Raw genomic sequence first — 115,343 nt, 5'->3', positions numbered from 1 at the left:
ACGAACTCGGCACCGTGAGCACGTGCGTTGATGCGGCCCCGGTGGCTGAGCACTTCGGCCGCCAGAGTGCGGGTCCGCTGCCCGATGCGTTGCAGATGACGGCGGACGCCCACCGGAGGAACAGCGGCCGACTTCCGGACGTCAATCGCCCAGTCGGAGTCAGCCTCCGCAGGCACATCGACGGCGATCCGAGCCAGGTTGTAGCGCTCATCCCGCCGGAACGTACGGATGCCGAGCCAGTCGCCCGCGAGTATCAGCCGGTCGCGGCGATACACGTAGAAGCCCTGCTGGTCCAGCCAACCCGCAGGCCCTGCCGCCTGGTCGGCGTCCTTCTCCAACCGCTTCGGATGTGGAAGGACGTACGGCTCGATCCGCACCGAGTGGCTGCCGACCGGGATCTCCTCCGCTGGAAGCCGCTGCACTCCCGGGTGGGTACGGAGGAACGGGTCCCACCCGGTCAGCGAGGTCCCGTTTACCGTCAATTCCAGGCGCCCGCGACCGGACAGGAACCGACCGAAGACCATCGCCAGGTGGGCCTCGACCCGGCCCATCTCCACATAGAACTGCCGCTGGACCACGGCATCGTCCACAACGACACCGTCGAGATCGAACCGGTGCAGGCTCCTCCAGAGCACGACCGTCCCGGACTCCGAGCCGTCTTCGAGTCGGCCGAGTACCTCCCGCGTTCCTGCGTCCGCGCCGTGCAGCAGACGCCACTCCCCCGTTTCAGCGACGACGTTCAGGTCCCACGTCCGTACGGTGATGGCGCCACCCGCCGGCCGGCTCGACACGGTCAACCGCCCCGCCTGCGAGAACGACGCGGTCTTCAGGCCCATCCCGAATCGCCCGAGATCGTGCACAGTCCGGTCCGTCGACGGACCACGCGCCGCGACTCTCATGGCCGTCACCAGCTCGTCGCGGTCCATGCCCCGGCCGTCGTCGACGACCGCGACCCATGAGTCGCGGCCGTCCCAGCTGAACACCACGTCCACCCGCCGCGCCCCAGCCGACACGCTGTTGTCGACAAGGTCGGCCACCGCAGCCTCCAGGCTGTAGCCGAGCGACCGCAACGACGCCACCGTGCCAGCGGGATCCGGGCTGGCGATGTCGTAGCCAGGTGTTACGTCGTGATTCACCACGGTTCCAATCCGGTGGGATGAAACGTCATCGGATTCCGCTGTGCACTAATTCGGGCGTCGGACAGACCCACAGAGTGTCCGTTAGGTCCCCGAGAGTATAGGGCGACGCGGCAGCGGATCACGCTCCGTCAACGGCGCCGAGCAGGTTGCGGATCAAGTCGACACCTTCGCCGCACAGCGATGCCTGTCCGTCGCCGCGGGTCATCCGAGCGGCGGGGGCACTACCGGACGATCACCTGAATGCACACTGGTCACCGGCGACTCGGACGGCCGGCATGGGCTGTGGCCATTGTGTACGACCACCCGCCTCTGCCGGACGGATGACGGGACAGCGGGTGGACATGGGCGAGCCAGCCGTCCAGCGCCTGCCGGGTGTCGGTAACGTGGCCGGTCATGACCGCCGCCGAACCTCCGCCGCCAAGAACGCCACGGGGCCATGGCGGGTACGCGGTGAAGCTCGTCCGCGGTCCGTTCGTGAAACTCCCTGCGAACGCCGATGCGTGTGATGACAGCGCCGCGCTACTGGCGTGGACAGCCGCGCTGCGGGAGCAGGGGGCACGGCTGGCGGCCGACCTGTTCTGCGGCGCCGGTGGCCTGAGCCTGGGCCTGGAAGCGGCCGGCTACCGGGTGGTCCTCGGTGTCGATCACGACGACGAGGCGGTCGAGACGCACCGGCACCACCACGGTGGGATGACGGTGGACTGGGACCTCGGGGATCCGGACCGGATCGCCGAGGTTGCCGACCTCATCCGCCGGACCGGAGTGGAGCTCCTCGCCGGTGGTCCGCCCTGCCAGCCGTTCTCGAAGGCCGGCCGGTCGATGATCCGCCACCGGGTCCGTCACGGAATGCGGGACCCCTACGACGAGCGCCGGGACCTGTGGCGGTCGTTCCTTGAGGTGGTGCGCGCGGCCCGGCCGCAGACCGTCCTCATGGAGAACGTGCCGGACATGGCACTCGACAAGGAGATGTTCATCTTCCGCACCATCGTCCACGAGCTGGAGGAACTCGGGTACGGGGTGCAGGCCCGCGTGGTGGAGACCCGCCGGTACGGGGTGCCCCAGTTCCGTCAGCGTCTGATCATCGTCGCGGTCGCCGACCGGACCGAGTTCACCTGGCCGCCCGAGGAACCGGTGCAGGTCACCGTGATGAACGCGATCGGCGACCTGCCCGAGGTCGAGGGTGGCTGGCGGCCGGAGGGTGGGATGTACGGCTGGGCCGACTACGCCGGTCCGCAGCCGGGGGCCACCTTCCAACAGGCGATGCGCGAGGGCGTCGCCGACGACGACCGGGCCAAGGTGTTCGACCACATCACGCGGCCGGTCCGTGAGGATGACGCGCGGGCGTTCGAGCTGATGGACTCCACCACCCGGTACTCGGACCTGCCCGAGGAGATGCGTCGCTACCGGGCCGACATCTTCGACGACAAGTACAAGCGCCTCGACGCCGACGGGCCGTCACGGACGATCACCGCGCATATCGCCAAGGACGGCTACTGGTACATCCACCCGAAGCAGAACCGCACCCTCACGGTGCGGGAGGCGGCGAGGCTCCAGACGTTCCCGGACCGGATCAGGTTCGCCGGCCCCCCGTCTGCCGCCTTCCGGCAGATCGGCAACGCCGTGCCGCCGCTGCTCGGCCGTCACTTGGCCACTGCGGTCCGTGCGGCGGTCGACGCACCCAGACCAGCCCGACCCCAGACCCGCCAGGTCGCCGAACGGGTCGCTGACTGGTTCACCTCCGGAACCAGTCAGCTGGTGCCGTGGCTGCGGGCCGAGACCCGGTGGCAGGTCATCCAGGCCGAGATCCTGCTCGACCGCGCCCAGCCGATGACCGTGCGCTCGCTGTGGGGCCTGTTGCGCATGTGGGCGAGCCCTCAGGACACCATCGCGGCCGAGGACCAGCTCACCGAGATGTCCCGCTGGATCCAGCGGGAGGCCCGTGGCAGCCGGATCCTCGAGCTCGCTGCGGTGCTTGCCGGTGAACCGGAGATCCTCGACGAAGGTGACCGGCTCAGGGCGCTTCCGGGGCTGTTCGAGACCCTGGCCGACCTGGCGATCCTGGCCGTTCCGGTCGCCGGCGAGGACGATGCCGAGGAGCCCGTCCTCGCGGGGAAGGGCGTGCTGCGGGTCGCGGCCCGGTTCAGCGGCGAACCCGTCGACAGGAAGAACCGGCTCAGCGACGGCCGGATCGCCGTCGCCCGCATGGTGGGCGACGACGCCAACGCCCGGCACGCCCACCTCGGCCTCATCGAGCTCGCCAACAGCCTGTGCACACCGGAGACTCCGAAGTGCGCCCACTGCCCGCTACGGGACCTGTGCCCGGCCGCCGACCACGAGCCCGAGCTCTTCCAGCTCTACACCCCGCCGTCAGGTGTCGAGGCCCAGAAGCTCGACGACCTCGGGTGAGGTCTCGCGGAGCACGGCGGCGATTCGCTGCCACGCCTGCCACTCCCCCGCCTGCATCGCCGCCGCCCGCACCGCGACGCCCGCCGACACAGCGGCATGGGTTGCGGCCCGCTGCTCGGCCGGCGCCCCGAGGTCCGGCGGCACCGGCCTTGTCGCCCCCCGCGGCGTCTTGCGGTAGGCGTCGTTGGCGTACACGCACAGCTCGTTGATCGACGTCTCCAGCATGTGCCTCAGCTGCGGCGGAAGCGTCACCCTCATCTTGGCCACGTTGATGTTGAAGACCGCGTCGAGATCCGTACCGAAGTCCAGAGCCGCACGGGCGAGCTTCGTGTGCTCGTCGATCCCCCGGATGCCGCCCCAGCCGCCCCACTGCACGAGCCGGTCGGCCCGGTAGATGTACAGGCCCTGCTGCCGGTTCCAGTTCAAGGGACCGGACAGCCGGTCGAACTCCGCCTGGGCGGAGAAGCGGTCACGGGACGGCAGCACGAACCTGCGGAGCGTCACATGACCGGCCCGCTCGCCGATGTTCAGCTCGAACGCGTGCGACGCGAGCTCGGTCCGGGCAGCCTCGTGCGGCGCGAACGGGTTCCACGGCTCGACCTTGTTCCCGTTGACCGTCAGCACCAGCTGCGGACGGCCCTCCAGCCCCTCGATGAACCGGTGGAAGACCATGGCCAGATGCTCGGCCGTCTTCGTCGCCAGGGCCTCCAACCGTCGGCGTGCCCAGCCCCCGTCCGGGTTACGTTCGGGCAGCACGCGGTCGAGGTTGCGCCACAGGACCACCGTGCCGGGACCTTCGGCCAGCCATTTCCGGGCCCGGGCCACCTGCGGATCCGGTCCGGGATCGACGACCGCCCACTCGTCCCATTCCTCGACGAGGTCGAGGTCGAGTGCACGGGCGCAGGTCCGCACGGCGGCTCGGCTGTTGCGCGTCACGACCGTCAGCGACCGGCATTGCGACAACGAAGCCGTTTTCAGACCCAACCCGTACCGGCCGAGCTCCCCGCCCGCATAACTCCGACGACTGCCCAGCCGGAGCGCCTCCAGCAACGCGCCCGGCGACATCCCGGAGCCGTCGTCGGTGATGAACACCCGTGAATCGGCGCCGTCGAACTCGACCATGACGTCCACCCGTGTGGCGCCGGCGGCGATGCTGTTGTCGACGATGTCAGCCACCGCGGTCGGGAAGTCGTAGCCGATGTCGCGCATCGAGCCCGTCAGGCGGGCCGCCGACGGAGCGACCTCGAACCATGCCTCTCGCGCCATGTCCACCTCCGGTCCGTTGTCCGTGGGGACCAGGATGTCACACCCGACGTCATGATCACCGGACGTTCAGGCCGGATCCTTTAGCTCGCGCCATCGGGCCTCGATGGTGTCCGCGACCGCGAGAGGATCCTCGTGCTCCCAGAAGTGGTGGGCACTCCAGCCCAACGCGGCGAGCTTGTCGTCCTTCTCCGCATCGCGCTCGACGTTGCGACGCAGTTTCGCCAGCCACCACTCTGCGTTGTTCTTCGGCAGAGTGCCGTGCTCCGGGCACATGTGCCAGAAGCAGCCGTCGATGAAGACAGCCAGCCGTACACGGGTGAACGCCACGTCGGGACGACCCGGCAGGGGCTTGTGGTTCACACGGAACCGGAGACCACGGCGATGCAGTTCACGCCGGATCAGCAGCTCCGGACCGGTCGACGCCCGCGGCATCCGGCTCATCTGCGCCGAGACCGTGGCGCTGAGCGGTGGCGGGCGTCGCCCAGCGGCTCCGGCCGCATTCCTCACGCGGACATTGTGCCGACGGGGACCACCGTCATCGCACTCGGGCTGCTACTCGTCCGCCGGTCCCGACCTGTCGACGGATCCGGCGGCAAGCATCTCGTCGACACGGGACTCGACGGCATTGACGAGGTCGTAGTCGCCGGCGGACTGCGGCACACCGACATCGTCCGCGTACTCGTTCGCATCGACGTACGCGTGCAGGTCGGAGAAGGACCTCACGTCGGGCGGAATCCGTCCGTCGCGGATGTCCGCGCGGACCAGCGCGATGATCGCTTCTGCGTACTGCCGCACGAGTACATCATCTGGCGCCACAGGAACCCCTCCCCTGAAGCGGAACGCTGGTATCCGCTCTCTTACCGTCGTGCCGCGCAACATTGTCCCGCAAGCAGACGTGACCCGTCGGCAGATGGCAGCCCGACAGACGGCGAGGTTGACGGCCGGTCCGTCAGATCGGTCTCAAAGCGGGTACCGCGCCCGAGCCGGGAGGTGTGGACGCCCTGACCCTGAGGCTCTGGCGTTCGCCATGCCCACCCCGATGGCCTACGACTTTCGTTACCGAACTCAGTAGAACTGCCCGGACAGAACGCTAAACAGCAGCACGGCGAGCGGGCCTGCCGTCAACCCGGCAACACTCGACCGCGCCGGACACGTTGCAACTTGCAATCCCCCTGCTACCATTCGTGACGGCCAAGGCATTGATCGGCATAACTTCCGAGAGCGGACGGAAGGACGTCGCCGCGTGGAGATCCGCGTGCTCGGACCACTGGAGGTGGTCCGCCATGGACGCATGGTCCACATCGCCCGCCGACAGGTACGAACCGTGCTCGGCATCCTTGCGTTCAACGCCAACCGCCCCGTCTCCCTGGAGCGGCTGATCGATCTTCTCTGGGGCGCCAATCCGCCTCAACGGGCACGGTCGATCATGCAGACCAGAATCTCCCAGGCCCGATCGGCGATAGGCCTGGACGCCACCACGGAAGACGGCGTCCGACTCGATTCGCGAATCGGCGGCTACATCCTCGAAGCAGACACCGACTCCGTCGACATCCTCCGCTTCCGGCACCTACTGAAGCAGACCGAGACCGCGCCGTCCGGTGAGCAGACGATCGAACAGATCCGGGCGGCCCTCGCCCTGTGGCGTGGACCGCTGCTCGGCGAGGAAACCACACGAGAGATCGCCGACGTCCACGGCCACGCCTTGGAGTCGGAGCGCCTGACGGCCGTCGAGAACCTTCTCGCCCTCGAGCTGCGCTCGGGCAAAGCCGGACGCATCGTCGACGAGTTCCTCCCGCTTGTCCGGGACAACCTCATCCGGGAGCCGCTCGTCGCGCGGTTCCTGCGCGCCATGCACCAGGCCGGCCGCAGCACCGAAGCGCTGAAACTCTTCGATGAATGCCGCCGCTGGCTGGCCACCGAGTTCGGCACGGATCCGGGCGAAGAACTGCGCCTCGCCCACCAGGAACTACTGTCCCAGGCCGGACCCGAACCTGCCCTTACGAACATCCCGCGGTTCCGGCCGGCAATTCCGAAACTGCTCCCCGCCGACGTCAACGATTTCACGGGACGCGCAACAGAGCTGGCGTGGGTTGCGGACCTGCTCCTGCCCGACGGCCGCACCAGCACTGCCGTCATCGCGATCGCCGGCCCAGGAGGTGTCGGAAAGACTGCGCTCGCCGTCCACATCGCGCACATGGCCCGAGCCCAGTTCCCCGACGGCCAGCTCTACGTCGACCTCCACGCCGACGACGACCGACCACCGACCGCACGGGAGGTTCTCGGCCGATTTCTACGGGCTTTGGGCGTCGACGGCTCGACGGTCCCGGAAAGCGAGGACGAACGCGCCGAGCTCTACCGCGATCTGGTCGCCGACCGCCGGATCCTGGTCATCCTGGACAACGCCCACTCCGATTCGCAGGTCGCGCCGCTACTCCCGGCAGGTCGGCTCTGCGCAGTCGTGGTCACCAGTCGTGCGAGGCTCGGTGCGACCCTCGGCGCCACACCCCTGAACCTCGACGTACTCGACGTCGAGGATGCGACGAGGCTCCTTCAACGCATGATCGGATCGCATCGAGCGGCGGACGCGGACGTCCCGGCTCTGTGCGATCTCGTCGGTCGGCTACCGCTGGCGGTGCGCATTGTCGGAGCCAAGCTCGCCGCCAAACCACATTGGACCGTCGACTGGATTACCGACCACCTCCGTGACGAGGACCAGCGGCTCAACCACCTCGTACACGAGCACCTCGACGTCCGAGCGAGCATCGCCGTCAGCTATAGAGGGCTGGACGAGGTCGCTCAACGAACGTTGCGGATCCTCAGTGACACTCCTGGGCCGATTTACAACTGGCAGGTCGCCGCCGCGCTTGACACGGCAACACCCGAGGCTGACCTCGTCCTCGACCAACTCGTGGATGCGTACCTGCTGGATGTGGCCGGCTCCGATGCGACCCGCACCATCCGGTACCGCCTGCACGATCTGGTCCGGCTGTTCGCCAGCGAACGAGCCCGGATCGAGGATCCACCCGTTGTCCGGAAGGAGCACCGCGAACGCGTCCACGCCGCATGGCTCGCCATGCTGCGGACCGCGCATCGAGCCGCCTACGACACCGACCACCTCGTGGTCCACGGCGACGTTGAGACGTCCCTTCCCGCCGGCGTCGGCGCAGCCATTCGATCCCAGCCGTTGGACTGGTTCCAGACGGCCCGCGTGGGCATCATGCCCGCCCTACGACAAGCCGACCGCGACGGCAACACCGCAGTCTGCTGGAACATCGCTGTCGCATCATCCGGTCTGTTGGAACTCCAGCGCGCCTTCGACGAATGGCACCTGGTCCTTGACACCGCCATGTCGGTCGCCAGCCGCGCCAACGACGTCCTCGGGCAGGCGTCCCTGCTGCACCAACTCGGCAAGCTGCACGCCGACCGACAGATGCCAGCCGAGGCACTCCGTCTGTTCGAGCGATCGTTCGCCCTGTTCAAGTCCATCGGTCATCGGCATGGCACCGGCGTCGCCACCGCCTACGTCGCGATGGCCCACCGCTTCCTCAGCCATCACGACGAAGCGCTCGACTCGTACATCGCGGCCCTCGACCTGCTGACGGAGTCCGGGGACGTCGGCGGGCAGGCGCATGTGCTCCGCGGCATCGGCCAGATCCACCTGTCCAGATCCGATCTGGCCGCAGCTGACAGCTACTTCCAGCAGTCGCTGGAGCTCTGCCGTACGCACGGACCGATCCGACGAGTCGAGTCCCAGACCCGATTCTGGCTCGGCAACCTGCGTGTCAAGCAGGGACGCCTGGAGCACGCTCGAGAGCAGTTCACTAAGGTGCTCGTCGACTGCCGCGACCTGGGCGACATAACTGGCGTCGGGCAGGCACTACGCGGACTGAGCCAGTGTCACCTGGCCCTCAACGAGCCCGAACTAGCCCGTGCGACTCTGCTCCAAGCACTTGAACTGGCTGAGCAGCCCAGGGCGACACTCCTACTCGACTCCATCCGGCGCGATCTTGAGCGGCTTCGGACGCCGTAGCAAGCGAATCATCGCAAGGCCTCCCTCCGCCCGTGACGCCACCTCGAATCCCCTCGGCGCAGACCGCGGGCGAGGCAGCAGATCGATGTCGGCGGGCGCGTCGCTCGCTCGCTGCGACGACCAAGAGCGCTGGCATCGCGCGAGACCATCGGTATGAGCGTGGCCCTTGATCACGCGCCACGGCGTCGTTTCAGTCGACTGCATGAGGCGCAGAGGACGGTCCGGTCCGTGTCGCTTGGTGTCGACTGGAAGAACTGAGCGTCTGTGGCCAGTCCGCACCTTGTACAAGTCGTTCCGGCTTTACGCCGATCTTCCTCGTTCTGCGGGTGTCGGACCGACTGGCCTTGTTTGGACACCAGCGTTCGCGACGATGCCTGGTCTTCCAGCGGAAAGAACAACTTGACGATAAGGGCTGCGGGGATGGCGAAAATGAATCCCCAGCAGAAGAAACTTACGGCGTACTCGAACACACCTGGCGGAGAGATCTTTTCCTCGAAGAAGAACCCTTCACTCTTCGGAACAGCCGTCCTCACGGAGACGACGACGCACGTAACTGCGATGCCGGCAAGTACCAGCGATCCGAGTACTCTGCGCATCACGCGAGCCTCCCCCTTCGACTGATTCGCCGGACATGCGGTTTCTTCTGCAAACTCAACCATCGAAAGCAGAGGCTCGTTATCGGAACGCTTCAACGAGATCCGATGGACGCAGGCGTCGAAGGACAAGCAGCGATCGGATCGTTGAGAACGTCGCCTCGGGCGACCATTGATCGCGATGCTCCTTGATCAAGCGGAGAAGCTGGGAACATTGTTCGCGCGTTCGAACGGGGTGGAACTGAACTCCCGCAGACTCAGCTAGATAGTCTTTGGCTGTTCTCATCCTGTACTCTACTTCGCCACGCGAAAGGGGTGTGATCGCAAGTCCGAAGAACTTGTGATCATATATGACCGGTGACCAGGCATAGCTATGTATACCGATCTTCGAGCAAAGTTGGATGTCATCTCCCGAGAAGCCAACCTCTTGATGTAATCCGCGCCGCGCAACCTCGTCCGGGGTGGCGAGGTGCGAACCATCGAGGTAAGGCGTAAAGTCCGATGGAGCGACGTTCTCTCCGACCGCATTGAAAATCTTGTCACCCAGCTGCCTTCCGCCTGCGGCATGCCTGGACCGAGTAGTCAGTACCAAATAGTCGCCGTCCTCGCAGATCAATGAGATTCCGACACTGCAAGGATTAGGAAACCCGTCGACAGGCGCATCAGCCCGTGGCGTGCCCACTACACCAGCAAGCGCAGCCCTGTCACTCTCGGCGCAGTCCCTAAGTAGATCATGCGTAGCGAGGTAATCAAAGTATCGGTATGTGTGGGTCTTAAGCTCCAGTACGTGCGCACGGCCGCGCAATTCATCGGCAGGTTCGTCAGAAACTCGCACTGCCATAAAGGACGAGATTCCTACCTGTTCATCGTCGGTACGATTCTGTGCCAACCAGGCAGGCGCGTGGGCGGCCCGAATGCGAATTAGTGCCTCATCCTTTAATTCGAATCTTCCGTCGAGGCGCATTCGAGCTGTTCCGGGAACGAAAAAGCCGTCTTGGTCCCAACCCTCCTGAACCAAGCGTAGGTCCATTGCGTCCTCGACTGCTCTCCAAGCTCGATTATTCGCTTCGTACGATCGCTGCCTACGTCGCGTTGCGCCCCAGTTGGATAACCGTGGATAAGCAACATTCTGTATCGGAAGGCCGACCAAAGCGCCGAAGATGCCGCCCACAATCAAGGAGACCCAGTCCATGAGACGCCCTTCGCCTAGAGCGGAGTTGGTTTCTTTGGACGATAGTTCTCTTCAGGCATCGCTCACATTGCCCAAGTGGCCCGTTCGCCTGACCCTCTGAATATTGCGGTCAGTCCGATCGAACCATCAGGCACGTTCGGTCAGAGCGGTGCGCGGCGTTAGCCAAGCCCTGAACAGCGGAAGAACCGATCCGACGCACCATGATCGGGTGCGCGTCCTTCAGCCAGATCTGTAAACCCCTTACCCGAGATGGTCAATGTCCGACTCCCCGCCCAATCCCATGATTGCGCGTCGTGGAGTGAGCGAAGCGTTTGCCCGACCACGGGCCCATCTCTCGCGATCGTGGCCCAGCGGCTTGAGGAATGTACTTACCGTCTGCCAGCCCTATGAGCGGTCTGCCGGGCCGAGATGCTCCGCCAGGAAGTTGACCACGTCCGTACGCATGCGGGCCAGGTTCTCCCGCTTGCTGAAGCCGTGCCCCTCGTCCGGGTACACGTCGTACCGCACCGGCACCCCACGTGCCCGGAGCCTCTCCACGATCTGGTCGCTCTCCGGCTGCGGCACCCGTGGATCGTTGGCCCCCTGGACAACGAACAACGGCGCCCGGATCTCATCCGCGTACGTCACCGGCGACCGCGACCGCAGGAAGTCCTCATCGGTGTCCGGGTCTCCGACCATCACCGCGACCTTGTGACGCCACGTCGGCGGCTGCGACCGGGTGAAGGTCACCAGATTGCTCGGCCCACACACGTCGACGGCGGCCGCCCAATTCAGATCCGCCAGCCGCGACACGCACGACAGGGTCAGGAAGCCCCCGTACGAACCGCCATAAACACCGATCCGATCCGGGTCCACCCACGGCTGCTCCCGCAGCCAACGCACGGCTGCGGCACAGTCGCCCAGATCGCCGCCGCCCCAGTCACGGAAGCTCAGCCGCAGGTAGGACTTGCCGTAACCGCTTGAGCCGCGCACGTCCGGTGCCAGCACCGCCAGCCCGCGTCCCAGGAGCGCCTGGTAGAACCCGTCGTAGCTGTACTCCGGAAGCTCCTGCGCCGCCGGACCACCATGAATCGCGAGGACCACCCCCACCCGGTCGGTCACGCCGCGTGGCCTGTAGAGCGCTGCCGGAATCTCGAGCCCGTCGTCAGCCAGATACCGCACTCGTTCCGGCTCCACCAGACCAGCGGGATCAGCGACCGAAGGACCGTTGTCGGTCAGCGACCGCAGATCTCCCGTCGCCAGGTCGAGCACCACCACGTTCCACGGGCTTGTCGCCGAGGCGAACCCGAAGATCAGATGCCGACCGTCCGGGCTTACCGCATGTTCCCGCACCACACCCATCGGTAGCTCCGGCAATGGCAACGCCGCGCCCGACGACAGGTCCCGTCCGCGGAACTGGCTGCCGCCGTCGATGTTCACCGTCCAGATCAACGTCTTGCCGTCAGTCGACAACGCCGCACGCTCGACGTCCCAATCGGGGACGTCCAGCCAGGAGAGTTCCCCCGTCTCCGCGTCCAGCACGGCCAGGCCGGCGAACTCCCGCCCGGCGTTGCTGACCACCAGGAAGCCGGAGCCGTCCGGCAACCATGGTCCTAGTCCGTAGATTGCCGGCTCGCCGGTGTCGGGCGTCAGTCGCAAGGGCGCGCCACCATCGGCTCCGACCAGGTAGACGACGTGGTCGCTGTTGTTCTCGCGCCAGTCCACCGCCGTCAACCGCGTACCGTCGGGCGACCAGTGCCCTGCGTACATCCGCCCACCGGCGTCGAACACGCGCTCAACGACGCCCGAAGCAAGGTCCTTCACGAGGACGTCCTGGACGGCGCGGTTCCGATCATTGCCCGAAAACGCGAGCCGCCGTTCATCGGGTGATACGGGGGCGCCTATTGCCAGAGCGAAGCTCGCTTCTGGCGTGTCGGTCAGTGCCTGTGTGTCACCACCGTCGATGCCCACCTGGAACAGCTGAATCTTTTCGGTACCGCCAATGTCAGCCTGAAAGATCAGCGAACGGCCGGATGGGTGCCATACCACCCGGCGCACCGCTGAGTCCACGAGGGAGGTGAGCCGGCGGGCCGGCCCGCCCTTCAAGGCCTGCACCGAGATGTTGAACTGCCCACTGGCGTCATCGACGTAGGCAACATGGCTGCCGTCCGGCGACACCGCCAACGCCCCGTGGAACCGCGGGCCAAGGAACCGCCGACGAGGGATGAAGTCCTGATATCCGGTCACTGGCGTTGTCCACTCCGTCCACATCGATGACACAGGCCTGGGAGACGAGTTACGACGTCACGTGTGCCAGTCGCAGTCGCCGCACTGGATCGACAAACCGCGAGCCTGAACAGTCGACGGCTGGTCCGCCTGAACGACAGCACCTCCGGCCAATGCGACCAGCGCCGCCACCGCGATCAGGAACCGACGGATGGACATGACCCCTCCCCAGGAAGATCGATCCATGTCAGTCTATCCACGATGGATGACCGACCGTGCCCAGAGCATCACTGCTACCGCTTACCAAATCCTTCCCAGGCTTTCGCTACGCTCGCGGTCCGCCGATAACAGCAGCTAAGACCCGCTCCGTGTCCGCAAGATCAGGCAGGACGATCGTGGCACCGGCCTGCGTCAACGCTTCCTCGTCGGAAGAGCCGGACGCCACCGCGACGATGGAGGCGCCGCCTTCGACCGCTGTGGCGACGTCGTGGGTGCTGTCTCCGACGACCACGGTGTTGCCGCGGCCGAACTCAGCGCCGTGACGCTCAGCGGCCCGCCCCTGCGCGACGGCGACCAGACGAGGACGGTGCCGATCGTCATCGCCGTACGCACCAATGGTGATGTCCAGATAGCGGTCCAGGTCGAACGTCCGCAGCTTGATCGCTGACACCGCCCGCAGGTTGCCTGACAGGACCGTCTGAACGACGTCATCCCGCTCGGCCAACGCCGCGAGAATCTCGCGGGCACCCGGTAACGCCCGTCCCCGCGCAAGCAGCTCATCCGAGTGCTTCAGGTACTCGTCTGCCAGCGACTCCGCGTAGGCCTCCTGGTAGGCAGAACTGTCGTCGAGGCCGTGCAGCTCCAATGTGGCGGCAAGGATCGCCGGCTCGGTCTGCCCCGTGACGTCGGCCTTCTGCTCCATCCGGCGGCCGGTGACCTTCTCGAACGCTCGCTGGTAGAACTCGCCTCCCAGGCCGCGGGTCTCGATCAACGTATGGTCGATGTCCCAGAGGACCAAGGTCAGGTCGCCGTTCCCGCTGGCCATCGGCCAAGTTTGTCATCTGGAGGCGTAGCCTGGGTCGGTCGGGCGCACTCCGGAGGGAAACGGTGGAGATCGACGAGTGTGCCGTCGGGCAGCGCATCGCCAGCCATCGGGTCCGCCGAGGGCTCACGCAGGCGGAGCTCGCTGGACTCGTCGGCATCTCACTCTCGATGATGAAGAAGATCGAGTCGGGCGATCGCCTGGTCACCCGGTTCTCGCAGCTCATCCAGTTCGCGGAGGCGCTGCGGATCAAGGATCTGCGTGAGCTCACGGGCGTCCCATTGTCTTTACTGCCGGACGGACGCCGCGGCCATCCGGCTACGAACGCTGTCTACGCGGCCGTCATGCAGCGGCATCCACCTGTGGGTGAGGTGCTACGGCCGGCGCTCCTCGCCGAGCGCGTCGAGCGGACCTGGCAGGCCTGGCAGACCGCTTCCGCGTTCAGGTACGACATGGTCGGGCAGGCCCTGCCAGCGCTGGTCACGGATGTCGAGGCCGCCCTGTGGCAGTCAACGGGTGACGAGCGCAGGTCGATTCTTCGGTTGTCGAGCACGCTCTACCAGCTCGTCCGCACGTGGACCAAGCGGGTCGGCGAGTACGAACTGTCGCTGGTCGCCGCTGACCGTGCCGTCACCTATGCGCTGGACGCCGACGATCCCGACCTTGCCGGTGCTTCAGCATGGAATCTGGCGATGATCCTGTCCGCCCAGGGCAGGACCGAGCAGGCGCGAGCGGTCCTGCACAGGGCCATCGAGGAGTTGAAGCCGCGCCTGGACGGCTGCGATCCGGCCCGATTGGCTGTGTTCGGTGGTCTGCACCTACTCGCGGCGACCGAAGCCGCGCGCGACGACCACATCGCGGAAGCGTCCCGGCTCCTGGACGTCGCGGACTCAATCGCGGCCCGGACCGGGGAGACCAACCACCATCGGATGGTCTTTGGACCGACGAACGTGGCATTGCACCGGGTGTCGGCTGCCGTCGAGCTGGGCCGGACCATCGAGGCCCTGGAGATCACCGAACAGGTCGCGATCGGCAACTCCCCCGCCGTCGAGCGGCGGCTTACCTTCCGCCTCGACGCCGCCCGTTGCTACGTCCGGAAGAACGAGGACGTGGCGGCGATCCACATGATCGAACGGATCCATCGCGAGTCGCCGGAGGAGCTGCGCTACAGCTCCGTGGTTCGAGAGACGCTCCGCCAGCTCTGGGGTCGTCGGAAGCCGGCCACGGAAGCCGAGCTTCGCCCGCTTGTCGCCGCAGCGAACCTGACAACCTAAGACGTTCCTCGCCGGCGAGGTACACCATGTGTGTCCCCCACCGCGGGTGGTCTTCCTTGAGCCCCGGCGCTCCTAGCGTCCTGATCGCGTCGGCCGGGCTCAGCTTCCGGCGTGGTCACCTGTCGCCGGAGCAGAGGAGTGCGAGATGACGACCGTGAAGTCAGGGATCCGTCGACGGGGGCACGGATCCCAATCGGCTCAGGAAGCCGGGCCCGGCCGATGAGGTCGCCGCGGATTCGGCTCGCTGACAGTCTTGACGCGTCGACCGTGGCGGAGATCGTCACCGATGCGCTCGTGGGCACGACGTTGGCCGCGTGGCTCGTCACAGATCCGGCGGACCGGCGTTCCGTCATCTTCGCGTGGTCGCGCAGCCTGGTCGAACACGCGGTCGACCACGACACCGTCTACCTGTGCGACGACGAGAGCGCGGCGGCCGTATGGCTCCATCACCACCTCGGCGGCTCCTCCTGTGTCGAGGACCGCGAGCAACTCGACGCGATCTGCGGACCGCACGTGCACCGGTTTCTGACCCTCGACAGGCTGTTCGATCTGCACCACCCGACCGAGCCGCACCATCACCTGAGGTTTCTCGCGGCCCGTCCGGACATGCGGTATCTGGGACGCGGTAACGCACTTCTCACGCACCACCACAGGCTGCTCGACGCGAGCGGGCTACCGGGCTACTTCGAGGTCAACGACACTCTGGCCTGGGACTCGTACGCGCACCACGGCTACCGGCCGGGCTCGCCGTTCGGTGACCCCGGAGGGCCGCAGTTCTGGCCGATGTGGCGGGCCCCGCGCCTGCCCCGCGCGAGGTGACCGCCCGATGCTCGCAGCCGCTATTGCCGTGACAGCGCTCGCCATCGGCTTCGGTATCGGGTTCGTCACCTTCAAGCGGTCGCTGCAGTGGTGCCCGGCATGCGGCGCCTGCCTGCGGTGCACCGAATGCCCCGGACGTCCGTCACCATCGACCGCCCGCGCCACGGCGCGCCGACCATGATGATCATCCAACGAGGAGAACGATGACCACGCAGGCTATCTCGCAGTTCATGACCGTCGCGCAGCTTCGTCGGGAGCTGGAACGGCTGGAGCGAAACGGCTGCGGGGCCTGGGACATCGACGTCGCTCCTGATCCGTACGTCGCTGATGGGACCAGATACCAGACCGACCTGGCGTTCGATGCACGACGGCACGGCGTTGTGCGCCTCGTCCCGCTCGGCGATGGAAGCGTCGACTTCGTGCTCCTGACCTTCGCCGCGGGTCCAGTCGCCGCGACCGAGTCCCTCGATCGGCCCACCGCTGCGTGACTTCGGGGCGGCCGGTCGTTGCGCGCCTCCTTCGACCGACGTCCCATGCGCCAACGGCCGCGTCGAGCACAGCGGCAAGTCACGGGAGATTCGAATGCCACTGCAAGGACCGACCCTCGCACGACGCCAAGTGGGACGGCAGCTCCGGATACTCCGAAGGGCGGCCGGCAAGACCGAGCGCGACGTCGAGGAGGCGAATATTGCCTCGCGAGTCAAGCTGTGGCGTATCGAAACCGGCAAGGTCGGGATTAAGGTCGGTGACGTTCGCGGACTCTGCTGGCTCTACGGTGCCGATGTCGAGACGACAGAGGCCCTGACGGCGTTGGCAGTGACGTCCATCAGCAGTCTGGGATTCTGGGAGGACCACCAGGACTCACCTACCTGGTCCAGCCTCTACCTCGGCTTGGAGTCGATCGCCGACGAGATCCGGGCCTACCGTCATGAGCTGGTTCCCGATCTTCTCCAGACGCCTGACTACTTCCAGGCGGTCCGGACGGCCCTCAAGCCCGACGAATCGGAGTCGGATCTCCGCGATCGGGTCAAGGCGCATCAGGAACGGCAGGATGGCATCTTCACCAGGGAGTCCTCGCTGAGGCTGATCGTGATCATCGGCGCTGGCGTGTTCGCTCGTCCGGTCGGTGGCAGCGACGTGATGGCTGACCAGGTCAGTCGATTGCGGGAGCTTGACCGTCTCGACTGCATCGACGTCCGAGTGCTGCCGTGGGAAGCGGGCTCGCATCCGGCCATGAGCGCCGGCAGCTTCAGCATCATGGATTTTCAAGACGACGATGACCCGTCTGTGGCTCACATCGAGACGCTCACAGGCTCCCGATATCTGGAGAAGCCCGGCGAGGTCGGCGAGTACCGCCGCGTCTTCCGGCAGCTCTACGACAAGACCGTGTCCATCGGCGCGTACCAGGTCTGAGACACCAGTCGAAGCACTACGGACCAGCGGGATTGCGCAGGGTGATCAGCTCCGACCAACCACGTCCGGGGCAACCTCACACAGAGTCTGGTAGGTCTCGCTGTCAAGGTCCTCCGGCACTTCCGCGTCCCGGGACTCCATCAGGTCCGTCACGGTCTGCTGGAGCTCGGCGGTGTTGCCGTCAGCGGCAGCTACCCGCAGCATGTCCCGCCACGTGATGTCGCTGGTGCGGTAGCGGTCGGCCGTCCACGCCCGCTCGACCGCCCACCGTGCACCGGCCGTGCCGCCGCTCGCCAGGCACAGCTCGACCAGCCGATGCGCGGCGTCGACCACGGCAGACGTGAGGTGGTGCGGTTGGATGTCCGAGTTCGGCAGCCACGTGTACGGGTTGCGCGCCACCGACGAGTACGCCATGTCAGCGCCCGCCAGCGGTTCGCCGCGAACCAATCCAAGTGCCAGGCGGAGATCACTCATGCCGGCCGGACCACGGCTGTCGCTGCGCTCGCGCAGCCGCCGGAACAGATCCCAGTCGAGGAGGTAGCCGTCCCGCAGGCGGTAACGCCGGTCGGCCGTCGCCTCAGGCAGCCAGGGCTCACCGTCGGCGCCGGAGCCGAGCCAGCGGCGGGTCCGCGTCATCGCCGACCGCCGAGTGGTGACCTTGACCCGCTGTCCCGGCCACAGCGCCTCGTCGAGCTGGTCACTCAGAACACCGCGCTCTCCCCGCGTGGCCAGATAGACGACGATCTCCGTGTAGAACCGTGGCCGGTCGGCGGGCGCGACGCCGGCGGCTTCGACCATCGCCGGGCCCAGAATGGAGATCCGGGGTCGCGGTATCGCGGGGTCGGCCCAGTCGCGCAGGTCGCGGTCCAGCGTCGGGTCGTTGTGTGCGCGGGACGGCGTCCGCGGCGTCGGTGCGGCGATCGGCACCACGATCGAGGGGACGGACGAAGCAGCGTCCGCCACAGCTGGCTGCTCCTCCGGCGCCGCAGTCGACGGTGAGACCTGGCGCAGCAGACCAGAGATGGCGCCGAGCTCGGTTCTCGACAGGCTGGCCGCCTCCAGGGTTTCGTCCGTGCCTGCGAGGCCGAGAAAGTCGATGCTCAGCCGACCGTCGTCGTCGATGTGCACCGGCCAGCGGCCGACCTGCTCGGTGCTGACCACTACGACGACGACCGTGCACCGGCCGGCGTTGTCCAGCTCCTTGTCGAGGCGTTGCAGCGCGGTGAGGTCGTCCATGGTCGGGTCCTTCACGAGGTACACCTGGGGCATCCAGGCGTCGGCCACGATGTCCTGGATCCGGCCGGTGAGCGGGTCGGTGCCGACGCGGTCCATTGACGCGACGGCCTGTTCGACGCGGCGCCGGGCACGGTCGATCGCGGCCCGCGTGTTGGCGGCCGCCGTGACGCGGTCGGCATTCAGCGCGATGAGGTCGGCGGTCTCGTCGGCATCGAACCCGGCGACGATGACGTCCACGTGGTCGCTCCAGGTGTTGCAGGCCAGCTCGCCGGCGAGATAGCGGAGGAGGTTCTCGGCTCGTCCGGTGTCCCCGGTGATCGTGACCAGGCCAAGGCGCTCCAGGTCGAGGAGCAGGTGCATACCCGGCTGCGAACCGACAGCGGCGAGCGCCGGCAACGGGGCGAGCTGTCCGTCGGCCTCGGGCAGTCCGGCGTCGGCCGGCAGCGTCCAGGTGAGTTCCTCGTGTTCCCACGGTGCTGGTGGAGCGGGCGGCTGCCGGGTCAGCAACGTGTGGACGGTGTCCCCCTCCATCCAGACCCCGATGAAATCGGGCAGCGTCAAGGCATCCCTGTCCGCGAGCTCGATGGACAGCGCACGGAGGGCATGATCGAGACGGTCAACGGCAACGGGTTGGGCGACGACCCGCATGTCGGACTCGATTCTCGGTTCGGCCGGGTCAGCGATCCGCGCGTCGACAGGGCGGCGCTCCAGTAGCCGCCGGCGGTGGCGTCGTAGCAGCGCAAGGGCGAGCGTCGCGAGGAGACCGGCTGCCATCAGCGGAACGCCGATGAGCACCAGTTGATCCAGCACATTGTCGTCGGCGTCCGCGTCATCGGTGGGTGAGGCTGGTGGAGGTGCTTCGGCGGCAGGGGCGGACGGTGGCGCGGGATCTGGTGGAGGCGGCGTCGGCTCAGCAGCGGCCGGAGGTTGGGAGACCGGCCTGCCGAGGATCGTCCCGGTCGCGTGCCCGCGCGGCCCTCGGTCCGCCGCGTCTGCTGGCAGCTGCAGTCGTTGGCTTGCGCCGATCCGGTCGGGATCTCTGATGCCGTTGAGCTGAGCGATCTCCCGATACCGGTCCGGGTCCCCGGTCAGCCGAACGGCGATGTCGGCCAGTCGGTCCCCGCGCGCGGTCACATAGGACAGCGGCCCCGCAGGCTTCGAATCGTCGACGCGGCCAACGGCATGCGGTCGGGCTCCACGGTCGACCGCGCCGACCGGCAGCACCAGTTTCTGCCCGGCCGCTATCCGATCCGGGTCCGGCAGCCCGTTCAGACGTGCAAGGTCGTCGTACCGCCTCCGCTCGCCGAGAAACCGTTCCGCGACAGCGGTGAGCCGGTCATCGGGTGCAACCACGTACAGCTGTCCGGTCGGCTGTTCTGCGGCGACGACGTAGGCAGGCGCTGCCCGGGTCACGGAAGCGGTTGCCACAGCCGGCGCCGACGCGCCCACGATGACCGCCGCGACCAGCGCGGCCGCGAGCCGTTGCTGCGGCCCCAGCCCGGCGAGCCGCAACGCCGGCCGGCGGCGGATCGCCGCGGGAATCTCGACCAGCACCGACAGCGCGAACGACGCCCACGCCAGCCAGGCGACGACCGTCAGCGTCCGCAGGAACAACTGCCCGGTGTCCCGGGCCGTCAACGCCGACGCGACCTCGTCCGCAGCGGGCACCTCGGCCGGCAGCGGGTTTCCGGCCACCACGACGAGGAGGACCGGCACCCCACCGACGATCGCGATCAGCGCGGCGGTCGCCGCCGCGGCGGCCAGGAATCGTCGAATCATCGCCGACTCAGCCAGACACCAGGTGCGCGGTGGCGCTGGCTGTCACCGTCGTCCGCTCAAATCCAATGAGTCCGAGCATCACGGTGTCGTAGGCCACCGTCACGGTGACCACCAGCGTCTCGCCGTCCTCGACTCGGACGGTGCCGACCACCCCGGCGGCATCCAGGTACTGCCGCGCGGCGGCGGTCGCGCGCCCGGGGTCCAGTACCTTGTCCCCGCCGGTGACCGCCTGCGGCAGGGCGATCGCCTGCCCACCGGCACGAGCCGCTTCGGCCGCGATGTGATCGGCGCGCACGATCGCCCGGAGCATGCCGGCTCCATCGGCCGAGAGGCCAATGATGACGAGGACGCTGAGCAGCGCGGTCGCGACGAACACGTTGATCCGTCCTTCGTCCGAGCGCATGCGACTGGTCATCCGCCACCACCCCTGCCTCGATAACGGTCCAAGGGGGACTCGAACGACGCCGTCAGCACTCGGCTACCTGGCACGCCGGGCATGGCAACGTCCTCGAACGTCACCTCGCAGGCGACGCGTACGCCGACCGACGCCGGCTGGCCCACCGGGACGGCGAACCCGTCGACGTCGACAGTGACCGTCAGCTCGACGCAGCCGAGGTTCTGCCGCGCCAGCGTCTGCCGGGCGGCGTCCGTCGCGCGGTCCTCGGCGACCGCCGCACTACGCGACAGCGACGCCGCGCGGGCAGCGTCGTGGGCGGCCAGATCGACCGCGCTCTGTGCGACGGCCTGCCGTCCGACGACCACCGCAAGAGCGATGAGGACGAGGAACGCGGGCATCAGGATCGCCAGCTCGACTGATACAGAACCGTCGTCGCGGCGTCGGGGCGTCACGGCTGCTCCTCGGAGCTGAACCGTTCGACCCTGCCGTGGGCCGTCTGCGACACGTCGAACGCCACCACGAACCGGAGGCTGCGCCCAGTCACGGTGGCAGAGACGTCGTCGCCGTCGCGCACGACCGTGACCGTCGGGCCGACGAGCCAGTCTCCGGCACCGTTTAGGAACCTGGTGGCGCGAGCGTGACCCGCTCCGTCGGGTGCGTTGTAGGCGCGCTGCGCGGTCACCGCCTCCTGCGCGGCGGTCATCGCGACGTTGCGGGCCAGGAACCAGGCCGCGGTCTGGATGCTGGCGAACAGCAGCAGGAGGACGGCCGGGAACAGGATTGCGAGCTCGACCGCTGCGGATCCCCGGTCCGAGCGGAGTCGTCTCATCATGTCGCCGGTCCGCCGGGTGCGGTGTTCATGAAGCCGTTCGCCCGGGCCACCGCCCAGCCGACGACGGCAGCCGCGAGGAGCGCCAAGCCGGCGATGATGATCGCGGTTGGAACCGGGTTGTCTCCCCGGTCGCTCTCAATGCGGATCCGGTGGAGCCGTGCCGCCATCGCGGCCGCCATGCGGTTGGCCATCACTTGTCTCCATCCACTGTGGTCAGAGTCGGGTCATGAACGGGTAGAGGACGAACGCAACGAGGACGAACACCAGCGCGGCGCCGGGAACGTCGAGTCGTCCGGTGACCGCCTCGGCTCGAGCGAGCGCGTCGGTGCGGAGCTGGTCGCGGAGGCTGTCGGCCTGCTGGCGCAGGGTGTCCTGGACCTGGGCGCCTTCGGTGCCCGAGGACTGCATGATGGCGCCGACGTCACCGAGCTCCGGCACGCCGATCCGCGCCGCCGTCTCGCGCAGTTCCTGCCATGGGAACTTGAGTTGAAGCTGCGCGCGGAGGAGCGCCTCGCGGATTCGCTCGAACACCCAGCCGTTGCATACCTTGGCCGCCTGCTCCAACGCCTGCACCGGGCCGTGGGCCGCCGACAGTTGCAGCGCCACCAGGTCGAGGTAGGTGCAGACCGCGCGGACGAACTCGCGCCGTGCCTGAGTCGCCTTCGCCGTCACGTCGCGGCGGACGAGCAGGACGAACAGCGCCGCGCATGCTGGTCCCGCAAACACCGGAACGCGGACATCGACACCGCTGCCGGACAGCACCACGACGAGCGCCGTCGCGGAGGGCAGCGCCAGGCCGGCGAGCGCGGCAGCCAGCAGTGTCAGGGTGTACCGCTCCCTGGATCTACCGAGTAGCGCGAGCTCGCGGTCCGGTGGTCGAGCGACCCGCGTGAACGTGTGGAGCAGGGTCCGTTGTCGGTCACCGCCGTGGTGCAGGCGCCGTAACGCCGGGTCCAGCGGCGGGACGGCCGGGAGCACTTCACGGATTGCGACGAACCCGCCGAGGCCGGCCACGGCGCCGGCGACCACTCCTACGGTGAGGTGCCAGCTCATTGATCGTCCGCCTTTGCGTCCGCGCCGGTCAGGAACCGCGCGGTCCGTGGGGGCAGGCTCATCTGCCGCACCCACAGCAGTAGGGCGATGAACGTCGCGGCGAGAACCGCGAGCACCGCCTGGCCGGTTGCCGTGGCATACGGGCTCATGTACTCGGCCCGGGTGATGCCGTAGGCGAAGGTCAGCAGCGTCATCCCGGTCAGGAAGCGGACGGCGAACCGTGGCTGGGTCCGCTTGGCCTCGACCTCCCGGCGGGTGGCGACCTCGGCGCCGGCCGCGGTCGCGATTGAAGCGAGGACGTTGCCGAGGTTCTCGCCGCGGTCGGTCAGGTTGAGAATCAACGCGGCGACGACCTGGTCGCACACCGGGTCGTCGAGGCTGTCCGCGAAGGAGAGCAACGCCTTCCGCGGCTGCCAACCTGCCTGCAGACGGGCTGCGACCATGCGGACGTCGTCGACGATCCCGTCCGGCGCCGTCGCGGTGCTGGCCACGATCGCCTGTTGCAGGCCGACGCCCGTCCCGCAGATGTCCTTCAGCCTGCGGGTCCACTCCCCCACCGCCTCGACGCGGGCGATCGCCTCTCGCTCGCTGCGGCCGACGGTGACGAGCCAGGGCACGCCGGGAATCGAGACCGCGATGACCAGTCCGATGACCGGCATGCCGGTCAGCAGCCAGCCGAGGAATCCGCCCAGGCACGCGGCCGCCAGGATGATCCGGCGAAGGCGTCGGTCCCGGTCGCTCAGCCGGCCGGCGCGCCGGCGGAACTTCAACGTCGGACCGGCCGCGCTGGAGAAGGCGAGGACGCCGAGGGCGATGCCGGCCACGATCAGCACTCCGCCGATCTGGGCGACGATGGCCAGGCTCATGACGCCGGCCGCAGGACGCTGGATCGCCGCCGCTGCCATGCGCCGTGCCCCGCCGCGATCCAGGCGGACAGCTGCCTCGGGTCGTAGCCGACCCGAAGGAGCGGATCGCGGAGCCGGTTCGGCAGGTGCCGTGGGACCGCCCGTCCATCCGGTCCCGGACCGAAGATGGTCGTGGTAGTGATCCGGCCGTCGCCGCCGCCGTCCACCTCCTCGATGTGCGTGACGAAACGGTGCTTGCGACCGCCGACCGCCGTCTCGTCCTCGATCGTGACGTAGACGATCAGGTCGAGCGCGTTCCCGGCCATCCGCCGGGCGAGCTCGACGGTCATGTCGCGGCCGTGCGCGAGGGCGAGTTCGACGATGCGTTCCGGTACGGCGGCCGGGTGCCGGGCGTGGATGGTGCACATCGAACCGCGACTCGTCGTCATCGCCTGCAGCATCGGGACGATCTCCCGCGACCTCACCTCGCCGACGATGACGCGGAGCACCCCCATCCGCAGCGACAAGGGGATGAGGTCGGCGATGGTGACCTCGCCCGCCGGGCGTCCGTCCGGTCCGCGTTCGCCGTGGCCCTCGCGAGCTTCGAAGCTGATCGCGGCCGGGTGTCTGGTCGCGGTGTGCAGGCCGAGCTCGCGACTCTCTTCGAGGACGACGAACGGCTCGTTCGGAGGGATCTCCGCCGCGAGCGCACGCAGGAGAGTCGTCTTACCGGCGCCGGCCAGGCCCGCGATCATGATGTTCAGGCCGGACCTCATCGCGGACCGGAGCAGGTCCCGGATCAGCGGATCGATCATCTCCTCGACGTCCGGCCGGCTCCCGACCAGGTCGTCCAGGACGACGTTCAGCGTGTTGTGACGGCGAATCACGGCGACCGGCCGGTGCGAGACCTGGAAGACCGCGGCGAGGCGGCTGCCGTCCGGGAGCTGGAGGTCCAGCGTGGGCCGGCTCGTCGACAGCGACCGCTCGGTCGACCCGGCCCGGCGCGCCAGAGCCTGCAGCATCTCGACGAGTTCCGCGTCGCTCGCGGCGATCGGTTGCCCCCACTCAACCGATCCTTCGCGGCGCGTGATGCGGACCCGGTCGCAGCCGATGACGTGGACCTCCTCGACCGTCTGATCGGTGAGAAGTGTCCGAAGTGGACCGAGCTCGCCGAACTCGGTGACGACGGCGTCCCGCAGTGCGGCCTCGTCCACTCTGGACAGCGGCTCGCCCCTGCGCCGCCTTTCGTTCGCGTGCTCCGCGACCAGCTCGGTGACGAGACGGTCGCGTTCCCGGTCACGCACGTCGTTCGTGGTGTCTCCGTGATCATGCAGCCAGGCCGTGAGCCGCTCGCTGACCTTCTGCCGGAGTTCTTTGACAGCGCCGTGGTCGACATTGCTCACACGCTGGACGGGCAGTCGCGTCGCAACGGTCGGTGGGACGAACACCACCGGCGAACGGTGAGCCTCTACCGGACCGGTGAAGGTGGGCTCAAATCGTGCCACCGCTAATCTCCTTCAGGACGGGCCGTCTCGGAACGATCTGCCGGTGCCGCCCGATGAACTGCCGCACAGACGCTTCGGCGCCGGCGGCGGCCCGCATGAACCGGGAGCGGGACTTCACGACGCCGCCGTTGGTCAACACGCTGGCCGCTCGGCGGTCCTCGGGAACGCTTGCCACCACAGGAAGAACGAGACCTGCGGCAATCTCGCGAGTGCCGTACGGGCCCTCGCCGATGACGAGCAGCCCCAGCGAGCTGGAGCTTCCGAGGGCCTCTTGGAGGCGGCGGGTCAGTGCGGACGCCACCGGAACGGCCGGCGCGACGGAGGCCAGGGTCGGCCGGACGGCGAGCAGGACGGCGTCGGCGGCATCGAGCAGCGGCCAGGGGACGTGTTCGGCGGCCAGCCGTCCACAGTCGACGATCACGTCACCCGGCGGATCGGCGTACTCGAGTTCGGTGAAGAAGAGAGCCAGCCGACTCCACAGCGGTGCAAGGGTTCCGGCCTGGACCGGGTCGGTCAGGCCCGGCAGCAGCAGCCTTCGGCCGTGCGGTGGTTCGAGGTCTACGAGTTGAGCTCGGAAGGCCGCCGCCAGGCCGTTCTCGCGCAGCTCTGCGATCGCGAGGGGCAGCAGGCCTCGGTCCGCTGGCAGTTGTCCTTGCAGGAATCCGGCCAGCGCGCTGCCGCCGGCCGGATCGCATTCGGCGAGAAGCATCCGGCTGCTCCACGACAGGGTGAAGGCCAGCGCGGACGTGGTCACCCCGGGTGAGCCCTTTGCCGACGCGATTGCGATGACCGCCATCAGCCACCCACCCGCAGCACCATGCTCAGCCGGCCCTGGGCGGCGAGCGCGACAACCTGGGTGGCGTCGTTCTCCGCCACCGCCACGTAGACGACCCAACCTTCGACGCCGGCGGCTGCCCGTCCGCTCAGATCGACCACGGTGGCGTCGAACCGTTGGCGCACCATCGTTGCCGCGGTCTCCTGGTCGTCGGGTGTGGTGACCAGTTGCACGCTGTCGCCCGGGTGCAGCGTGCGGGCCGGCATCCGCTCGGGCGGCAGGCCGACGCCGACCTGTCTCTGGTCCGGTCCCACCAGGAGTTCGTCGGTCAGTTGGGCCGCCGTGAGCAGCGTCCCCGGAACGAGGGAGACGGCGGCGCGCCTGCCCACCGCGTCCCGGATGTTCTTGGACCGGATCGGCGCGAGCGGCGCTGTGACGGTGACCCGGACGGCCGTCAGATCCCCAGCCGTGACCGTGACGCCGGCCGGCACGGCCCGCGTGACCACGAGACATTCCTCGGTTCTGGTTGACGCGAGGTACGCGAAGCCGGACAGCAGGCCGCCGACGGCCATGAGGAGGACGGCCAGGGCGAGCGCGCCCCAGCGTGTACGCCGCTGCCCGAGCGTGGACGGAGGCGCCAGTGGCGTCTGCTTCATGACGTAACCACCTGCAGTTCGTCGATGGCGAGCGTCGTGCTCGACTGGCGCGTGGTGTCGATGACGCCGGACTGGCCGCCGCCGGCCCAGTCGACGCGCCAGTGCGTGACCGCCGAGATCCGGTAGACGCCGCTCGGTCGGGACCGGCTGGCCTTTTGGTAGACATGCCCGCAGTTCGGCGACGGCTGGTCGGCGTAGCCGGCGTCGTACGGCGTTCCTGGGTTGTGGCAGGTGACCGTCGACCCGTCGCCCATCGACCAGACGATGCGCGTAGCGCGGCCGGTGATCGTGACCGTGAGCCCACCGGAACTCGCCGATGATGTGATCGGGCCCCAGGTGTTCGGGGTGACCGCCGTCCATAGCCAGACCGGCAGGCCGACGAGGCCTGCTCCGTCAGGCCCGGGGGCGGTACCGACCGCAGCGCCGAGCAGCCGGATCTTGGCGAGCGCCTCCCGTGCGAGTTCCTCGGGTGATGGGCCGCCGGTCGGTGGGTTCAGCGACCACTCGGCGTCGGACTGGGACGGGTTGCCGCTGAACACGTTGCAGGTGCGGACGTACCAGCCACCGGCGCCGGCATGAGGATCGGGGACCGGCGCTGCTACCTGACGGACATAGCAGCCGCCGCCGACGTATGAGCCGAGGCCGTCGAGCTGGCATGGCACGGTTTTGCCGTCGAGAGTGCATGCGGCTCTGCCCCCGGTTCCTCCGCCCCGGCCGCCTGTTCCACCGCCGGGCGGGCCGGCAGGCAGGTCGTCGAAGACGTAGCACTCGGGATCATCGGGCGGGCAGTGTCCGCCCGATGGCTCGGCGTTCGCGGGCGCGATGGTCATGACGACCGCGACCACGACGGCGACCAGGATCTTCAGCACGGTTGGTCCAGGCTGGTCGAGTCGCTGATCCGCCAGCCCTGGCCGTCCACGTAGGTCGCGGTGTAGGACGCCACCACTCGGCGGTTGCCGCTCGGTGTCGCCACCGGCGAGTTGTTGGACCGGTAGACCAGCCGGTAGTCGCTGTTGTCGACGCAGGTCACGAGCGCCGCGGTCGGTGGCTGCGCATCTGGCCGGACCTCGGTGACCCTCGGGTCGAGCGCTACTGAGTTGCCGGCGTAGTAGACGCCTCGAAGCCGGTTGCGATGCAGCTGGGCCAACGCCTCGGTCAGGAGCGGATCGGTCAGGTAATTCCGGAGCTCCTCGCTCGGGGAGTCAGCGCCGGACTCGTTCGCGGCTCTAAGGGCACGCCGGTAGCCCTCGAATACCGCGAGGATCTCGGCTGTCTCAGGTGGTTCAGTTGTCGCAGAGGGCCGTGCCGCGCCTGAGTGACCGGTGGAACCCGGGGTCTGGTCCCGGCTCTGGCCACATCCTGTCGCCGCCATCGCGATAGCAACCAGCGCGGCGATTGCCGTCACGATGACGACAGATCTCGATGTATTGTCCCGCCCATGGATCTCATGCGGATGCCGAGTCTGCTGCTGATCACACCCCTGCTCCGCGCGGCCGTGGCCATCCACGCCGTACCGGCTGGCACTCCCTGGCGGCGCTGCTGCGACAGTTGTGGTGATCCGCTGAGCTCGCGGGTGTTCTACCCCGCAGGCCGCTGCGGATTCTGTCGGGCGCGCATCGGTGCGCCGCCTTTCTGGCTGGAGGCGGTGACCGCTGTCGCCATTGCCGACATCGGGGCTCTGGTCGCTGCTGGACGGCTGTCGCTCTTGGAGTCGTTGGCCGTGGCCTGGTGGGTCGGCTGGGCGATTCCGCTCGCGTTCATCGACGCCGCCGTTCACCGGCTGCCCGACAGGCTTACCTACCCCGCAGCGGCTGGAACCGTTGCCCTTCTCGGGCTGGCCGCCGCTCTCGGCCCGCATGGTGCCGGGCAGTTCGCGCTCGCGGTCGTCGCAGGCCTCGGCATCGCAGGGGCGTTCGCCATACTCACCCTGACCCTCGGCCGCCTTGGGCCTGGTTTGGGCGATGCGAAGTTGCTGCTGAGCACCGCCACGCTGCTGGGATGGTTCGGTTGGCAGGCGCTCGCCGTGGGGATCGCGCTCGGCCTCGTGGCGCAAGGGCTGGTCGCTGCTGTGGTCTTGGCCGGACGCAGCGAACAGATCACCCACGTCCCGATGGGTCCGTTTCTCATCGGTGGTGCTGCCGTCGCCGTCACCGTCGCCTCCTGACGACCACGCCGGCCAGCCGGCCCCGTGCCCGTTGCCCCACATGTGTCGTCACCCCGCTACCGCTCGCACGAATCGGACTAAGGACACGATGCGCGGCGACGCATACCAGACCCTTACCAACCACTTACCGGGCCCGCGCCGCGGAAGTTCTGCTTAGTAAGAGGCAATCCGCACTGCTTCGATCCTGCGACCGCGGGCCCCGCCCGGCCCATCGGCGGTCGCCAGCAGAGGCGTCGCTATCAATGTGCGGGATCGGACACCAGATCGCGGCCGGCTCGACGGAGTACGGCCTGACCTTGTTCTGCAAAAGGCTGGCGCCGTAGTGTCGTCCGTGGAGCCTCCGCGTCGCAGCACAGCCTCGATCACTTCGTCCCACCGGCCGGATGCCACCGCTTAACGTCTCGGCGTTAGTGTCTTGGTCTTCAGAGTTCTCCCCTAGTCGAGCGCGAGGTGACGACGGTGGTTTCCGCCCTTGACCGTCTCATGACTCTGGTTTCACCGCCGGCGCTGCCAGTCGACGGAGATGGTGACTGGCAGCGCGTGGAGGCGAGGCTCGGCCTCGCTCTGCCGGCCGATTTCAAGGAGCTGCTCCGCCGGTACGGCGTGGGACAGTTCGACGACATCACCCTGCTGACGCCGTTCGACACCCATCCCGACGCCGTCTTCGATCTCGTCGAATACGCGGAGGCGCTGACTTCCTGGTACGACGACCTCCGTGACGACGATCCCGAGAACTTTCCGTTCCCCCTGTATCCGGAGAATGGCGGACTGCTGCCCTGGGCGAAGACCGGCGAAGGCACGGACCTGTGCTGGCTTACCGAGGGGCGACCCGACGACTGGCCCACCGCGGTCTGGAACGTCCGGGAGGGTGGCCACCGCTACGACCGCGGTGCCGTGGAATTGCTGTACGGCTACCTCAGCGGACAAGCACGCGTGGAGCTGTTGAGTCCTCCGCCGGACGTCCCGTGGTTCGACCGGTACCGCGATCGTCGGGAGGTTCGAATCGCATTGGCCGACGGTGAGGTGCCGTCGGCCGACCGGTTACGGATTCTTCGCGAGCACCTTGCGCCGACCTCCGACCGTCGCAGCGTCGAGGATCAGCTCGGCCGGCGGACGGACAACTTCAAGGCCGTCGACCGCGACTGGTTGCTCGCCTTCCTCACCGGCTACGGCCCCGACGGGATCGTGGTGCGGTTTCCGCCGGAGGACGACGACGACGCCCGGACCGCCGTGGCGGCGGCCGTACGGGCCATGGGCTCGCGGATGGTCAGAGCCACCAGCGGCCGGGAGCCGGTCTGGACCGACAGCGTCGCATGACAGGCAGCTAAACGGTTCCGTGTCACCTCGGCTTCCTGATGTTCTCTACGTTGCGCGTGTACACCTCTCCGCTCTGGGTGATGATGATGTACCGCACGAACAGCGGAGCATCGCCGTACTCCTGGTACTTGGGGTGGCTCGGCGTCGCGTAGATCGGGATCGCCTGCATGAAGATCCGTTGTCCCGTGGCTAGAAGCTTCTTTATGAGGTTCTCGATGACGGCCATCTGGCTCTTGTTGGCCCACTCCCACATCGCGACGAGGTTCTCCGGTATGGGCTGCCCACCGAACTGGTCCGCGAGGAGGTGGCTCCGGTTCATGCCCTCCCGGAACCCCGGCACGTCCTCGCCATTAGTACCGCTGCCGAACTTCTGGACCCATGGCAGCGCAAGGCATGCCTCCACGCCCTGCGCCCGTCCGTCGGGATACTGGTCTAGCGGGTAGTAGACCGGTGGCGGTGGCGGGCCCTCGCCGTCCAGGCAGCCGTCCGCACGCTTGTCCCGCTCATCTGGGTCGAACTCGTAGAAGGACCATTTCGGTGCCTCGGAGCTGCTCAGCATCAGCAGCAGGGCGAACGACAATCCGAGACCCCACAGGCGGCCCACCTTCAGCTCGTTCAATGGGTTGAGCTTCGGCGGGGCCCAGATGGTCGGTACCCGCGAATTTCGTCGCACTGCCACCAGGCCGCGGTATGCCTCGCAGCTGGCGCTGTACATGTTGGTGCCGCTGCAGCCGGGCTCCGGGTCGCTGCCGCCGTCGGGACTTCCGTGCGGATCCTTGATCGGGACGAAGTTCGCGGCGCAATCGAGCGAGCATTCAAGGGTGGTCACGGGTGGGACCGGCGGTGGCGGGTTTACGATCGGCTGTCCGCCGTTGAGGTCCTCCGTGTCGGGGCGCTGGTTCGGTTCGGTGCCGAACGGCTTGCGGGGGGCCGTAGGGGGCTTCACCCGGATTGGCGTGGCTGGCTTGGCGGCCTTGCTGCGCGACGATCCCGGCTGCGTTCCCGGACGGGACACCGTTCGTTCTGGGCGAGAGTCGAGCACGCCGCTGTGGAGAGGGCCGTTGCCGAAGCCGGCGATGTAGCAGTCGACCTCGTAGGCCACGTCGGCGCAGTGCGGTATGTCCGGGCCGTGTCCGCTGGCGTCGCTCCAGGTTGTGGGTGCGGCGTTGGCGTACGCGTAGCGGTTGGTCTGCGCGACCGGATCGGGGGTGAGCGTCACCGTGTCGCGGGAGGCGAACGTGCCGCTCGTCGGCGAGTACCAGCGGGCGTGCGCGTTCGTCATGCCGGTGGCGGGGTCGGTGACACCGCCCTGGAAGCCGATCGGCACGATGCCCGTGCCGGACACAGTGGGATTGCCCATCGGGTCGTAGGTGACGGACGCGCTGACGGCGCCGTCGGTGGGGTTGGCGGTGGCGATGCCGTCACCGTGCACGGGGTCGGTGAGCAGCGCCTGTGCCGCGCCGGTGCCGACCTTCGACGAGGTGGGCGTGCCGCCGGGAATGCGGTAGACGGTGGCATCGCCGGTCATGACGGGGTTGTTTGACAAGTCGGCGTACTTCGTGTCTACGCCGTTGCGTTGTGCCAGCCGGTCGAGGCTGTCGTACGTGTAGTCGATCGTCTGCTGGTTCGGCATCACCAACCTGGTCAGGCGTTCGAAGGCGTCGAAGCTGTAGGTCTTCGTGACGCCGTCCTTGGTACTGGTTGCCGTGGTGCCGCGCGGGCTCCACGTGTAGGCCTGCGTGGTGTCGCCGCCGTTGGTGCCGGACAGCAGCCGGTTGCGTTCGTCGTACGTGAACGTGCGGGTGCCGGCGGGTCCGGTCACGCCGGTGCGGTTCGAGGCACCGTCGTACCCATACGTGTACACCTCGTTGTTCGGGCGGGTCCACGACGCGAGCCGGCCGAGGCCGTCGTAGGTGTAGCTGTTCGTTCCGCTGCCGAACGCGCCGTTGAGGGTTCTACCGGTGAGCAGACCGTCCTTGTCGTGTGCGTACGTGGTCGAACCGATCGTGGTGCCGTCGGCCTTCTTCCACGTGTCGGTGCTGATGAGCAACGACTGCGGATCGTAGGTGAGAACCCGCGACGCCCCGGAACCGTAGTCAACCTTGCTGAGATTGCCAGTCATGTCGTAGGAATAGGTCTGCACCACGCCGATGAGCGGATCGCCGGCCGTGAGGAGCCGACCTGCCCCATCGTAGGTCAGGGCGGAGGTCCCGGCGGCGTCGGTCTTGGACGCCAGGTTGCCGTCGCCGTCGTAGCTGTACGACGCGGTGCCCGCTGCGCCGGTCGCCTGCATCAACAGCCCACGATCGTTCCACGTGTATGTGGTGTCGCCGGCCGGCCCGCCCATCCGCACGATGCGACCGAGCGCGTCGTAGTCCAGGCTTCTCGCCGACGTCGCGGCTTCCGCGCCGCTGCCGGACTCACCGGTCAGACGTCCGAGCCCGTCGAAGGTGCGGGCGCGGGTCACGTTGCCCGGCAGCTTCTGGGTAACGGGCTGGCCGGCTGCGTCGTAGACGGTGGTCCAAGTGCGGTCGGCGGCGTCGGGGTGGGCCGCTGTCGCCGGCTCGACCATGGACTCGGGCAGGCCCCACGGCGTGTAGGTGGAATAGGTGGCGTTGCCGTTGCCGTCGACCATCCGGCTCTGCCGGCCGTTCACGTCGTAGCCGAGTTGCACGGTGGTCGGCGTCGCCGCGTCGGCCGGGTTCCGCCGTTGGCTCACCGAGGCGAGTTGGCCAGCGCCGTCGTAGGTGTAGCTTGTCGGTCGACCTTCCGGGCTGGTCTGGCCGATGAACCGGCCGACGCTATCGTACGTCATCGTGCTTTTGCCGTACGCGGAGTTCAGGCACGCGACAACCGCGTCTCCCAGCGGGCACTGCCCGGCTTCGACGAGGCGGCCGGCCTTGTCGTACCGCATCCCGGCCATCGTGCCGAAGTAGGCGTCGGGGCTTCCGATTGTGCCGCGCTTGACAAGAGCGGTCCGGCCGGCCACGTCGTAGCCGTACTCGACGAACCGTCCGGTCGGATCGGTGACCCGGACCGGCTGGCCTGCAGCGTCGAACACGAAGGAGGTCACCTTGCCGGTGGGGCTGGTCATGGAGACCGGGTCGGGCGACGCGCTCCCGGCTCGGTAACCCGTCCGGGTTGTGTAATGAACGGTCGACCCCCCGAGACGCTCGCTCACGGTGCTCGTCTCGGCCCGGCCGATCGGGTCCCAGGTGGCGGACGTGCGACCGCCGGTTGGGTCGGTCGCCTCAGCGGGCTCGCCGGTGCGCGTGTACGCCATCGTGGAGACCGGGCTGACCTTCGGACCGGCGCCGTCCGGGTCGGGGTCGGTGCGGCTGAGCGGCCGGCCGTACGGGTCGTAGGTCGTTCTGGTGATCCGCCCGAGTGGGTCGGTCATCTTGCTCGTCTGCCCGTTCAAGTCATACTCGAAGGTGTACTTCGCCGTGACGACCGAGGACCCCGGCGGGGTGTACGCGGGCAGTGTGATCTCCGTGGCCCGGCCCATCTGGTCGTACGTCGTTCGGGTGTGTGCGGCGCTCGGGTCGACCATGTCGGTGACCTCGCCGAAGGTGTTGTACCCGTACACGGTCACGGGCTGCACGTTGTCGGTGCGCGTTCCGGCCGTCCAGATTGTGCGTGGTGCTCCGGTGATCGACGACGGGTTGCCGGTGACGTCGTAGGCGTAGTCGGTGACGGCCCCGGCCGGGTCAGTCTCCCGGGTGACCAGGCCACGAGGATCCCTCGCGAACCGCGTCACCAGGAAGTTGGCCGTACCTGTGTCCACCTTTGCAGCACTGAGCCGCCCTACGGTGTCGTACTCGTAGTCCACGCGTTCGGACGCGCTGCTGTTGCTCAGCGTCGTGCGGCTCACCGTGCTGTCGGCGTTGTACATCAGCGTCCACGTCCGGCTGGCGGTGGCAGCCGGATCGATCTCGGTGGTCTGCGTCGCCACGTTGCCGAACGGATCGTAGGTGAAGCGCTGGGTCTGACGGGCGTCTGTCGATTCGACGATATTCCCCGCCGCGTCGTACGCGAGATGCCCGATCCTCAGCCGGTTGCAGGTCGGGCAGCCAGGCGACCCGTCCGGATTCCCGGGGCCGACGAACTGGTCGGTCCGCCAGACATCGGCCAGCCGGTTGTCGCCCCAGTATTCATACGTCGTCTGTCGGCCCGTCGCGTCAACCGTCGAGGCCAACCGGCCGCCCGGGTCGTAGGCCCGCGACTCCAGTACCAACCGGGTCGCCGACGGCGATGCCGGATCGACACCCGACCCTACAGCCGCCGTCTCCACGATCCGGTGCCGGTCGTAGGTGTACTCGAGGACCAGCCCATTGGGCCGGGTCAGCCTGACCAGGTCGCCGCGCGCGTCCCAGGTCTGCGTGATTGCGGCGTCGTTCGGCGTCTTCGCCGATGTCAACCGGCCGGCGGGGTCATAGCCCCAGACCCAGGTCCGGGCCGGGTCGCCGCCTGTAATGTCGGACAGGGTGCTATGGGTCGGCCGCCCCATCGGATCGTAGATGTAGGTGGTCTGGAGCGTGTGGGTCACCGCGGTGACCGGGTTCACCACCGCTGGATTCGTCTCCGTAGCGATCCGCGAGTCCGGGGTGTAGGTCGTGGTGGTGGTGCCGTAGTCGACGTGTGTGCCGCCGACGTCCGAGGACGTTGCAAGTGTGATGCGGCGGCCCAACAGGTCATGGCCATAGGTCGTCACCAGTCCGCTCGGGTCCACCTTGCGGGTCAGGTCGCCTTTGGCGCTGTAGCCGAAGCTGGTTGTCGCGCCGTTACGGGCCTTGGAAGACATCAGCAGACCGGCCGGGACCGTTCCGCCACCCTCGGCAGGTGTAGCCGCCGTGGAGTAGACGAACTCCTCGGCGGGATTCGTTGCCACGCCGTTCGTCAGCGGATAGGTCACGGTGGTGACGCGGCCCGCTGTGTCGAGCTGATAGCTGGTGCGGTAGGTGGTGTCCGTCACCGACGACGAGCGGGCGTCGGCTCGCCAGATCTGCACGTCGTTGCGTGGGTCGAGGGGGTCGGTCGGGTTGTGGAAGTAGCCGAAGTATTCGGTGTTGCACGCAGACGTCGTTCGGCAGGTGGCGCGGGCAACGACGTTGCCGCGGGCGTCGGTATCGAAGGTGACCGCGTTGCCGTTCTCGTCGGTGTGCTTCGACACGAATCCGGCCGCGTTGTAGTCCCAGGTGCGGGTTCCGGAGCTGTCGGCGCTGGTGGCCAGCCGGCCACCGTGTCGGGTGTCGTAGGTATAGGTGACCGCGTCGCGGGCGGTCGAATTGACGCTGACCTGACGCTGGTCTGGCCCAACGACAGGGACGCCGAGCGTCCAGGTCGCTCCGTTGCGGTCGGTCGTGGTGGCGATCCGGCCGGTGGCGGGGTCGTAGGTGATGGTGTCGGCGGTGAAGTTTCCGGGCTCGACCACGGTGGCCAGCCGGGTACCTGGTGCCCGGGCGGCGTGGTGTTCGGCGGCCTGGGTTGCGCTGAGCGGATACCGGTAGACCGCCACCTCGTCGACTGATCCGTTGAACGGGAACCCACCACTTGGCGCCTGTACGAAACCGTTCGCATGGCCGTTGCCGACCAGGGCCCGAGTGCGGTCCTGGTGGTCGATCGGGGCGCCGGAGACGGCGCCGATGGCGACGCCGTCGAGGTAGAGGGTCTGGCTGTCGCCGCCTGCGGTGAGCAGCACGTGGTGCCATTGGCCGTTGTCGACCCGCTGCGGTGAGGTCATCGGCGAGTCTCCGCCGGTCAGGTGCCAGTGCTGGTTGGCATCGTTGTTGCAGTCCCAGATGTGCAGGTCATTGCCGCTGGTGGCGTCGTCCCAGGGGATGTCCAGGCACTTACCTGAATGCGGATTCAACAGAGTGTTGCCGACGGCCTGCCACTCCTGGGCGACACTGCCGTTGCACTCCCACAGCCAGACCGGGGTTCCGTTCTCGGTGCCGTCGAACTGCACGTCCAGGCACTTGCCGAACGCGCGGAGGGTGCCGTCGACGCCGAAGGTCCAGCGTTGCGCGTCGGAGCCGTTGCAGTCGTAGATCTGGATCGGGGTGCCGTCGTCGGTGCCGTCGTTCTCCACGTCAAGGCACTTATCGTCCAGCCCGATGACCGGGCCGGTCCCGATGAGGGTAGGAGCTCGGCCGCGGAGTTTGCCGTCCAACCCGACGTACAGCATCGGGGTGTAGTGGCTTCTGCCCCCGCCCGGAAGCGCGTTCTGCTCGGCGAAGAGAACTCCGCGCTGCCCGGTGGCGGCCTTGAACCATAGCTCGGTGGAGAACGCCGCGTTGGTGTTGACCAGGTTGTCCGGGAGGGTCACCTGGCTGGTGGCCGATCCGGCGAACGTGACCGCCTTGTCCGGTGATCCGTTCAGCGCGCCCGCGGTGCCGAGGGTGACGGAGTTGTACGTAGCCACGTACTGTCCTTGGCTGCGGGCGACCACGTTCTCGGCGCTGCCGCCGTTGGTCTCGCCCAGCGGCCAGTACGCGATCGGGTTGCCGTCCATGACCCTTGACCGGTAGTGCGACGAGTCGGTGTAGGTATAGGTGGTGCAGGACTGTGCAGACAGCGGGGTGCAGACCTGGGTGAGCCGGTCTCCGGCGTAGCTGTAGGTCCACGTCGGGGGGGACTCGCCGCTGGCCGGTGGATCGGTGGCCACAGCGGTGACATGCCCCCCGGTCCAGGTCAAGTGCAGACCGCGGTTGCTGGTGGCGTCGACCACGTCGGTCAGGCGCCAGGTGCCACTGATGTTCTGGTAGCTGTAGGTCTGCACGCGGCCGTCGGCATCGCTGAGCTGGGTCAGTCGACCGTCGGCGTCGAACATCCGCCGTTGCCCTGATGCGTCCCTCAGCACCCACGTACTGGTCGTGCCGACGGTGGTCTTCGCGAGAGTAAGGTTCCAGCCCGGCGGAGGCGCGTAACTGTCGTCGGGATTGCGGCCAAACCGGACCTGCCCGCCGGCGGGCAGGGTGACCAGCGCGTCACCGGTCGGTTCGACGGTCAGCCGTTGGTCGAACGGCGTTGCCCAGCCGGCCCCGAACGCTCCCGTAGCGCGCAGATCCTGCGAATTGTAGGTGCGCAGCACCGACAGCGTCGGACCCGGCGTGAGAACGGCAGCGTCGGTGAAGGTACGTGCGAAGTTGCCCACGGACGGGTTGACGTTCGGCATGTCCCCGCCGTCCGGGTTCGACGCGAGGTGGCTGGTGACGGGCGGCTGCGCAACGACCGGGGTGAAGTGGAGCGGCCCAATGCGTGGCGAGGCCTGCTGGGTATCGGAGACGGTCACGTACCAGAACGCCGGCTTCGACCAGGACAGGACGCCGCTGGGCACCTGCCAACCAGCGAGCCCGGTCCACCCGGACGTCTGACACCCCACCGGAGCGGCCGGCGTTCCGGTACACACCTCGAAGCTGAACTGGCGGGCACCCAGCGGGTAGTTGTCCGGGTCGTAGTACGACGCCCACAGGGTAGGTGTGAGCGATTCGGCGGTCCCGTTATTGGACGGAGAGTTCCCATTGATGGTCGGTGGACCGTTGGCCACCTCGAAATCGGCTGCACCGGCGGATGAGCCGTACTCATCGTGGAAGGCGTCACCGTCGGGGGTGAGCATGTCTAGTTCCAAGGTGTAGTCCCCGACTGGCAACGCCCCGACGACGATTGGCACATCAGTCGTGTCGTGAGAGGCGACCACATGCGGAAGTGTCCAGGTGCCTGTCTGCATCACCGTGCCGACGTTGTTGAGCACCTGATGCCGCAACCGGTAGCCGTTCGTGGGTGTCCAGGTCGACGTGCCCCAGTTGGTTACCCGGGCGGTGATGCGACCCGGGGCCGAGATCGTCACCGGTGGGTCGAAGGTCTCCGACGCCAGGTCGAAGCCGGCGCCCTCGTCCGCGTAATTGACGTCGAGGAACGGGATCGCTGCGGGGTCACCGTTGTTCGCCGACGCGAACTTCTTCCAACTGTCCACGCTGTTCGTGTCCGAGCGCAGTGTGAACCCGTAGAAAGGCTCCGTTCCGTGTACCCACCCCGTCATCCGGTCGGCGGGGATGGCGAGGCTGACCCACCGGTCGGCCGAGCAGCTGTCGTAGCCGTAGGCGAAGTGTCCGGAGGTCACCGGAGTGGCCGCGTCGTAGGCGGGACCCGGGAACTTCTTGACCGTGGACGCCGACCAGGGCGTGGTGACCCGGTGCACCGTCATCGTGTAGGGCCGGCAGGAGTACGACCAGACGTTGTACAGGTTCAGCGACGCCCCGAGAATGTACTTGTTCGTCAACGCGCTCATGGCACTGTTGAACTGCAGGTACGAGGCGGCCTTCTCCACCCCGTCATACGTGCCGACGCGCAGCACGGTGTCGCTCGCGCCGCCGTTGGGCCAGTCCCGGGACGAGGCGAAAGTGTCGTCGGTGCCGGTGTTCTGACGGATCGCCGGATCAACCGTGACCGGGTACCGACGGGCCGGATCCCGCAACCAGGTGGAGTCGAGGTCGACCCGTAGCGCCCATCCGCTGCGGGTCTTCTGCAGGGCGTAGGTTACGGCCTGCGAAACAGCGGGGTCACCGCTACGCGGATCGATGGCCGAGTCGTACATGAACCCCGCAGGGATGCGTGCCCGCACCTCACCGGTGTCGTCGTCGACGAGAAGGACATCGCCACTGGCCGGGTCGAGACTTGGTGTGACGCCGTGCAGATCGAGGGGAAACGTCCATGAGGTTGGCGCCTGGGGTGATTTGAGAACGATGAGTTCTTTCAGGCCGTCGATGGTCGGTGTCAGGACGAGGTCGGACGCTGTCCGGACGTCGGGATACCGGGCACCGTCCCTACCGACCTGGGCGCCCACCGCACCTGCGGCCTCGAGGCGGAACCCCGCCGTCGTACCCCCGCCGAGATCGATGGTCGCCAGCGTGGAGTCGGTCGCAGACGGGGCGAGCGAGACCGGCGCAGCCGCGACCGGTGCCCACCGGCCGTCCGCAGTTCGCAGGAGGGTCGGGTCCGCCTTGACGTAGGCACCACGCTGGCCACGGACGAACGCGTCGTCCTGATAGAGGCGACGGGTTTTCGTCCCATCCGGATTCACGAACACCGTCGACCGCGGTGTCCGCTCCGTAGGTACCTCCCGGGACATGCCCGGCACGACTCCGCTCGAGGTCCGCGCCGGGATGTCTCCGCCAGCGTGCCGTGCCAGCGTCTGCGGCTTGACCGAGGCCGTCGGCAGCACCGGGTCGGCGAACGTCTGCTCGGGGCCTATCGCTCCGGGCACCTGCGGCCGGGCGGCCGTCGAGGTGACGGCAGGTCCGACGGGTGTCGCGGCGGTGTCGCCGGTGCTGGCCTTGTGCGAGCGGCCCGCAGCCGAACCCACCGACTGCTTCGGCGCCGACCGCGTGGCCCCCGGCGGCAGGCCCGGTTCAGCGCGCACCGGAAGCGGCGGCGCGACGATCATCGATGCGAGAACAAGCACCCCGACCGCTGCCGTCGTTCCCCTGATCTGACCCCATCGACGTACTGACCTCAACCGTGCCAGCCGCATCCCGCACATCCCCTCGGCCAGAAGGTGAGAGCAATCTATGCGTCGCGGCGCGTGTTGTATAGGATCACTTTCTGTCGACTATGGACAGTGAGGTGGCCGATGCCGCACGCCCTCGCGTGGAGACAGGCACTCGTCCGACTCGTCCTTCCCGCTGCCATGATCGGCACCGTCGCGGCGCTACCGCCCACCGTCGGTGTCAACCCGGCACTGGCCGCCCAGGTGCCGACACACATACGCGCCGATGGCGTGGTCACAGTGGCGGTGGACCCGACATATGAGCCGAGCCAGTTCACCCGTCCCGGGTCCACGACCGTCGTCGGAGTCGACGCCGACCTCGTCGAAGCCGTCGCCGAGCGGCTCGGCCTGACTGTCCGCTGGCAACGCATACCGCTCGACAGCATCATCACCCACGTCCAGGCCGGCGATGTCGAACTGGGCGTCTCCGCCATACCCATCACCGACACCGCCACCACGCAGGTGACGATGGTCAGCTACCTCACATCCGGCACCCGCTGGCTGGCTCGCGCTGGCACCGAGCAAATCGGCCCCGAGACCGCCTGCGGAAGGACCGTCGCCGTTGTAGCCGGCACCATCCAGACGGACGACCTGACCGACCGCTCAGCCCGCTGCACCAGCAGCGGACAACCACCGGTCACCGTAGTCCGATACAACGCAGTCCAGGACGCTCAACGCGCGCTCGGCAAGGGCGAGGTGGACGCATTCGTCAGTGACAGCCACGTATGCGACTACCTCGTCAGCATTTCGGACGACAGGTTCCGTACGGCCGGGAACGCTTATGATCCGGTCACCTTCGGATTTGCCGTCCGCACGAAGGACCGCGACTTCGCAACAACTCTCCACAAAGCGCTCGCCGAACTCATCGACAACGGCGCCTACGCCCGGATCCTCCGCACCTGGGGCCAGGAACACGCCGCAATCCGCACCTCCGAGCTCCGTCCGTAATGATTCGCAGTTGTCCAGATCTTCCCGATCAACGACTTCGTCGGAGTTTGTCGACCAGGCTCGGTATCGAGGTCTGACCGACTGACGGAGGCGACGTCTGGGCACCTGGCGGCGCAGCAAAGCTCGACCGTGTCTCAGCAGGTCCCGGTCCGGCGCTGCCGTCGCGGACAGCGAGGGCACCGCCGAGTTGGCGGCGCAGATTGTCCAAGACGTCGTCGATATGCCGCCGAACTGCATCGTCGGTCATGCCAAGCTCGAGCGAGCAGCTGGGCTTCCACTCCTGCCGGATGTCGGTCGTGGCGGCGATCGCCCCGTGAAGACCCCCGATGGCCGCGGCGTCCCGGCAGACGGCGCGGACGATGGCCTCGGGAATCGTCTGGTCCTGAGGTCGTTCCAGGCCAGCGCGGGTAGCGGTCATCAGTGTGTGGCGCGGTACCTCCGGCGTCTCGATCCGCCAGGGCACCGCGGCTCGGGCGGTCGCGACCAGCTCTCGTACGCGGTCCACCGTTGCAGGGTTGGTGGGCGGATCGTCGACCAATTGCTGGTGCAGCGTGTCGAACCGGCTTGCCACCGCTTTCGCCAGTGTCCGGTATCCGAACTCGAACGCGTCCGAATACGTGTGGTTCCAGGCGAGGCTGGCGGCCATCTCGATGCGGTTGCCGCGGTCTGGTGACGCAGCCATCCGCTCCCACTGCATGGAGACCGCTGCGATGAGGCCCTTGTCCGCCAGTTCCTCCCGTCCAATCACGGCCTCCGCGATGCTGACTCCCTCCCCGGCGAGCTTCTGCGCATCGGCCTCGCCCCGCACCGCCACGACCGGCGGAACCTGCTCGAACTCGGCAGCCGGCTCCTGGGGTGACGGACGCAGAAAGGTGAGCCGCGGCTCGAAGTCCGATATCTCGGTCGTCGTCCGACCGGCTTTGAGTTTGAAGCCGGCCACCACCGAGCTGATGAACCGCCGCGCGTCTTCGATCTTCGGCGGCCCGGCCGTGGAGTCGGCCAGGACCGCAACGGTGGTCGGGCTGGTCCGGACCGCGAGCCACGGTCGCTGCCCAAGCCCCGCATGCCGAGCCAGTCGCCGGGCAACCTGCTCCCACTCGGCGTCGGTCAGCTGCCGTTGGAGCGGCCGCGTCCGCACGGCGAGCGCGGTCACGGTGCCACGGTCGGCGAGGCGGCGCAGCGAGTCCCGCCACGACCGCGTGTTCCAGCCACCGCCGACGTCGATGATGCGGGCCCGGGAGCGGGTGCTCTGGCTGCGTGGTCCGGTGGCGTTGGCGACGGTGGCCATGGCGAGCAGTCGGGCGGACCGGTTGTCGTAAAGGTTCACCAGCATGATCACTCCAGGGGAGAAGGGGTTCACAGGCCGAGATAGGGAGCCGGGTCGACCGCGGTGGCGGAGCTCATCGGCGGCGCGTGGAGGTGCACCTCGAAGTGCAGGTGCGGCCCGGACGAGTTGCCGGTCGACCCCACCCACCCGAGAACGTCGCCCGCCTGCACGAGGGCGCCGGCGGTCACGTTGAGCCGCACCGCGTGGCAGTAGCGGGTCGCGAGGCCGCCGTGGTTGAGGTTCACGCGGAGACCGCAGCCGCCGAGCTCGGGGTTGCCGGGACGGTCGCAGTACGCGCTCGTGCAGCCGGCATCGAGCACGACACCGCCCGCCACCGCATAGATCGGTGTGCCGGCCGGTGCGGCCAGGTCGACCCCGTCGTGGGAGGGCCGCGACGCCGTCCGGAACCGGGAGACCAGCTCGTACGAGCCGGCCGGCAGCGGGAACTGCCACGCCCCCACCGAAGCGACGAGCGTGTAGCGGCCGGTCCGGGACCGGACCTGCTGTGGATAGTCGAACGCCGTCGCCCCGCCGGCGTCAGAGACACAGCGACGGCCGCAGAAGTAGGCCGCCCACGCCAGGTCGAGCACGTCACCGCTGAGTTGTCCCGAGCCGACGCCACGCTGGGCCCAGGCGATGTTGTCGCACATGAGCCGTCCCAGAGCGACGATCGCGTCCTCGGGATCGGCCGGTTCGTTTCGACCGTCCTCGTCGTAGTCGCCACCCCAGGTCGCCCAGGTGCCGGTCTGGAACTGGGCGATGCCGACAGCGTCGCCACCGCGGTCGGCCGGGTTGTGGGCGACGACTGCCGGATTCCAGCTGCTTTCCAGGTCGAGCTGCGCGGCGACCATCGGCGCATTGAGCTCCGGGCACATCGCCCCTGCCCGGACGACCCACGACGCCAGGTGCCGGGCATCGGCGGGGATCGCATCGACGTTGAGCCGCCCCTCCCCCGCACCCGCCGACGCCGACGACACGGCGGTGCTGACCGCCCCCACGCCGATGACCACCACCAGCCCGAACGACATCGCGACGACCAGCACCCCGAGAGCCGGCCCGGTGATCCCGCGCGGTGATCCGTTCATGCCGCCGACGATCGCGCCGGCCCGTAGGCGAAACCGTTGCTGGACAGGGCCCGGCAACGGTGCCGTCAACGGGTCGTCAACCGTTGCGGCATCCCGTCCGGGAGACGGTCCGTTCGAACGGCTCGACCACGCGAGCCACCCACCGAACGGAGCAGTCGATGCTTCTGAACCTTCTGGCGGCGCCCGACCCGTCGTCGCCGCCTAGCGCGCCGAACCCCGTCCCGATCGCCCCGCCGGGTATGGAGGAGATGGCCAACACCTTCCTCGGGTGGGGCAAGTGGTCCTTGCTCGTGGCCGGTGTCCTCGGGTTCTTCATCTGCGCCGGCATGATGATCATTGGACGGCGTAACCGGTCGCAGACCGCCGTCGACGGCGCCGCGGGCGTCCCGTGGGTCCTGGCCGGACTGGCACTGACGAGCCTCGCGGCCGGGATCGCCGGGGTGGCGCTGTCATGAAAGCCGGACGCCACCGCAAGCGGAACCGGACCGGAACCATCATCGTGCTCGCCGCTATCACGGTCGCGATGGTCGCCGGAACCATCGCGGTCGCCTGCCTGAGCCGGAACCAGGAACCGGAACCACCGAAGCGGAACCCGACCACAGCCAAAGCGGAACCGGCACCGGATCCGGAGCAGGAGCACGAACAGGAACCGGAAGCCACCGCGTTCACCTGGCCGACCGACCTCACCTGGGAACGCGTCGCCGGCATCGACCTTCCTGCGTCGAAGGAGCACGGTCCGCGGAACCGGAACCTCGGCCGCTCCGCCGCGTTCGCCCAAAGCCCGCCGGGCGCGGTCCTCGCCGCCCTGCACCTGATCGTGCGGACCAGCTACCAGGCCGGCCCGGCCGTCTGGGAGCCGACGCTGCGCGACCAGGTCGTCGGTCCCGACGCGGTCGCCTACGCCGAGGAGGTCCGCGCCGACCACCGTGCCGCGTTGCGCCGAGGCGACAAGGCCGACCGGATCTACGCCGCCATCGCCGGCATCCGCCTCGACTCCTACAGACCGGAAGCAGCGAGCATGCGCGTCCTCATCGAGGCCCCGACCGGAACCGGAACCGCCCGCGCCGCCGCCCTCGTCCAGGTCGCCTGGAGCGACAACGACTGGCGGCTCGTCGCCCCACCGCACGGCGACTGGAGCACCGTCCGCACGCCGGTTCCGGCCGATGCGGTCTCCGACTACATCCCGCTTCCGGCGAGGTGACCCGTGTGCCAGGTCTGGGACCTCCAGTGCAAGACCAAAGAGACCGTCACCGGCGCCGTCAGCTCCGTCGTCGACGGCCTGGCCGGAGCGATCAGCGAAGCGCAGAGCAGCCTGATCACCGCAACCGTCACCTGGTGGCTGTACCTGCCACCGGTCGACGCCGGCGGCGCACCCGCCGCACAGACGCTGCAGCAGTGGATGCTGCCGTTCGCGGTCCTCGTGGTCACCGGCGGGATCCTGTGGCAGTCCCTGCTGCTCATCATCAACCGCAAGGGCGAACCGCTCCTCACGATCGCCAAAGGCCTGTTCACCACGGCGATGTGGGGCGCGGTCAGCCTCGCCGGTGTCCAACTACTGCTGCAGGCCTGCGACGCCTGGACCGAATGGGTCCTCACCGCCGGCCTCAACTGCGAGCCCGGCCTCGGCCAGGACGTCGAGTGCAAGACCGATGCCCTCAGCGAACGCATCCAGACCGTCCTGACCCCCGCCGGCTTCACCTCAGCGAGCGTGCTCATCGTCATCGTCAGCTTCTTCGCGCTGCTGGCCTCGATCACTCAGGCGATGCTGCTGCTGTTCCGCAACGGCGCCATCATCGTGCTCGCCGGCATGCTGCAACTGGCCGCCGCCGGCAGCTTCACCTCGGCCACGTCGAACTGGCTGCGCCGCGTCCTCGGGTGGCTCCTCGCGCTCACCTTCTACGAGCCGTTCGCCGCCACCACCTACGCCGTCGCGTTCATGCTCATCGGCGACCGCGACAACACCGACACCGCCACCTGGTTCACCGGCGCCGCCATGCTCGTGCTGTCCATCATCGCCCTCCCCGCGATGATGAAGTTCTTCAACTGGACCGTCGGAGCGGTGCAAACCACCGGCGGCACCGCCGGCATGCTCGCCGCCACGGGCGCAGCCGGGATGCACGCGATCTCCTCGCACCGCGGAACCCAGGCCGGGCTCAGCGCCACCGACTACGCCCGCGACCTCGAGCGCCGCCACCAACGCACCGACGACAAGGACCCGGCCGGCACCACCCCCACGCCAACCTTCAAGCCACCGCAGTTCACCAACCCGTCGCCGACCGCACCCGGCGGCACGCCCGGCGCCGGCATCGGAGCCAACGCAGCAACGGCAGGCACAGGCACAGCGGGAGCCGGCGCGACCGCAGCCGGGACCGGCGCGACAGCCGGAACCGCAGGTACGGCAGCGGCAGCGGGTGCGGCGGCAGCGGCCGGTCCCGCGGCACCGATCGTCGCCGGTGTCATGGCGGCAGGCAAAGCCGCCGGCACCGCGGCCAAGGCTGCCGCGGACACCGCCACCCGCTCGGTCGTGGACGGTGACCGGTGACCACGACGGAGCACCGCACCTACGGCGGATGGCGACGGGCCCGCGCAATGGGCCTGTTCGGGCTCGGCTTCGTCCAGACCTTGATCGTCCTCGCCGCCCTGGCCGCCGCGCTCATCACCACCGCCGTCGACATCACCGCGACCGCCGTGGTCGCGCCGATCGCAGCAGCGGTGGTCATCGGCAACGTCGCCCGATGGGACGGCGTCTCGCTCGCCCAGGCCATCGTCCACCGTGGACGCTGGCTGACCGGCTCGGCCCGCGGCCGGATCCGGTTCCGCGGCGGCGTCATGGCCCCGCCCGAACACGCCTGGGACCTGCCCGGCGTCCTCGCCCCCACCACCCTGCTCGACGCCCCCGGCGGATACGGCGTGGTGTGGAACCGGCGGCTGGGCACGATGACCGTCACGCTGCGGTGCGCGGCCCAGTCGACCTGGCTCGCCGACCCGGACGCGGCGACCACGTGGGTCACCAACTGGGGCGGCTGGCTGGCCAGCCTCGGTCACATCCCGACCGTCCGCTGGGTGAACGTCACCGTCGACACCGCACCCGACGCCGGCACCCGCCTCGCCGACTACATCACCGACCGGCTCGCCCCCGGCGGACCGACCGCAGCCATCCGCATCCTCCAGCAGCTCGTCGCGACAGCGCCGCAGGCCGCTGCCGAGGTGCAGAGCAGCGTGTCGATCACCTTCGACCCGTCCGCGTCGCCGGTGAAGCCGAGGTCCACAGTGGACCGCCTCGCCGAGGTCGACCGGGCCCTGCCCGGCCTGGAGACCAGCCTGTCGGCGTGCGGGCTGACCGTCCTCGGCCGGGCCGCCACCACCGACCTCGCGGCGATGGTCCGGCAGGCGTTCGACCCCGACGCCCGCGGCGACCTCGGACGCGCCGACGACGACCTCCTCGACTGGGCCAACGCCGGCCCGGTCACCGCCGAGGAGTACCCGGACCGGTACGAACACGACAACGCCACCAGTGTCAGCTGGGCCTGGCACGAGGCACCGCGGCAACCGGTCCCGCACAACGTCCTCGCCCGGCTCCTCGCGCCCGGCGAGCACGCCAAACGCGTCAGCCTCATCTACCGGCCGCTGACCGCCGGGCAGGCCGCGGCGGAGGTGGAGCAACAGGTCAACGCCGCCCAGTTCCGGTCGGCGTACCGCAGGGCCCGCCGCCTGGACCCGACCGCCCGCGAACTCGCCGACATCGAACGCGCCACCGCCGCGGCCCGCGAGGAGGCCCTCGGCGCCGGCCTCGGGCTGGTGAGCCTGTGGGTGACGACCACCGTCACCGATCCGTCCCTGGCGGACCGTGCCGTCGCCGACATCGAGTCCCGCGCCGACACCTGCAAGATCCGGCTACGGCGGCTGTGGCGCTCCCAGGCCGCCGGCTTCGCCACCACCCTCCCCTGCGGTGTCTGCCCACCCGTCCTGTCCGGCGTCTGGCCGCACTGAACCCATCCCAGCGAAGGGACACGTCCCGTGAACGTCATCTCGTACACCCGCGGCACCACCGACGAACTCGCCACCGCCCTCGCCGGCGACCCCGGTGCTCCGTCGCATCTCGCCGAGCGGACGCTCGTCGCCGCGGACGGCTACTGGCAGCCCGGCGACTGGCGCACCGACGTCCGGGCGGTCATCGCCGCCCGCCACCCGCTCGGCGCGGTCGGCGTGCGGACCGACTCGACCGAACCGACGCTCACCAGCCGGGAATGGGCCGGCATCGCCCGGCACCTGGTGACGGCGATCGGCTGGCGGGACTCGCCGTGGGTCGCCGTGCGCACCAGTCCACAGTCGATGGTCCTCCTGGCGTCCAGCCCGCAGCGTCCGGAACCGGTGGAACTGCAGCGGGTCGCCGGCGTGATCCGCCGCCGATACGGACTCGCCGACCACCGCCCACGGCCGGCCGCGCCGGACGGCACGCCCCGGCCCATGGCGATTCTCGACGCCCACCACACCGACCACGGGCAGCTGGCCGTCCTCGTCGACCGCATCCCCGACGTGTCCGAACTCCAGTTCACCGAACACGAGCTCCGCATCGGACTGCCGGTGCTACGTCACCCACCACCGCGCTACGTGTACCTCGGCACCCACCCCGACGGCTACGTCCTGGACCTGTTCGACAACGGCGACGGCCGTGGATCCAACGGCGAACCCTTCGACCTGCACCTCACCGACGGCACCGTCCGCACCATCGTCGGCCCCTACAGCAGCGCAAACGCCGTCTCCGTCACCGCTCACCTCCCCGAGGTGTTCCTCGGCCGGATCTCACTCCACGACGACCCAGCCCGCTTCCACGCCTACCCCACCAGCGGCACCGCCGCCCTCCTCACCAACACCGCCGCCCAGCGCGCCCTGCTGATCGCCGCACGGCAGATCACCAGACCCCACCCGGCAGCCACCGCCGCAACCTCCTATCCGCCCGGGCAGGCCGTCCCAGGCAAGCCGGGACCCGCCGACGCCGCCCCGCCGTCACCGCCGGGCACGCCGCGACGCCACGCCCGCTGAAGGGAGCACGAGACATGACGATCGCACCCGCGTGGGGCTGGCCCGGCCGCAACGCCGGCCGCGCAAGCCACGTCGCCGCCGGCGTCGAGTACCAGGCCACCACCGTCCAGGCCGCCGGCCTCTACCCGTTCACCGCCGGCAGCGGCTCACCCCTGCTCGGCGTCCCCATCGGACGCCACCAACTCTGGGGCGAATCCGTCCTCCTCGACCCCTTCGAATGGCTCACCGCCGGCCTCACCACCAACACCGGCATGTTCGTCCTCGGCCAACCCGGCGCCGGCAAAAGCGCCCTCGCCAAACGGCTCATCACCGGCATGACCGGCACCGGCACCCAGGCCCTCATCCTCGGCGACACCAAACCCGACTACACCCGCCTCGTGAAAGCCCTGGGCGGACAGGTCATCCGCGTCGGCCGCGGCCTCGACCGCATCAACCCCCTCGACGCCGGCCCCCTCGGCACAGCACTCACCAAGATGTCCGGACAGGACGCCGACCAGCTGCGCACCGAGGTCCGCGGCAGACGGCTGAACCTCCTCATCGCCCTGTGCACCCTCGTCCGCGACGGCGGCAAGGTCACCAATACCGAAGAGGTTATCCTCGGCCGCACCGTCGACCTGCTCACCGACCGGTCCACAGTGGACCCCGTCATCCCCGACGTCCTCAACGTCCTCGACCAGGCACCCGACACGCTGCGCACAGCCGCCCGCGCCACCAGCCCGGCCGACTACCGCCGCCGCGTCGACGATCTCGTCGCCACCCTGCGCCTGCTGTGCGAAGGCACCCTCGCCGGCGTCTTCGACGACGCCACCACCACACCCATCGACCTGACCGCCGCGGCCGTCTCCGTCGACATCTCCCGCGTCTCAGCGGCCGGCGACAAACTTGTCACCGCCGCGATGCTGTCCACCTGGTCCTACGGCTACGCCGTCATCGACGCCGCCGCCGTCCTCGCCCACCACCACCTCGCCCCACGACGACGACACCTCGCCGTCATGGACGAACTCTGGCGCGTCCTCCGCGGAGCACCCGGACTCGTCGAACCCGCCGACGCCCTCACCCGCCTGTCCCGCAACCTCGGCGTCGCCCAGATCATGCTCACCCACAGCCTTGACGACCTCGACGCCCTCGCCACCGACGAAGACCGCGCCAAAGCCCGCGGCATGGCCGAACGCTGCGCCATCAAAGTCCTCGCCGCCCTCCCCAACCGCGAACTCGACCGCATCGCCGGCATGGTCCGCCTCTCCGCCCCCGAACGCGACATGGTCGCCTCCTGGGCCGCACCGGAAGCCCTCATGCCCGGCGCCGCCCACCCCGGCCGCGGCCGCTACCTCCTCAAAACCGGAGAACGGTCAGGCATCCCCGTCGCCCTCTACCTCGTCGGCGACGAACCCACCTTGTACGACACAGACCAGAGGATCCGCCCGGATTCCGGACGGCTCGCGCGGAAGTCCGGGGGTGAGTCCCGGTGACAAGGAACCTACGGCTGCCGACGGATCGTCCGCTGTCCCGGTTCGTCAACGTGAGTTTTCCAGCTCTGGTCCACGCCGAGGCAGGCCACAACCGTGGTGGCGCCTTCGTCGAGGAACAGCTGGAAGTGGTACGGCGGGTCGTCGGTGTCCACCGCTCCGATGCAGATCGGGTCGTCACCGCGCGACCGCAACGTCTCGACCGCTTCGGTGAACCCGAGCGACTGTATGCCCTTCCGCCGGGTGAGCCGGTCGCGACGGGCGTAGATCGTCGCGAGTGCCGATGCCGGCACGGTGTCCTCGTCAACCCAGTACCGCGCGCCGGCGACAAGCATCCGCCGGCACGCTTCGAACGCCCCACCGTCACGGTGCAGCATGCCGACAAGACGGTCGCGGTCCACCGGCCGAACTCTAGCCAGGTCGCCGGCGAAACCGCTGCCTGGGCAGGTACGCGATGAGGCCGCGTCCGGTGATCCCGTCCAGCTCCGTCGGCGGATTCCCTCTGGTCCCGTGGCTGATCGTCGTCTGCTGCGCGGGTCTCTACGGCCTGGTCGCGCTGGCCTGGCTCGCCGGCCGCATCGCGGCCGTCGTCGCCGGAAACCCATGGCAGGGACCGGCGTTCGGCTGGGCGTTCGTCGAGGACCTCATCCGAGCGGACGCGCAGCAGCTGTGGCCCGGCACGCCACCGTTGCTCGTGGCGGTCGTCTTCGCGCTCCTGCTCGTGCTTGTCGTCGTTCCACCGCTGCTGGGCTGGCGGTGGTGGCAGATGCGCCGCCCTGAGGCCGACGATCCGGTCCCCTCCCTCGCCTCACCCCGCGACGTCGACGAGCTCATCGGCGATGCCGCCCGCCGCCGCGCGCAGCGTCTGCGGCCGAGCCTCGCCGGACTCCACCACCGCGAGATCCCCGACACCGCGGTCGGCATCGCGGTCGGCCGGCTCGTCCACCCCGGCCGGCACCGGCCGATACTGCGCGCCAGTTGGGAGGACGTCCTGCTCGCCATCATGGCGCCCCGCGCCGGCAAGACCACCGCGCTCGCCGTCCCACCGATCATTGACGCACCCGGCGCCGTCCTCGCCACCTCCAACCGCTCCGACGTGTGGGCGGCCACCGCCCTGACCCGCGCCTCGGCCGGGCAGGTGTGGCTGTTCGACCCGCAGCGCGTCACCCGCCAGCCACAGGGCTTCTGGTGGGACCCGCTCGCCGCCGTCTCCACAGTGGAGGAAGCCGCCCGGCTCGCCGACCACTTCATCCAGGAGATCCGCGGCGTCGGCTCCTCCGACCCTTTCTGGCCTCTCGCCGCCGGCGACCTGCTCACCTGCCTGTTCCTCGCCGCCGCCAGCTCCGGCGGCAACCTCGCAGACGTCCAGGCCTGGCTGTCCGACGTCACCAGCCGCGAACCTGCCACCCTCCTACGCGCCGCCGGCTTTCCCCAGGCCGCCCGATCGTTGGCCGGACGGCAGTCCGGCGCACCGGAAACGCGCGACGGCGTCTACGAAACCGCCCGCACCGCCGCGAGATGCCTGTCCGACCCCGACATCATGGCCTGGGTCACCCCACCCCGCGCCGGGCTGCCACAGCTCGACGTCCACACCTTCGTCGACTCCACCGACACCCTGTACCTGCTGTCCAAGGAAGGCGCCGGCGCCGCCGGACCGTTGGTCGCAGGCCTCACCGACTCCGTGTTCCGCACCGCCATCGGCTATGCCGAGTCGGCGGGCGGCCGGCTCGACCCGCCCCTACTCGCCGTCCTCGACGAAGCCGCCAACATCTGCAAAATCAGCGACCTGCCCCAGCTCTACAGCCACCTCGGCGGCCGCGCCATCATCCCCATCACCATCATCCAGAACCTCGCCCAGGGCCAGGGCGTGTGGGGCGAACGCGGCATGACCGCCCTGTGGTCGGCGTCCACCATCAAGCTCCTCGGCGCCGGCCTCGACGACGCCCGCCACGCCGACGACATGTCCCGCCTCATCGGCGACCATGACGTCGCCGTCGCCTCCGTCAGCCGAGACGGCCGCGGCTACCCGAACTGGTCCACCAGCGTCCAACGCCGCCGCATCCTCGAACCCGGCGACCTACGCGCGATCCCCCGCGGCCGCGCCGTTCTTCTCGCCACTGGCGCCCGCGCCGCGATGGTCGACCTGATGCCCTGGTACGACGGCGACCACGCCGCCACCATCGCCGCCGACACCGCCACCAACGTCGCCGCCATCACCCGCCACGCCAAGGCCGCCCTCCGCCGGAACGACAAACCATGACCACCTACGACGTCAACGAAGCCGCCGCCACCTTCTGGGCCGACCGGCTCACCCGGACCGCCAACGCCGTCGAGTACCTCCGCACCCACGGCCTGTCCCAGCTCCCGCCGATGTGGCGAATCGGCTACGCACCCAACGGCTGGAAGGTCCTCACCACCCACCTGCTCAACACCGGATTCAGCGAGGACGACATCGTCGACGCCGGCGTCGCCTTCCGACACAAGGACACCGGCGACCTCCTCGACCGCTTCCGCGGCCGACTGATGTTCCCCATCACCGACGTCGACAACCGGACCATCGCCTTCACCGCCCGCGACCTCACCGGCCAGAGCACCAGCAGATGGATCAACACCCCCGGCAGCCCGGTCTACCGCAAGAGCTCCGTCCTGTATGGACTCGGCCAACAGCTCGCCCACCCACCGGCCGGCAGCGGCGAGCCGACGGTGTTCGTCGTCGAAGGCGCCACCGACGTCATCGCCACCCACCTCATGGACCTGCCCCGGCATCTCGGCCGGCCCGTCTACACGGTCGCGCCGTGCGGCACCGGCTTCACCAGCCACCACCTGAACCTTCTCCGGCAGACCCTGCCCGACGCCCACCTCGTCCTCGCCCTCGACGGCGACACCGCCGGACGCCGCGCCGCCTCCCGCACCTACCCACTCGCCAAAACCTGGCCTGCCAAGGTGTCCGGCACCGTCCTGCCCGCCGACCACGACCCGGCCGACCTCCTCGCCACCAGCGGCCCCGATGAGGCGGCCGCCGTGCTGCTCCAGTCGGTGCAGCCGCTGGCCCGCATCGAACTCGCCAACCGCATCGACGCGCTCCTGCACGACGGGCGCATCACCGACCCGGCCACCTACCCCGCCGACCGCGACCGCGTCTGCGCCGCCATCGCACCCCTGTTCGTCGACGACCCACGAGACATCGACGAACTGTCCGCGACCGCCGCCGCCCGCCTCGGCGTCGACCCGACCACCGTCATCCAGGGCATCGTCGACGTCCTCGAAGCCCGCACCGGCTCTCCACCCGGCCCAGATCCGCCACCTGCGGCGCCCGCACCGTCCCCAGAGGCCGCGCCGGCGCCCACGCGAAGCCCGGGGAGACGCCGCGCCGAACGGGCGACCGTCACCGGATCGGCACACCATCGGGGCCCTGCGGCGACCACCGACATCACGCTCATCAACCGCAGCGACCCCGGCACCGGCCGCACCGTATGGGCACTCGCCGACGGAATCGGCACCTACCCCGAAGCAGCAGTCGCCTCGGTCATGGCCGCCGAGATCGCCGCGACCGTCGCCCTCCGGACCACCCCACCGGCCGGACTGAACGCCGCCCGCCACGCCCTCAACGGCCACTACGCCAACACTCACGCCAGTCAGACCGGCGACGCCAGCCTGCTCGTCGTCACCGCCTACCCCGAACCGAACCACCGGCACGGCGTCCGGTTCGAGCTCGCCTGGACCGGCGACTGCCACGCCTACACCATCCACAAAGGACACCTGACCCGGATCACCACGGCTCAGGACCCCGGCGACCTCGTCCTGTCGTCGAGCGTTCGCGGCGGCGACATCAGCGTCTGCCCACTCGACACCGGACCGCTCCTCCTGTGCACCAACGCGCTGCCCCGACAGGTCCCGGACAAGGTCCTCGCCTTCGAGCTCGCCGGCACCTCCGACGCCCGCCGCACCGCCCGCCGACTCGCCACCGCCGTCACCGACGCCGAGGTCGGCATCGTCGTCATCCACGCCACCAACGCGCCGCCGCACCGCGTCACCACAACCCCGGGCACCCCGCGACAGGTACCGACCGCGACCGGCCCCGCCCCGGCGATGGTCCGGTCGTCCTTCGCCCCGATCACCACGCCTTTGTCCACAGACCCCCTCGCTGTCCACAGCCACACCGACGCGCAGACACCGCGCGTCCCGAAACGGAGGTAACTACGTCCATGACCTTCACCGACCGGATCACCAACGCCCGCCGCGCCCTCACCGAGGGCGCCGACCCCGACGGCCCCGACACCTGGCAGGCCCTGCTCCTCGCCCACCGCGCCGCCGCCGTCGCTGCCTACGCGACCGACACCGCACCTCGCTGGGGCCGCTACGGCCAGGCCATCGCCGACGCGATCGCGCACCTCGCTCCGCCACTCGCGGACACCGGGATGCTGCCCGCCGAACTTCGGCCCGCCCTGGCCGACGTCAACCGGCTCGCCGATCCGGTACGCGCGCTCGTCCAACGGCTTGCCGACGTGTTCACCGCCGGCGCCGAGGGCGAGACCGGAACACCGTGGCGGCGCCTGATCTGGGCGCAGGTCGCCCACCGCCTCGACGACGCCCGCAGGGACCTGCCGTGAACACCGGCGAACTCCTCGACGAAGCCGCCGCGGCGATCGCCCGCGCCACCGTCGCACTCCGCGGCAACCGACCCGACACGCCCGACGAACAGGCCGCCGTCGCCGTTGCGCGGACCCGGCTGTACCGGGAACTCGAACAACACGTCGGACTGCTCGGCAACGCCGACACCGGTCTCGCTGCCAGCCTGCACGACGCGACAGCGGCCGTGCGGGCGGCCATGCCCGCCCAGCTACCGCACGCCCCATCGGCAGGCCCGGTCAGCCGGGCTCTCCACAACGCGGTCGTGGAACTCGTCACCGTCAACGGCGCACTCGCCGAACACCTCGGCACCGCACACGGCCGACCGCAGACGCCGGAAGGAGCCGCGCTCCGCGCTGGCCACGGCCGCGCCGACAACCTCGCAGCCGCCGCCCGGCTCATCGCAGCCGCCGTCGAACTCGACACCCGTCTCCGCGTCAACGGCTGGCTCCGACCGGGTCCCGACGCCGGCAGCTGGCAACCGCTCCTCATCGCCACCAGCGCCGACGTCACCCGCACCGAACAGGGCGACCTAGCCGTCCACGCCCTCCTCGCCGCCGCCCGAGGCAACGCCGCCGACGCACCCAGCCGCCACGTCAGCGCCGTCGCCGTCACCGGCGACCGACCCCTACAGTGGACACAGATCCCGTCATCGAACCTCGTCGTCGACGCGATGGACGCCGTCCGATCGGCGCTCTACACCTCCGACACACGCCTGACCGCACGCGAAACGGCCCGCATCGCCCGGTCGGCACTGATGATCAACTACCAGGTCGGCCACGTCCTCTCACACACCACCGCCCTCGGCGACAAGGCGGCCGGGCGCGCCCGACGCGCAGTCACTCAATGGCGCAACGCCGCCGAAGCCGCCGACCTCCTCCGCAGCCCCATCGACCCACCACCCGGAGGCCACACCGCCGACAACGCCCTCCGAGCGGTATCGGACTGGTTCTCCCGCCACCTCGGACCACCGGGTGACTGGCGACCAATCGCCAAGTGGCCCATGCTCCGACCCGGCCAGGACTGGCAGACCCTCGCGACGGACGTCGCCGCCCGCCTCCCCGAGATCGCCCTCCTCATGGTCGAACAGGTCGGCCGCACCCAGGAAGCCAGCGAGTTCCTGCGGGCCGCAGCGCTCCACCGACAGCCGGGTAAGAGCATCTACCTCGCCCGATGGGAGCGGGCGCCCACCGACGACCCCGTCTACACGCAGCTCTGCAACGCGCTGCGGAACGCTTTCAACGCGGGCAGCAAGCTCGCCGAATTCATCGGCGCGAAGCGGCCGGTCGGGGTCCTGGACGCCGTCAAGGCCCTGCGAGACCGAGGCGAGCGGACGACCGTACGAAGCATCATGCGGAACAGTTACGCTACTCCGCCGGCCGCGGAGCCGAGGTCGCAATCGATCGAACCCGCATCGAAAGAGGAGAGCCCCCGGAGGCACCGGTGATGCCAACCGAGAGCGTCACACGCTGGATGTCTACGCCGGTGAGGCAGTCCGGCACGCAGCCGAGCTGCGCGGGTCGGGTTGAGACAGCGTCGCCTCGGCGCCCCAGGGCCTGTTTGGACGAGACGGCGACAAACTTCCGCTCATGCCGATGTCAGTGCACCTGACCTTGACCTAGCGGCCTATGGATGCTGCCGGTCGGGTCCCAGCGGAGCGGAAGCCACCTTAAATTTGCTGCGGGGGCGAGGATGCGGTTTGGGCTGATCTGCATCCCTCGTGGAGGAGTGTGGTAGCGGACACGGAAAGCGGTCGTTGACCGACCAGAAGTACCATCGATCGTCGAGTTCCGTGCATTTACTCTAAACCCTATGACTCCCCCGCAGAGTCCCAGCGAAGGCCCTGAAACTCTCGAACCTTCCTCCGGCGAAGGCGAAGGCGGGCGAGATGTTGTTACCCCTACCATTGCTCGGACCGCAATCACAAGTTCAATGCGACGTCGCATTCTCTGTCTGCTAAGCAAGTCGCGTCGTCGTTGTAGAATGTTCCGTAAGTGGCTAGAGCGCCGGAATTGGATCACGATCAGGGCTTGGCTAGCCCTAGGCGTGGTTGCCTTAGGTGTGGATCTGGCCGTACTCATGGTGTTGGGATTGACCTCGGGTCCCGTAATCACGGCAATTTCGGTGCTCGCAACTCTTATCGGAGCTGCGATGGCGCTCGTGGAGAACAAGAGGTTGGTGAGGGGCGCCCGACGCTGGCCTTTGGTCGCAGGAGCAATCGTATGCACCGTGATTCCCGTTGGGATTGCATTTGCTTTCGCTGCAGACGAACTGAAATCGCCTGGCCTCCAAGTTCTAACCGACGAAAGTATTGTCGAAGCGGCCACAATTTGCAAGGAGTCTGACTGCCGGGTGGTCGATCGCATCCGGATGGGTGACGGTACGAATGAATACACCGTGGGCGTTTTCGAGAAGTTCGAAGTGCCGCAAGGCGGCGAGGCCAAATTCCCCGGGGGTGTCGGGGTTGTAGTCCTCCTTTCTGACGGTCAAATCATCTGGCGGTCCGAGTTTCTGCCCGGGTATGGGCTCGCAAAGCTGGCAACCGACGTATCCCAGAACGCTTTTATCTCGTTCAATCTCAGCAATCACTCGAGTCTCGGTTGGGTGATCGGTCTCCGGAGTGGACAATTTACAGAGTACGGGACGGTGAATGGGAGGTTGCGGATCGACAATTTCTCGGACCAGTCATACAATGGACTTCGACATCTGTTTACATACCGCGTTGGGTGGCCTGCAAATGAGTCCGCTGGCGCACTCCGCGACGTATGGAACTGGGACGGATCAGAGTACCGCTATGACGGCTGCGAGACCCGAGACGGCTCGGCTTCGTGGAGTCCTGTTTCGACGGCAGGGGTTTGCCCTTCCCCCTTAGGCAAACACTCTTTTGACCTTCCTGGATAGGAGTCGGTTGATTCCGGTGTCACCTTCGTCCCGTAAAGCGTTAACGCGCACACGGTCGAATTACCCGTCACGATGCCTCTGAGCCGCGCATTTGTCGGCTTACTACTCGTCCGGATCTGCCGCGAGGAGCGCGGTCGTGCTGATCTAACCGCGATCCGCGCGACCGGCGCCTCGGTCTTGTTAGCCACCGCAAACTGGGAGGTGAGGTAGGCGTTCGCGCCATCATTCCGGTGGCGGAGCGCCACCGGCTTCGAATAGGGCTGTCCTTCGGCAGTGCGAACTGGCCATCTCCGCTGGTCGCAGCCCATAGCGCCAGAAGCTGACGTGGCTGTGGAGCACTGCGGGTACGAGCTGTGATCGCTGATCAGCGCTCACCCGACTCTCATGGCTCGTGGAGCGCAGATGTGGACGTTGCTGACAACGCTCGCTCTGACCCCGCCACCAGCAGCGTCCATGCCCGACATCACTTGCGTGCCGCCACCGACTAGTCTCGGTCGGTGCGCGCTCTGTGAGGGGATTACCGTGAAGGCAGCAGAATATCTTGCTCAGCTGCAGTCGGCGTACCGACACTTTTCCGAGCTCAGCCATGCCGCCATGATGTACCAGCGCGGGCCGGGAACTTTCAATGACGTCTCTATCGTCGATGGCCTTGTCGGTGACTACTCCGCCCAATTGTCGCCCGAGGACGCCGAAAGGACGCGTGAGGAGCTTCGACGCGTACTCCTCGGACAGCAGGAAAATCCATGGCTGAACCGGATCCATGACGAGTTCATGCGCGGCGTGAGCGATGAGGCACAACTCAGTCTGACGACGGACTATGACTTGGCTGTAGGCGTGCTCAGGAGTGCAGACATCAACGGGTCTGCCTACAAGGTGCCGGATGAGCCCAACAGCTGGCTGATAACACTCAACGAAGGACTCGAAGTGTTTGTCTACGGATGCATGCGTGCGATCGTGTCGACCACGTCGTTGCGTCCAGACCAGGATCGACCTGCGCAGCCGCCTAGCCAGACGGAGGCCGATGCAGCTGCTGACCTGGCCGAAATGGTTCGCTACTACACCTACTTCGGAATTCCTCAGCAGACTCGCCGGACGGTGTCTCGACCTCACAGAGATCTGGCTGCCCACCTTACCGACCTCGCCGAGCGTTTCGTCTACTCCCACGAGATGTCCCACGTCCTTCTCGGACACACCAACTCCGCGCCGCTTCAAGCACTTCCCGATGCGTACCACGAGGGTCCGCAACTGGCATCGTCAGTCGACCAAGAGTACGAGGCCGACATTCTCGGCTGGAACCTGTTCGTGAGGATCTTCGTCGCCGACGACGGCCGAATTAGCGGAGCGGATTTGCAAGCGGCATACGCGGCAGCGCATCTCTTCCTCCGGCTGGCCAGCATTCTGGAGAAAGCGCAGGGCGGGATTGCGTCGGCGACACACCCTGAGGCCGAGATGAGAATGCTGGTCCTGAAGATGGCCGCGGCTAGTACGGCGTCCGAGGGTGGCGTAACCTTCGATGCGGTCGAGAGCCTCTCAATTGGAGTCGAAAGCGCCCTAGACCGTATCGAGCGACTCCTTCCCGTACTCCCAGGAACGTCGCCGCTGCAAGAGTTGCTTCGCAACGCCGTCGATGAGCACCCCTACCTCTCCATCGATGGGATCATGGCGCGAGGGTCAGCGCGAGGCGAACTGCTTAGACTGCTCTCCTTCGGAGCGCCCGGCAAACTCTGTTACGAGATCGGTCGCGCACTGGCCGACGCGGAGACCGAACTGCTTAGACTCGGAATCGATGTTCGCACAGCCCCGGATGAGGACGTGGCAGTCAGCGCCGATACCATGAAACTCGCCGCGAAACCGTTTCGGATCTTCACCCTGCTCGCTGGTCTGGTCGCAGCCTACTTGCCTCCGGACGTCCGGAAGTTCATCGACCGCCACCACGATCGTCTTCTAGCGGAGGCCAGACGTGTTAATTGACGAGATCAAGCGCGGTGTTGAGACGGTGTCCGATTCAGCCGGTCTCGATGTGCAGGAAGTGGACCGTATGGCAACGGCTATTGCCCAACAGGCTGTGTCGAGCGCGTCAGGCAGCCACGCCCTCACCCTCAATCCAACCTCTGGCCAGCTCATCTGGTGCGACCTCTTCAAGGCAATCACGGGAGCGGCCGGAGTGGCCGGCGTGGTCCTCACAGCGGTGGCCGGCGTTACCCTTCCCGCTACTCTGGCCGCGGTGGCCGCCCTCGGAAGTCTGCAGGGCGTCCGCAAACGCGCACCGAGTGGCAGCGGTCAGCTTGTGGTTGCACTGCTAGCTGCTCCCTCTCGAAAACTCCCCCGCAGCACGCTGGCGTCCGAAGTCAATCGGCCAGAAGATTTTGATCGCGCGATCGACTTCCTGGACCAAGTGGGGTGCGTACGCCTGGAGAGCGACGAGGTTGTGTTGATCGAAAAGATCGTGATTCGCTTCTAGTTTGTGCACAATCCGTCGCGAATGATAAATCTTGGCTGCCGTCACCGAAAGAATCTGCCGCACTGATAAACGTCAGCCGAAACGGCATCGGCGCCTATGGGAACGCATGCTGATCAGGTTTCCGCTCATGCCGCTCCGCGCGCCCCCATGCCGATGAGAGCGCATGCAACCTTGCCGTTTACATACAACCCACGTGGGGCCGATGATGGCGACCCAGCTGATGCCGAGCTCGCGGTGCTCACAACGTGATCGCAGGGCCACGCTGACAATAGCGGCAACTTAACCAGCTGGCTTGATGTGTAGTCAGTGATCAAGATGACCGAAAAGCGAGTTTTGGCATTATCTGCAATTCGAGCAGAGTGAAAGCATCGCGTTTAGGCGCGCCATGCGCCGCGAAAGTCGGAAGATGCTGCCGTGCATCTTCAGTTGAGTGTTGATCGTGCGGCGAATGGCGACATCTTCCAGCTCCATAAGTGGCTGGCGAGCGACCCACGGATCGCCGGGCGCGCTAGCCTTTCGATCCCGCAAGCGGATCCAGCCTCGGGTGCCATGGGGCCGCTAGAGGTCATCGACGTAGTACTAGGACGTAGCATCGACCTCTGTGCGCTCATTGTGGCATGTGCGGCGTGGCGTGAGGCCAAGCGCAATTCGGCAACGGTCACCATCGAGCGTCAGGGAATAAGGGCAGAGGTGACGGACGCAGAGCCTCGTTCCATTGAACAAATCACTGAGACGATCGGGTCCGATTGTCTCCCGTATGAAGACATGCCGGACAACTAAGCATGGCGCTGCTCGCCGACCCCACGCGTTCACGTGTGATTTTGCTTGGTGTCTCTCATTTTACACACCTCGGACCACTGCCGTCCGCGGCGTCCAGCGCCAAGGCCGTCCAAGACGTACTGACGGATCCCTCCATCTGGGGTATCGCCCGAGAGCACTGTCGGCTTCTGCCGAAGTCTTCTGACCAGGTGGCGGTATTAAATGCGCTACGGCACGCATCCAAGGAGGCCGACGACACTCTCGTCTTTTACTACGTAGGTCACGGGTTGATCGATACCCATGATGACAGGTTGCTGCTGGCTCTCCCTTCGTCCATACCAGGCCCCGAGGCGGCTTACACCTCGATTCCGTACGAACACATCCGTCGGGTTATCCACGAACGCACGGCCGCGAACAAGCGCTCGATCGTCGTACTCGACTGCTGCTACAGCGCGCGGGCAATGAGCGGTTACCAGTCCCCACCCTCTAACCCACTCGTTGATCGAGCCAACATTCGAGGGGTCTGCATTCTCACGGCATCCCACGCAAACGAACGCGCCGTTGCGCCCCCCAACGAGATGTACACCGCGTTCTCAGGCGAACTCCTGGACGTCCTACGCAATGGAAAACCCAACGGTCCGGAAAACCTGGACATGGAAACGCTATACCTCCACCTTCATGCATCTTTGGAGGCAAAGGGTCGCCCACTGCCGGAACTCTCAGCCCGAAACATAGGTGGCCAGATCGCGCTAGCACGTAACCGTGCCTTAACGACACCTAACGCCACACCGGTGGTCTCTTCTCTTGAGCGCATGCTAACGGACCCCCAATTTAGGCTCAGGCGGTCGAGACTGCCGCGAGGACGTCGTCACGCCCGAACCGGCGTATTTGTGACCGCCGCCATGCTTGCGTTGCTCTTGGCGGTGCTGGCCGGTACACAGTGGTTGGGCGATGATCAGAGGAACAGAACCGGTCGCGGGACGGATCGGGCTCCTCTGCCAACGGGAAGCGCACCCTCTGATACCACAAGTTCCCGGCCGAGGTCGGACGATCCCCACTCACCGGAGAGAGCAACTGCATCCGTAGGTCCAGAAGGGACGGTATCGGCGCCTTCGGTGCCAAGAAACCGTCTCATGGCGGCGGGACAAACCAGGTTCTCCGGCATAACGATTACGATCACGGGCGTGTGGGATCTCGAACAGTCGGTGAAGTTACAACTTCAAGCGAAGAATGGGTCGTCGGAACCATTTGAGATTTGGGGAATGTCCATCGTGGAGGCGCCAAATGGTCGACAACGTGATCGTGAGGGTATAGACGGAGGCGATTTCCCAGGTAGTCCGATGTCGCCCGTTGCTCCTTCTGCCCTGGTTAACGGAACTGTCATCTTCGCCAATGGTTCGCTTGGTGCCGACACATTGCAAATCATGCTCTCCATTCGGGTACGCCTCAATGGCGCGCCAATTGAAAGCAAAACGATTTCCGTTCAAGTGAGCCGGTAGGCGTGCGCGACGAGTGGCCGGCCGGAGTACCTGAAGTTGGTCAGTATGCGCTGTTCGCAACCGACGGCGAGGCTGCATACGAAGTTGCCCGACAGACGATGGGACCGCCGCGCACTTCCGGATAGGCCCGGACGGAGTGCTGCACGAGGTCGGACTCGACGAACTCTGATCGGCTGAGGTTCGTAACCGGTGAACTTGGTGCGCCGGCACGATTCAATCCGATCTTGGCGTCCGGATCTGCCGCGAGTCGATCGCTGCGGGCCGTAGCGGCACTGGGGTGGGGCGGCGTCCGCTCGTGCCGATGTGCGGGCGCCTGAGGTCGCTGGTCATCAGACGCCCGCGAGTTCATCGGCCGAATATGCACTCGATCAACCAGGAGACAACCGCTCGCACAAAGCCGCTCATCGCACCCTGGGCGGCTAGATTTCCCAGCTCCTGTCGTCGGCCAGGCAATCCTTGCGACCGTCCTCTTCCCATGGCCAATCCCGTCCTTCCGTCATGTGTCCCCCACCGAGTGATCCACTCGATGCTGCTGATGCAACATTGCGGCATAGGAGGGCATGCTTTACGGGTGCTAACAGGGAATGCCGAATTGCGTCAAGCGCTGACGACATGCAACGGGGAGCAACGCTCACGGACGCCTTCTTTACAAGATTTTACAAGTTCGGGATAATGCGCGGCGTGACTGATGGTGCCGGCAAGCCGCGGGATCCCGATCTTGATCCGATTTCGGTGCTGCGTAGAGAGCTGCGCATCCTTCATCGCCATGGCGGAGAGCCGAGCACTCGGCAGATTGCTCGGCAGACAAACGCCGCAATGAGTCACACGACGGCCAATGCTGTCATTCGCTGCGTGAAGTGCCCCCGCTGGGGTCAGTTGGAGCTTGTGGTGGAAGCCTTGGGCGGCGATGTGGAATACTTTCGCGGCCTGTGGATCAATGTCCGCAACAGTGAAGACCCACTCGACCTTCGCCCCCACGAGCGGGGGGTCGGTACGGAAGCGGAGAAAAACGATTCCTACGCCGGTGCCATGCCGGGCAGCGTTGGTGCGCACGACGCGAAGGCACCCTCAGGGATAGGCGAGGCGGCCAAGGTCAACCTGGAAAGAGTCTCCGTAATCCTCGCTGCGACCTCCACTACCGATCGGTGGGATGTCGCACTACCAATCGACGTGCCTGTCTTGAGTATTGTGAACAAGCTCCTCTCCGCGCCTGAACTTCCGTTTCGTTCGCCGGACCACCAAGTAAGAGCTGTGGAATACGAGCTCTTCTGGAAAGAGGGTGCACGCCAATTAGCGCATAGTGAGACATTGCGAGACGCGGGCGTTGGGGCTGGGGCAACCCTAATCATGTCTTCCTCGAGGAATTGACCACTGGTTGGACGGATACCAGCTTCTCTGCATCCTAATGCTCCCACTGGCCTTCGCGGAGCCTTCCGGATCTGCCGCTCCGGGGGCGCGGTATGCCAGCGACTGCTCGTGATGACGACAGAGACGCATGGTCCAGATCTGGCTGCCTTCCCCGCTTCCGACATCGGCGTCGTGTCGTCTGATCAACTCGTCCTGCGGGCGGTAGCCACTACCTCGCCGCGCACCCGGACACCAAACTGCCCTGACCTGCATCCGTCCTCGCGGACGGAAGCAGCAGGCCCACCTCACCGCCTGTCGGACGCACGCATTGAGCTCATTTCATCGTGACTGGCGCTGCTCTTCGATGAGTTGGAGGACGAAGATCGCGGCGAGGAGCGCGGTTGCTCGTTGGGGACAGCAGTGGAATGCGCTGTTGCCGCACATCGACGCGGTCGCCGCGCACATCGGCCCCGGCCACGACAACACCGACCTGCTCTACCTCGGTGATCGTGCGGCCATCTACCGCCTGCACCAAGGCCAGCTGGACCCGGCGATCACCCAATTCGAGGAGGTGCTCTCCGATCGGCGGCGGGTGCTCGGCGACAACCACCCCGACACCCTGACCTCCCGCAACAACCTCGCCGACGCCTACCGGGCGGCGAGGCGGGTGGCCGAGGCGATCACCCTGCACGAGCAGGTGCTATCCGACCGGCGGCGGGTGCTCGGCGACAACCACCCCGACACCCTGACCTCCCGCAACAACCTTGCTCTCTCCTACCGGTCGGCGGGGCGGTTGACGGAGGCGATCACGCTGCATGAGGAAGAACTTGGCGACTGCCGGCGGGTGCTCGGCGACGACCACCCCGATACCCTGACCTCCCGCCACAACCTCGCTCTCGCCTACCAGGCGGCGGGGCGGATGGCCGAGGCGATCACCATGTACGAGCAGGTCCTCACCGACTCCCGGCGGGTGCTCGGCGACGACCACCCCGACGCCCTGACCTCCCGCCACAACCTCGCCTACGCCTACCGGGCGGTGGGGAGGGTAGCCGAGGCGATCATCCTGCACGAAGAAGAACTCGCCGACTGCCGGCGGGTGCTCGGCGACGACCACCCCGATACCCTGACCTCCCGCCACAACCTCGCTCTCGCCTACCAGGCGGCGGGGCGGGCGGCCGAGGCGATCACCTTGTACGAGCAGGTCCTTACCGACCGGCGGCGGGTGCTCGGCGACAACCACCCCCACACCGCATTCACCGAAACCCAACTTCGCGCTGCTCGTGCACACTAACCTGTGCGACCGGCGCGGCATCCCTCTCGCCATCCTCATCTGTCGCTGGGTGCGCGGCGTCAGTGAAGGTAGAGCTCAGTTGGCCTCGTCGTGAGGGTACGGCCGCTTCCGCCTATGGGGCTCGCCGCATGGGCGAGCTGTCGATGCAGCTCAGCAAGGTGTCGCCTTGCGCATGGATCCCCGAGATAGGAGCGATCGGCCAACCAGGTCACTGCGACGTTCCCATCACGGGCGAGGACGCGAGCCTGCTCATCGGTCATTGGATGATGTTGGCACCGCGGTGTCTGAACGGGCCACTCACCAGTCCGGATCTGCCGCGCACCGCTCGGCAGACGGGGTAATCGCTGGCGGGCCGTATGACGGGGCGTGCCGTTCGGAGTGCGCCGAACGGTGCACCGCTGCTGGCAGGATCAGGGTCGGTGTCGGCTGTGCTATGGAAGGCAGGGTGTGGTGATGACACATGATCAGGGCGACGGCCGGCGCGGGGATCAGACGATCGCCCTCCATCCTTACGACGCGGCCTGGCCGGCCGACTTCGCCAGCGAGGCGAGCCTGCTCACCCGGGTCCTCACACCCTGGATCACCGGTGGTGTGCACCATGTCGGTAGTACAGCGGTGCCAGGCCTGGCCGCAAAGCCCGTCATCGACATCATGATCGGCGTAGGTGACCTGGACTCGACGCGACCCTGCATCGACCTGCTCGTCCCGCTTGACTACTGCTACGCACCGTACCGAGCCGACGTCATGCACTGGTTCTGCAAGCCGAGCCCTCAACGCCGTACCCATCACCTCCATCTTGTGCCCACCGGCTCCCAGCGGTTCACCGATGTCCTGGCCTTCCGCGACTACCTACGCGCCCACCCCGATGCACTCCAGGAGTACGAACACCTCAAGCAGCAGCTCGCCGGCCGCCATTCGCACGACCGCAACGCCTACACCGACGGCAAGAGTGCGATGGTCGCCGCCATCACCGACCGCGCACGTCGCTGGTCAGCTGAGCCCAACGAACCCTGACCGACACTCGACGCTGCCCATCGTCGACGAGCCGGAACCCCTGCCGCGATGCCGCTCGATCACGTGCGCGCTTCTGCCGCGGACAGCGCGGTTGTGCTGATCTGGCCGCTGAGCGCTCGTCCCCGGAATGATCGATAATGTAGATGGACCGGTGGCAGAGCCGGGTTATTGCAGCGCTTTGGGTCGGAAGCCGGGTGCGCACGGGCGGCTCGACAGCGTGTGGGGCCGCTGGCGCGCCATGCCCCACCGGGGGTTCGAATCCCCTTCGGTCCGCGGCTTCCTCTTCTGCCGCATGTTGAGCGTGGCGCCGTGTACGACTCGTGGCCGGATGTGGGCGGGTCGGTGTCGTCCACGGGTCCGCTGGCGCGTGGTCGACACTGGACAGGTGAGGTTGTTGATCGCCCGTAATCCGGACCCGGACTCCCGGCTGCCGTATCTGCTGCGTGTCCCGCTCGGTGCGGCCGGGTTAGTGTTCCGCACGTCGGGGACGTGGCCGCGGACGTCGGCGTTGTACTGCCATCCGGTGCCGGTCGAAGAATGGCCGGCGTCGCCGGAGCTGGTCGAGCAGGTACCGCTGCGGTCGTGTACCCGGCGGGGTGCGGCGATCGACCTGATCCTCGACCGCGGCCGGGAAACGCGTTCGCAGTTGGTGTTCACCACCGCCCGGGGCCGCGAGGTGGTGTTCTGGCAGTCGGCCCGCACCCGTAAACAGGCCCGGCCCGCCGTACGGACGCCAACGGCGCGGGCGGCCGGGATCGCCGGGTTAGAGATCGTCGTCGACGCGCACGAGCAGTACCCGTACCGGTTCGCCAAACAGCAGGTATCCACGGTGCGGCGGGCGGTTGCCGTGCGGGGACTACGGCCTGGTCGTCGACGGCAGGCTGGTGGCGTCGGTGGAACGCAAGTCGCTGCCCGACCTGGTGGCCAGCCTCACCGGCGGTAAGCTGCGGTACGCCCTGGCCGACCTCGCCGCCCTGCCCCGTGCCGCGGTCGTGGTCGAGGACCGCTATTCCCAAGTCTTCGCTCTAGACCGGGTCCGCCCTGCCGTCGTCGCTGACGGTCTGGCCGAGGTCCAGGTGCGGTTCCCGTCGGTGCCGATCGTATTCGCCGAGACCCGCCCGCTGGCCGAGGAATGGACCTACCGCTACCTCGCCGCCGCGCACGCCTGGGCACTCACCGAGGACGACGCCGTCACCCGGATCGGTCCCCGCCTCAGCGACCTCGACCGGGCACCGGCCGCGCCCGGCCCGTCGACCGCCGAGATCCGCGCCTGGGCCCGCGACCACGGCCTCGCCGTCTCCGACCGCGGCCGCCTACGCCCCGACATCCTCACCGCCTGGCACGCAGCCCACGGACAATGACCGCCACCCGCTCCGGCGGGGAGCGCCGCAATACGGTGACGGGGCGCAACTCGCCCGTTCGGATTGGTCTGCACGATGCCGAATGTCGACGACGCGTGAAAATTTCAGCCGTCGTTGACACCGAAGCGCGTGGTGCCCTGCGATGAGCGGCGCGATGCCGATCGGATACCAGAGTATGTCGGTCAGGTCGGCCCGGATGCCGAGCACGAACCAGGAAAGTGACTTTCGGCGTGCCGGTTCGGCCGTGCACGCCGGTCGACCGAAAAACACGTTGGGCACCAGGCCGATGCCATCGCATCGGCCGGTAGTGGACGCAGGCACGGCCCCAGCTCGGCCCTGCCTCGCTCAGGTCTGGTCGAGGCTCCACCAGCCGTCCGGCGCAAGCTCCGCAATGGGGATCGGCTGGTCAGTATGCAGCGCCGGCCGGTCCTCGTCGGCGCTGCGGCACTGGCGGAAGGTGCCGTCCGGGCCGAGGAGTTCGCGCAGGTGCCGGTCGATCTCGATCGACCAGGCGGACATTCCGGTGGGTTGGAGGCGGTGGGCTTCCCAGGAGCGCCACAGGAGTTCGAGCCGCCAGACGGCTTCGGCGTGACGCCACCACTGGGCGCACCAGCGCCAGGCGTGGTCGTCGACGCGCCAGCCGAAGGTCGGCAGGAACATGAGGTGGACCCACGTCTCCACATCGGGGTAGCGAAGCTCGGGCGCCGCAACTGTCGTGGTCTGACCGCCCTGGGCCGCCGACGGGTCGTCCGGCGTGGTCATCGCGTCCTCCGATGGATCGGGTCGCCGATGCGCGGCCGGGCCGGCATCGCGGCCGGATGGGCGGTCAACGCGTCCCGGGCCGGAGCAGCGAACGATTCGGCGGCGACCTGTGCCGCGGTCCGACCGTCCGCCCGGCCTGCGGCAGAGGCACTGTCGAGGACGGACTCGATGTGTCCGATCGATTCGGTCGACCAGCCCGCGTCCTCCAGGTGGCGTACCAGCCGGGTGCGTTCGACCGGGCCTGCAGAACGGGCGAGATCGGCCAGCGCCGTCTCGAGTTCCTCGCCGAGCCGGGTCAGCTCGCCCGCGGCGGGTCGGCGTCCGCCGTGTGGGCGGGCGGGGCTGTTGCCGCGCCAGGTGTAGGCGACGGCTTGGGCCATCGCCTCGCCGCGCTGGGTCCCGTCGGCGCGCGCCCGGTCGTAGAAGTTCATCAGTCCGGGTGCGCGTGCACGGAGGTCCGTTTCGGCCGCGGCGAGAACGGTGGCGGCCACCGGGTTGGTGTCGGCGTGCGGCGCGGCGGCGGCCCATTGCCGCGCGAGCTCCTGGAACTTCAGACCGGCGAGGTAGTCGCGAAGCCGCTGGGGGTCGTCGACGAAACGGGCCCATTCCCGGGCCCGCCGCGCCGACAGTTCGACCCTCTGCTGGTGAGCAGCCATCGCCTTCCGGGCCTCGTCCGCGATCCTCGCGGCCTGCCGCTCGCGACGGGCAGCAGCGGCGCGTCTGCTCTCCACGTGGAGCCGGGACCCAGCCTCGGCAAGGACCGCCAGGGCCATGATGCGTTCCAGCCCCTGCCGGGTGGCATCGCTCCACGGGTCGTGGTGTTCAGCGTCCATGACGGCCACCGTGCCCGACGGGGGTTGCCGGCACCGTTCGTGGCCGGTCGACGCCGACCGTCGTCAGCAATGCGGCCAGGTAACCGGCGGCCGATGCGACACGCGAGGACGTCACACTGCCGACGGTCCGCCGACGGTGCCGCGGTCGCCCGCGCGGCCATTGCTGACCGCGGCGAGGACGGCCCGCACCGTCCGATCCGACACCTGCACCCGCGCGGCAATTTCCTTCTGGGTGGCCGACGGTTCCGCCCGCCGCGCCTCCAGCACCGCTCGAACGGTCGCCGCCCCGACCCGAGGCACGTGCGGAACCGAATCCCCATCCTCCAACACCCGCACGGCTCGCTGTGACCGCGACGAAGGCCTGGCGAGTCGCCGGGCACCGGCCGGTCGAGCGGCCAACTCCGCACGGACCGCCTCCAGTTCCGCCCGCGCCCGTTCCGCTTCCGCCACCATTGCTTCCGCCTCCGCTCGCGCCGCCTCGACCGCTTCCGCTGCCGTTGCTTCCGCCTCCGCCCGAATCCGGCCAGCGTCAGCCTGGACCCGATCGGCGTGATCCCGGACTCGGACGACCTCGGCACGCAGGCGGTGCAGGTCCGCCCGCGCGAGCTCCGCGTCGGTCCGGAACCGTTCCGCCTCCGCCCGAGCTGCTTCCGCTTCCGCGCGGACGGAAGCAACCGCTTCCAGTTCCGCCGGCGTCGCCGGCCGGGTCCGTTCCGCCGCCCGCCACACCCGCTCGACCCGTACCCGGGCGGCGTCGAGGACCGCGTCGTCGGAGCGCATCGCCAACGACCGCAGCCGCATCTGGCACCAGCCACGTCGCCACGCCCACCGGGTGGAGTGCAGTCGGTGGGCCACCTTCGCCACCGTCCGTACCTGCCGCTCGCGATCCACCGTCGACAGGTCCGACACCCCCGGCCGCGCCAGACCGGCGGCGATCAGCAGCCGCCGAGGCGTCCACGTCCAGGTGATCGCATCCGGCGCACGCACGGCGCCATCGTCGGACAGGCCGACCCACCACTGGTAGGCCACCAGCAACGGGACCGCCAACCGCAGTCCCATCTCCACCACGCTGTCCCCCGCGACGGCCGCGATCAGCCCGGCCACGACGGCGATCAACCACACCGCCCGCCCATGCCGACCCGGCCGCCCAACTCGCACCTGCGACCGCTCCGCGCGGATCATCGCGGTGGCCATCATCGCCTCGAACAGGAAGAACCCGAACCCGGCAAACACCGGCGACAGCCCCAGCTTCTGCGTGGCGACCTCCCACATCGCCTCCCCAGACCAGGCGAACCCGACCAGGAACGACACCCGCGCCAGCCACGCATCCGGCCGGCCGGACCGCACCGCCCGCCGCACCAACCAGGCCAACGGCAGCACGCATACGGCCAGGCCGGCGATCAGCAGTTCCGCCACGTGGTCGCGGCACCAGGCCGCGACCACCCCGGCGTCCACGCCGGTCACCGTGACACCGCCACGCACTCAAGCAAGGGGACCCGCATCAGCCCGGCCCTTCCGAGAATCGACGATCGTGAACCTGGCGATGATGGGCGGCACCGGTTGACGAGACCGTTGACGCCGCCCGACCTTTCCGTCAACCGACATCGGCGACGTCGACCGTCTCCTCTTCGGCGTCGGCAGCAACCATCGCCGCGAGCTCGTCCCGGAACTGCACCTCAGCCTCGGCCAGCTCGTACCCGGCCGCCACCAACCGGTCCAGCCACGCCAACGCCGTCACCGGATCCCGCCGCCACCCCCGGCCGCTCTCCGCCGTCATCGCGAGGTTGTCCTCCAGCCCAGCGACCCACCGGGCAACCAGCAGCCGGCTCAGCCGATCCAGCTTCGCCCCCGCAGTGGCGGTCACGTTCCCGCCGGCGAGCGCGGTCACCAGGTGGGTGCTGCCCCGGTCGACGACGTCCGGATCCTCGACCACCGCCCGCAACGCGTCGACGAATAGCACCTTCGCCGCCTTGGCGCTGCCGTACGTCTCGGCCAGGAACCGGTGCCGGGTCCTGGCCGCGTCCGTCAACGCCTGCAGCCGCACCTTCGCCGCCACCCGGGCGGCCTCCTTCGCCGCCAGCTTCTCCGGCGACTCGTAGGAGCTGTAGGCCGTGCGCTTGAACCCCGCGGCGTCGGGGTCACGGCAGATCACCACCGCCGCCGGCGGGCTGCACGCGGTGTCGATGAACGTCGCGAACCGCTCATCGGTACGCACCGCGTCCGGATCCAGCCGAACCCCCGTCGCCGGGTCGATCAGGCTGGTCGCTGCAGCGGCGGCGCACTGGTACGGCCACCCCTTCGGCTTGGCCACGACCGCCACTCCGGCGTCGGCGAGTTCGGCCCGCAGGCTCTGCTCGGCCTTCGCGTCGCTACGGCGGCGACGTTCGTCGACGATCCGGTGCCGGATGCCCCACGGGCTGCCCGCGTCCTTCAGGATCCGGTCCATCGCCTTCGGGTCGTCGTCGAACTCGGCCAGCTCGGCCACATCCTCCAGCGACAGCCGACCAGCGTCCGCATGCGCCCGGACCGTCGCGGTCATCCGTCCCAGCCGCATCACCGCCTCCACATGCGCAACGGTCTTCCCCAAGCGGCGGCCGATCTCGGCCGCGTCCAGGTCGAACGCGGCCAGCTGGGCGTAGCCGGCGGCCTGCTCGCAGACGGTCAGCGGGGTCCGCTGGTCGGCGTCGTTCTCCACCAGCATCACCGCCACCTGCGACGCCGCCGCATCGGCGAGATCAGCCCGGACGACCCCCGGCACCGTCGCGGGCAGGTTCTCCGGCCACCGCCCACTGTCGAGCACCGCGACGGCGGCAGCCGCCCGGCGGTGTCCGGCCAGGATCCGGTAGCCGTCGGCGTCCGGGATCAGCGTCAGCGCCTGCACCACACCGTTGGCGGCGATGCTCGCCTCCAACTCCGTCAGATCGCCGAGATCGGTGCGCAGGTTCCCGGGATGGACGAGCAGGGACCTCGGATCAACATGCACCAACACTCCGGACGAAACCTCGGAGCCGGACCGCTCGACGAGCCGCAACGAACGAGAACGCGAAGCCATGACGAACCTCCTGACGGCGCGCAGCAGCGCACCCAGAACGGGAAGGAAGGCGGTTCTCGGATCACGGCAGGGGCTGAGCCACACCCACCGGACGAACCAGCCACAAATATACCATTTTCAACCGCCAGCAGCCAGCGTTTCCGCAGGTCAGAGGCTATGCAAGTCACCCGAGTCGTCGTCCGCAGAACGTCCGGGGGAGCAAGTTGTAGTGACCGGTTACCGGAATCCGCCGACCAGGCACGGTCGGCTCCACCGGCAACCGCAGTCGCCGACCCGGCGGGGTCAGCGAGAAGGGAGCGACCGCGACGGCAACGCCGCCGTCAACCCCTCACGGCCACCGTGAACTCCATGGAACCCGGCACAGGCGGCAAGGCGCCGAGAGGCATCGACCGCCGACACCTGTTCCCCGGCCGGCAGCGACGGATCAACCTGCGCCTCGACCCCGACGAGCACCACGACATCACCACCGCGGCGATCCGGGCAGGGCTCACCCCGAGCGGCTACTGCGCCGACGCCTCCCTCGCCGCCGCCCGCGGCACCACCCACCCCGCGCACCCGGTCGCCGGCGTGGACATCACCTGGGCCGAACTCGCCTCTCTGCAACGCGACCTGTTCGCCGCCCGGACCGCCGCCACCGACCTCGCAGCGATGCTCGGCAAGGCGACCGACGCCATCAACACCGTCGACCAGGCACCACCGTGGCTCGGCGACGCCGTCCACCACGCCGAGGCCGCCCTCGGCCGTATCGACTCCGTCGTCGACCGCATCGACCAACGACTCCGATGATCCCCGCCATCCACGACCGGGGCCGTAACGTCCACGGCCTCGTCGCCTACCTGTACGGACCCGGCCGCCGCGAAGAACACCGCAACCCCCACCTCATCGCCGCCTGGACCGGCCCACAACAGCTCCCCTGGCTGGAACCAACCTGCGACTCGAACGGACGGCACGACGTCACCCGCCTCGCCCGACTGCTCCGCCAGCCCGTCAACGCCGCCGCCCACCCACCACCGCTGACCGTGTGGCACACCTCGATCCGCAACCACATCACCGACCGCCCGCTGACCGACGAGCAGTGGGCCCACATCGCCGCCGAGATCATGAACGCCGTCGGTCTGGCACCACACGGCGATCCCAACGCCGTCCGCTGGGCCGCCATCCGCCACGCCGAAGACCACATCCACCTCGTCGCCACCCTCGTCCGCCAGGACGGTGCCACCGCCTGGGCATGGAACGAGCGCTACAACGCACAGGCCGCCGCCCGACGCCTCGAACGCGAGTTCGGCCTCTACCGCGTCGGCCCCGCCGACCACACTGCACACCGCTACCCGGGAGCCGCCGAGCAGAACAAGACGCGCCGCCTCGGCCACCGCGACGTCCCCCGCGACCGGCTACGCCGCGAGGTACGCGCCGCCGTGGCCGCTGCCACCGACGAACGTTCCTTTGTCACCGCCCTGCAGGCCGCCGGCGTCCTCGTCCGGCTCCGGCACAGCACCACCAACCCGGGCGACGTCACCGGCTACGCCGTCGGACTCCCACATCACTGCACCGCGGCCGGCGACACCATCTGGTACGGCGGCGGCCGCCTGGCTCCCGATCTGACACTGCCCCGACTACGGCAACGATGGGGCCGCCCTGTGCCGAACCGACCAGCCACCAACCGCGGCCTACTCGAGAATGTCCGAGACGCCCTCGTCGCCGCCCGGCAGGACATGGCGACCTGGTCCGACATCGATCCGGACCGGGCGGCGGCAACAGCCGTCCACGGGTCGGATGTCCTGTCAGCCCTCTCTGCAATGGCCGGCCGTGGTCAACTGACCAGAGCGAGCGATCTCCTCGATCGAGCCGCGCGGGCGGGATGTCGAGACCGCACGCCGTACACCCTCGTGGGGGCCAATCTTCGCTCCGTCGGTCGTCTCCTGTCGTCGGTTGGACGCCTCAGGATGGCAAGGGAGACCCGATCGCTGCTCGAAATGCTCGAAATGGTCGCGGCTTTCGCCGACACCCTCGCGGCCCTTCGACGAGCTCAGATACGGCTACATCAAGCCAACGCGGCCCATGCCGCTGCGGTCGAACTGCGGACGGTGGCGACTCGGATGTCGGCGCAGTACTTCCTGCAACCGCCCCTACCGATCGCAGCCGGTTGGCCGAACATCGGTGGCCAGCCGGCTCATCGGCGGCCCCGCCGCTGATCGGACACAGGGAACCTCCTGCGCATTAGGACGAGGTAGCCCACTCGCCACCGATAAGCACGCGTGGGCGGCAACGCGCCAGAACCTGATGGCAGCCCTCGCGTCAACGGTGGTGGCTCACGGTAGGCGAAAAACTCTCAGGACTCAGAGGGATGGGTACATGAACGATCATGAGTCGAACTCCGGTCGCCGCGCATCGTTTGCCGATCGAGCCAAGTCGACGATTTCCTCCTCGGCGTCCGCTACCGAACCTGATCCCCTGCTGTCGGTCGACCAAGTGGCCCGCTGGCTCGGCAAGCCGAAGGCAACCTTGTACGCATGGCGCAGTCGAGGCCTCGGCCCGCGAGCGATCCGGGTTGGCAACGTATTGCGCTACAGACGCAGCGAGGTCGAGGGCTGGCTAGACGCCAACACCGACGATCGACGCTGAGCGTGATCACGCAGCGCCGCGGTATTCGGAAGGCGTACGAGCGACGTGTAGACCTGCGTGCGAACTGCACGCCGGGTACCTACGGCTCGCCGCGAGCGATGCAGACGGTGGCGAGCAAATGCGTGGGTCGCTCGATGTACTGGGGCCAGTTCGGCAAGGATAGGGCGTCAAATACGAACCGAAGTCAACGAGTTGCCGGTTCAAGTTCTCGGCAGCACGGTTGCTGCCCTGCGGGGTTAGCACCTCAAGCCTTCCGACCTCTATCCCGTCCGGCCTTTGGCTTAACTGCGCCTGCACCTGGGCGTTCGTGTCTGGGCATGGCGCAGGTTGGTGCCTCTGTTGCCTCCCGTCAGCGCCTTCGGGCCGCTGCTTGGAGCAGCCGCCCACGCCCCACGCCGGTTCCTGTCAGTTGATCGACATGGTCGGGGCATAGGTGGTGCCGAGGTGCTCGTACACAACGGTTGGTGGCATGAGGTTCCAGTGGTGGCCGAGCATCAGTGCCGCGCCTTGGGGTGCGGCGAAGAACAGATGGAGCCGTGGTGCGTTCATCCGCTTGATGGCCTCGCGGATGCGAGTTCGCGCTGTGTGTGCCCAGCCGACGGCGAACGCCGCGTCGGGAACGGAGGTTTGACTGGGGCCGCCGGCGGGCCCGAGCGCTAGCAATTCGCGGACCGGGACGGTGATGCTGCGTAGGTAGTCCGTCACGTCGGTGGCAATCGGGTGGGTGAGTGCGACCGCGACGGCGAGGTCTGGGCCTTGCCCGAGTACGACGTGGCCGACTTCCTTGGCTTCGACGTCGGCTGGTGGGGTGTCGCTGCGCCATTCGACGATGCCCTGGTCGGTCGACACTACCCATCCTCGGGTGCCGGGAAGTCGTACTCCGGTTGCGAACCACATGGGCAGTCGCATCGCGCCTATGATGTGGACGCGGCGGATGCCAAATGCTTCAAGTTCGTCGGTCGCCTTTTTCAGTGAGGGCATGACGACGGCTTGCCAGTCGTCGGGGTTGCAGAGCTGGCGCCGCTCCCGGTCGGTGTCGCCCTTGTAGCGGTCGACGAAGTCGAGCGTGATGGCGGGTTGCAGGCTGTGGGCGGGGCGGTCGATGGCGTGGACCGCGAAGATGAGCGTGCCGGTGCGGGCGAGGAGGTCGGCGTCGGCCATCTGTTGCCGGATACCGTTTCGGGTCTGCGGACCGGCGCCGGTCTTGACCCATTCGCGAACGAGGTCGCGGCCGCGGATGACGGCGTCGTCATCGGTGCGGAGGCCGGCGGCGCGCATGGCGTCGCGGGCCTGTCGGAACCAGGACGTTTCGCTGCCCTCGTGGTGTAGTTCGAACTCGGCGAGGAAGTTCAACAGTTCGGCCTCGGTGATGCCGAGGTGGGCGGCCCATGCCTTGCGCTGCGTGCCGGCGGCACTGCGTGGGCCCTTGAGTTGGAGGACGCGTGCGACGGTGTTGCTGTGCTTGTCGCGCAGTTTGAGGATGGGGTCCCTGGGGTCGAAGGCCCGGTTGGTGATCAGTCGGAACTGTGGGCGGGGAGTCTCGTGCCGGTGCGCCGCCCAGGTGGTGTGGAAGTGCTGAAGGGGGCTTTTGCCGTTGGTGGCGGTCGCGGTCGTGAGCCACGCGGCATCGACGATGGTCTCGTCGGTGTTCGAGCTCTTGATCTGGTCGTAGCAGTCAGGTCCGGCGTGCCGCAGGACAACGATGTCGTCGAACGCGCCACCGGCGGTGTCTTCGATGCTGACGGAGATGATGTCGGGATCGATGAGGGCTTGGCAGGCCCAGTACCAGCCGATGATGTGCTGGTAGTCGTCGCCACGGAGGGCTGCGGCGCGGGCGGGCACGGTCACGGGCTGATCCTTCATGGGCTCGATCGTGAGGCGAACGGGACGGATGCGTCCCGCGTGGGCTGCTCGAGTGTCGAGGCTCCCGTCAGGTAGGGCCACGATGAGCGCGGTCGGCTGGGGATACTGACGGGACGCGCGGAGTAACGCCGCTTCGTCCGTGGGGCTCGCGCCTACCGGGGCGGGGTGTGTGTGCCAGTCGCCGACGTAGCCGATGCGCGGATCGGCGGAGGCGGCACGGGCCTGGTCCAGTGCGTGCTGCGCGGCGAGTTGGTGACGTGTCCAGGCGGTGGAGGTGGCGTCCGGGTCAGGCACTTCAATGGCACAGCGGACGATGATGTCGTCGTGGTCCCACCAGCCCAGCAGCAGGCCGCCGCGTTCTCGGTGGGCCGCTGGCTGCGCATGCCGCTGCAATGCTTCGGCGACCTCGGCTACTACGCGGACTTCTATCCGCCGGCGGCGACCGGTCACGGGGTGCTGCCCGTGTGCATGCCAAGCACATCGTAGGGCGGCTCCTGCGGGATGAGGACGTCGAGCAGGGTCGCAGGTAGTGCGCAGCCCAGGGTCAGCTCGTCAATCGCTACCCGGCAGGTCAATTGGGCGGCTGCTACGACCGCAGCGGGCGGGGTCACCGACACCGGTTCGTCGCAGCCGTGTTCCCGGCCGAGGTCGAACGCAGTCGACGGCGGTAGCGGGTCCAGGTGCTGTTCGTCGCCGCGTCGCGGGAAACGGTCGACCCGGACGACGCCGCCCTGCCGTTGTACGCACACCGATACAACCGGGTGGGCGATCTGGCTGCTTGCCCACGCGAGCAGCGCGGTGGCGCGCTGATTGGCCGTGGCGTCGATGATCAGGTGGTGGTCGCGGATCACTCTGATCGCCTGCTCGGGGGTAGACAGCCGGTCACGCTGATAGTCGACGCCGGAAACGTCGAAGCCGAGCCCGGCCAGCTTGGCTTTCACTGCGGCGGCCTTCGGATAGCCGACCATGGCCTCGCCTGCGAGGTGCCTGACCAGGTTGCCGGGACGCAGCAGTTGCGGGTCGATCAGGGTCATTCGGCGGACTCCGTGCCTGAACAGCAGGTCGGCGACGAAGGACCCGACTGCTCCCACACCGATCACCGCGACCCGCCGATCCGCAAGGTCGAACGCGGTGCTGCCGGCGCGCAGCATCCGGGTCGCGACGCTGGTATCGGCGCTTTCGCAGGCACGCACCTCATATCCGTTTCCCCGAAGGGCTGGGGCCACGGCAAGAGCGAGCACGCCGTCGGCGTCGGCCCGCCGGTACCGCAGGATCACGAACTCGACCACACCGATCGACACCAGTCGCCGGACCTCGCTCGTGTCCGAGCCCAGCACGGCGCACAGCGTGTCCCAGTCGGCGATCACCCTGTCGACCTGCCCGATATCAGCTACCCACGCCAGACGCCGCTGCTTCCGGCCGACCCTCGGCCGGCGGCGATGGTTGCGCCGCCCACCTCCCTGCTTATTCACCCGCCACCGACTCGGCGGCCGCTGCGGTTCGCCGCTGACCGTGACCCGCTGACCGCCAGCGTCGGTGAACGTGCGCACGCAACCGCGTGTGGCGACGAGTATGTCGCGGTCGTAGAGCACCATGCGGGAGTCGGGCTGCAGATACCGTTCCAGGTCGCAGTCGTCGTCGCCTGGCCAGCCCGCAGCAGTCTCGGCCAGCCAGCCCGCCACACGTGCCAGGAGCTGGGCCGGTTCGGACCAGGGTGCGTCATCGACGGCGACATCTGCTCCCCACAGGCACAGGGCACCGTCTCGTTCACGGTGGAAGGTCAGCTCCAACTCCGCGCCGGGATCCAGAATCCGGACCCGGGGCGGGGTGAACGGGAACGACTCGGTGGCGGTCACCTCGATGGTGGCGGTGACCGTCTGGCCGTCGGGGTGTAACCAGCGCACCGGTCCGTGCAGCGTGGCCCCGTCGTCGGAGAAACCAGCCGTGCCGAGCGCGGCGCGCCAGGCGTCGCGCTCGGCGGCGAGGCCAGCGTCCCAGGCGCGGGTCACGCGAAGCGGTCGCTGCCGGCCGGCACCTGCGCGGCGCCGCCAACCACACCGGCGGTTGCCCGGTTGGCCGCCGCGCGGCGACTACCGTCGGCGTTGCAGTAGTCCGGCAACGGGAACACCTGACTGCCGGTGCTGGTCTTGCCCAACAGCTTCCGCCACCGCGCCGCCGCCCGGCACGGATCTTCCTCGTCCAAGGCGTTACGGGCGAGGGTAGCCGCGGCGGCGATCTGCTTCGTGGCGGCGGCAAGGTCCGCGGCAGTCGCCTTCGTGCTGATCTTCTTGCCGGGCAGCGTCGGGTCGTCCAGGCCGTCGGCGGCGACGGCGGGCAACATGTCGGCGATGGCTTCCAGGGTCACCGTCAGGTACTCCGCGTGGCTGGACGCGTTGGGCTGCTCGTTCCGGAAGGCCCAGTAGGTCATGATCTCGAAGAAGAAGCCGCCGGGCTGGTCGGTCACCCAGATCCGGCGCACCTGCCGGATGAGCTTGACCGTCGGCACGTAGATCCCGGCTTTGTTGAGCGTGAACGACTTGTTCGCGGCCGTGGTCAGGTCGTTGAGCCTGGTGGGGTTGGTCTCGACCCAGCGGGCCCGCTCATTGGGTCGATTGGGGATTTCCCAATGTTTTCCGCGCGGGCGTGCCGGAACCGCGTCGACGCAAAGGTCGAAGTCCGGGAACTCAACCTTGAACGAGCGGTGCTGCCGCTCCACCCGGTCGCCGTACTCGGCGCGGAGCGCGTTCTCGAACAGACCCATGGCCCTACCAGGCGCGAGCGTGTCGTCGGCGGCGGTCAGCCGGCCGAACACATCTACGTCTTTGACTCGCCGGATCGACACCTCACGGGCATACGAGCCGATCAGCACCGGGCTGATACCCAGCGCCTGCAGCTTGGCGTCGCTGGTCAGCACCTTGCTGACCTCGGCGTGGGCCTGGGCCGCGTGTTTCTCGTCCACGGCTGGCTGAATGTTCGACAGCGCATCCCGAAAATTCGTAGGCAGCGTCGCCATACGATTCCCCCTCTTGATCGAAATCCTCGCTGCTGATCTGGTGTCGTCGGGCTCGGTTCCCCCCAGAGCCCGCCAGCGCGTCAACAGTCGGCAGAACGCTACACCCGAGGTACGACAGACTCGGATAGGCGACCTCGATGCCGAAGCGCCGGCGCACGAGGAGCCGAACTGTGCCCGGCGACGATGATCAAAGGCGTCCTGAGTATCGCGGCGCAACGACGGCTAATTAGTGCTGTGACCACAAACGTTGGCTGGGTTGCCATCTGTGCGGCCGGCCCACGTCTCACATCCACGCTCGGCTGAGGCCGAGTTCCGAGCCGCGCCCCATTTGGGGCGTTGGAGGGCAGTGATGGCCACGGCGTCGCCGGTCTGCAGCTCGCCCCCGCCCGATCCCCGCCTGATCGCGGCCGGGTTCATGCGGTGCCGCGGCCCAGATCGAGTCGAACTACGACGAGTCCACGAGCCGGGTCGTGCATCATGGGCCACAGGTGGGCCGGCCAGTTCGGCGTCCTCGCCGCCACGATGCCGATCCCTACAGCCACCTCCTGTGGTAGCAGCGCGCCAAGCAGAAGACTGGACCCGTCGGCGACATCGGCCCGGTCCCGGATCCAGGCGGCGGCGGAAGCGACCACGGCCGGAAATTCGACCCAGTCAATGGTTTGGCCAACCGGCTGGTAGACCCATTCGTGGACCGTCGCCAGAGCGTCGCCGGGGAGGTTAAGCGTCGCACCGTCGGTCACCGATAGGGTGGGAGTGCCGCCGTGCGGCTCACTGGGCAGCGGGCCGAACGGGAGGTCGGAGGTCCGCAGGAGCAGAACGACGACCGGCGGCCCCGCCCCGGCCGGCTCGACCCGCAGCCGAACGGGGTACTCGCGAACAGTGATGGTGCCCGCCGGTGGCTGCTGGGTGCCACCCGGATCGCCGAAGGTGTGGCCCGGATCCGTGAACGCGACGGCTCGCACAGTTCCCCGGCGGCCGAAGCTCGGCCGGGCCCGGACCTGTAAGTTCAGGCTCCGGTTCCGGTTGTGTGTGCGAAGCCCGAAGGCGAGGGCGACCGGCCAGGGCGCCCACATATACAGCGCGTTCGGCGTGGTCGGATCGTCGTTGATGTAAACGACCCGGAACGAGTGGACGAGGTCGGTCAGGCGTTCGCCCCATAGCGCGGCGCGGTGGTCGAACGCCCATTCCCAGTCACCCCGCAGCCGGGCAGGGCCGGGTACCTCCCGCACCGCGGCGAACTGCGACCTGATGGCCGCAGTGAACGCGCGCTTGTCTTCGGGGTCCCAGCCGGGGGCGGTTTCCTCAACGATGTAGGCGGTACCGCGCCGGTGCAGGAGCGTGTTGCGCAGCCACCACATCCCGGCGCCGGCGACCAGGAAGACCATCGCGACGACCGTGAAGCCGACCAACCATGGCAACCGGGGGTTACCCGCCCACCCCTCCGCCGCGAGGTCGGGAACCACCCCGAAGGCCACGCTCAGGCTCGCCATGCCGATTGTGAACGCGACCGCGATGATCCACTCTCGGGTCACCAGCCGGCCCGGCAGCGCAATGAGCCACCACCACACCCGCGTACGGGCGTCGGGCCTGCGTTGCGCTCCGGCCGCGGTCATGACTTTGTTTCGAACGGTTTGAGCGCTTCGTCTCCGCAGGTCGGGCACTCCGGTCGCGAAACGATCTCGCCGGCCGCGGGCAACCAATGCACTTGCCCCGGGTAGAGGTCGAACGGCACGGGTGCGGTGCGGTCGATCTGGAGACCGATCAACGCCCAGTCCTTCTGGAAGACCTGATGATGGTGGCCGGCCTCCTCCAGCAGCGTCCCGACCGCGAGCTTTGCCGCGAGGCCCCCGACAAGTTCGAGATCCGAACCGACTGCAGTCATCGGACGGTGGGGGTCCCCGGTGCCGTAGTCGGCGTCCTGCTGCGGCTCGGGGTCGATCGTCCCGTGCTCGGCAAGCAGCGTCCGCACACACAGCAGGCAGCCGGTGCCCGGCCAGGGGCGTACCCGGAGCACCTCTCCCACGCTGCCGTCGCGCAGGACGGACGCGAATACGGACGTGCACTCGGCCCGCCGGGCGAGATGGTTGACGCTGCGCCGGGACGCAACACCGTCGGCCGCGCACAGCACGAGGGCGGACTCGCGCAGCAGCGGGCGCATGACGTCCGCGGCGTAGACGGTGTGGAGCCTCAGCGCGTTGACCCGCGTCGCCGGCCACCGAGTGAGGATGACGTCGCGCACCGCATCGACTTTATACCGGCCGACATCCCAACGCGTGCACTGGTGCCGCACGAGATTGTGCGACAGGAGCCGGTCGGGGTCTACGAGGACGAGGTCACGGACTCCGTACCGGGCCAGGGCGAGGGCAGCCGCGCTACCGATACTGCCGAGACCCACGACAACCACGCGCTGGTCGAGGTCCCCGAACGGCCAGTGCCGGCCGAGATCCTCGATCGGATCGGCCTCGATCGGCCGCAGCACCTCGACGCCCAGGAGGGCCGCTTGGTCGCCAACGATCAGCCACGCGACCCAGTTTCTCGCGGCCCTATTCTCGGCGTCGGGCGACCATGTCACCAGGACCCACGCTTCGGCCTCCCACAGCCGCTCGGGAAGCCCGGCCAGGGATGGGCGAAGGAGGCGGGTCGCAAGCCGCCCGTTCTGCGCGTCGGTCACGTCGAGGGCCTCGTCCACCCAGGAACCGCCCCGTGCCCAGCCACCCGGCCAGCGCGAGCGCACCAGGGTGGTGGCGTGTAGCTCGGTACCCGGCTCGTCGAGCACCATTTCGGTGTCGCCGTCGGAGGTCCCGACTACCCCGAAGACCCGGTTCGGCCCGTCGACGGCGATGACAGCCTCACCCCACGTCGCCGTGGCAGCCGCGATCCGAGCCGCCGATCCGCTGGTGAGCACGACCAACAAGGAGGCGCTCACCCGACCGGTTGCGTGCAGTGGTCGACGAGGCGGTCAAGCTCCGGATCGCGGTCGATCCCTCGGTCGGGCATCCGCTCGATACGCCCGCGCCTCATCAGGCGGTACTCGAGGTACCAGCCGCTGATCTTCGGTATCAGGTCGGCGACGAGCGTGGTGGGGTCCCACCACGCGGTTCCCCGGAACAGGCAGAGCGATCCGATGGGCGCGAGGTGCCAGTCAGGATCGCCCAACGTGTCAGGAAAAAGCGGCACCTTCGGAAAGACCAGAGGGAAAAGCATCGGATGTGCAGGCTTCAAATTGATCTCGACGTGCAGCAGTTTGCCCTCGACCAGCTCGCCCAGGCAGCGTGGTTCCTCGCGGTCGAACGGCCACAACGGCACCTCGCCCTGCCACCCGCCGGCACCCGCGGTGTCCCACAAGAGGCCGGGAGCGGCCACTTCCATCGCTGCGAGTTCGGCCGCGAGCCGTCGCGGATCGTCCTCCCACCAGGTGATGACCGGCGGCCGCGTAGTGGTCATCCGGCGGGATCGTCGGGTCGCGGCGCCGCTGGGGCGTACACCGGGCTGGCGGTCGGAACGCCTTTGCGATGGCCGCCCGGGTTTCCCAGGGAAACCCCGCCGGAGCGGGCGACGGATGACACTCTCGGCTGCCCCGCCTCACGGTGGCCACGGCCACCGGACTGCGGTCCTCCCTCAGTGGGACGTGTGGGGTTACGAGGGGCGCCGCTGCTCCACGGACCGGCCGGGTTCGCACCTGGGAATCCGCCACCGGGACGGTCTGTCGGCCCGCCGTTCGGACCCCACTTCGGACCGTCCTCAGGACCGCCGCGAGGACCCTGTGGGCCCTCGTCTGGGCTGTCGCCGCCCGTCCGGCCCTGACCGGGCGGGGGTTCCCGGGCTTCGTGCGGACCCTCCGAGTGTTGGAACCGCTGGTTCCAATCATGCGGAGCGTCGCGGAACTCGGGCCCGGTGCGGTGCATCTCAGCCCACCACAGATCGATCAGGTAGTCGCTCCAATCGCGGGAGGGCCTGGGAAACCGTTTGCCGAAGATCTTGCGCAGGAAATGGATTGCGATGTCGTCGCCGAATTCGTGGCCTGACTTCTCCCACTCGACCGCGTTCGCGGCCAGGTCGGCCATTTTCAGGAACTCCCCGCGGGCCTTGCGCCGCTTGATGCCGGGCTCGATCTCGCCGCAGCGCCCCGATGGATCCCGGACGCCCTTCATGATCTGCGCCGCAGCCGCCGTGAAGAACCCTCGCAACGCCTCGGCCCGCGACATCGACCCGAACAGCGGTGGCCGCGGTATGCACTTCAGCGCCAGCACCTCCATCGCCAGCGACGAGAAGCCCAGTTCCGGGTGCTCCTTCGCCCAGTGTTTGAGGAGGCGGACCAACGCCGTGTAGTGCGGCCATTCCCGCTGGCGCCGGGCAGTCTCCGCGATCAGGTATTCCGGGTCGACCGTGGCCCATTGGCGGTCGTGAGCTTCGGGCACCCGGAGCGCCGACCCGTCACGAATGGCGGGCATGACCTCGACCGCGAAGCCTGGAAACAGGATCTCGTCGATGACGAACTTGCCGTCCAGACGGCACTTGACCACATGGTTACGCGGCTCGGTGTCCCAGACGTAGGAGAACCCGTACCGCTCGCTCAGATGGCTCTTGATCGCCTGCTGAACGTGGTCGAGCGCCTCCTGGGCCGTGCCCGAGCCGTTTCCCCAGGTCGGTTGCTGATCCGCGGGGAACACCACGATGAGGTCGACGTCGTGGATCGGGCCGAGCGAGGTTCCGCGGGCCCAGGACCCGGACGGCACCACCTTGACGCCCGGTCCGAGCCCTTCAAGGATCTCAGTGAAGTGGGCCACGCGCTTTGCGGCCGTCGCCGCCTGGCTGGAAGTCGGCGAGATCCTCTCATCGATCGTGTCGAACGCTTCGTCGACCTTCACGGGTCACCTCGTGGGCAGCTGGAACGCGAAGCTGATGCCTTAGGGTAACCATTCGCATTACGAAGAGCACGTTTTTGATCACCTATCGTGGATTCCATGACGGGCGGCGAGTCGTCGGAGAGCTTGATAGAAGCGGCTCTGCGGGACATCGCCGACCGCGACTGGACCCGCGCGATCGCTCGTTTTGACGCCTACCTCGCCGTGGATCCCGAGCGAATCGACGCACTCCTCCATCTCGTCCGGTGTCACCTGGAGGTCGGCGAGTACGGGCAGGCGAGGAAGCGCGGCGAGGTCGCCCGGCAACTGGCCGAACCGGGGCCATGGGCCGACGCCTGTCAGCGGCTCCTGGCCCGCTGCGGTGAACCCTGGTCGGACCGGCAGATGGTGGTGGTCTGGAAAGCGTTGCGGCGCCGGAACTTCGACCGCGCCCGACACGTGCTCGAACGCCTTGTCTCGCACCGGCCGGACGACGTCCTTGCCCGGGACTCGTTGATCTACACCGCCGACCGCGTGGCGGGCGATGGCCTCCGCGCTCCGCGACCGCCGTCCGATGTGCCGTCCCAGGCCGCCATCGACCGGGTCGTCGAATGGGTTCTGCGGCCCCGGTTCGACGAGGCCGTCAACGCGCTACGGGCCGGTGACCTCACCCGCGCGTACAACCTGCTCCATTGGATCGAACGGTTCGACGAGCGCGGAACCCGAGCGGCCTACCTTCTGGCCCAGGTGCACCACGGTTACCTCGCACGGATTGATCTCGCCGGTGTCGACGACGCCGTCCTCGACGGTCTGATGGACCACCTGCGCAGGGCATCGACGCACGTCGAACACGCCGGGAACTCTGCCGGTCTTCGCCAGCAGGTCGAGCAGCTACGCTCCACGACGGCCCTGCGACAGGGTCAGATCTACGCGGTGCGCTGCGATATCTCCTTCCAACGGATCCACAGGAAGTACGTGGAGTGCAGGACCCGGTACCTGGGCCATCCGTTGTCCGACTATGAGTTCGATGGCGCACGGACACACGTCTACCGGTTGTATCCGGCCGTGTCCGCGCATCTGAGCAACTGCCCGACGAATAGTCCCCACCACGCTCGACTTCGGCAGATCGAGTTGCACCTCGCCATGCTCAAGCGTCAATTCGTGTCGGGTCAGTGACGCCCCGTCGTGCTCAGCACCTCCGCCATCCCCAGACGGCCGGCTCCGTACCCTCGCGATAAGTGTTGTTGACCGTGCGTAGGTCGACAAGTTCAGCCGGCTCACGATCGCCTGCCCGACCTCCGTCGGCGGCCAGTCGGAGCGATCTGGCTTTCGCGATCAACGGCCGCGTACCTTGGCCGCGCCGAACACCGGCGTGTGGGCGCCCACGCATGAGTCGAGCAGTGTGTGCGCCAGGCCCCTCGTCAGCTGGCTTCGGGCTCACGGTCGAGCGCCGGCTGAGCTGCTCGCGGATGTTTCCGGCCCTCGACCGACCCGGGTCTGCCGGCCACGGCGTTCAGTGGGCAGGTTCCGGTTCGAGGAGGCGTACTGTCCCTCGGCGATCTTGTAATACATGCCTTCGACCCGGCAGGCGGCGGAGCTGACCGCGGCGGCGATGGTGGGGTGTCGGTGGAGTTGGTGACGGCGCTGCGGATGTGGCTGATCGTGTCCAAGGAGACTGGACGCTCAACTTCCGAGCGTGATCGATGAGCGGGGTCAGGGGCTCGATGACGGACTGTAGGCCAAGTCCCGCCACCGGCACCTGGGCACCCTCGGCCGCTACATGCCACTCGGCGGGCAACCTCCGCCCGGATCATCGCCGAGAACGACGAGCAAGGTTTGAGGGGTTCCGATCGCACTCCGACCGGGCTGTCTCGGCGAGGTCATCCAGACCCGCGTAACCAAGTCGCTCGATCGGCAGGCCTAGGACGTGTCTCGAAGTGATGGCTGCGTCTGGCCTGGGTGTTGGTGGTTGTCGGCGTGTCGGTGATCGATATGTGACGAGGTCTCCGGTAGATGGTTCAGCGACCAAGCAGAACCTGAATAACCGGAGACCTCGTGGACACCATAGCGGTGACGAGGCGGTTCGACCTGACCGACGCCCAGTGGGCGCGGCTGGCGCCGCTGTTGCCGGAACCGAAGCGGGCGGGTCGGCCGTCGAAGTGGACGAAACGGCAGCTGATCGATGGGATCCGGTGGCGGGTGCGGGTAGGTGCGCCGTGGCGGGACGTGCCGGAATGCTACGGCTCGTGGCAGTCGGTGTATGCGTTGTTCCGGCGGTGGCAGCGGGCCGGGATCTGGCAGCAGATCCTGACCGCGTTGCAGGCCCGGGCCGACGCCGCCGGTCTGATCACCTGGGACGTCAGCGTGGACTCCACGATCGCCCGGGCGCACCAGCACGCCGCTGGCGCCCGCCGCGACGGTGCCGGGCAGAAGGAGCCGCCCGGCGGGGCCGGCGAGGAACCGGCCGACCATGCGTTGGGCCGCTCCCGGGGCGGGTGGACGACCAAGCTTCATCTGTCCTGCGAGCAGGGCCAGAAACCACTGTCGATGGTGCTGACCGCCGGGCAACGCGGTGACAGCCCGCAGTTCGCCGTTGTGCTGGACCGCATCCGCGTCCCTCGTCCCGCAGGTGGCCGGCCCCGGACCACACCCGATCGGGTCATCGCCGACAAGGCGTACACGTCCAAGGCCAACCGCACCTACCTGCGAAGGCGTGGAATCAAGGCGACCATCCCGTCCAAGGCCGACCAGGACGCCCACCGACGGACGAAGGGATCCAAGGGCGGCCGGCCACCTGTGTGCGATCCCGACATCTACAAACAGCGGCACGCCGTCGAATGCGGCATCAACCGACTCAAGCGCCACCGCGCCGCCGGCACCCGCTACGACAAGCTCGCCGTCCGCTACGAAGCCACCTTCCACATAACCGCCATCAACGAATGGCTGTGACCGACTTCGAGACACGGCCTAGTAGTTGCCGAGGGCGTGTGAGCGCCAATGCCGGGCATACGTCACTCTCGCGACGTTTGGCTCATGCGATATCGAGGGCTTCCAATACCACGGCGGCCCCGGTATCTGAGACTTTTCGCCCGAAGTAGGTGTTCTGCGTCATCGAGACCTGGGCGTGGCCGAGTTGGTCTGCGCCGGCTCTTGCCGACAGGCCGGCTTTGTCCATCAGGGTGGCCACAGTCTTGCGGAAGATGTGCGAGGTGATGTCGGGGACCCCGGCCCAGGTGAAGGCGTCCTTGAGGTGGTGATCGACGTTCGACGGATCGCGCAGCGTTCCGACGGCGGAGGGGAAGACGAGGTTGAGGCTGCCCCAGTCACGGTCATTCCGAGCCCTGCGGGCCTTCAGCTGGTCCCTGCACCAGGTGGGGAGCATGAGAGTTCGGTAGCCGGCTTCGGTCTTCGGCTCGGGCTTTATCGCGAGACCCTGTCCTTTGATCCGGATGATCGTGCCGCGCACCTCGACGGTGCCGGCGTTCAGGTCGATCGCTTCCCAGACGAGGGCGAGGGTCTCGCCGATCCGTAGCCCGGTTGCTGCCATCACGTCGACCAGCGCGGGGAGGTCTCGAGAGATCGCTCTGTCGTCGTAGGACATGAGTGCCCGTAGCTGGTTGACCTCCCTGACCGTCAACGCTTTGGCTGCGCCCTTCTTCGGCTTGACGCTGAGCGGCGAGGTTTCGCGTACCGGGTTGTGGTCGATCGCGTCGTGGCGGGCGGCGTAGGCGCAGATGTTCGACAGGACCGTGCGGGTGGTCTTGGTGATCGCGGCGCCGTGGTTGCGTTTGACCGCTTGGAGGAAGCGTTCGACGCCGCCGATGGTCAGTTCGCGGCAGCGGACGTTGCCCATCGAGGGGATGATCTGGGCGTCGAGCCGTTCGCGGTAGACGCGCTTGGTGCCGGGTGAGCAGTCGGACTCGCAGAACTGAGCCCACCACGCGGTAGCGACGGCCGAGAGTTTCGTATCGGGGTTGAGGTCATGGGAGGAGTCGACCCACATGCGGTCGCGTAGCGCCTCCTTCAACGCGCGTTCGGCTGCTCCCTTGGAGTCGCCCCATCTTTCGACGTGTCGGGTCGTGCCGTCGCAATCCCGATACAAGGTCCGCGCCTGCCAGCGCTTACCTTGGTGGTAGCACCGGATGTCACCGTGTGTACCGAGGGGAAGTGACGGCCTGCCCATACGTTCCCCCTCCGATGAAGAGAAACGCCGCCCAGCGGGGCGGCGTCAACACCCCCATTTTACCCCCATTAAACGATGCCAAATGTTGCTCACCGATGAAGGCGGAGACGGGCAGCTCACAGGCAAACTTACTGCTCAACACCACTACATGTAAGGAGTGACAGCTCATGAAAATGCCGGGTTGAAAGCCGGCAGGTTTTTGGTTCGAGTCCAAATGGGGGAGCTCTCACCAGGACAAGCGCCCGTCGATCTTGAAGATCCGAGATCGGTCAGCGGACATTCGAGCGCGGTCGCGATCGCCGCCAGGACGAGCCGGTTGTCGGCACTGCCCCGTCGCGGGCTCGATCCTTCTCCACGTCGAATGGGAGACGCCGGCACGGTCCGCCGCGAACCGAACGCTCCAGCCGCGTGACAGGCGCGACATCCGGAAGCGCTCGCCGACGGTCGGACTCGGGTAACCGGACATGCCCCACCTCCGATGGGGGCAGGACCCCTACGCCGGCCGGCGTGAGCGGTCGTGTGGACGTGGTGCTGACCTACCCGGGGCCGACCGGGCACTCGCTCGCGGCGGTGGCGTCGCGGGTGAGCCGGCCGATTCCGACGGGGCCGGTGCACGCGGCGCACAGCAAGATGCACATCATGCTGACCCGGCGTGAGCCGTTACGGGGATACGCTCCGGGAACCCCGTGGGAGGAGGGCCGTGACCGGTTTCGAGTCGGAGGTGATCCTCGTCGCCGACGCCTCGTCGAGGCTCGGTGAACTGTTCGTCGACCGGTTCGTCGCGGCGGGTGCCGGGCGGGTCTATGCCGGCGGACGCCGGCGCCGCGAGTGGCCGGGCGACCGGGTCGTCGCGGTCGAGATCGACATGGGTGACGTCCACACCATCGAGCGGGCCGGGGTCGCGGTCCAGTTCGACACCAACGTGATGAGTTCGATCAGGTTGGCCAGCGCGTTCGCGCTCTCGCAGGCGGCGCTATGGTCGGCGACCAACGCGTTGCGGGTCGAGTTCGCACCGGCGGGCGTGCAGGTCGCGGGGCTGGTGCTCGGACCGTGCGAGGCCGACGCGCACCCGGCCACCGTTGCCGACCGGGCCCTGGCGGGAATCGCCGCCCGGGAGCACGAGATCCTCGTCGACGCGTTCAGCAAGCAGGTGAGGGCCAGGCTGTCGGGGCCGGTCGCGTGCATGTACCCGGAACTGGGGTCGCCGTGACAGGGCAATCGGAGGGCCCTGTGGTGCGCCATTTCACCTTGACCGACGCGGAGCCATCGTCTTGGATCGATGTCCTCGACGAGGCGGCCCGCACCTGCTCGGTACCCTTTCGCGCTCGGCCCGCCGACGGCGCGCGGGCAGTCCGGTTCGAGCACCTGGACCGCTACTTCGGGACCATGAACGTCACCCGGACCAGGCTCGACAACTTCTACGGGTTCCGCTCGGCGAGCCTCGCCCGCAGAGACGACAGGCCACGCCTGATCCTGACGATCTCGTCCGGCCCGTATGCGATCGAACAGAACGACCGGTTCGATCGCCGGGTGTCGGGATCGATGGTGCCCTACTGGAGCGGCGACGCACTGCGGTTGCGGGCGGACGAGCCGGTCAAGGCATGGTCGGTGACGGTGGCCATGGACGAGATCGGGCTGCCCTACCTCTACCTGCGCGATGTCATCGTCCGCAGCATCAGGCACAGCCCGCTCGGATCGATGGTCGCCAGGTTCGTGACCGATCTCGCCGACCTCCCCGAGCTGTCCCCGGCACAGGCTGCGTCAATGGCGAACCCGACGATCGACCTCCTGCGGGCACTGCTGACGACCGCCGGTGGCGACGAACTCCTCAGCCGGCAACCACTCAGCCAGACCCTGGGCACGCGGATCATGATGTACCTCAGCGCTCACGTGGCGGACCCGGACCTGAACGCCGACCTCCTCGCCGCCCACTTCGGTATCTCGAAGCGGTATCTGTACACGGTTCTCGCCCGGATGAACGTGGTGCTCGGTGACTGGGTCCGGACAGAACGGCTCCGCCGCGCGGCACGGACGCTGAGCAACCCCGCGAACTCGCTGGTATCGGTCGCCGCCATTGCCCGGATGTCCGGGTTTCCCGACCATTCGTCGTTCTCCCGGGCATTCAAGCAGCGGTTCGGATGCACTCCATCGGAGTGGCGCCGCCTCGCCGCGTCGGAGCGGACGACCGAGCTGACGCCGATCACGCTGACGGAGATCGCGCAGAAGGGCTCGGAAGCCCGTGACTGACGATTCGTGAGTGCGAAAAGGCATGCTGGTCGGACGCGACGCACAGATTCTTGCCCTCTCCGCCCTCCTGGACCGGGCCATCGCACAGGCTGGCGGTGCGGTGATCCTGCGCGGCGAGGCCGGGATCGGAAAGACCGCTCTGCTGGCGCACGCCTCGACACTCGCGACCGCGCGCGGGATGCGCGCCGTCGGGGTCTGCGGGGTTCAGGCCGAGGTGCACATCCCCTACGCGGGCCTGCACCGGTTGTTCCGTTCCCTCCGGCGTGATGCGCCGGCACCGGCGGTGGAGATCGAGTCGCCGTACCGGGCGGCGATGGTCCTGCTGGATCAGCTCGGGACGCGGCACCAGCGGGTGCTGGTGGCCGTCGACGACGCGCAGTGGCTCGATCGCGGCTCGTGGGAAGCGTTGACGTTCGCGGCCCGGCGGATCGGCTCGGACCCTGTCGCGATGGTGCTGACGATCCGCGACGGCGAGGAGGTCGATCGGCTCCTGGCCCAGGCGGGGCTGCCCGAATTGCGGCTCGAGCCACTGTCTCCGGTCGACGCGGGCGTGCTGCTGGCATCGGTCGCGCCGGACCTGTCCCGGCCGTTGCGGGAGCGGGTGCTGGAGCAGTCGGCGGGCATCCCGCTGGGGCTGGTGGAGCTGGGCTCGGTGGCGGCGACGTCGGGGGATGCCCGGCTGCTGCCGTCGTGGTTGCCGCTGAGTACGCGGGTGGAGCGGACCTTCGCCGCCATCGTCGCCGAACTGCCGACCGCCACCCGGGCCCTGCTGCTCGTCGCGGCGCTGGACGACGGGGACGACGTCGACGAGATCCTCGCGGCATCCAGCCGGTTCGAGGGGTGTCCGGTGACCGTCGACGACGTTGGCCCGGCCGTGGCGACCCGGCTGGTCCAGGTCGACGACTGGCACCGGTTGCGGTTCCGGCATCCGCTGCTGCGCTCGGCGCTGTACCAGTCCGCGGGCACGGCGCAACGGCGGCGGGTCCACGCCGCGCTGGCCGACGTGGTCGTCGCCGACTCCGACCGTCACGTGTGGCATCGGGCGGCGGCGGCAGCCGGCCCGGACGAGGCGCTGGCACGCGAGCTGACCGGGCTCGCGGCCCGGGCCGGTCACCGGCAGGCGTCCGGCGCGGCGTTGGCGGCGTTCCAGCGGGCCGTGTTGCTCAGCGGGGACGCGGCCGAACGCGGCCGGCGGTTGCTGGCCGCCGCCGAGGTCGCCGCCGAGCAGGGCGACATCACCACGGCACGACAGTTGCTGGACGACGTGGTCGACGAACACCTGCGCCCGGTCGACCGGGCATGGCTGTCGTATCTGCGTGAAGGGCTCCTCATCACGGGCTGGTCGGGTGCCGCACGTCTGCCGGTGTACGCCGGGCTCATCGACGCGCTGCGCCGCGACGGCGACGGGCAGCGGGCGATGAACGCGTTGGCGGCGATGAGCCTGCGGTTCTACTGGTCCAACCCGCCCCCGGAGACGATTCAGGCGTTTCTCACGGTCGCCGACAACTTCGACACGCTGACCGACGATCCGCGGATGATCGCCACCGTGGGCCTGATCGCCCCGGTCGAGCGTGGAGCGGTGACGCTGGAGCAGATGACGCGGCTGCTGATCCGGTTCGACCTCACCCCCACGGAGCAGCACGTGCTCGGCGTGAGTGCCAGCGGCATCGGGGCGCTGGACCTGTCCGCGCAGTTCCTCACGGCGGCGACGGCCGGCGTGCGGGCTCAGGGCCGCGTCGGCGCGCTCGCCCAGGTGCTGACCAGCCAGGCGTTCGCCGCCGCGTTCCTCGGCAACACCCGGGTGGCCGTACCGGCGGCCGTGGAGGCCGCCGAACTCGCCGCCGAGACCGGCCAGCCGGCATGGGCGTTGACAGCGCGGCTGATACACGGCCACGCCCGGGCGTTGACCGGCGACACCGCAGCCGCCCGGAAAGCGGCCGACCACGGTGAGAGCGTCCTGCTGCCGAACGCGAGGCTGCCGATGCTCGCGCTGGTCCAGGTCGTTCGTGGCGTGGAGGCGCTCGCCGATGGACGCCCCGCCGACGCGTACCGGCAGCTGTACCGCATCTTCGACGCCGACGACGTGGCCTACCACCCGTACCTGCGGTTCGTGGCGTTCGGACACCTGGCTGAGGCCGCCGCCTGGGCCGGCAAGGAGAACGCCCTGCGGGCAATCGTGCCCCCACTCACGCGGGTGGCCGGCGAGTGCGGCTCGCCCGCACTCGTGACGACGCTCCGATACGCCGGCGCGGTCCTGGCCGGCCGTGCCGAGGCGTTCGGGACGGCGCTCGCCGCCGACCTGTCGAGCTGGCCGTTCGAGCGCGCGCGGCTCCAGCAGGCGTACGGCGCGTGGTTGAGACGGCAGCGCAGGGCTGCCGAGTCACGGCCGTTGCTGCGGTCGGCCGCGGAGACGTTCGACGCACTCGGCGCCGTACCCTGGGCCGACCGTGCCCGGGCCGAGCTACGCGCGTCGGGTGAGTCGCTGCGCCGGCCGGTCGACCCCGCCGACACCCTGACGCTCCAGGAGCAGCAGATCGCGCGGCTGGCCGCACAGGGGCTGAGCAACAGGGAGATCGCCGAACGGCTCTTCCTGTCCCCCCGGACGATCACCACCCACCTGTACCGGATCTTCCCGAAACTCGGCATCAAGTCCCGCGGCGAGCTCTCACAGGCCCTGACCGGGAAGTTCTCCGACGGTCGGTAGGCGTGCGTCGGCGACCCGGGGCGGGATATCAGCGGGTCGCGTTCCCGGTGGGGCGGGCGGACACGACGTACCAGGCGACGGTCGCGGCTATCGCCACCACGCCGCTGAACACGAACGGGGCCTCGGCGCCCAGACCGGCGGCCAGCGCTCCACCGGCCAGCGCACCCAGCGCCGTGCCGCCGTAGGTGAGGACCCGCGTCGCGGCGGTGACCCGGCCCAGCAGGCCGTCCGGAACGAGGCGTTGGCGTAGGGCCAGCACCGCCACGTTGAGGACCGCGAACGCGGCGCTCGACGTCACGACCACGGCGACGGCGACCGCCCGGTCGGCGACCGCGATCAGCAGCGTCGGCGCACCGGCCGTGACCGCCATCGACCAGGTCAGCACGTGACGGTGACCGAACCGGGCCACCAGCCGCTCGGCGGCCAGCGACCCGACCAGGCCGCCGGCGGCACCGGTCGCCAGGAGCAGGCCGAAGCCGACGGCACCCAGGCCCAACCGGTTCTGGGCGTACAGCACGAAGATGGCGAACCAGGCGCTGTCGGCCGCGGCCACCGCCGCCACCACGACGGCGAGGGTGCGCAGCACGGAGTGCCGCAGCAGCCACCGCAGCCCGGCCAGCACCGCCGGATCGCCTCCGGGGGCGCCGCCGGGCACCCGGCGCAGGGTCAGCGGGACCGACAGCACGAGCATCACCGCCAGCGCCAGCGCCGCCCCGTTGACCGCGAACGGCAGCGCCGCCCCCACGACGAACAGCAGCGCGCCGACCGGTGGGCCGACGAACTCGTTGCCCACGATCTCGCCGGCGACCAGGCGGCCGTTGGCCCGCTCGAGGAGGCGGTCGGGCACCAGCCGCGGCACCGCGGTCTGCGCGGCCGTGTCCCGCAGGGTCTCCCCCGCGCCCAGCACGAACGCCGCGACCACGACCAGCGTCACCGTGGCGGTGCCGGTCGCGACCGTCGCCGTCAGGACCGCCAGCACCACGATGCGGGCGGTGTCGGCCACGGTGAGCATCGTGCGGGTGGCGTGGCGGTCGGCCAGGGCGCCCGCGAACACGCCGGTGACCAGCCAGGGCAGGAACTGCGCGGCCGCCACCGCGGCCACCGCCACCGGGTCGCCGCTGAGGGCGGCGGCCAGCAGCGGGAACGCCGAGACGCGGATGCCGTCGCCGACGTTCGCGAGTGCGGAGGCGCCCCAGAACCGCCAGAACGGGCCGCCCAACGTCGCCATCAGCTGGCGGCCATCAGCTGGTGGCCATCCGCTCGTCGTACGCCATGCGCGCCTTCTCGATGTCGTCTCCGTTGGCCTCGGCCCAGTCGACGAGGCTGCAGACCGTGGCCAGCAACGTGTGGCCGAGCGTGGTGAGCTCGTACTCGACGCGGGGCGGCACCACCGGGTGGACGGTGCGGATCACGAGGCCGTCGCGTTCGAGGTTGCGCAGCGTCACGGTGAGCATGCGCTGGCTGACGCCGGTGGCCTCGCGCTTCAGGTCGGTGAACCGCTTGACCCCCTCGCCCAGCTGCGAAATGACCAGCAGCGACCACTTGTCACCGACGCGGTCGAGGATCCCCCGGGCGCGGCAGCTGTGACCGTTGAGGGTGTTCGTCACGGTTACCTCCGGGTGACCGACGCGGGTTGGGGTGACCGAGGCACGTTGATGTGCCGTCTTGCGCATGCTTTGCCGGGTTTGAAGGATGGAGCTGCGGTTACCAAATGGAACCAGGCTACCGCACGTAACCCAGTACTCTTCCATAACCCAGGGGGCCCGAACATGACCACGCCCACGGTCGACATTCCCGGATACGTCACCGGCCGGTGGCAGATCGACCCGGTGCACTCCGAGGTGTCGTTCACGGTCCGGCATCTGATGATCAGCAAGGTGCGCGGCCGGTTCCGCACGTTCGAGGGCGAGATCGTCACCGCCACCGACCCGGCCGCGTCGAGCGTCACCGCGACGATCGACCTCGCGTCGGTCGACACCGGCAACGAGATGCGCGACAACCACCTCCGCTCGTCCGACTTCCTCGACATCGCCACACACCCGACGATGACCTACCGCTCCACCGGCCTCCGCCAGGACGGCGACACCGTGCTCGTCGACGGCGACCTCACCCTGCGCGGCGTGACGAAGCCGGTCACGCTCCGGCTGGAGCCGACCGGCTTCGGCGCCGACACGACCGGCGGCACCCGGGCGGGCTTCGCCGCCACCGCCGAGATCAACCGCAGCGACTTCGGGGTCAGCTTCAACGGTCCGGTTCCCGGCGGTGGCGTCGCGGTCAGCGAGCGCGTCCAGATCCAGCTGGACGTCCAGGCCGTCCTGCAACAGGCCGTCCCACAAGAGAACTAGCGGTACGCGGCGATCACCGTCTGGGCGATGCGGCTTCCGGCGGACCCGGAAGCGTCGACCCGCAACGACATCGCCTGTCCGGCGGCCAGCTCCGGCAGCTGGGCCCGGAACCGGTCGCCGACGCGGTCGACCCGCACCCGGGTCCACGTAGCGCCGTCGTCGACGGACGTCCACACCTGGAACGACGTGACGCGTTGGGTGGCGACCCCGTGGGCCTGGCGCACGTCGAACAGGGCCTGTCGGCCCGCTATCGGGCGGTTCGCCGCGTCGAGGGGCAGCTCGTAGTCGACCGACAGCAGGGGCAGCGGCCGGCTACCGGTGCCCTCCGGGGCGGTCGAGCGGAACGTCCACTCGGAGCTGATCCGCGTCGGTGCGCCGATCGTCGGGCCCGGCTCGACGTCGAACGCGAGCCGGAAGTCGCCGGGACCCGCGGGAACCGTGAAGTCGGCCCAGTTCCGCGGCACCGACCCGACCAGGGAACCGTTGCGGTACAGGCGGAGCGAGCGGGTCATGCCGGGCGGGTCCCAGCCGGTGAGGCAGTCGAACCGCTGGTGCCGGTCGGTCAGCGTCACCACCTCGACCGTGATCGTGCCGCGGGTACGCACCGGCGTCCACGGGGTGCACTCGCTCGTCGACCTCGCCGGATCGTCGTACCAGTCCGACCGCAACGGCTGCCGGGCCCACGTCATCGACTCCCGGCTGCCGGCACCGACCATCCGGAACCCCGGCTGGGTCACGGTTCCATCGGCGTAGAACGCCGAGTCCTTCCACAGGAACCCGGGCGTGACGTAGTCGGTGCGGGTCTCCGGGACGTCATCGGTGAAGCCCTCGGCGAGGAAGACGCCCTCCGGGCTGAGCGCCGACCGCTTGTGGCGGGTCGGTGTGCCGATCCGGTGGAAGCTCTGGTCGACGCGCCCCATCGCGGCCCGTTCAACGGCCGTCACGTGGTGGGTCGGATCGGCCGGAATCCCCGACGGGTACGTGTGGAGGACGTCGTAGAAGCTGTCGCTCGCCCGAAGCCCGAACGAGGCGACCGCGCGGAAGGAGCCGACCGCGGCGCCGTCGTTCGGCGCCACGGACACGTTCCAGGTGCGGGCGGCCTCGCCCCAGGCGAAGGCGAAGTCGCTCCACCCGGGTCCGCGTCGCCCGGTCTGCAGGAAGGTGACGCCCACAGCGGACGCCCCGGTGGCGACACCATCCACAGTGGACTTCACCGGGCGGGCCGGCGCCGGGTCGAGCGACACCGTGGCGGCCGCACCGACCTGCACGTCGGGGTCGCCGACGAGCGCCGCCGCGTCACCCGGCCCGCCGGTGCGGCTGCCGTACGACGCCATCACGCTGTACCGGCCCGCCGGCACCCGCAGCGTCCGGGTCTCGCCCGGAACCCCGTACACGGTGGCGGCGAAGACCGCCGGGTCGTCGAGGTTCACCACGCGCACGAACAGCCACAGGTCCTCGACCGGTGGACCGCCCGGTATGGGCGCCGTCACGAGCGTCAGGTCGTGCGCCGGCGCCTCGATCCGGAACGTCACCGGCGTGCGGGCGAGCACCGCGCCACCGGCGCCGCGCGCGGTCACCAGCGCGGTGTAGAGACCCGGCGCACCCGACCGGTCGACGGTGAGCGTGGCGGTTCCGGTGGCACCCGCGGCCAGGGACAGCCGCGTGGTGGACAACCGCGCCGGAGCCGGCGGCACCGACCGTCCACTGTGGTCGGTGACGGCCACGTCGAGCGTGACCTCCGCGGGTCGCGTCGCTGTGTTGGTCCAGGAAAGGTCGGTCCCGGTGGACGTGAGGTTGACGACGGCCCGGCCGGCGACGACGCCGTCGAGCGCGGCGGCGGCGTCGAGGCGGCCGGCACCGACCGTGTAGGCGTCGGTGGTCCGGGCCGCGTCGGCGGCGCCGACCAGCGCCGCCTTCAGCTGACCGGGTGACCAGTCGGGGTGGCGGCCGGCGAGCAGCGCGGCGGCACCGGAGACGTGCGGGGTCGCCATCGAGGTGCCGGAGGCGGTGACGTACCGCGCGTCGATCGGTTGCCCCAGCGTGGTTCCGGCGGCGCGGGCGGAGACGATGTCCACACCCGGCGCGACGATCTCCGGCTTGGCCGCCATCGTCGTGCGGACCGGCCCACGGCTGGAGAAGCCGGCGACCGTGTCGGACCCGTCGACAGCGCCGACCGTGAGCGCGGTCGCCGCGGCGGCGGGCGCGGCGATGGTGCCGTCGGCCGGACCCGCGTTGCCGGCCGCGACGACGAACAGCGCACCGGTCTGTGCGGTCAACGCGTCGAGCGCCTGCGACACCGGGTCGGTGCCGTCGCTGGCCTGGTTCCCGCCGAGGCTCATGTTGACCACGTCGGCGCGCGCCGCGGCCCACTCCATCCCCGCGATCACCTGGGAGTCGGTGCCGAACCCCTCGTCGTCGAGCACCTTTGCGACGACGAGGGACGCGTCCGGCGCGACCCCGCGGCGGGCACCGCCCGACGCCGCACCGGAACCGGCGACCGTCGCGGCGACGTGGGTGCCGTGCCCGTTCCGGTCGACCGCGTCGCCGCCGACGACGCTGAAGTCGGCGCGCTCGACGACCCGGCCGGCGAGGTCGGGATGGGAGAAGTCGGCACCGGTGTCGAGCACCGCCACGCGGGTCCCCGCACCGGTGAACCCGGCCGCCCACGCCCGCGGCGCGGACACCTGACGCAGGTTGGCGTCGAGCCGTTCCGGCACCGCGGTGACGCGGACGCGCCGGTCGAGCCAGACCTTCGTCGTGGCGCCGCCGCTCCGGGTCCGGGCGGCCGGATCGCCGAGGGCGCGCAGGAGGTCGCTGCCGCCGCCCCTGGTGACGCGGCCGGCGACCGCGGCGATGCTGGGCAGCGTCCGCGTCGCGGTGAGTCCCCGGGTGATCGGGTCGGCGGCGGACCGGTTCGCGCCGGTCGCGGACCGCACGATGACGGGCAGGCCGGCCGTGCTCGCGTCGTCGTAGCCGTCGAGTACCAGGGCCGTCACGTCGAACAGGGCCGGGTCGAGCACGCGGCCGACCAGTGGCGCCAACGACGACGGCACGACGCTGACGTGGCCGTCGGGGCCGCAGTGCCGCGTCAGCACACCGCTCTTCGCGACCGGCTGGACGGAAACGGTCGCGCAGCCGGACCCGCGGCCGGTGACGGTCACGACGTCGCCGGTGAGCAACGTGACGCGATACGTCCGCCCGGCCGGCACCGCGGCCGACGGCGCCGCGGCGGTGGCGGCGGGCGAGGCGGCGGCCGGCGGGTCCGGCGGGGGTCCGCCGCCGGGATCCGCGCCCGCCGGGCCGCCGGCGGTGGCGACGACGGCCACCACCGCCACGCAGACCCGAACCCACCGTGGAACTGTCATCGGCGTTGCCTTCCGGTAGAGATACACGCATCCGCATGTATGACACCGTCGGGTCGTCGTTCCGTTGGGTCAGAATCCGGTTGCCACGCGAAGCTTCCCGTACCGGGACGCGCTCACGTGCGTCACATCGACGAACGACGCAGCCGCACCGCCGCCGCGAGCGCGCCCATGCGCGTGGCCGCGACCTCGACGACCGCGCGGGTGGCCGGCGACAGCTCCGCGCGCGGACGGTGGACGATCGCGTAGGTCTCGAACATCGCCGGCCGCAGCGGGACCCAGCCGAGCGACGGCGGAAGCCGGTCGGCGAGGCGGAGCAGGATGCCACGCATGCAGATCGAGTCGGCGAGGCCGCTGGCGGCGATCTCCAGCGCGGTCTCGGCGTCCTCGACCTCCACACGCGGGTGCAGCGCGTGGCCGGCCGCCTGCAGGATGCGGGTGAGCTGCAGGCGGGTGCTGTCGTGCTCGCGCCAGCTGACGTCGGGCAGCACGAGCGGGTAGCTGGCGAGCTGGCGTGCGGTGACCGGCGCCCTGACCCGCTCGGGCTCGGTGCTCACGAACACCACCTCGTCGCGGAGCACCGGGGTGACCGTGAGCGACTCGTCGTCGACGACCAGCGGCAGCGCGACCAGCGCGGCCTCCAGCCGGCCGCGCCGCAGCCACTCGACGATCTCGGCCGAGTTCTGCCCGACCAGCTCCAGCCGCACGCCCGGGTGGCGCTGCATGACGTCGGCGACCATGTCGGCGCCCAGGTAGAACCGGGCGGTGCGGAAGATCCCGAACCGCACGGTGCCGGTGAGCACCTCGCGCACGCTGGCGACCGCGCGCTCCGCCTCGCCGGCGGCGGCCAGCGTGGCCGCGGCGTGCGGGTGCAGCGCCGCGGCGGCTTCCGTGGGGACCAGGCCGCGGCCGACCCGGCGGAACAGGACCGTGTCGAGCTGGCGCTCCAGGAGCCGCACCTGCTCGGACAGCGACGGCTGGGCGTACCCGAGCCGGCTGGCCGCCGCGGAGAACGAGCCGTGCTCGAGGGTGGCAAGAAAACAGCGCAGCTGATGGAGGGTCAGCACAAGGAATATCCTATAGATGGCGAAGGCAAAAGGAGGCTACCCCTGTCGTTCGTTCCCTTCTAGCGTGGACGCATGTTCGTGCGCGGGGTCGTGTTGTGTCTGGTGTCGTCGACGTGCTTCGGGCTGTCGGCGATCTTCGCCAAGGAGGCGTACGCGGCCGGCGCGTCGGTACCCACCACGCTCGTCGGGCGGTTCGGGGTGGCCGCCGTCGTGCTGTGGGCGATCGTGTACGTCCGGCGCACCGCGCTGCCGTCGCCGCGCCTGGTGCTGGTGTGCGTGGCGCTCGGCCTCGCCTACGCGCTGCAGGCCGCCCTGTACTTCGGCGCGCTCGCCGAGATCGACGCGTCGCTGGCCGTGCTGCTCGTCTACACCTATCCCGCGCTCACGATGGTGCTCGCCGTGGCGCTGCGCCGCGAGTCGCCCGACAAGCGGCGGACCGCCGCGCTCCTGGTGTCGGGCGCCGGGCTCGTGCTGCTGCTCGACGCCGGTGCGGTCGTGGGCACGGCCGGCACGCTCGGCGTCCTGCTGGCCCTCGGGGCGGCCCTCTGCTACGCGGTGTACCTCACGGCCGCGGAGGCGCAGCCGGCCGGCCTCGACCTGTTCGTGCTGACGGCGATCGTGTGCACCACGTCGACGGTCGCGCTCGCGGTGTGGGGCGCGGTGACGGGGTCGCTCGCCGTTCCGGGTGCCGCCGCCGCGACCTGGATCGTCGTGCTGGCAACGGTGTCGACCGTGGTGCCGTTGGTGGTGCTGCTGTTCGGCATCCGCGCGGTGGGTGCGTCGACGGCGGCGATCCTGTCGTGCTTCGAACCCGCGGTGGTGGTGGCGGTGGCCGCCGTGCTGTACGGCGAGCGGCTGAGCGCGGTGCAACTGGTCGGTGGGGCGGTCGTGCTCGCGAGCGTGCTGATCCTGCGGGCGCGGCGCCCGGGCCGGCGGGCCGGCCGCGCGGCGTCGCGCGTGGTGCGGCGCCGGGATCCGGTCGGCGAAGCGGCCTGAGGCGCGCCGACGGTCAGCGCGGGCCGTCGAGGTGGTACACGCAGCCGCCGATGAACACGAGGCCGCTGTGCGGAGCGAAGGACACGGTGCCGGTGAGCACGGTCCCCTCCGGCGCGAGGGACACGTGGGAGACCGGGTCCCACAGGCCGACACCGTTGGTGTCGTGCCGGGTCGCGACGATCCGTCCGTCGGGGCTGACGGCGATCGACTCCACGAGCGTGGTGTCGTCCCGACCGCCCACGTACGCGCCCACGATCCGGCCCGCGGCCGGCCGGTCGCCGAACGGCGGACCCAGCCGCTCGCCGGTGCGACCGTCCCAGCGCTGCACGGCGCCGTCCCGCCGAGCAGCATCGCCCTGCGCAGGACGGCACCGGTGAGGTCGGCGGTCCGCAGATCGGTGCCCGGCAGCCGGGCGCCGGTCAGGTCCGCGCCGCAGAGCACGGCGCCGTCGAGCGTCGCGCCGCCGAGCCGGGCACCCACGAGCCGCGCGCCGGCCAGGTTGGCCCCGGTGAGATCGGCGTCTGTGAGGTCGGCGCCGGTCAGGTCGGTGTCGCCGAGGTCGGCGTACCGTAGCCGCTGGCCGCGCAGCCGGATGCCGCTGAGATCCTCGCCGTGCCGCCGGACCGGACCCGGTATCCCGGGCGCCGCCACGCCGGAGAAGCGCCACCGCGCCCAGGCGAGCAGCACAGCCAGGCCACCGGCGTCCGCCGCGCCGGCGTCCGTCGCACCGGCGGCCTTCGCACCGAAGGCCTGCGCACCGACGGCCTCCGCGCCGGCGGCCGCAACCGGTTCGCACAGTGCCAGTGCCTCGCCGAGGTCGGCCAGCCGGCCCCGGCGCCGGAAGCGCAGCGCGAGCGCCCCGGCCAGGGCCGACACGGCCGCGGCCCGCGCCGCGTCGGCGGCCGGCAGCACGTCGACGGCGGCGCGGCCGGCCCCGACTGCCTCGTCGAGGTCGGCCGCGTCACCGCACCGGCGGTAGTGGCGCTCCAGCAGCGCGGCGAGGACGGCGAGCCACCGCCCCCGCCTCACCGGGTCGGCACCGGCCGACGCGACGGCGCGGCGCACCACAGTCGACGGATCGGGTCCGGTCGATGGCGGGCCGACCATCAGCTCGTCGATCACCCCGCCACCGTATCGACGCGCGCCAACCCGTGAGCCGCGTCAGCCGGCGGCTTGCACGCGCCTCCGGCGCGACGCGACGAGCGCCGCGACACCGAGCGCGATCAGCAGCAGGCCGCCGATGACGTAGCTGGTGATCGCGACACCCGTCGTCGGAAGGCCGCCGCCGTTACCCGGCGGGTTCGGACCCGCGCTCGCCGATGCCGACGCCGATGCCGACGCGGACGGCGACGCGCTGCCCGAGCCGCTCGGCGACGGCGAGGGCTCGCCGGGGCCGCCGGTGCCCGCCACGGAGCTGCGGAACACGGTGTCGGCCGTGATCGGGCTGTTGGCCTCGAAGTAGTCGACTAGCATGGTGAGGTCGTTGTCGCCCGTGGTGGTCCGGTTGGTGCCCTGGGCCAGCACGGTGAAGTTGTCACCGCCCTGTGCGAGGAACGTGTTGGTGGTCACCCGGTACGTGCCGGTCAGGCTCAACGGCTGGCCGTTGTACGTCATCGTCACGATGCGGTTGCCGGCCGCCGCGTCCGGGTTGTACGTGTACTTGAACCCCTTCGAGATGCCCAGGTGCAGGATCGGGCGCGACGCGCCGGCCGGCTGCCACTGCTGCTCGAGCGCGGTCTTGATCTGCGCGCCCGTGAAGGTCTGCGTCACCACGTCGTTGGCGAACGGCTGCACCGCGAACGCCTCCGCGTAGGTCACCACGCCGTTGTCCGCGCCGAAGAGCAGGTCGGCACGCAGGCCGCCCGGGTTCATCAGGGCGATCTGGGCGCCGCCGCGGCCGGTGTCCTTCGTGCGGGCGAGCTGCACGTCGGCGATGAAGTTGCCCAGCACCGACTCGGCGCCGCGGTCCTCCTCGCCGGCGGCGTTCGTCGCCCGCTTGATGTCGGCCGTGATCCGGCCGAGCTCGTTGAGGCCCAGCTTGTCGGCCTCGGTCTTCGCCGCGGCCACCAGGGCGGCGATCTCCGGGTCCTGCGGGTAGCCGACGATCGGCAGCAGCTCGGCGGCCACCGCGGTGACGGCGCCGCCGTCGACGGTCACCGAGAGCTTGTCGAGCGCCGAGCCGTAGTTGCCGGTCTGCATGACCGGCCGCGAGTGGCTCAGGCCCGGCACCGGGTACGAGCAGTTGTACTGCTGGTGGGTGTGCGCCGAGATGATCGCGTTGACGTCCTTCGACGTGTTGGTGACGATCCGACCGAAGACCGTGGACGGGTTGGCGATCGCGGCGCAGTTCGCGGCGGTGGAACCGCCGGTCGGGCCGCCCTCGTGGATGAGCAGCACCACCACGGCGGCACCCTCGGCCTTGAGCTTCGCGGCCACGCGGTTGGCCTCGGTCACGGGGTCCTTGAAGGTCAGCCCGGCGACGCCGTCCGGCGACACCAGGGTCGGCGTCTCCTCGGTCACCACACCGACGACACCGATCTTGACGCCGTCGATGGTCCTGGTGAACGACTCCGGCAGTGCCGGCGCGTCGCCCTTGTAGACGTTGGCGCCCAGGTACTCGAACTCGGCCCGGTCGGTGACCCGGCCGGTCAGGTCGGCGAAACCGCGGTCGAACTCGTGGTTGCCGACCGAGGACGCGTCGAGGTCGATCGCGTTCAGGAAGTCGAGCGTCGGCGCGTCCTGCTGGATGGCCGAGACGAACGGCGAGGCGCCGATGTTGTCACCGGCCGCCACCAGCAGCGTGTTCGGGTTCTCGCCCCGGAGCTGCTTGATCATGCCGGCCATCTGGGCGGCGCCGCCGATCGGCTTGTCGTCGGCGGTGTTGCCGGGCGACTCGAGCCGGCCGTGGAAGTCGTTGAACCCCAGAATCTGGATGGTCGTCGGCGCCGCCGCGGCAGGGTTGCCCCCCACAAGCACGGTCGCCCCGCCGACGGCGAGCGCACCGGCCAGACCCAGGGCGCGCAGCGAAGTCTTTCGCAACGAAGGTCCTCCCCCATGATGTGCACAACGAGGCCGTGGCGATGGTGTCGGCCACGGCACCCGCCACACATTGCGGAGGGCCAAGACGCAGGTCAAGCCGGGTCAGGCGCACTAAACGCCCGAAAGGCACACATTTAAATGCGGACATATAACGTCGAAAACGTTCCAATGATCTTGATTGCGCCTTGATAACAACGGCACAGATCACAGCGAAGTTCACCGTCCGGGCACACACCCGCCTTCGGCGCGTAACGGAATCGACCGGTTTCGACACACACTGCGGTCATGTCCGGACGGCTGCCGTACGGAGTGAAGATCGGCCGCGCGAAGACCCGCTACCGGGCGGCGGCGAGCAGGTCGTCGAGCACCAGCGAGCGGAGCTCGTCGCGCGTCGGAATGCGGCCCAGCTGCCGCAGCCGGCCCGACTGGGCCTTGCGCATGCCCTCGAGCAGCCGCCGCGCCTCACGGGCGTTGCCGAAGCTCTCGCCGCGCTGGATCTGCACGAAGAACTCGTGCAGGCCGATGTCGACCCCCGGCGCGAGCTCGTAGTCGTCGAGCCTGGCGATGCGCTGGGCGATGAGCACCAGCTCGTCGGGGTTGTAGTTCTCGAACTCGAACGTCTTCGCGAACCGCGACGCCAGACCGGCGTTCGTGTCTAGGAAGTCCTTCATGTCGGAGGTGTATCCGGCGACGATCACCGCGATCGCGTCGCGGTGGTCCTCCATCAGCTTGACGATGGTGTCGATGGCCTCCTGGCCGAAGTCGTTGCCGGTGCCGGTGGACCGTGACAGCGTGTACGCCTCGTCGATGAACAGCACGCCGCCCAGCGCGTCTTCGAAGACCGTCGTGGTCTTCTCGGCGGTGTGACCGACGTACTGGCCCACCAGGTCGCGGCGCGACACCTCTTTGAACTTGCCCTTCGGCAGGATGCCCAGCGCCTTGAGCAACTGGCCGTAGACCCGCGCCACGGTGGTCTTCCCGGTACCGGGAGCCCCGGTGAAGACCAGGTGGTGGCTCACCGTACCGACCGACAGCCCGGCGCTGCGCCGCCACTCGTTCACCTGGATCTCGTCGATCAGAGCCCGGACCTCGGCCTTGACCCCGGCCAGCCCGATCATCGAGTCGAGCTCGCCGAGCAGTTTCTCGACCCGGTCCTCGTCCTGCTGGGTGGCTCCCTCGATCGCGTTGATGCCCACCCGGCTGGCGTGGACGCCGTCACCGGCCTCGATCACCGTGACCGACGCACCCTCCTCGATGAGCGTGCCCGGCGAGGCCACGCCCTCGATGCGGCACCCCTCGATCGAGCCGCGGCAGCCCCGCTCGAAGCGGATGCCCACGCCCTGCGTCTCGTGCACCCAGCACGACAGGATCGACGGCGCGCTCTGCGACGCCACCGAGATGCCGGCGTCGCCGGTGCGGGTGACCTCGCAGCGCTCCAGCGTCGGCTTCGCCGCGTGGTAGATGTAGATGCCCCGATAGCCGCAGTTGGCGACCGTGCAGTTACGGATCGTCGGGTTCGAGCCGACCCGGATGATCAGGCCGTCGTCGGAGATGCCGGTGATCTCGCACTTGTCGAGCATGCCGCCGGCGTCGTCGAACACCACCCCGAACTGGCCCGAGGTCACCGAGACGTCGGTCGCGGTGAGCATGGCGCCCTGGGTCGCCGCGACCGTGGCGCCGTACCCGCCGCTCACCTCGCACTTGACCAGCTTCACCTGACCGGCGACCGCCTGCACCGCCGTGGCGTCGGACGACCGGATCCGCAGACCGCGCAGCGTGACCTCGCCGCCACGGCAGATCACGGTGGCCTCCGTCGAGTGGCGCACCGAGATCGTGACCGGCGCGCTGTCGGCCGCCACGAGCGTGATGCGGCGGTTGTCGAGGCGCAGCGGCTCCGCGTACTCACCGCCGGCGATCGAGATGACGTCACCGTCGCTCGCAACCTCCAGCGCGTCCCGGATCGTCGGGTAGGCGCCGGGCTGCGTGGTGGAGACGTTCAGGGTTCGCGTCATGGTTCGAGCTGCTCCGGGGTCGGGGGTATCGACACCCTATCCTCGCCTATGCCGGCGAGGCGGGCGACGGCTCGACGACCGTGACGCCCCCGGCACCCACCGCCCACAGCTCGCCCTCCGGGCTCAGCGCCACCGCCAGCGTCGGACCCGCGGGTTGCGCGAGCGGCACGGCGACGCCGCGCACGAGGGTCCAGCAGAGGACCGCGCCGTTCCCCGCGGCCACGACCACCGGAAGCCCCCGCCACGCTCCGACCGCGACGCTCGTGACCGGGCCCTCGACCGGTTCGGTGGCCAGCCGCTCCCGGCCGCCGGCGAGCGAGAACACCCGCACCGCGTCGTCGAGGCCGCCGGTGAGCACCACGCCCAGGTCCGCGTCGATCGCGACCGCGTAGACGATCGACAGCAGCTCCTGCGTCCACAGCGCGGCGCCGCTCTGGTCCCACAGCCGGACGGTGCGGTCGTACCCGCCCGACGCGATCAGCGGACGTCCCGCGACCTCGGCCACCGCCACCGCCGTCACCAGATCGGTGTGACCCATCAGACAGGCGCGCGGCCAGCCGGTGTCGGCCGCCCACACCCGCACGGTGCGGTCGGCCCCACCGGAGACGAGGACCGGCCGGCGCGGCCCGTCCGGCCCACCGACCGGCGCGAGCGCCAGCGACAGCACCTGGTCGGTGTGCGGGCTCAACACGAGGCCGACCTCGGCGGTCGCCGGGTTGTGCACCCGCACCGAGCCGGCGATCGTGCCGGACACGAACGCGGCGACCCGGCCGTCGGTGCCGAACTCCACCGACGTCACCGGTTCCGTCCCGGACCGGTCGGCGCCGAGCAGCTGTCCGGTGAGGGCGTCCCACACGCGCAGGGTGCCGTCCTGGTGGCCGGCCGCGACGAGGGTACGCCCGGGCATCAGCGCGGTCGCCACGCACAGCACGGCGCTGTCGCCCTCCAGGGCCAGCACCTGGTCGCCGCCGCGCGCGTCCCAGATCCGCACGACGCCGTCGGCGCCGCCGGTGGCCCACCGCTGCACGCCGTGGGTGCGCGCGTCGGCGATCCCGGCCGGCCAGGGGTCGCCGGCCGACCACTGCGCCAGCGTCTCCCGCGCGTCGACGTCCCAGGTGCGGACGGTGCCGTCGAGGGAGCACGAGCCGAGCACGAGCCGCCCGTCGATCACCCCGAACGCGAGCCCGGTGACGGTGGCGCCGTGGCCCGGCAGGTCGGGACCCGGCTTGCCGGTGAGCCCGCCGCGGAGCCGGATGACGCGGTCGGCGCCGCCGGACGCGATCAGGAAGTCGTCGTCGACACCCATGACGGCGACGGCGTCGACCGGCCCGGTGTGGGCGGCCCAGACCTCCAGCTCCGCCGGGTCGTCGAGCGAGCGGCGGGCGACCCGCCCGTCGTCGGTCGCCAGGACGAGCATCCGGTAGTCCGCCGTGCCCGCCCAGGCCAGCGCCGTGATCCCGACCGGCGAACCGGGCCAGGTGAGCACGGGCCCACCCGGTTCGAGGCCGCGTTGCAGGAGCCCGCCGGCGAGGTCGGCGGTCCAGATCCGCAACCCGGCCGGGTCCATCGACGTGGTCACCGCGGTGACCGGGCCGGTGTGCCGGACCTGCCGGGTCAGCGGGGTGCCGTCGGCCCCCCACAGCCGGATGAGGCCGTCGTCGCTTCCGGTCACGACCACCGGGAACGGCTCGTCGCCGGTGCCGAGGTCGCCGATCGCGAGGCCGCGCGGCGGGGACCCGGTCGGTGGCAGCTCGGTGACGACCGTGCCGTCGGACGCCGCGAGCACGGTGACGCCGCCGTCGACCCGGACGATGCCGGCGACCGCCCGCGGACCCAGCGCACCGACCACGGCCAGCTGCGCCGGGAACGGCTCCTCGCCCTCCGCGGCGACGATCCCGGAGACGATCCTGGGCAGCGTGCCCTCACCGGGCACCGCTCCCCCGCTCACCTGGTGCGCCACGGAATCCAGGATCCGCAGCGCGGCGGCGAGCCCGACCTCCGCACCGCTGCCGCGGCGCATCCACACCTCGCCGGCCGGTTCCACACCGGTGACCGCGAGCTCCTGCACCGCGCCCCGCGGCCGGAACGGGGGCGCGTCCGGGAACCCGCTGCCGCGCAACGCGTCGACGAGGCGGGGCCAGACGACGTCGTCGACCCGCGCCGTCCACGAGCGGTGCACGCCGCGGTACCGGTGGGCCAGGGTCGCCGAGCCGTCGGCGAGCAGCGTGAGCTCGAAGCGCCCGGACCCCTCCGGGTCGAACTCGGCACCCACCCGGTAGTCGACCCGGGCGGGCTCAGTCGCTGGATCCGCCATCGCCGTAGAAGTCCTTCAGGAAGCGCTCCAGGTTCTCCCACAACGCGGTGCGCTCGGCCAGCAGCGCGTCGCGGCCGAACCGCGCCGGTGCCGCCTCGAAGACGGCCCGCCCGTTGACGCTGCGGAACAGCCACTCGGGGACGACGTCGCCGTTGTGCGGCAGGAACTTGAGCACCTCGTCGAGCGCCGACACGCGGGCCGACAACGCGTACTGCGCGACCTCCACGTCGGCGGCGTCGAACTCGCCGTCCGACAGCAGCTCGTCGACCCGCTCGCCGTACTGGTCGGACACGCTGACCCACTCGCCGGGATCGATCACCTGGGAGTACCCGGGTCCGTCGCCGAAGACCACGTCGGCGCGCGGGTACGCCTCCTCGGGCATCGCCAGCGTGAACTCGCGGGCCCGGCCGCAGTTCTGGCACTGACCGGTGAAGTACCGCGCCGGCGCGTCGTCGAGCGTCAGCACGATGGCCGTCCACGCGGCCTCCGTCTCGCCGCATCCGCACGGCCGCAGGCGTATGAACAGGATCGCCTCGTTGTACGTGCGCACGTAGGGCAGCCCCAGCGCCACTCTCGTCCCCCCGCTCTTCCCTACCGTCAGTTCCAGATCGGCCGTCCGTCGGCGAGCCGCTCCGCCGCCTCCAGGTACGCCCGCTCGAGCACCGCCAGCCGCGGCCGGCTGAACCGCCACGGATCGCGGTCGAACTCCTCCCGGCCGACGTCGGTCCACATCGCCGAGCGGGGCAGCCGCTCGCGGCCGGGCTCGATGAACTTCGCGGCCTCCCGCACCGCGGCGGCGGCCGTGTGCATCGCGAGCGCCGCGTCGGACCGTTCCTGGTCGGTCATCCCGGCGGGATCCTCGGGCGTGTTCGCCGACGTGCGGAGCGCGACCGAGACCCACTCGCCGGCGTCGAGGATGCGGGACGGCTCCGGCCCGCCGAAGACCACCCCGCGCTCACCGGCCTGCGGGTCGGCGGCCGGCAGCCGCAACCGGTAGACGTCGATGTTCCCGCAGTCGCGGCAGAACGCGGTGTACTCGGCGTGTGACTCGGCGCCGGTCTCGCTGACGTGGAGCTCGTCGGTGAGGTCGCGGTTGGTGCGGCCGCATCCCCGGCACTCGCGCAGCAGCACGAACATCATCGCCTCGTTGTGGCTGCGGGCGGCCGGGATGGTCACGGACGCCAGGATACGTGGACGGCAGCGACCGGGCTTACCCGGCGAACCGGGCGGCGAGTTCGAGGCAGACGCCGCGCAGCTGCTCGAGCCGGTCGCGTTCGAAGCGTTCGGGCACGGCGTCGCGCATCTCGCGGCCGCTCGCGGTCCAGAACGCGCCCGGCGGGACGGCGTCGTCGCCGGCCGGGATGAACTTCAGCACCTCGCCGACCGACTCCGCGGCGGCCGCGAACATGTACCGCCGTGCGCGCCACTCCTCCTCGGACACCCCCAGGATGTTGGACGGGGTCTCGGCGAGTACCCGGTCGACCCCCCGCAGCCACTGGCCGGCGTCGATGATTTCGGACGGCTCGTCCCCGCCGAAGCGCGGCCCGTCGCCCTCGGGCTCGCGGTCGATCCGGAACCGGAAGTCGCGCAGCGCGCGGCAGGTGTCGCACCGGCCGGTGTAGTGCGTGACGAGCACGCCGTCCTCGAGAACCTCGCGGACGACGGGTACGAAGCTGCCGTCTCCGCACACACCGCACGGATGCAGCGCCATGAACAGGTGCGCCTCGTCGCTGCTGCGCGCGCGTGGTACGGACATGCCGACAACAGTACGGGCCGGTAGAGTCGCGCCGGTGACGCAGCAAGCGCAGCCGTGGCAGCCACCCGTCGGGGCGTCTCCGTGGCAGCCCACCAACGAGGTCGAGGCCCGCCTGGCGGAAGCCGCCACCAAGGACGACCGGGCCGGCTTCTTCACGATCCTCATGTCGGCGCCGCTCTTCCTCCCGCAGATGGTCGACGATCCCGACACGGCCACCGGTGCGAGCAACGAGGACTACGTCACGTTCACCACCGACGACGTGACCTACCTGCTGGCGTTCACGTCGCTGGACACGCTGCAGGCGAGCCTCGGCGACGCCGCCAACGGCTACGTCGAGAGCGACTACGAGACGCTGCGCGCCGGCCTGGAGGGCACCGACCTGCAGATCGGCTTCAACCTCGGCACGCCCATCGACGCGTGGCTCGACGCCGAGTCGCTGGCGCGCGCCGCGGCCGGCGAGATCCTCGTGCCCACCGGCAAGGAGATGACCGAGCTGCTGGAGGTCGCCGACCCGGCGAACGCCGAGGCGGTCGACGAGGCGGCCGACGCGGAGCTCGAGGCCTTCGTCGACGACTACCTGACCCGCATCGTCTCCGGCGACGTGCTGGTGGCGAGCCAGAACGGGGTCGCGCTGGTCAAGCCGGTCGACGGTGTTCCGAGCGTCGAGGCGTACAGCGAGGACCAGTACGTGCCGCCCGGCACCGCGACCACGGCGATCCCGTTCATGCAGCTGGTGGCGACGTGGCCGGCCGCCGCGCAGCAGCTCGCGGTGAACCCCGGCACGCCGCTGGAGTTCATGCTGCCGGCCGAGGTGCTCACCGCGTTCTCGCAGTACATCCCGGTCGTACCTCCCGTACCGGTCGTACCTCCCGACGGCGACTGACGCCCGCCCGGTCGCCGGCGGCGGGCCCAGTGCGCCGGCGGCAGGGTCAGTGCGCCGGCGGGAGGTAGGCCAGCTGCACCAGGCCGGCGCCGCTGCGCCGGGTGACCAGCCAGCCCCGGCCCGGCGGCAGGAGCTGCGGCTTGATGTTGCCCAGCAGGGCACCCTCGTCGCGCGGGCCGGACATCAGGATGCCCGGCGAGGCGAGGTCGCGGATCCGGGCGATCACCGGGTCGAACATCGCCCGGCCGGCGCCGCCCACCCGGCGAGTGATGATCACGCGCAGCCCGATGTCGCGGCCCTGCGCGAGGAACTCGATCATCGGTTGCAGCGGGTTGCCCGACTGGGTGGCCACGAGGTCGTAGTCGTCGACGAGCAGGAACAGGTCGGGTCCCTTGTACCAGTTCCGGTTGCGGAGCTGTTCGGCGGTGACGTCCGGACCGGGCAGCCGCCTCCGCATGACCTCGGCCGCCTCGCTGATCAACGCGGCGCTCGTGGGAGCCGCCGTGCCGTAGCCGATCAGGTGCGGCGTGTCGACGGCTCCGAGCAGGCTGCGCCGGTGGTCGATGATCATGATCTTCGCGCTGTCGGCCGGGTACCGCTCGGTGATTCCCTTGGCCAGCACCCGCAGGAAGCTGCTCTTGCCCGCCTCGACGTCGCCGAACAGGATCAGGTGCGGCTCGGCGTCGAAGTCCAGGAAGACCGGTTGCAGGTCCTTCTCCGCGATACCGATCGGCAGGCCCTTGCCCGTCATCGAACGGGTCTTCGCGACCGCCTCGTACGGCAGCAGATCGGGCAGCAGGCGCACGCCCTGGGCGTCCTTGCCCGACCAGTCGTTGCGCACGGCCTGGATCAGCTTGGTCATGCCCTCGGAGATGTGGTCGGCGTCCTGCTGTCCGTCGATGCGCGGCAGGCCCGACAGGAAGTGCAGCGGACCCGGGATGAGGCCCCGGCCCGGTGACGACTCGGGCACGTTCAAAGCCTCGCGGCGGTTGATCATCGAGTCGGCCGCGTCGCCGAGGCGCAGTTCGAGCTTGGTGCCGAACATGTCCCGGATCGCCGGACGCATGTCCATCCACCGGCCGGACGTGAGGATGAGGTGCACCCCGTACCCGAGGCCGGACGCGGCGATCTCGGTGACCGACGCCTCCTGGTCGTCGAACTCGTTGCGCAGCGTCGTCCAGCCGTCGATGACGACGAACAGGTCGCCGAAGGGGTCGTCGGTGAACTCGCCGTCGCGCTTGCGTCGCCGGTAGGTGGCGATGCTGTCGATGCCCTCGTCCGCGAACCGCTTCTCCCGCATCCGCATGATCGTGCGGGCCTCGGCGATCGTCCGGCGCACCACGCTCACGTCGTGGCGGGTGGCCACGGTGCCCACGTGCGGCAGGTCACGCATCGCCATGAGACCGCCACCGCCGAAGTCGAGGGCGAAGAACTGCACCTCCTGCGGGGTGTGGGTCAGCGCGAGGCTCGCGATCAGCGTGCGGACCAGGTTGCTCTTGCCGCTGCGCGGCGCACCCACGACGACCGCGTTGCCGTTGCCGCCGGACAGGTCGAGCACGAGCAGGTCGCGGCGCTGCTCGAACGGCTTGTCGACGACGCCGCCGATCGCGCTCAGCGCGCCGACCATCTCCGGCGCCGACACGGTGAGGCCGCGCTTGCTGTCACGGACGAGCGGCGGCAGCATCTGGTCGAGCGTCGGCGGGTCGGACAGCGGCGGCAGCCACACCTGGTGCGCCGGCACGCCCTTCCCTTCCAGCCGGGCCACGAGCACGTCGAGCAGCGTCTCGCCGCGCACGTCGTCTTCGTCGTCGGTGGACTGCGCCACCGGCGTCGGGGTCTCGTCGACCGGCGGCGCCACGTACTGGCTGGTGTAGTCGCGCACCGGTTGCGGGTTGCGCCGCAGCGACCCGACGCTGGTGTCGTCCCACGTGCGGTAGACGCCCGACACGTACGCGGCCCGGAAGCGGGTGAGCCCGGTCTCGACCTTCAGGTACCCGTTGCCGGGCGAGCGGGGCAGCTCGAACGCGTCGGGTACGCCGAGCACCGCGCGGCTCTCCATCGACGAGAACGTCCGCAGCCCCAGGCGGTAGGACAGGTGGGCGTCGAGGCCGCGCAACCGGCCCTCGTCGAGCCGCTGGGACGCCAGGAGCAGGTGGATCCCCAGCGACCGGCCCACGCGTCCGATCTGCACGAACATGTCGATGAAGTCGGGCCGGGCGGTGAGCAGCTCGCTGAACTCGTCGCAGATGATCAGCAGGCTCGGCAGCGGCGCCAACGGCACACCGGCCACCCGCGCCCGCTCGTAGTCGCGCTGCGACGCGTAGTTGCCGGCCCGGCGCAGCAGCTCCTGGCGGCGGGTCAGCTCGCCGGAGATGGCGCCGAGCATGCGGTCGACCAGCGCCAGCTCCTCGCTCAGGTTCGTGATGACCGCGCTGGTGTGCGGCAGCCGGTCGAGCGTGGCGAACGTGGCGCCGCCCTTGAAGTCGACGAGCACGAAGTTGAGCGTCTCCGGGTGGTGGGTGAGCGCCAACGAGATCACCAGCGTGCGCAGCAGCTCGCTCTTGCCGGAACCGGTGGCACCGACCAGCAGGCCGTGCGGGCCCATGCCCTCCTGCGCCGACTCCTTCAGGTCGAGCTCGATGGGCCGGCCGTCGGGACCCACGCCGATCGGGATGCGCAGCCGGTCGCGGTTGGGGCGGTTGCTCCACAGGCGGTTGACGTCGAACTGGTGCGGGTCGCCCAGCTCCAGCAGGTCGGCCAGCCCGACCTCCTTCGACACGAACTGGTCTCCGCTGACGGTCTCCAGATCGGTGGCCGACAGCCGCAGCGGCGCCATCTCCCGGGCCAGCACCTCGATGTCGTCCGGGTCGCACACGTCGGCCCTGCCGATGCCGGTCGTGCCGTCCATCGTGATGGCGTTGAGCTCGCCGTCGTCGGCCACCTCGAGCACCACCGTGGCGTCGTCGAGCAGCCGCGGCGGGGGGTTCGCGAGGTCGATGACGGTGACGCCGTCGACGCCGCCCTCGGTCATGAGGTGGTCGGAGCCGACGGTGGTGCCTCCGTCGATCACGACCAGAACATGGGGTGACGTCGTGGGCCCGCCACCGGTGCTGAACCGCGGCCGGTTCACGAGGGTGTCGTCGAGCAGCGCCTCCAGCGCGGCCACCCCGTTGGCGATGAGGCGCACCGGACCGACGCCGTCGTGCTTCTTGGCGTGCAGCGCGTGCGGCAGCCACTTCGCCCACTCCCAGAACGGACGCTCGGCGTCGGAGACGCAGAACCCGACGATCGCGTCGTCGGGTGCGTGGAACGCCGCGTACTGGGCGACGATCGCCCGCACGAGGCTGCGTGACGGCTCGTCGGACCCGCGCACGTAGATCCGGGCGAAGTCGCGCAGGGCGACGGCGACCGGCAGGTCCGGAACGATCGAGTACGTCGTGACGAAGCGCCGCAGCGCCATCGCGCACAGCGGCTCCAGCTCGTCGACCGGGCGGGTCTGCGGCGGGATCAGCGGGGTCGCGATCTCCTGCGGGCCGAGCCCGATCCGCACCACACCGAAGTCACCGTCGTCGCGCCGCCGCTCCCACAACCGCGCGCCGCCGACCGCCGACCAGAGACCGCCCGGGTCGGGGTGCCGGTAGAACAACGCCTCCCGCTGCTGCGTGATCGTCTTGACCACCTGCGCGCGGAGGTGGCTCAACGTGCGCATGTACTGACGGCGGCTCTCGATCATCTCGGCCTTGTTCGGGCCGTTGGTCTGCGTCATGAACTGCACCGCGACCATGCCGAGCATCGCACCGCCGTACATGCCGCCGGCGATGTAGGCGATCGGGCCGCGGGCGCCGACGCCCATCATCAGGCCCATCGCCATCGTGCCGGCGATCATGGGCAGGATCATGAGCATCTGCTGCCAGCGCCGGCTGGCCGGTGGCGGGTTCTCCGGTGGCGCCTCGAGCATGACCTCGCCGGAGGGCACCATCGGCGCCGGCCGGCGTAGCGGTCGCTTGATGATTATCGTTGCCACAGGTCCCCCGCATCGACGATGCCCGCCGACGGCCCACCTGGCGACGACCGGGGCCGGCATTTACGGCGGCAATCATAGACGAGCGCGCCAGGGGGACCACATATCCACAGGTGACGCTGCGCTGACCGGGCCGCCGACGGGCCCCGTGCTATGTTGGCCGCGTTTCGACGGGGGGAGGAGGAGGTCAGGGTATGACGACCTCCGTAGGAGTCGGGCTGGCCCGTGTCACGGTCGCCACGCCCAAGCGTCGGATCGACGTCGCGTTGCCCGAGACGGTCGCACTCGGTGAGCTGCTCCCCCATCTGCTGCGCCACGCCGGCGACGGCATGGCCGACGACGGTCCCCAGCACGGCGGCTGGGCGCTGCGCCGGTCCACCGGGTCGATGCTCGACCCGAAGCGGAGCCTCTCCATGCAGGCCGTCCGCGACGGCGAGGTGCTCCACCTCGTTCCGCGGCGCCAGGAATGGCCCGAACTCGCCTACGACGACGTCGTCGAGATCATCGCCAGCGGCTCGCGCCGGGCGGAGCGGTCGTGGGGCCGGCCGGCGACCCGCCGGTTCGCGCTGGTGCTCGTCGCCGTCCTCATCAACCTCGGGCTGATCGCCGTCGCCGGCGCCCGCGAACCGTGGGCCCTGCCCGGCGGCATCGCGCTCGGCTTCGCCGTGATCCTGCTGGCCGTCGGCGTCGTCCTCGCCCGTGCGGCGGGCGACTCCGGAGCGGGCGCCGTGGTCGCCGGCTGCGCCGTCAGCTGGGCGGCCGTGGGCGCCTACCTCGTCACCGGGCCGGCCGACCGTGACCCGACCGAG

The 115,343-nt window shown here is 69.2% G+C and carries 90 protein-coding genes, 1 tRNA gene and 2 pseudogenes (2 of these 93 cut by a window edge); 42 read left to right on the top strand and 51 right to left on the bottom strand.

The features are described 5' to 3' along the window. A protein-coding gene (locus Voc01_RS14555; RefSeq protein ID WP_203927935.1) for an ATP-binding protein crosses the window boundary here: on the bottom strand, window positions 1–1,136 show its 5' portion. 352 nt of this gene lie to the left of the window's left edge; 1,136 of the gene's 1,488 nt are visible here — the first part of the coding sequence; its start codon is at window positions 1,134–1,136; its stop codon lies off the left edge, out of view. Between the two features lie 477 nt (window positions 1,137–1,613). On the opposite strand from Voc01_RS14555, the gene Voc01_RS14550 reads away from it, so the two are divergent. Further along, window positions 1,614–3,545: a DNA cytosine methyltransferase gene (locus tag Voc01_RS14550; RefSeq protein WP_239160187.1), complete on the top strand. Its 1,932-nt coding sequence runs from the start codon at window positions 1,614–1,616 to the stop codon at window positions 3,543–3,545. Here Voc01_RS14550 and Voc01_RS14545 read toward each other — a convergent pair. From Voc01_RS14545 to Voc01_RS14535, 3 genes are all read right to left on the bottom strand, one after another. Next, entirely contained in the window at window positions 3,507–4,811 is a 1,305-nt protein-coding gene (locus Voc01_RS14545; protein WP_203927933.1) for an ATP-binding protein, read from the bottom strand. The genes Voc01_RS14550 and Voc01_RS14545 overlap by 39 nt on opposite strands. Before the next feature lie 66 nt (window positions 4,812–4,877). After that, window positions 4,878–5,318, bottom strand: a complete 441-nt coding sequence (locus Voc01_RS14540; protein ID WP_275423716.1) for a very short patch repair endonuclease — start codon at window positions 5,316–5,318, stop codon at window positions 4,878–4,880. 45 nt (window positions 5,319–5,363) lie between these two features. Continuing rightward, window positions 5,364–5,606, bottom strand: a complete 243-nt coding sequence (locus Voc01_RS14535; protein WP_203927931.1) for a hypothetical protein — start codon at window positions 5,604–5,606, stop codon at window positions 5,364–5,366. A 448-nt stretch (window positions 5,607–6,054) separates the two neighbouring features. Here Voc01_RS14535 and Voc01_RS14530 point away from each other — a divergent pair, with 448 nt between their 5' ends. After that, window positions 6,055–8,841 carry an AfsR/SARP family transcriptional regulator gene (locus tag Voc01_RS14530; RefSeq protein ID WP_203927930.1) on the top strand — a complete coding sequence of 929 codons (2,787 nt, stop codon included), beginning with the start codon at window positions 6,055–6,057 and terminating at the stop codon, window positions 8,839–8,841. A 170-nt stretch (window positions 8,842–9,011) separates the two neighbouring features. Here Voc01_RS14530 and Voc01_RS14525 read toward each other — a convergent pair whose 3' ends face one another. From Voc01_RS14525 to Voc01_RS14510, 4 genes are all read right to left on the bottom strand, one after another. Further along, entirely contained in the window at window positions 9,012–9,566 is a 555-nt protein-coding gene (locus Voc01_RS14525; protein ID WP_203927929.1) for a hypothetical protein, read from the bottom strand. A gap of 1,444 nt (window positions 9,567–11,010) precedes the next feature. Then, a complete protein-coding gene (locus tag Voc01_RS14520; RefSeq protein ID WP_203927928.1) occupies window positions 11,011–12,852 on the bottom strand; it encodes a S9 family peptidase in 1,842 nt (613 codons plus the stop codon). Window positions 12,853–12,909: 57 nt separating this feature from the next. Then, the gene (locus Voc01_RS14515) at window positions 12,910–13,050 is read right to left on the bottom strand and encodes a hypothetical protein (protein ID WP_203927927.1); all 141 of its coding nucleotides are present in this window, start codon (window positions 13,048–13,050) and stop codon (window positions 12,910–12,912) included. 106 nt (window positions 13,051–13,156) lie between these two features. Beyond that, window positions 13,157–13,876 carry an HAD family hydrolase gene (locus Voc01_RS14510; protein WP_203927926.1) on the bottom strand — a complete coding sequence of 240 codons (720 nt, stop codon included), beginning with the start codon at window positions 13,874–13,876 and terminating at the stop codon, window positions 13,157–13,159. A gap of 62 nt (window positions 13,877–13,938) precedes the next feature. Between Voc01_RS14510 and Voc01_RS14505 the strand changes: the two genes are divergently transcribed. From Voc01_RS14505 to Voc01_RS14490, 4 genes are all read left to right on the top strand, one after another. Continuing rightward, complete coding sequence (locus Voc01_RS14505; protein WP_203927925.1) at window positions 13,939–15,147, top strand: helix-turn-helix domain-containing protein; 1,209 nt, start codon at window positions 13,939–13,941, stop codon at window positions 15,145–15,147. Between the two features lie 267 nt (window positions 15,148–15,414). Then, window positions 15,415–15,966, top strand: coding sequence for an N-acetyltransferase (locus tag Voc01_RS14500; RefSeq protein WP_203927924.1), 552 nt, complete (start codon window positions 15,415–15,417; stop codon window positions 15,964–15,966). 203 nt (window positions 15,967–16,169) lie between these two features. Then, window positions 16,170–16,454, top strand: coding sequence for a hypothetical protein (locus tag Voc01_RS14495; RefSeq protein ID WP_203927923.1), 285 nt, complete (start codon window positions 16,170–16,172; stop codon window positions 16,452–16,454). A gap of 130 nt (window positions 16,455–16,584) precedes the next feature. Then, window positions 16,585–17,379: a helix-turn-helix domain-containing protein gene (locus Voc01_RS14490; protein WP_203927922.1), complete on the top strand. Its 795-nt coding sequence runs from the start codon at window positions 16,585–16,587 to the stop codon at window positions 17,377–17,379. A 45-nt stretch (window positions 17,380–17,424) separates the two neighbouring features. Here Voc01_RS14490 and Voc01_RS14485 read toward each other — a convergent pair whose 3' ends face one another. The 12 genes from Voc01_RS14485 to Voc01_RS14430 all read right to left on the bottom strand — a co-directional run bounded on the left by Voc01_RS14485 (window position 17,425) and on the right by Voc01_RS14430 (window position 27,604). Continuing rightward, window positions 17,425–20,229: a LysM peptidoglycan-binding domain-containing protein gene (locus tag Voc01_RS14485; protein WP_203927921.1), complete on the bottom strand. Its 2,805-nt coding sequence runs from the start codon at window positions 20,227–20,229 to the stop codon at window positions 17,425–17,427. Window positions 20,230–20,401: 172 nt separating this feature from the next. Then, window positions 20,402–20,809, bottom strand: a complete 408-nt coding sequence (locus tag Voc01_RS14480; RefSeq protein WP_203927920.1) for a hypothetical protein — start codon at window positions 20,807–20,809, stop codon at window positions 20,402–20,404. Further along, complete coding sequence (locus Voc01_RS14475) at window positions 20,806–21,243, bottom strand: TadE/TadG family type IV pilus assembly protein (protein ID WP_239160186.1); 438 nt, start codon at window positions 21,241–21,243, stop codon at window positions 20,806–20,808. The genes Voc01_RS14480 and Voc01_RS14475 overlap by 4 nt, the downstream gene beginning before the upstream one ends. Next, window positions 21,240–21,623, bottom strand: a complete 384-nt coding sequence (locus tag Voc01_RS14470) for a TadE/TadG family type IV pilus assembly protein (protein WP_203927919.1) — start codon at window positions 21,621–21,623, stop codon at window positions 21,240–21,242. Before Voc01_RS14470 ends, Voc01_RS14475 begins: the two co-directional genes overlap by 4 nt. Then, entirely contained in the window at window positions 21,620–21,814 is a 195-nt protein-coding gene (locus Voc01_RS14465) for a hypothetical protein (RefSeq protein WP_203927918.1), read from the bottom strand. Before Voc01_RS14465 ends, Voc01_RS14470 begins: the two co-directional genes overlap by 4 nt. A gap of 22 nt (window positions 21,815–21,836) precedes the next feature. Then, window positions 21,837–22,676, bottom strand: a complete 840-nt coding sequence (locus Voc01_RS14460; protein ID WP_203927917.1) for a type II secretion system F family protein — start codon at window positions 22,674–22,676, stop codon at window positions 21,837–21,839. Next, window positions 22,673–23,581 (bottom strand): type II secretion system F family protein, encoded by a 909-nt coding sequence (locus Voc01_RS14455; protein ID WP_373873818.1) that lies wholly within the window; start codon window positions 23,579–23,581, stop codon window positions 22,673–22,675. Before Voc01_RS14455 ends, Voc01_RS14460 begins: the two co-directional genes overlap by 4 nt. Beyond that, window positions 23,539–25,026, bottom strand: coding sequence for a TadA family conjugal transfer-associated ATPase (locus Voc01_RS14450; RefSeq protein ID WP_203927915.1), 1,488 nt, complete (start codon window positions 25,024–25,026; stop codon window positions 23,539–23,541). The genes Voc01_RS14455 and Voc01_RS14450 overlap by 43 nt, the downstream gene beginning before the upstream one ends. Beyond that, window positions 25,013–25,822 carry a CpaE/TadZ family protein gene (locus tag Voc01_RS14445; RefSeq protein ID WP_203927914.1) on the bottom strand — a complete coding sequence of 270 codons (810 nt, stop codon included), beginning with the start codon at window positions 25,820–25,822 and terminating at the stop codon, window positions 25,013–25,015. The genes Voc01_RS14450 and Voc01_RS14445 overlap by 14 nt, the downstream gene beginning before the upstream one ends. Then, on the bottom strand, window positions 25,822–26,457 hold the full coding sequence (locus Voc01_RS14440) for an SAF domain-containing protein (protein WP_203927913.1): 636 nt from the start codon (window positions 26,455–26,457) through the stop codon (window positions 25,822–25,824). Before Voc01_RS14440 ends, Voc01_RS14445 begins: the two co-directional genes overlap by 1 nt. After that, a complete protein-coding gene (locus Voc01_RS14435; protein ID WP_203927912.1) occupies window positions 26,454–27,326 on the bottom strand; it encodes a hypothetical protein in 873 nt (290 codons plus the stop codon). Before Voc01_RS14435 ends, Voc01_RS14440 begins: the two co-directional genes overlap by 4 nt. Beyond that, window positions 27,320–27,604: a hypothetical protein gene (locus tag Voc01_RS14430; protein WP_203927911.1), complete on the bottom strand. Its 285-nt coding sequence runs from the start codon at window positions 27,602–27,604 to the stop codon at window positions 27,320–27,322. Before Voc01_RS14430 ends, Voc01_RS14435 begins: the two co-directional genes overlap by 7 nt. Window positions 27,605–27,895: 291 nt before the next feature. Between Voc01_RS14430 and Voc01_RS14425 the strand changes: the two genes are divergently transcribed. Then, window positions 27,896–28,621: a prepilin peptidase gene (locus Voc01_RS14425; protein ID WP_239160185.1), complete on the top strand. Its 726-nt coding sequence runs from the start codon at window positions 27,896–27,898 to the stop codon at window positions 28,619–28,621. Between the two features lie 483 nt (window positions 28,622–29,104). Beyond that, window positions 29,105–29,938, top strand: coding sequence for an SMI1/KNR4 family protein (locus Voc01_RS14420; RefSeq protein ID WP_373873817.1), 834 nt, complete (start codon window positions 29,105–29,107; stop codon window positions 29,936–29,938). A 22-nt stretch (window positions 29,939–29,960) separates the two neighbouring features. On the opposite strand, the gene Voc01_RS14415 is transcribed toward Voc01_RS14420, so the two are convergent. After that, window positions 29,961–39,383, bottom strand: a complete 9,423-nt coding sequence (locus Voc01_RS14415; protein WP_203927909.1) for a ricin-type beta-trefoil lectin domain protein — start codon at window positions 39,381–39,383, stop codon at window positions 29,961–29,963. 243 nt (window positions 39,384–39,626) lie between these two features. On the opposite strand from Voc01_RS14415, the gene Voc01_RS14410 reads away from it, so the two are divergent. Further along, the gene (locus Voc01_RS14410; protein ID WP_203927908.1) at window positions 39,627–40,433 is read left to right on the top strand and encodes a transporter substrate-binding domain-containing protein; all 807 of its coding nucleotides are present in this window, start codon (window positions 39,627–39,629) and stop codon (window positions 40,431–40,433) included. Window positions 40,434–40,461: 28 nt separating this feature from the next. On the opposite strand, the gene Voc01_RS14405 is transcribed toward Voc01_RS14410, so the two are convergent. Both Voc01_RS14405 and Voc01_RS14400 read right to left on the bottom strand, forming a co-directional pair. Next, the gene (locus tag Voc01_RS14405; protein WP_203927907.1) at window positions 40,462–41,766 is read right to left on the bottom strand and encodes a hypothetical protein; all 1,305 of its coding nucleotides are present in this window, start codon (window positions 41,764–41,766) and stop codon (window positions 40,462–40,464) included. Between the two features lie 23 nt (window positions 41,767–41,789). Continuing rightward, window positions 41,790–42,845: a peptidoglycan DD-metalloendopeptidase family protein gene (locus Voc01_RS14400; RefSeq protein ID WP_203927906.1), complete on the bottom strand. Its 1,056-nt coding sequence runs from the start codon at window positions 42,843–42,845 to the stop codon at window positions 41,790–41,792. Window positions 42,846–43,003: 158 nt separating this feature from the next. On the opposite strand from Voc01_RS14400, the gene Voc01_RS14395 reads away from it, so the two are divergent. The 6 genes from Voc01_RS14395 to Voc01_RS14370 are packed head-to-tail and all read left to right on the top strand — an operon-like array spanning window position 43,004 to window position 49,357. Further along, complete coding sequence (locus Voc01_RS14395; RefSeq protein WP_203927905.1) at window positions 43,004–43,300, top strand: hypothetical protein; 297 nt, start codon at window positions 43,004–43,006, stop codon at window positions 43,298–43,300. Then, complete coding sequence (locus Voc01_RS14390; RefSeq protein WP_203927904.1) at window positions 43,297–44,046, top strand: DUF8175 domain-containg protein; 750 nt, start codon at window positions 43,297–43,299, stop codon at window positions 44,044–44,046. The genes Voc01_RS14395 and Voc01_RS14390 overlap by 4 nt, the downstream gene beginning before the upstream one ends. A gap of 3 nt (window positions 44,047–44,049) precedes the next feature. After that, complete coding sequence (locus Voc01_RS14385) at window positions 44,050–45,387, top strand: hypothetical protein (protein WP_203927903.1); 1,338 nt, start codon at window positions 44,050–44,052, stop codon at window positions 45,385–45,387. Beyond that, the gene (locus Voc01_RS14380; protein ID WP_203927902.1) at window positions 45,384–46,835 is read left to right on the top strand and encodes an SCO6880 family protein; all 1,452 of its coding nucleotides are present in this window, start codon (window positions 45,384–45,386) and stop codon (window positions 46,833–46,835) included. The genes Voc01_RS14385 and Voc01_RS14380 overlap by 4 nt, the downstream gene beginning before the upstream one ends. A gap of 27 nt (window positions 46,836–46,862) precedes the next feature. Next, on the top strand, window positions 46,863–47,888 hold the full coding sequence (locus tag Voc01_RS54055) for a hypothetical protein (RefSeq protein WP_203927901.1): 1,026 nt from the start codon (window positions 46,863–46,865) through the stop codon (window positions 47,886–47,888). Between the two features lie 14 nt (window positions 47,889–47,902). Continuing rightward, complete coding sequence (locus Voc01_RS14370) at window positions 47,903–49,357, top strand: putative type IV secretion/conjugal transfer ATPase (protein WP_203927900.1); 1,455 nt, start codon at window positions 47,903–47,905, stop codon at window positions 49,355–49,357. An 8-nt stretch (window positions 49,358–49,365) separates the two neighbouring features. On the opposite strand, the gene Voc01_RS14365 is transcribed toward Voc01_RS14370, so the two are convergent. Continuing rightward, window positions 49,366–49,755, bottom strand: coding sequence for a hypothetical protein (locus Voc01_RS14365; RefSeq protein WP_203927899.1), 390 nt, complete (start codon window positions 49,753–49,755; stop codon window positions 49,366–49,368). Between the two features lie 53 nt (window positions 49,756–49,808). Between Voc01_RS14365 and Voc01_RS54050 the strand changes: the two genes are divergently transcribed. Genes Voc01_RS54050 through Voc01_RS14345 form a run of 4 tightly spaced genes read left to right on the top strand, consistent with a single transcriptional unit; the run spans window position 49,809 to window position 55,430 of the window. Continuing rightward, complete coding sequence (locus Voc01_RS54050; RefSeq protein WP_203927898.1) at window positions 49,809–51,614, top strand: type IV secretory system conjugative DNA transfer family protein; 1,806 nt, start codon at window positions 49,809–49,811, stop codon at window positions 51,612–51,614. After that, window positions 51,611–53,551, top strand: coding sequence for a toprim domain-containing protein (locus Voc01_RS14355; protein ID WP_203927897.1), 1,941 nt, complete (start codon window positions 51,611–51,613; stop codon window positions 53,549–53,551). Before Voc01_RS54050 ends, Voc01_RS14355 begins: the two co-directional genes overlap by 4 nt. 8 nt (window positions 53,552–53,559) lie before the next feature. Continuing rightward, entirely contained in the window at window positions 53,560–53,964 is a 405-nt protein-coding gene (locus tag Voc01_RS14350) for a hypothetical protein (RefSeq protein WP_203927896.1), read from the top strand. Further along, window positions 53,961–55,430 (top strand): hypothetical protein, encoded by a 1,470-nt coding sequence (locus tag Voc01_RS14345; protein ID WP_203927895.1) that lies wholly within the window; start codon window positions 53,961–53,963, stop codon window positions 55,428–55,430. The genes Voc01_RS14350 and Voc01_RS14345 overlap by 4 nt, the downstream gene beginning before the upstream one ends. A gap of 848 nt (window positions 55,431–56,278) precedes the next feature. Here Voc01_RS14345 and Voc01_RS14340 read toward each other — a convergent pair. Beyond that, window positions 56,279–56,572 (bottom strand): hypothetical protein, encoded by a 294-nt coding sequence (locus Voc01_RS14340; RefSeq protein ID WP_203927894.1) that lies wholly within the window; start codon window positions 56,570–56,572, stop codon window positions 56,279–56,281. 834 nt (window positions 56,573–57,406) lie between these two features. Here Voc01_RS14340 and Voc01_RS14335 point away from each other — a divergent pair. The 10 genes and pseudogenes from Voc01_RS14335 to Voc01_RS14295 all read left to right on the top strand — a co-directional run bounded on the left by Voc01_RS14335 (window position 57,407) and on the right by Voc01_RS14295 (window position 66,616). Further along, window positions 57,407–58,855, top strand: a complete 1,449-nt coding sequence (locus tag Voc01_RS14335; RefSeq protein ID WP_203927893.1) for a phage exclusion protein Lit family protein — start codon at window positions 57,407–57,409, stop codon at window positions 58,853–58,855. Continuing rightward, window positions 58,845–59,345 carry a hypothetical protein gene (locus Voc01_RS14330; protein ID WP_203927892.1) on the top strand — a complete coding sequence of 167 codons (501 nt, stop codon included), beginning with the start codon at window positions 58,845–58,847 and terminating at the stop codon, window positions 59,343–59,345. The genes Voc01_RS14335 and Voc01_RS14330 overlap by 11 nt, the downstream gene beginning before the upstream one ends. A gap of 414 nt (window positions 59,346–59,759) precedes the next feature. Further along, window positions 59,760–60,125: an effector-associated constant component EACC1 gene (locus tag Voc01_RS14325; protein ID WP_203927891.1), complete on the top strand. Its 366-nt coding sequence runs from the start codon at window positions 59,760–59,762 to the stop codon at window positions 60,123–60,125. A gap of 2 nt (window positions 60,126–60,127) precedes the next feature. Next, window positions 60,128–60,817: pseudogene (locus tag Voc01_RS54635) on the top strand (caspase family protein); the annotation flags it as partial. A 471-nt stretch (window positions 60,818–61,288) separates the two neighbouring features. Further along, window positions 61,289–61,603 carry a hypothetical protein gene (locus tag Voc01_RS53025; RefSeq protein WP_239160184.1) on the top strand — a complete coding sequence of 105 codons (315 nt, stop codon included), beginning with the start codon at window positions 61,289–61,291 and terminating at the stop codon, window positions 61,601–61,603. Window positions 61,604–62,284: 681 nt separating this feature from the next. After that, a complete protein-coding gene (locus Voc01_RS14315; RefSeq protein ID WP_203927889.1) occupies window positions 62,285–62,971 on the top strand; it encodes an EsaB/YukD family protein in 687 nt (228 codons plus the stop codon). 412 nt (window positions 62,972–63,383) lie between these two features. Next, window positions 63,384–64,241, top strand: a complete 858-nt coding sequence (locus Voc01_RS14310) for a tetratricopeptide repeat protein (protein WP_239160183.1) — start codon at window positions 63,384–63,386, stop codon at window positions 64,239–64,241. A gap of 453 nt (window positions 64,242–64,694) precedes the next feature. Further along, the gene (locus tag Voc01_RS14305; RefSeq protein ID WP_239160191.1) at window positions 64,695–65,255 is read left to right on the top strand and encodes a GrpB family protein; all 561 of its coding nucleotides are present in this window, start codon (window positions 64,695–64,697) and stop codon (window positions 65,253–65,255) included. Between the two features lie 145 nt (window positions 65,256–65,400). Beyond that, window positions 65,401–65,528: transfer RNA gene (locus tag Voc01_RS14300), tRNA-OTHER, on the top strand. A gap of 569 nt (window positions 65,529–66,097) precedes the next feature. Next, window positions 66,098–66,616, top strand: coding sequence for an Lsr2 family DNA-binding protein (locus tag Voc01_RS14295; RefSeq protein WP_203927886.1), 519 nt, complete (start codon window positions 66,098–66,100; stop codon window positions 66,614–66,616). Between the two features lie 345 nt (window positions 66,617–66,961). Here the strand turns inward: Voc01_RS14295 and Voc01_RS14290 are convergent, their stop codons facing one another. From Voc01_RS14290 to Voc01_RS14275, 4 genes are all read right to left on the bottom strand, one after another. Beyond that, a complete protein-coding gene (locus Voc01_RS14290; RefSeq protein ID WP_203927885.1) occupies window positions 66,962–67,378 on the bottom strand; it encodes a DUF4913 domain-containing protein in 417 nt (138 codons plus the stop codon). Continuing rightward, window positions 67,375–68,211: a hypothetical protein gene (locus Voc01_RS14285; protein WP_203927884.1), complete on the bottom strand. Its 837-nt coding sequence runs from the start codon at window positions 68,209–68,211 to the stop codon at window positions 67,375–67,377. Before Voc01_RS14285 ends, Voc01_RS14290 begins: the two co-directional genes overlap by 4 nt. Before the next feature lie 111 nt (window positions 68,212–68,322). Continuing rightward, window positions 68,323–69,675: an amino acid adenylation domain-containing protein gene (locus Voc01_RS14280; protein ID WP_203927883.1), complete on the bottom strand. Its 1,353-nt coding sequence runs from the start codon at window positions 69,673–69,675 to the stop codon at window positions 68,323–68,325. Between the two features lie 130 nt (window positions 69,676–69,805). Beyond that, window positions 69,806–71,194, bottom strand: a complete 1,389-nt coding sequence (locus Voc01_RS14275) for a ParB/RepB/Spo0J family partition protein (protein ID WP_203927882.1) — start codon at window positions 71,192–71,194, stop codon at window positions 69,806–69,808. Window positions 71,195–71,611: 417 nt separating this feature from the next. On the opposite strand from Voc01_RS14275, the gene Voc01_RS14270 reads away from it, so the two are divergent. The 3 genes from Voc01_RS14270 to Voc01_RS14260 all read left to right on the top strand — a co-directional run bounded on the left by Voc01_RS14270 (window position 71,612) and on the right by Voc01_RS14260 (window position 73,885). Next, the gene (locus tag Voc01_RS14270; protein ID WP_203927881.1) at window positions 71,612–72,049 is read left to right on the top strand and encodes a hypothetical protein; all 438 of its coding nucleotides are present in this window, start codon (window positions 71,612–71,614) and stop codon (window positions 72,047–72,049) included. A gap of 233 nt (window positions 72,050–72,282) precedes the next feature. Further along, on the top strand, window positions 72,283–73,455 hold the full coding sequence (locus Voc01_RS14265; RefSeq protein ID WP_239160182.1) for a relaxase/mobilization nuclease domain-containing protein: 1,173 nt from the start codon (window positions 72,283–72,285) through the stop codon (window positions 73,453–73,455). A gap of 223 nt (window positions 73,456–73,678) precedes the next feature. Then, the gene (locus tag Voc01_RS14260) at window positions 73,679–73,885 is read left to right on the top strand and encodes a helix-turn-helix transcriptional regulator (RefSeq protein ID WP_239160190.1); all 207 of its coding nucleotides are present in this window, start codon (window positions 73,679–73,681) and stop codon (window positions 73,883–73,885) included. Window positions 73,886–74,290: 405 nt separating this feature from the next. Here Voc01_RS14260 and Voc01_RS14255 read toward each other — a convergent pair whose 3' ends face one another. From Voc01_RS14255 to Voc01_RS14225, 7 genes are all read right to left on the bottom strand, one after another. Continuing rightward, window positions 74,291–76,198 (bottom strand): SAVED domain-containing protein, encoded by a 1,908-nt coding sequence (locus Voc01_RS14255; protein ID WP_203927879.1) that lies wholly within the window; start codon window positions 76,196–76,198, stop codon window positions 74,291–74,293. Continuing rightward, entirely contained in the window at window positions 76,195–77,757 is a 1,563-nt protein-coding gene (locus Voc01_RS14250) for a ThiF family adenylyltransferase (RefSeq protein WP_203927878.1), read from the bottom strand. Before Voc01_RS14250 ends, Voc01_RS14255 begins: the two co-directional genes overlap by 4 nt. Then, window positions 77,754–78,761: a nucleotidyltransferase domain-containing protein gene (locus tag Voc01_RS14245; protein WP_203927877.1), complete on the bottom strand. Its 1,008-nt coding sequence runs from the start codon at window positions 78,759–78,761 to the stop codon at window positions 77,754–77,756. Before Voc01_RS14245 ends, Voc01_RS14250 begins: the two co-directional genes overlap by 4 nt. Window positions 78,762–79,174: 413 nt before the next feature. Continuing rightward, window positions 79,175–80,374: a hypothetical protein gene (locus Voc01_RS14240; RefSeq protein ID WP_203927876.1), complete on the bottom strand. Its 1,200-nt coding sequence runs from the start codon at window positions 80,372–80,374 to the stop codon at window positions 79,175–79,177. Beyond that, on the bottom strand, window positions 80,371–81,666 hold the full coding sequence (locus Voc01_RS14235) for a ThiF family adenylyltransferase (RefSeq protein WP_239160189.1): 1,296 nt from the start codon (window positions 81,664–81,666) through the stop codon (window positions 80,371–80,373). Before Voc01_RS14235 ends, Voc01_RS14240 begins: the two co-directional genes overlap by 4 nt. A 17-nt stretch (window positions 81,667–81,683) precedes the next feature. Beyond that, on the bottom strand, window positions 81,684–82,205 hold the full coding sequence (locus Voc01_RS14230) for a ubiquitin-conjugating enzyme family protein (protein ID WP_203927874.1): 522 nt from the start codon (window positions 82,203–82,205) through the stop codon (window positions 81,684–81,686). Beyond that, window positions 82,202–83,629 (bottom strand): nucleotidyltransferase domain-containing protein, encoded by a 1,428-nt coding sequence (locus Voc01_RS14225; RefSeq protein ID WP_203927873.1) that lies wholly within the window; start codon window positions 83,627–83,629, stop codon window positions 82,202–82,204. Before Voc01_RS14225 ends, Voc01_RS14230 begins: the two co-directional genes overlap by 4 nt. Before the next feature lie 96 nt (window positions 83,630–83,725). Between Voc01_RS14225 and Voc01_RS14220 the strand changes: the two genes are divergently transcribed. Beyond that, window positions 83,726–84,781, top strand: coding sequence for a tetratricopeptide repeat protein (locus Voc01_RS14220; RefSeq protein ID WP_203927872.1), 1,056 nt, complete (start codon window positions 83,726–83,728; stop codon window positions 84,779–84,781). Window positions 84,782–85,660: 879 nt separating this feature from the next. Next, complete coding sequence (locus Voc01_RS14215; protein ID WP_203927871.1) at window positions 85,661–86,554, top strand: IS5 family transposase; 894 nt, start codon at window positions 85,661–85,663, stop codon at window positions 86,552–86,554. Between the two features lie 82 nt (window positions 86,555–86,636). Here the strand turns inward: Voc01_RS14215 and Voc01_RS14210 are convergent, their stop codons facing one another. Both Voc01_RS14210 and Voc01_RS14205 read right to left on the bottom strand, forming a co-directional pair. Further along, window positions 86,637–87,632, bottom strand: coding sequence for a site-specific integrase (locus tag Voc01_RS14210; RefSeq protein ID WP_203927870.1), 996 nt, complete (start codon window positions 87,630–87,632; stop codon window positions 86,637–86,639). A 382-nt stretch (window positions 87,633–88,014) separates the two neighbouring features. After that, the gene (locus tag Voc01_RS14205; RefSeq protein WP_445009828.1) at window positions 88,015–88,254 is read right to left on the bottom strand and encodes a helix-turn-helix domain-containing protein; all 240 of its coding nucleotides are present in this window, start codon (window positions 88,252–88,254) and stop codon (window positions 88,015–88,017) included. Between the two features lie 234 nt (window positions 88,255–88,488). Here Voc01_RS14205 and Voc01_RS14200 point away from each other — a divergent pair, with 234 nt between their 5' ends. From Voc01_RS14200 to Voc01_RS14190, 3 genes are all read left to right on the top strand, one after another. Next, window positions 88,489–88,998, top strand: coding sequence for a Rossmann-fold NAD(P)-binding domain-containing protein (locus Voc01_RS14200; protein WP_203927869.1), 510 nt, complete (start codon window positions 88,489–88,491; stop codon window positions 88,996–88,998). A 176-nt stretch (window positions 88,999–89,174) separates the two neighbouring features. Then, window positions 89,175–90,035 carry a helix-turn-helix transcriptional regulator gene (locus tag Voc01_RS14195; protein WP_203927868.1) on the top strand — a complete coding sequence of 287 codons (861 nt, stop codon included), beginning with the start codon at window positions 89,175–89,177 and terminating at the stop codon, window positions 90,033–90,035. Window positions 90,036–90,045: 10 nt separating this feature from the next. After that, complete coding sequence (locus tag Voc01_RS14190; RefSeq protein ID WP_203927867.1) at window positions 90,046–92,739, top strand: ATP-binding protein; 2,694 nt, start codon at window positions 90,046–90,048, stop codon at window positions 92,737–92,739. A 28-nt stretch (window positions 92,740–92,767) separates the two neighbouring features. Here the strand turns inward: Voc01_RS14190 and Voc01_RS14185 are convergent, their stop codons facing one another. Together Voc01_RS14185 and Voc01_RS14180 are read right to left on the bottom strand one after the other, a co-directional pair. After that, window positions 92,768–93,967: an MFS transporter gene (locus tag Voc01_RS14185; protein ID WP_203927866.1), complete on the bottom strand. Its 1,200-nt coding sequence runs from the start codon at window positions 93,965–93,967 to the stop codon at window positions 92,768–92,770. A gap of 13 nt (window positions 93,968–93,980) precedes the next feature. Beyond that, on the bottom strand, window positions 93,981–94,346 hold the full coding sequence (locus Voc01_RS14180; RefSeq protein ID WP_239160181.1) for a winged helix-turn-helix transcriptional regulator: 366 nt from the start codon (window positions 94,344–94,346) through the stop codon (window positions 93,981–93,983). 162 nt (window positions 94,347–94,508) lie between these two features. Between Voc01_RS14180 and Voc01_RS14175 the strand changes: the two genes are divergently transcribed. Next, complete coding sequence (locus Voc01_RS14175; RefSeq protein WP_203927864.1) at window positions 94,509–95,084, top strand: YceI family protein; 576 nt, start codon at window positions 94,509–94,511, stop codon at window positions 95,082–95,084. Here the strand turns inward: Voc01_RS14175 and Voc01_RS14170 are convergent. Both Voc01_RS14170 and Voc01_RS14165 read right to left on the bottom strand, forming a co-directional pair. Then, the gene (locus tag Voc01_RS14170) at window positions 95,081–98,449 is read right to left on the bottom strand and encodes a S8 family peptidase (RefSeq protein WP_203927863.1); all 3,369 of its coding nucleotides are present in this window, start codon (window positions 98,447–98,449) and stop codon (window positions 95,081–95,083) included. The two genes, Voc01_RS14175 and Voc01_RS14170, sit on opposite strands and share 4 nt — an antisense overlap. A gap of 122 nt (window positions 98,450–98,571) precedes the next feature. Further along, entirely contained in the window at window positions 98,572–99,513 is a 942-nt protein-coding gene (locus tag Voc01_RS14165) for a LysR family transcriptional regulator (RefSeq protein ID WP_203927862.1), read from the bottom strand. 72 nt (window positions 99,514–99,585) lie between these two features. On the opposite strand from Voc01_RS14165, the gene Voc01_RS14160 reads away from it, so the two are divergent. Continuing rightward, entirely contained in the window at window positions 99,586–100,509 is a 924-nt protein-coding gene (locus Voc01_RS14160; RefSeq protein ID WP_203927861.1) for a DMT family transporter, read from the top strand. A gap of 13 nt (window positions 100,510–100,522) precedes the next feature. On the opposite strand, the gene Voc01_RS14155 is transcribed toward Voc01_RS14160, so the two are convergent. Then, window positions 100,523–100,837, bottom strand: coding sequence for a hypothetical protein (locus Voc01_RS14155; protein ID WP_203927860.1), 315 nt, complete (start codon window positions 100,835–100,837; stop codon window positions 100,523–100,525). A gap of 53 nt (window positions 100,838–100,890) precedes the next feature. Further along, a pseudogene (locus Voc01_RS54630) lies at window positions 100,891–101,160 on the bottom strand (pentapeptide repeat-containing protein); the annotation flags it as partial. Here Voc01_RS54630 and Voc01_RS14145 point away from each other — a divergent pair. Then, on the top strand, window positions 101,122–101,664 hold the full coding sequence (locus Voc01_RS14145) for a hypothetical protein (protein WP_203927859.1): 543 nt from the start codon (window positions 101,122–101,124) through the stop codon (window positions 101,662–101,664). The pseudogene Voc01_RS54630 and the gene Voc01_RS14145 overlap by 39 nt on opposite strands. Before the next feature lie 6 nt (window positions 101,665–101,670). Here Voc01_RS14145 and Voc01_RS14140 read toward each other — a convergent pair whose 3' ends face one another. The 6 genes from Voc01_RS14140 to Voc01_RS14115 all read right to left on the bottom strand — a co-directional run bounded on the left by Voc01_RS14140 (window position 101,671) and on the right by Voc01_RS14115 (window position 109,630). Then, window positions 101,671–103,548: a bifunctional metallophosphatase/5'-nucleotidase gene (locus Voc01_RS14140; protein ID WP_239160180.1), complete on the bottom strand. Its 1,878-nt coding sequence runs from the start codon at window positions 103,546–103,548 to the stop codon at window positions 101,671–101,673. A gap of 335 nt (window positions 103,549–103,883) precedes the next feature. After that, on the bottom strand, window positions 103,884–105,560 hold the full coding sequence (locus tag Voc01_RS14135; RefSeq protein ID WP_203927857.1) for a right-handed parallel beta-helix repeat-containing protein: 1,677 nt from the start codon (window positions 105,558–105,560) through the stop codon (window positions 103,884–103,886). 46 nt (window positions 105,561–105,606) lie between these two features. Further along, complete coding sequence (locus Voc01_RS14130; RefSeq protein ID WP_203927856.1) at window positions 105,607–107,874, bottom strand: WD40 repeat domain-containing protein; 2,268 nt, start codon at window positions 107,872–107,874, stop codon at window positions 105,607–105,609. Continuing rightward, on the bottom strand, window positions 107,855–108,445 hold the full coding sequence (locus Voc01_RS14125; protein WP_203927855.1) for a hypothetical protein: 591 nt from the start codon (window positions 108,443–108,445) through the stop codon (window positions 107,855–107,857). The genes Voc01_RS14130 and Voc01_RS14125 overlap by 20 nt, the downstream gene beginning before the upstream one ends. Window positions 108,446–108,471: 26 nt before the next feature. Beyond that, a complete protein-coding gene (locus tag Voc01_RS14120; RefSeq protein ID WP_203927854.1) occupies window positions 108,472–109,050 on the bottom strand; it encodes a hypothetical protein in 579 nt (192 codons plus the stop codon). A 34-nt stretch (window positions 109,051–109,084) separates the two neighbouring features. Further along, window positions 109,085–109,630, bottom strand: a complete 546-nt coding sequence (locus tag Voc01_RS14115) for a hypothetical protein (protein ID WP_203927853.1) — start codon at window positions 109,628–109,630, stop codon at window positions 109,085–109,087. Window positions 109,631–109,664: 34 nt separating this feature from the next. Between Voc01_RS14115 and Voc01_RS14110 the strand changes: the two genes are divergently transcribed. After that, window positions 109,665–110,513, top strand: coding sequence for an SseB family protein (locus Voc01_RS14110; RefSeq protein ID WP_203927852.1), 849 nt, complete (start codon window positions 109,665–109,667; stop codon window positions 110,511–110,513). 46 nt (window positions 110,514–110,559) lie between these two features. On the opposite strand, the gene eccCa is transcribed toward Voc01_RS14110, so the two are convergent. Next, window positions 110,560–114,537, bottom strand: coding sequence for a type VII secretion protein EccCa (eccCa, locus tag Voc01_RS14105; protein ID WP_203927851.1), 3,978 nt, complete (start codon window positions 114,535–114,537; stop codon window positions 110,560–110,562). Between the two features lie 191 nt (window positions 114,538–114,728). On the opposite strand from eccCa, the gene eccD reads away from it, so the two are divergent. Next, window positions 114,729–115,343, top strand: partial view of a type VII secretion integral membrane protein EccD gene (gene eccD, locus Voc01_RS14100; protein WP_203927850.1) — the start only. Its footprint extends 789 nt past the window's final position; 615 of the gene's 1,404 nt are visible here — the first part of the coding sequence; the start codon lies at window positions 114,729–114,731; its stop codon lies off the right edge, out of view.

This window comes from Virgisporangium ochraceum (assembly GCF_016863655.1).
GTDB lineage: Bacteria > Actinomycetota > Actinomycetes > Mycobacteriales > Micromonosporaceae > Virgisporangium > Virgisporangium ochraceum.
The sequence above is the reverse complement of the archived record's forward strand: the minus strand, read 5'-3'. Positions and strand labels throughout refer to the sequence as shown.

Coding starts and splice junctions, on each gene's coding strand:
- Voc01_RS14545 (WP_203927933.1), bottom strand. CDS start 4,811: ATGGCGCGAGAGGCATGGTTCGAGGTCGCTCCGTCGGCGGCCCGCCTG.
- Voc01_RS14515 (WP_203927927.1), bottom strand. CDS start 13,050: ATGTCCATCCGTCGGTTCCTGATCGCGGTGGCGGCGCTGGTCGCATTG.
- Voc01_RS14510 (WP_203927926.1), bottom strand. CDS start 13,876: ATGGCCAGCGGGAACGGCGACCTGACCTTGGTCCTCTGGGACATCGAC.
- Voc01_RS14495 (WP_203927923.1), top strand. CDS start 16,170: ATGACCACGCAGGCTATCTCGCAGTTCATGACCGTCGCGCAGCTTCGT.
- Voc01_RS14480 (WP_203927920.1), bottom strand. CDS start 20,809: ATGACCAGTCGCATGCGCTCGGACGAAGGACGGATCAACGTGTTCGTC.
- Voc01_RS14470 (WP_203927919.1), bottom strand. CDS start 21,623: ATGATGAGACGACTCCGCTCGGACCGGGGATCCGCAGCGGTCGAGCTC.
- Voc01_RS14465 (WP_203927918.1), bottom strand. CDS start 21,814: ATGGCCAACCGCATGGCGGCCGCGATGGCGGCACGGCTCCACCGGATC.
- Voc01_RS14460 (WP_203927917.1), bottom strand. CDS start 22,676: ATGAGCTGGCACCTCACCGTAGGAGTGGTCGCCGGCGCCGTGGCCGGC.
- Voc01_RS14455 (WP_373873818.1), bottom strand. CDS start 23,581: ATGGCAGCGGCGGCGATCCAGCGTCCTGCGGCCGGCGTCATGAGCCTG.
- Voc01_RS14445 (WP_203927914.1), bottom strand. CDS start 25,822: ATGGCGGTCATCGCAATCGCGTCGGCAAAGGGCTCACCCGGGGTGACC.
- Voc01_RS14440 (WP_203927913.1), bottom strand. CDS start 26,457: ATGAAGCAGACGCCACTGGCGCCTCCGTCCACGCTCGGGCAGCGGCGT.
- Voc01_RS14425 (WP_239160185.1), top strand. CDS start 27,896: ATGGATCTCATGCGGATGCCGAGTCTGCTGCTGATCACACCCCTGCTC.
- Voc01_RS14420 (WP_373873817.1), top strand. CDS start 29,105: ATGACTCTGGTTTCACCGCCGGCGCTGCCAGTCGACGGAGATGGTGAC.
- Voc01_RS14415 (WP_203927909.1), bottom strand. CDS start 39,383: ATGATCGTCGCGCCGCCGCTTCCGGTGCGCGCTGAACCGGGCCTGCCG.
- Voc01_RS14410 (WP_203927908.1), top strand. CDS start 39,627: ATGATCGGCACCGTCGCGGCGCTACCGCCCACCGTCGGTGTCAACCCG.
- Voc01_RS14405 (WP_203927907.1), bottom strand. CDS start 41,766: ATGCTGGTGAACCTTTACGACAACCGGTCCGCCCGACTGCTCGCCATG.
- Voc01_RS14400 (WP_203927906.1), bottom strand. CDS start 42,845: ATGAACGGATCACCGCGCGGGATCACCGGGCCGGCTCTCGGGGTGCTG.
- Voc01_RS14395 (WP_203927905.1), top strand. CDS start 43,004: ATGCTTCTGAACCTTCTGGCGGCGCCCGACCCGTCGTCGCCGCCTAGC.
- Voc01_RS14390 (WP_203927904.1), top strand. CDS start 43,297: ATGAAAGCCGGACGCCACCGCAAGCGGAACCGGACCGGAACCATCATC.
- Voc01_RS14370 (WP_203927900.1), top strand. CDS start 47,903: ATGACGATCGCACCCGCGTGGGGCTGGCCCGGCCGCAACGCCGGCCGC.
- Voc01_RS54050 (WP_203927898.1), top strand. CDS start 49,809: ATGAGGCCGCGTCCGGTGATCCCGTCCAGCTCCGTCGGCGGATTCCCT.
- Voc01_RS14355 (WP_203927897.1), top strand. CDS start 51,611: ATGACCACCTACGACGTCAACGAAGCCGCCGCCACCTTCTGGGCCGAC.
- Voc01_RS14350 (WP_203927896.1), top strand. CDS start 53,560: ATGACCTTCACCGACCGGATCACCAACGCCCGCCGCGCCCTCACCGAG.
- Voc01_RS14305 (WP_239160191.1), top strand. CDS start 64,695: ATGACACATGATCAGGGCGACGGCCGGCGCGGGGATCAGACGATCGCC.
- Voc01_RS14290 (WP_203927885.1), bottom strand. CDS start 67,378: ATGACCACGCCGGACGACCCGTCGGCGGCCCAGGGCGGTCAGACCACG.
- Voc01_RS14285 (WP_203927884.1), bottom strand. CDS start 68,211: ATGGACGCTGAACACCACGACCCGTGGAGCGATGCCACCCGGCAGGGG.
- Voc01_RS14270 (WP_203927881.1), top strand. CDS start 71,612: ATGGAACCCGGCACAGGCGGCAAGGCGCCGAGAGGCATCGACCGCCGA.
- Voc01_RS14245 (WP_203927877.1), bottom strand. CDS start 78,761: ATGGCGACGCTGCCTACGAATTTTCGGGATGCGCTGTCGAACATTCAG.
- Voc01_RS14240 (WP_203927876.1), bottom strand. CDS start 80,374: ATGACCGCGGCCGGAGCGCAACGCAGGCCCGACGCCCGTACGCGGGTG.
- Voc01_RS14230 (WP_203927874.1), bottom strand. CDS start 82,205: ATGACCACTACGCGGCCGCCGGTCATCACCTGGTGGGAGGACGATCCG.
- Voc01_RS14220 (WP_203927872.1), top strand. CDS start 83,726: ATGACGGGCGGCGAGTCGTCGGAGAGCTTGATAGAAGCGGCTCTGCGG.
- Voc01_RS14205 (WP_445009828.1), bottom strand. CDS start 88,254: ATGTCCGGTTACCCGAGTCCGACCGTCGGCGAGCGCTTCCGGATGTCG.
- Voc01_RS14195 (WP_203927868.1), top strand. CDS start 89,175: ATGAACGTCACCCGGACCAGGCTCGACAACTTCTACGGGTTCCGCTCG.
- Voc01_RS14185 (WP_203927866.1), bottom strand. CDS start 93,967: ATGGCGACGTTGGGCGGCCCGTTCTGGCGGTTCTGGGGCGCCTCCGCA.
- Voc01_RS14175 (WP_203927864.1), top strand. CDS start 94,509: ATGACCACGCCCACGGTCGACATTCCCGGATACGTCACCGGCCGGTGG.
- Voc01_RS14170 (WP_203927863.1), bottom strand. CDS start 98,449: ATGACAGTTCCACGGTGGGTTCGGGTCTGCGTGGCGGTGGTGGCCGTC.
- Voc01_RS14160 (WP_203927861.1), top strand. CDS start 99,586: ATGTTCGTGCGCGGGGTCGTGTTGTGTCTGGTGTCGTCGACGTGCTTC.
- Voc01_RS14135 (WP_203927857.1), bottom strand. CDS start 105,560: ATGACGCGAACCCTGAACGTCTCCACCACGCAGCCCGGCGCCTACCCG.
- Voc01_RS14130 (WP_203927856.1), bottom strand. CDS start 107,874: ATGGCGGATCCAGCGACTGAGCCCGCCCGGGTCGACTACCGGGTGGGT.
- Voc01_RS14115 (WP_203927853.1), bottom strand. CDS start 109,630: ATGTCCGTACCACGCGCGCGCAGCAGCGACGAGGCGCACCTGTTCATG.